General features: G+C 35.9%; 97 protein-coding genes and 1 tRNA gene (2 of these 98 cut by a window edge). 50 read left to right on the plus strand and 48 right to left on the minus strand.

The window, feature by feature from the left end:
• The 5 genes from BXY75_RS10445 to BXY75_RS10465 all read left to right on the plus strand — a co-directional run.
• Nucleotides 1-1,782, plus strand: the 3' portion of a protein-coding gene (locus tag BXY75_RS10445; RefSeq protein ID WP_121907698.1) for a cation-translocating P-type ATPase. 756 nt of this gene lie to the left of the window's left edge; 1,782 of the gene's 2,538 nt are visible here — the last part of the coding sequence; its start codon lies beyond the left edge, outside the window; it ends in the stop codon at nt 1,780-1,782.
• A 198-nt stretch (nt 1,783-1,980) separates the two neighbouring features.
• A complete protein-coding gene (locus BXY75_RS17285; protein WP_245962958.1) occupies nt 1,981-2,178 on the plus strand; it encodes a hypothetical protein in 198 nt (65 codons plus the stop codon).
• Complete coding sequence (locus BXY75_RS10455; RefSeq protein ID WP_121907699.1) at nt 2,175-2,666, plus strand: hypothetical protein; 492 nt, start codon at nt 2,175-2,177, stop codon at nt 2,664-2,666. The genes BXY75_RS17285 and BXY75_RS10455 overlap by 4 nt, the downstream gene beginning before the upstream one ends.
• A 10-nt stretch (nt 2,667-2,676) precedes the next feature.
• Nucleotides 2,677-3,306, plus strand: a complete 630-nt coding sequence (locus BXY75_RS10460; RefSeq protein WP_121907700.1) for a DUF6064 family protein — start codon at nt 2,677-2,679, stop codon at nt 3,304-3,306.
• The gene (locus BXY75_RS10465) at nt 3,303-4,127 is read left to right on the plus strand and encodes a DUF6544 family protein (RefSeq protein WP_170152879.1); all 825 of its coding nucleotides are present in this window, start codon (nt 3,303-3,305) and stop codon (nt 4,125-4,127) included. The genes BXY75_RS10460 and BXY75_RS10465 overlap by 4 nt, the downstream gene beginning before the upstream one ends.
• A gap of 14 nt (nt 4,128-4,141) precedes the next feature.
• On the opposite strand, the gene BXY75_RS10470 is transcribed toward BXY75_RS10465, so the two are convergent.
• Genes BXY75_RS10470 through BXY75_RS10495 form a run of 6 tightly spaced genes read right to left on the minus strand, consistent with a single transcriptional unit; the run spans nt 4,142 to nt 7,741 of the window.
• Complete coding sequence (locus tag BXY75_RS10470; protein ID WP_121907701.1) at nt 4,142-4,540, minus strand: OsmC family protein; 399 nt, start codon at nt 4,538-4,540, stop codon at nt 4,142-4,144.
• Nucleotides 4,541-4,547: 7 nt separating this feature from the next.
• Nucleotides 4,548-5,249 carry a purine-nucleoside phosphorylase gene (gene deoD / locus BXY75_RS10475; protein ID WP_121907702.1) on the minus strand — a complete coding sequence of 234 codons (702 nt, stop codon included), beginning with the start codon at nt 5,247-5,249 and terminating at the stop codon, nt 4,548-4,550.
• Nucleotides 5,246-5,908, minus strand: coding sequence for a deoxyribose-phosphate aldolase (deoC, locus tag BXY75_RS10480; protein ID WP_121907703.1), 663 nt, complete (start codon nt 5,906-5,908; stop codon nt 5,246-5,248). The genes deoD and deoC overlap by 4 nt, the downstream gene beginning before the upstream one ends.
• 1 nt (nt 5,909) lies before the next feature.
• Nucleotides 5,910-6,206, minus strand: a complete 297-nt coding sequence (trxA, locus tag BXY75_RS10485; protein ID WP_121907704.1) for a thioredoxin — start codon at nt 6,204-6,206, stop codon at nt 5,910-5,912.
• Entirely contained in the window at nt 6,196-6,840 is a 645-nt protein-coding gene (locus BXY75_RS10490) for a DUF998 domain-containing protein (protein WP_121907705.1), read from the minus strand. Before BXY75_RS10490 ends, trxA begins: the two co-directional genes overlap by 11 nt.
• 1 nt (nt 6,841) lies before the next feature.
• Complete coding sequence (locus tag BXY75_RS10495; RefSeq protein WP_121907706.1) at nt 6,842-7,741, minus strand: RsiV family protein; 900 nt, start codon at nt 7,739-7,741, stop codon at nt 6,842-6,844.
• 366 nt (nt 7,742-8,107) lie between these two features.
• Between BXY75_RS10495 and BXY75_RS10500 the strand changes: the two genes are divergently transcribed.
• From BXY75_RS10500 to BXY75_RS10525, 6 genes are all read left to right on the plus strand, one after another.
• Nucleotides 8,108-8,956: a universal stress protein gene (locus BXY75_RS10500; RefSeq protein ID WP_121907707.1), complete on the plus strand. Its 849-nt coding sequence runs from the start codon at nt 8,108-8,110 to the stop codon at nt 8,954-8,956.
• Nucleotides 8,957-8,968: 12 nt separating this feature from the next.
• The gene (locus tag BXY75_RS10505; protein ID WP_121907708.1) at nt 8,969-9,817 is read left to right on the plus strand and encodes a universal stress protein; all 849 of its coding nucleotides are present in this window, start codon (nt 8,969-8,971) and stop codon (nt 9,815-9,817) included.
• A 16-nt stretch (nt 9,818-9,833) separates the two neighbouring features.
• Nucleotides 9,834-10,682, plus strand: coding sequence for a universal stress protein (locus tag BXY75_RS10510; protein ID WP_121907709.1), 849 nt, complete (start codon nt 9,834-9,836; stop codon nt 10,680-10,682).
• Nucleotides 10,683-10,749: 67 nt separating this feature from the next.
• Nucleotides 10,750-11,601, plus strand: coding sequence for a universal stress protein (locus BXY75_RS10515; protein WP_121907710.1), 852 nt, complete (start codon nt 10,750-10,752; stop codon nt 11,599-11,601).
• A 5-nt stretch (nt 11,602-11,606) separates the two neighbouring features.
• A complete protein-coding gene (locus tag BXY75_RS10520; RefSeq protein ID WP_121907953.1) occupies nt 11,607-12,443 on the plus strand; it encodes an ATP cone domain-containing protein in 837 nt (278 codons plus the stop codon).
• Nucleotide 12,444: 1 nt separating this feature from the next.
• The gene (locus tag BXY75_RS10525; protein WP_121907711.1) at nt 12,445-13,815 is read left to right on the plus strand and encodes an MBL fold metallo-hydrolase RNA specificity domain-containing protein; all 1,371 of its coding nucleotides are present in this window, start codon (nt 12,445-12,447) and stop codon (nt 13,813-13,815) included.
• On the opposite strand, the gene BXY75_RS10530 is transcribed toward BXY75_RS10525, so the two are convergent.
• Together BXY75_RS10530 and BXY75_RS10535 are read right to left on the minus strand one after the other, a co-directional pair.
• A complete protein-coding gene (locus tag BXY75_RS10530; protein ID WP_245962959.1) occupies nt 13,812-14,576 on the minus strand; it encodes an LOG family protein in 765 nt (254 codons plus the stop codon). The genes BXY75_RS10525 and BXY75_RS10530 overlap by 4 nt on opposite strands.
• Before the next feature lie 3 nt (nt 14,577-14,579).
• Nucleotides 14,580-15,041 carry an OsmC family protein gene (locus tag BXY75_RS10535; protein WP_121907712.1) on the minus strand — a complete coding sequence of 154 codons (462 nt, stop codon included), beginning with the start codon at nt 15,039-15,041 and terminating at the stop codon, nt 14,580-14,582.
• Between the two features lie 292 nt (nt 15,042-15,333).
• On the opposite strand from BXY75_RS10535, the gene BXY75_RS10540 reads away from it, so the two are divergent.
• Nucleotides 15,334-15,978: a hypothetical protein gene (locus BXY75_RS10540; protein WP_147437269.1), complete on the plus strand. Its 645-nt coding sequence runs from the start codon at nt 15,334-15,336 to the stop codon at nt 15,976-15,978.
• A gap of 143 nt (nt 15,979-16,121) precedes the next feature.
• Here the strand turns inward: BXY75_RS10540 and BXY75_RS10545 are convergent, their stop codons facing one another.
• Nucleotides 16,122-16,955, minus strand: coding sequence for a universal stress protein (locus tag BXY75_RS10545; RefSeq protein ID WP_121907714.1), 834 nt, complete (start codon nt 16,953-16,955; stop codon nt 16,122-16,124).
• A gap of 156 nt (nt 16,956-17,111) precedes the next feature.
• On the opposite strand from BXY75_RS10545, the gene BXY75_RS10550 reads away from it, so the two are divergent.
• Nucleotides 17,112-17,303 carry a YgaP family membrane protein gene (locus BXY75_RS10550; RefSeq protein ID WP_317125247.1) on the plus strand — a complete coding sequence of 64 codons (192 nt, stop codon included), beginning with the start codon at nt 17,112-17,114 and terminating at the stop codon, nt 17,301-17,303.
• A 106-nt stretch (nt 17,304-17,409) separates the two neighbouring features.
• On the opposite strand, the gene BXY75_RS10555 is transcribed toward BXY75_RS10550, so the two are convergent.
• From BXY75_RS10555 to BXY75_RS10575, 5 genes are all read right to left on the minus strand, one after another.
• Complete coding sequence (locus BXY75_RS10555; RefSeq protein WP_121907715.1) at nt 17,410-17,619, minus strand: YgaP family membrane protein; 210 nt, start codon at nt 17,617-17,619, stop codon at nt 17,410-17,412.
• A gap of 17 nt (nt 17,620-17,636) precedes the next feature.
• Nucleotides 17,637-17,942 carry a hypothetical protein gene (locus BXY75_RS10560; protein WP_121907716.1) on the minus strand — a complete coding sequence of 102 codons (306 nt, stop codon included), beginning with the start codon at nt 17,940-17,942 and terminating at the stop codon, nt 17,637-17,639.
• Between the two features lie 117 nt (nt 17,943-18,059).
• On the minus strand, nt 18,060-21,254 hold the full coding sequence (locus BXY75_RS10565) for an efflux RND transporter permease subunit (RefSeq protein WP_121907717.1): 3,195 nt from the start codon (nt 21,252-21,254) through the stop codon (nt 18,060-18,062).
• A 226-nt stretch (nt 21,255-21,480) separates the two neighbouring features.
• Entirely contained in the window at nt 21,481-22,560 is a 1,080-nt protein-coding gene (locus tag BXY75_RS10570; protein WP_121907718.1) for an efflux RND transporter periplasmic adaptor subunit, read from the minus strand.
• 71 nt (nt 22,561-22,631) lie between these two features.
• On the minus strand, nt 22,632-23,942 hold the full coding sequence (locus BXY75_RS10575; RefSeq protein ID WP_121907719.1) for a TolC family protein: 1,311 nt from the start codon (nt 23,940-23,942) through the stop codon (nt 22,632-22,634).
• Nucleotides 23,943-24,079: 137 nt separating this feature from the next.
• Here BXY75_RS10575 and BXY75_RS10580 point away from each other — a divergent pair, with 137 nt between their 5' ends.
• On the plus strand, nt 24,080-25,078 hold the full coding sequence (locus tag BXY75_RS10580) for a metal-dependent hydrolase (RefSeq protein WP_121907720.1): 999 nt from the start codon (nt 24,080-24,082) through the stop codon (nt 25,076-25,078).
• Nucleotides 25,079-25,235: 157 nt separating this feature from the next.
• Here the strand turns inward: BXY75_RS10580 and BXY75_RS10585 are convergent, their stop codons facing one another.
• The 12 genes from BXY75_RS10585 to BXY75_RS10640 form a co-directional block, all read right to left on the minus strand.
• The gene (locus BXY75_RS10585) at nt 25,236-26,357 is read right to left on the minus strand and encodes an ABC transporter permease (RefSeq protein ID WP_121907721.1); all 1,122 of its coding nucleotides are present in this window, start codon (nt 26,355-26,357) and stop codon (nt 25,236-25,238) included.
• 43 nt (nt 26,358-26,400) lie between these two features.
• Complete coding sequence (locus BXY75_RS10590; RefSeq protein ID WP_121907722.1) at nt 26,401-27,507, minus strand: ABC transporter permease; 1,107 nt, start codon at nt 27,505-27,507, stop codon at nt 26,401-26,403.
• Between the two features lie 103 nt (nt 27,508-27,610).
• Complete coding sequence (locus BXY75_RS10595; RefSeq protein WP_121907723.1) at nt 27,611-28,339, minus strand: ABC transporter ATP-binding protein; 729 nt, start codon at nt 28,337-28,339, stop codon at nt 27,611-27,613.
• A complete protein-coding gene (locus BXY75_RS10600) occupies nt 28,336-29,274 on the minus strand; it encodes an ABC transporter ATP-binding protein (protein ID WP_121907724.1) in 939 nt (312 codons plus the stop codon). Before BXY75_RS10600 ends, BXY75_RS10595 begins: the two co-directional genes overlap by 4 nt.
• Nucleotides 29,275-29,769, minus strand: a complete 495-nt coding sequence (locus tag BXY75_RS10605) for a hypothetical protein (protein WP_121907725.1) — start codon at nt 29,767-29,769, stop codon at nt 29,275-29,277.
• Nucleotides 29,770-29,780: 11 nt separating this feature from the next.
• Entirely contained in the window at nt 29,781-30,689 is a 909-nt protein-coding gene (locus BXY75_RS10610) for an HlyD family secretion protein (RefSeq protein ID WP_121907726.1), read from the minus strand.
• A gap of 10 nt (nt 30,690-30,699) precedes the next feature.
• Entirely contained in the window at nt 30,700-31,950 is a 1,251-nt protein-coding gene (locus tag BXY75_RS10615) for a TolC family protein (RefSeq protein WP_121907727.1), read from the minus strand.
• On the minus strand, nt 31,951-32,565 hold the full coding sequence (locus BXY75_RS10620; RefSeq protein WP_121907728.1) for a TetR/AcrR family transcriptional regulator: 615 nt from the start codon (nt 32,563-32,565) through the stop codon (nt 31,951-31,953). It lies immediately after the preceding gene.
• Nucleotides 32,566-32,756: 191 nt separating this feature from the next.
• Nucleotides 32,757-33,389, minus strand: coding sequence for a Crp/Fnr family transcriptional regulator (locus tag BXY75_RS10625; protein ID WP_121907729.1), 633 nt, complete (start codon nt 33,387-33,389; stop codon nt 32,757-32,759).
• 176 nt (nt 33,390-33,565) lie between these two features.
• A complete protein-coding gene (locus BXY75_RS10630) occupies nt 33,566-34,978 on the minus strand; it encodes an exonuclease domain-containing protein (protein ID WP_121907730.1) in 1,413 nt (470 codons plus the stop codon).
• Between the two features lie 466 nt (nt 34,979-35,444).
• A tRNA-Ser gene (locus BXY75_RS10635) sits at nt 35,445-35,529 on the minus strand.
• A 91-nt stretch (nt 35,530-35,620) separates the two neighbouring features.
• The gene (locus BXY75_RS10640) at nt 35,621-36,013 is read right to left on the minus strand and encodes an acyl-CoA thioesterase (protein ID WP_121907731.1); all 393 of its coding nucleotides are present in this window, start codon (nt 36,011-36,013) and stop codon (nt 35,621-35,623) included.
• Between the two features lie 91 nt (nt 36,014-36,104).
• Here BXY75_RS10640 and BXY75_RS10645 point away from each other — a divergent pair, with 91 nt between their 5' ends.
• Nucleotides 36,105-36,743 carry an NAD(P)H-dependent oxidoreductase gene (locus tag BXY75_RS10645; protein WP_121907732.1) on the plus strand — a complete coding sequence of 213 codons (639 nt, stop codon included), beginning with the start codon at nt 36,105-36,107 and terminating at the stop codon, nt 36,741-36,743.
• A gap of 3 nt (nt 36,744-36,746) precedes the next feature.
• On the opposite strand, the gene BXY75_RS10650 is transcribed toward BXY75_RS10645, so the two are convergent.
• Nucleotides 36,747-37,046, minus strand: a complete 300-nt coding sequence (locus BXY75_RS10650) for a chaperone modulator CbpM (RefSeq protein WP_121907733.1) — start codon at nt 37,044-37,046, stop codon at nt 36,747-36,749.
• Nucleotides 37,046-37,942, minus strand: coding sequence for a DnaJ C-terminal domain-containing protein (locus BXY75_RS10655; RefSeq protein WP_121907734.1), 897 nt, complete (start codon nt 37,940-37,942; stop codon nt 37,046-37,048). The genes BXY75_RS10650 and BXY75_RS10655 overlap by 1 nt, the downstream gene beginning before the upstream one ends.
• Nucleotides 37,943-38,159: 217 nt before the next feature.
• On the opposite strand from BXY75_RS10655, the gene BXY75_RS10660 reads away from it, so the two are divergent.
• The 6 genes from BXY75_RS10660 (at nt 38,160) to BXY75_RS10685 (ending at nt 43,743) form a co-directional block, all read left to right on the plus strand.
• On the plus strand, nt 38,160-39,353 hold the full coding sequence (locus BXY75_RS10660) for a DegT/DnrJ/EryC1/StrS family aminotransferase (protein ID WP_121907735.1): 1,194 nt from the start codon (nt 38,160-38,162) through the stop codon (nt 39,351-39,353).
• A 240-nt stretch (nt 39,354-39,593) separates the two neighbouring features.
• Nucleotides 39,594-40,133, plus strand: coding sequence for a hypothetical protein (locus BXY75_RS10665; protein WP_147437270.1), 540 nt, complete (start codon nt 39,594-39,596; stop codon nt 40,131-40,133).
• 22 nt (nt 40,134-40,155) lie between these two features.
• Nucleotides 40,156-40,545, plus strand: a complete 390-nt coding sequence (locus tag BXY75_RS10670) for a hypothetical protein (protein ID WP_147437271.1) — start codon at nt 40,156-40,158, stop codon at nt 40,543-40,545.
• Between the two features lie 224 nt (nt 40,546-40,769).
• Nucleotides 40,770-41,945: a leucine-rich repeat domain-containing protein gene (locus BXY75_RS10675; protein WP_170152880.1), complete on the plus strand. Its 1,176-nt coding sequence runs from the start codon at nt 40,770-40,772 to the stop codon at nt 41,943-41,945.
• 107 nt (nt 41,946-42,052) lie between these two features.
• Nucleotides 42,053-42,940 carry a hypothetical protein gene (locus tag BXY75_RS10680; RefSeq protein ID WP_121907739.1) on the plus strand — a complete coding sequence of 296 codons (888 nt, stop codon included), beginning with the start codon at nt 42,053-42,055 and terminating at the stop codon, nt 42,938-42,940.
• A 257-nt stretch (nt 42,941-43,197) separates the two neighbouring features.
• Nucleotides 43,198-43,743 carry a hypothetical protein gene (locus tag BXY75_RS10685; protein WP_121907740.1) on the plus strand — a complete coding sequence of 182 codons (546 nt, stop codon included), beginning with the start codon at nt 43,198-43,200 and terminating at the stop codon, nt 43,741-43,743.
• A 70-nt stretch (nt 43,744-43,813) separates the two neighbouring features.
• Here the strand turns inward: BXY75_RS10685 and ribB are convergent, their stop codons facing one another.
• From ribB to nhaC, 11 genes are all read right to left on the minus strand, one after another.
• Entirely contained in the window at nt 43,814-44,962 is a 1,149-nt protein-coding gene (gene ribB, locus BXY75_RS10690; RefSeq protein WP_121907741.1) for a 3,4-dihydroxy-2-butanone-4-phosphate synthase, read from the minus strand.
• A gap of 72 nt (nt 44,963-45,034) precedes the next feature.
• Nucleotides 45,035-46,486 (minus strand): LptF/LptG family permease, encoded by a 1,452-nt coding sequence (locus BXY75_RS10695; protein ID WP_121907742.1) that lies wholly within the window; start codon nt 46,484-46,486, stop codon nt 45,035-45,037.
• 9 nt (nt 46,487-46,495) lie between these two features.
• A complete protein-coding gene (locus BXY75_RS10700; protein ID WP_121907743.1) occupies nt 46,496-47,137 on the minus strand; it encodes a LolA family protein in 642 nt (213 codons plus the stop codon).
• Between the two features lies 1 nt (nt 47,138).
• The gene (locus tag BXY75_RS10705) at nt 47,139-49,541 is read right to left on the minus strand and encodes an FtsK/SpoIIIE family DNA translocase (protein WP_121907744.1); all 2,403 of its coding nucleotides are present in this window, start codon (nt 49,539-49,541) and stop codon (nt 47,139-47,141) included.
• 123 nt (nt 49,542-49,664) lie between these two features.
• Nucleotides 49,665-50,093 (minus strand): hypothetical protein, encoded by a 429-nt coding sequence (locus BXY75_RS10710; protein WP_121907745.1) that lies wholly within the window; start codon nt 50,091-50,093, stop codon nt 49,665-49,667.
• Nucleotides 50,094-50,126: 33 nt separating this feature from the next.
• A complete protein-coding gene (locus BXY75_RS10715) occupies nt 50,127-50,771 on the minus strand; it encodes a hypothetical protein (protein ID WP_121907746.1) in 645 nt (214 codons plus the stop codon).
• Entirely contained in the window at nt 50,768-52,177 is a 1,410-nt protein-coding gene (locus BXY75_RS10720) for a vWA domain-containing protein (protein WP_121907747.1), read from the minus strand. The genes BXY75_RS10715 and BXY75_RS10720 overlap by 4 nt, the downstream gene beginning before the upstream one ends.
• A 173-nt stretch (nt 52,178-52,350) precedes the next feature.
• Nucleotides 52,351-52,710 carry a diacylglycerol kinase gene (locus BXY75_RS10725; RefSeq protein ID WP_121907748.1) on the minus strand — a complete coding sequence of 120 codons (360 nt, stop codon included), beginning with the start codon at nt 52,708-52,710 and terminating at the stop codon, nt 52,351-52,353.
• Nucleotides 52,710-53,210 (minus strand): thiol peroxidase, encoded by a 501-nt coding sequence (tpx, locus tag BXY75_RS10730; RefSeq protein ID WP_121907749.1) that lies wholly within the window; start codon nt 53,208-53,210, stop codon nt 52,710-52,712. Before tpx ends, BXY75_RS10725 begins: the two co-directional genes overlap by 1 nt.
• Nucleotides 53,211-53,508: 298 nt before the next feature.
• Nucleotides 53,509-54,153, minus strand: coding sequence for a peroxiredoxin (locus tag BXY75_RS10735; RefSeq protein WP_121907750.1), 645 nt, complete (start codon nt 54,151-54,153; stop codon nt 53,509-53,511).
• 146 nt (nt 54,154-54,299) lie between these two features.
• Nucleotides 54,300-55,814: a Na+/H+ antiporter NhaC gene (gene nhaC, locus BXY75_RS10740; RefSeq protein WP_394347374.1), complete on the minus strand. Its 1,515-nt coding sequence runs from the start codon at nt 55,812-55,814 to the stop codon at nt 54,300-54,302.
• 245 nt (nt 55,815-56,059) lie between these two features.
• On the opposite strand from nhaC, the gene BXY75_RS10745 reads away from it, so the two are divergent.
• The 3 genes from BXY75_RS10745 to BXY75_RS10755 all read left to right on the plus strand — a co-directional run bounded on the left by BXY75_RS10745 (nt 56,060) and on the right by BXY75_RS10755 (nt 62,690).
• Nucleotides 56,060-57,160 carry a hypothetical protein gene (locus BXY75_RS10745; RefSeq protein ID WP_121907751.1) on the plus strand — a complete coding sequence of 367 codons (1,101 nt, stop codon included), beginning with the start codon at nt 56,060-56,062 and terminating at the stop codon, nt 57,158-57,160.
• A gap of 105 nt (nt 57,161-57,265) precedes the next feature.
• Nucleotides 57,266-60,898: a family 10 glycosylhydrolase gene (locus BXY75_RS10750; RefSeq protein ID WP_121907752.1), complete on the plus strand. Its 3,633-nt coding sequence runs from the start codon at nt 57,266-57,268 to the stop codon at nt 60,896-60,898.
• A gap of 280 nt (nt 60,899-61,178) precedes the next feature.
• Nucleotides 61,179-62,690, plus strand: a complete 1,512-nt coding sequence (locus BXY75_RS10755; RefSeq protein ID WP_121907753.1) for a hypothetical protein — start codon at nt 61,179-61,181, stop codon at nt 62,688-62,690.
• A gap of 87 nt (nt 62,691-62,777) precedes the next feature.
• Here the strand turns inward: BXY75_RS10755 and BXY75_RS10760 are convergent, their stop codons facing one another.
• A complete protein-coding gene (locus tag BXY75_RS10760) occupies nt 62,778-64,001 on the minus strand; it encodes an aminotransferase class I/II-fold pyridoxal phosphate-dependent enzyme (protein WP_121907754.1) in 1,224 nt (407 codons plus the stop codon).
• A gap of 210 nt (nt 64,002-64,211) precedes the next feature.
• On the opposite strand from BXY75_RS10760, the gene BXY75_RS10765 reads away from it, so the two are divergent.
• The 5 genes from BXY75_RS10765 (at nt 64,212) to BXY75_RS10785 (ending at nt 69,275) form a co-directional block, all read left to right on the plus strand.
• The gene (locus BXY75_RS10765) at nt 64,212-64,673 is read left to right on the plus strand and encodes an Lrp/AsnC family transcriptional regulator (RefSeq protein WP_121907755.1); all 462 of its coding nucleotides are present in this window, start codon (nt 64,212-64,214) and stop codon (nt 64,671-64,673) included.
• A complete protein-coding gene (locus tag BXY75_RS10770) occupies nt 64,670-65,311 on the plus strand; it encodes a CPBP family intramembrane glutamic endopeptidase (protein WP_245962960.1) in 642 nt (213 codons plus the stop codon). Before BXY75_RS10765 ends, BXY75_RS10770 begins: the two co-directional genes overlap by 4 nt.
• A 151-nt stretch (nt 65,312-65,462) precedes the next feature.
• Nucleotides 65,463-66,620: a hypothetical protein gene (locus BXY75_RS10775; RefSeq protein ID WP_121907757.1), complete on the plus strand. Its 1,158-nt coding sequence runs from the start codon at nt 65,463-65,465 to the stop codon at nt 66,618-66,620.
• 145 nt (nt 66,621-66,765) lie between these two features.
• Nucleotides 66,766-68,169, plus strand: coding sequence for a dihydrolipoyl dehydrogenase (gene lpdA / locus BXY75_RS10780; RefSeq protein WP_121907758.1), 1,404 nt, complete (start codon nt 66,766-66,768; stop codon nt 68,167-68,169).
• A 197-nt stretch (nt 68,170-68,366) separates the two neighbouring features.
• On the plus strand, nt 68,367-69,275 hold the full coding sequence (locus tag BXY75_RS10785; protein WP_121907759.1) for a T9SS type A sorting domain-containing protein: 909 nt from the start codon (nt 68,367-68,369) through the stop codon (nt 69,273-69,275).
• An 88-nt stretch (nt 69,276-69,363) separates the two neighbouring features.
• Here BXY75_RS10785 and BXY75_RS10790 read toward each other — a convergent pair whose 3' ends face one another.
• The 3 genes from BXY75_RS10790 to BXY75_RS10800 all read right to left on the minus strand — a co-directional run bounded on the left by BXY75_RS10790 (nt 69,364) and on the right by BXY75_RS10800 (nt 75,527).
• Nucleotides 69,364-70,566 (minus strand): hypothetical protein, encoded by a 1,203-nt coding sequence (locus tag BXY75_RS10790; protein WP_121907760.1) that lies wholly within the window; start codon nt 70,564-70,566, stop codon nt 69,364-69,366.
• 30 nt (nt 70,567-70,596) lie between these two features.
• Nucleotides 70,597-71,808, minus strand: coding sequence for a hypothetical protein (locus BXY75_RS10795; RefSeq protein ID WP_121907761.1), 1,212 nt, complete (start codon nt 71,806-71,808; stop codon nt 70,597-70,599).
• Nucleotides 71,809-72,011: 203 nt separating this feature from the next.
• On the minus strand, nt 72,012-75,527 hold the full coding sequence (locus tag BXY75_RS10800) for a TraB/GumN family protein (protein ID WP_121907762.1): 3,516 nt from the start codon (nt 75,525-75,527) through the stop codon (nt 72,012-72,014).
• Between the two features lie 74 nt (nt 75,528-75,601).
• Here BXY75_RS10800 and BXY75_RS10805 point away from each other — a divergent pair, with 74 nt between their 5' ends.
• The 3 genes from BXY75_RS10805 to BXY75_RS10815 all read left to right on the plus strand — a co-directional run bounded on the left by BXY75_RS10805 (nt 75,602) and on the right by BXY75_RS10815 (nt 80,415).
• Nucleotides 75,602-76,909: an anthranilate synthase component I family protein gene (locus tag BXY75_RS10805; protein ID WP_121907763.1), complete on the plus strand. Its 1,308-nt coding sequence runs from the start codon at nt 75,602-75,604 to the stop codon at nt 76,907-76,909.
• Nucleotides 76,910-77,114: 205 nt separating this feature from the next.
• Nucleotides 77,115-78,425: a tRNA lysidine(34) synthetase TilS gene (tilS, locus tag BXY75_RS10810; RefSeq protein WP_121907764.1), complete on the plus strand. Its 1,311-nt coding sequence runs from the start codon at nt 77,115-77,117 to the stop codon at nt 78,423-78,425.
• 7 nt (nt 78,426-78,432) lie between these two features.
• On the plus strand, nt 78,433-80,415 hold the full coding sequence (locus BXY75_RS10815) for a protein-disulfide reductase DsbD family protein (RefSeq protein WP_121907765.1): 1,983 nt from the start codon (nt 78,433-78,435) through the stop codon (nt 80,413-80,415).
• Between the two features lie 325 nt (nt 80,416-80,740).
• On the opposite strand, the gene BXY75_RS10820 is transcribed toward BXY75_RS10815, so the two are convergent.
• The 4 genes from BXY75_RS10820 to BXY75_RS10835 form a co-directional block, all read right to left on the minus strand.
• The gene (locus BXY75_RS10820; protein WP_121907766.1) at nt 80,741-83,554 is read right to left on the minus strand and encodes an alpha-amylase family glycosyl hydrolase; all 2,814 of its coding nucleotides are present in this window, start codon (nt 83,552-83,554) and stop codon (nt 80,741-80,743) included.
• A gap of 92 nt (nt 83,555-83,646) precedes the next feature.
• Nucleotides 83,647-84,825, minus strand: a complete 1,179-nt coding sequence (locus BXY75_RS10825; protein ID WP_121907767.1) for a SusE domain-containing protein — start codon at nt 84,823-84,825, stop codon at nt 83,647-83,649.
• Nucleotides 84,826-84,843: 18 nt separating this feature from the next.
• The gene (locus tag BXY75_RS10830) at nt 84,844-86,439 is read right to left on the minus strand and encodes a RagB/SusD family nutrient uptake outer membrane protein (RefSeq protein ID WP_121907768.1); all 1,596 of its coding nucleotides are present in this window, start codon (nt 86,437-86,439) and stop codon (nt 84,844-84,846) included.
• Between the two features lie 17 nt (nt 86,440-86,456).
• A complete protein-coding gene (locus BXY75_RS10835) occupies nt 86,457-89,381 on the minus strand; it encodes a SusC/RagA family TonB-linked outer membrane protein (protein ID WP_121907769.1) in 2,925 nt (974 codons plus the stop codon).
• 259 nt (nt 89,382-89,640) lie between these two features.
• On the opposite strand from BXY75_RS10835, the gene BXY75_RS10840 reads away from it, so the two are divergent.
• The 17 genes from BXY75_RS10840 to BXY75_RS10920 all read left to right on the plus strand — a co-directional run bounded on the left by BXY75_RS10840 (nt 89,641) and on the right by BXY75_RS10920 (nt 110,683).
• Nucleotides 89,641-90,678, plus strand: coding sequence for a LacI family DNA-binding transcriptional regulator (locus BXY75_RS10840; protein WP_121907770.1), 1,038 nt, complete (start codon nt 89,641-89,643; stop codon nt 90,676-90,678).
• Between the two features lie 153 nt (nt 90,679-90,831).
• Nucleotides 90,832-92,280: an MFS transporter gene (locus BXY75_RS10845; protein ID WP_121907957.1), complete on the plus strand. Its 1,449-nt coding sequence runs from the start codon at nt 90,832-90,834 to the stop codon at nt 92,278-92,280.
• Entirely contained in the window at nt 92,273-92,947 is a 675-nt protein-coding gene (gene pgmB / locus BXY75_RS10850) for a beta-phosphoglucomutase (RefSeq protein WP_121907771.1), read from the plus strand. The genes BXY75_RS10845 and pgmB overlap by 8 nt, the downstream gene beginning before the upstream one ends.
• 13 nt (nt 92,948-92,960) lie before the next feature.
• Nucleotides 92,961-95,267 (plus strand): glycoside hydrolase family 65 protein, encoded by a 2,307-nt coding sequence (locus BXY75_RS10855; protein WP_121907958.1) that lies wholly within the window; start codon nt 92,961-92,963, stop codon nt 95,265-95,267.
• On the plus strand, nt 95,267-97,120 hold the full coding sequence (locus BXY75_RS10860) for a glycoside hydrolase family 13 protein (protein WP_121907772.1): 1,854 nt from the start codon (nt 95,267-95,269) through the stop codon (nt 97,118-97,120). Before BXY75_RS10855 ends, BXY75_RS10860 begins: the two co-directional genes overlap by 1 nt.
• The gene (locus tag BXY75_RS10865) at nt 97,120-98,088 is read left to right on the plus strand and encodes an alpha/beta hydrolase-fold protein (RefSeq protein ID WP_121907773.1); all 969 of its coding nucleotides are present in this window, start codon (nt 97,120-97,122) and stop codon (nt 98,086-98,088) included. Before BXY75_RS10860 ends, BXY75_RS10865 begins: the two co-directional genes overlap by 1 nt.
• A gap of 2 nt (nt 98,089-98,090) precedes the next feature.
• The gene (locus BXY75_RS10870; protein ID WP_121907774.1) at nt 98,091-100,346 is read left to right on the plus strand and encodes an alpha-amylase family glycosyl hydrolase; all 2,256 of its coding nucleotides are present in this window, start codon (nt 98,091-98,093) and stop codon (nt 100,344-100,346) included.
• A 33-nt stretch (nt 100,347-100,379) separates the two neighbouring features.
• On the plus strand, nt 100,380-101,810 hold the full coding sequence (locus BXY75_RS10875) for an alpha-amylase family glycosyl hydrolase (RefSeq protein ID WP_121907775.1): 1,431 nt from the start codon (nt 100,380-100,382) through the stop codon (nt 101,808-101,810).
• 114 nt (nt 101,811-101,924) lie between these two features.
• Nucleotides 101,925-102,911 carry a 6-phosphofructokinase gene (gene pfkA, locus BXY75_RS10880; protein ID WP_121907776.1) on the plus strand — a complete coding sequence of 329 codons (987 nt, stop codon included), beginning with the start codon at nt 101,925-101,927 and terminating at the stop codon, nt 102,909-102,911.
• Between the two features lie 47 nt (nt 102,912-102,958).
• Nucleotides 102,959-103,957 (plus strand): type I glyceraldehyde-3-phosphate dehydrogenase, encoded by a 999-nt coding sequence (gene gap / locus BXY75_RS10885; protein ID WP_211331817.1) that lies wholly within the window; start codon nt 102,959-102,961, stop codon nt 103,955-103,957.
• A gap of 2 nt (nt 103,958-103,959) precedes the next feature.
• Entirely contained in the window at nt 103,960-104,844 is an 885-nt protein-coding gene (locus BXY75_RS10890; protein ID WP_121907778.1) for an N-acetylglucosamine kinase, read from the plus strand.
• 88 nt (nt 104,845-104,932) lie between these two features.
• Nucleotides 104,933-106,489: a glucose-6-phosphate isomerase gene (pgi, locus tag BXY75_RS10895; protein ID WP_121907779.1), complete on the plus strand. Its 1,557-nt coding sequence runs from the start codon at nt 104,933-104,935 to the stop codon at nt 106,487-106,489.
• Between the two features lie 88 nt (nt 106,490-106,577).
• Nucleotides 106,578-106,955 (plus strand): hypothetical protein, encoded by a 378-nt coding sequence (locus BXY75_RS10900; RefSeq protein ID WP_121907780.1) that lies wholly within the window; start codon nt 106,578-106,580, stop codon nt 106,953-106,955.
• Nucleotides 106,956-106,957: 2 nt separating this feature from the next.
• Nucleotides 106,958-107,602 carry a hypothetical protein gene (locus BXY75_RS10905; protein ID WP_121907781.1) on the plus strand — a complete coding sequence of 215 codons (645 nt, stop codon included), beginning with the start codon at nt 106,958-106,960 and terminating at the stop codon, nt 107,600-107,602.
• Nucleotides 107,602-108,399: a sensor histidine kinase gene (locus BXY75_RS10910; protein ID WP_121907782.1), complete on the plus strand. Its 798-nt coding sequence runs from the start codon at nt 107,602-107,604 to the stop codon at nt 108,397-108,399. The genes BXY75_RS10905 and BXY75_RS10910 overlap by 1 nt, the downstream gene beginning before the upstream one ends.
• 26 nt (nt 108,400-108,425) lie before the next feature.
• Complete coding sequence (locus BXY75_RS10915; RefSeq protein WP_121907783.1) at nt 108,426-109,097, plus strand: response regulator transcription factor; 672 nt, start codon at nt 108,426-108,428, stop codon at nt 109,095-109,097.
• 44 nt (nt 109,098-109,141) lie between these two features.
• A complete protein-coding gene (locus tag BXY75_RS10920) occupies nt 109,142-110,683 on the plus strand; it encodes a YifB family Mg chelatase-like AAA ATPase (protein ID WP_121907784.1) in 1,542 nt (513 codons plus the stop codon).
• Nucleotides 110,684-110,700: 17 nt separating this feature from the next.
• Here BXY75_RS10920 and BXY75_RS10925 read toward each other — a convergent pair whose 3' ends face one another.
• The gene (locus BXY75_RS10925) at nt 110,701-111,255 is read right to left on the minus strand and encodes a helix-turn-helix domain-containing protein (RefSeq protein WP_170152881.1); all 555 of its coding nucleotides are present in this window, start codon (nt 111,253-111,255) and stop codon (nt 110,701-110,703) included.
• 341 nt (nt 111,256-111,596) lie between these two features.
• Here BXY75_RS10925 and BXY75_RS10930 point away from each other — a divergent pair, with 341 nt between their 5' ends.
• On the plus strand, nt 111,597-115,343 hold the 5' portion of the coding sequence (locus tag BXY75_RS10930; RefSeq protein ID WP_121907786.1) for an Ig-like domain-containing protein. It continues 399 nt past the right edge of the window; 3,747 of the gene's 4,146 nt are visible here — the first part of the coding sequence; it begins with the start codon at nt 111,597-111,599; its stop codon lies off the right edge, out of view.

Here is a 115,343-nt window from a genome sequence, read left to right on the forward strand (position 1 = left end):
CTCACGCTTGCAATGAGTATTTTACCAGAGGAAATCCCAGTGGCTTTTACCACCTTTATGGCCATTGGCGCATGGCGACTTATGAATATGGGTGTCATCGTAAAACAGATGAAAACTGTGGAATCCTTGGGTAGTGCCACCGTGATTTGCGTGGATAAAACAGGTACGATTACTGAAAACAAAATGCGGCTGGATAAGATATTTACGTTGGAAGAAAATAAAATCACCTCAGTTAAAGAAACACTTTCCAAAAGTGAAATCGAGCTTATAACCACGGCAATGTGGGCCAGCGAGCCCATTCCTTTTGATACGATGGAGCAATCGTTGCACACGTATTACGGTACTCTTGTTAAAAATGATGAAAGGCCTAATTTCAAAATGGTGCACGAATATCCTTTGAGCGGCAAACCTCCGATGATGACTCACATTTTTGCGAATGCTAAAGAGGAGCGTATCATTGCAGCCAAAGGGGCCCCTGAAGCTTTGATTGCTGTTTCAAATTTAAGCGAGGAGCAAAGAGAAATCTTAAAACAAAAAATACGTCAATTGGCCGCGGAAGGATATCGGGTTTTGGGTGTGGGAATTTCTTATTTTGAAGGTGCTGACTGGCCAAAAAAACAACAGGATTTTCGCTTTGATTTTAATGGATTGATTGCTTTTTATGATCCGCCAAAAGCAAATATTGAGAAAGTATTTCAGGATTTTTACCATGCAGGAATCGAAGTGAAAATTATTACGGGAGACATTGCTGAAACTACTGCTGCAATTGCAAAAAAGGTAAATTTTAGAGGTTCTGAAGATGTGGTGTCAGGAGATGATCTTGTCGCATTGGATGCTATAGAACTTCAAAAAATCACTTCAGAAAAAAATATTTTTGCCAGAATGTTTCCTGAAGCAAAACTCAAAATAATAAACTCCCTCAAAGCACAAGGCCATATAGTAGCAATGACCGGTGATGGTGTAAACGACGGCCCTGCGCTAAAAGCCGCTCATATTGGTATTGCGATGGGTAAAAAAGGAACTGAAATAGCAAAACAATCTGCATCACTAATTCTTGTGGATGATGACCTTTCAAAGATGGTCGATGCTGTGGCGATGGGTAGAAAAATCTATTCCAATCTTAAAAAAGCGATTCAGTATATTATTTCAATCCATATTCCCATTATACTTACTGTTTTTATTCCTTTGGTGTTTGGATGGGTATATCCTAATATTTTTACACCTATACACGTAATTTTGTTGGAATTAATAATGGGTCCAACCTGCTCGATAGTTTATGAAAACGAACCGCTGGAAAAGGATTCCATGCTTCAAAAACCGAGACCTTACTCCAGGACCTTTTTTAATTGGAACGAACTTTTTACCAGTATAATTCAAGGATTGGCAATTACTATAGGCGTACTTGCAGTATATCAAATAGCGGTAAATAGCGGTCATAATGAAACAATAACCCGTACAATGGTCTTTACCGCTCTCATAACCGCAAACATTGTTTTGACTTTTGTAAATCGTTCTTTTATATATTCCGTTTTTACCACTTTCAAATATAAAAACAAATTGGTACCTATTATCGTTGGAATCACTGTAGGCATAACTTTATCACTCCTATTCGTTCCACCATTCACTGAATTCTTTAGATTTGAAAGACTTGGTATTAACCAAATTGGTGTAAGCGTTGGCATTGGAATGTTAAGTACGCTTTGGTATGAAATCGTAAAATGGTGGAAACGGCAACAAATCAAGAAAAACTGTCTTCCCACGAAAAATGGCACTTTAAGCTAATGATAAAGAGCATTGAACTGATTTTGAATAACTCAGAAAGTTTATTGGCATTCTAATTTTAGATAGTGTTTTACTAGAATCGAAAACCACACTGACGATAACCTTTCAGACATGGGCTGGGCATTAGAAGGTAACTGACAGATATCATTTTTCATTGATAACAAGCATCTTATTTTTACTTAATACAATCAATAGGTGTTGAAAGGAACAAACTCCATAGTAGTAAAAACCAAACGTTTTTTTGAAGAAGTTGGCGATATGACCTATTTCGCAATTCGTTTTTTTAAAGAAGTGTTCACAGCTCCTTTTGAATGGACAATTACTCCACCATCGGCCATGTTAATGCTTGCGTTATTATTTAGAAGAAATATCAATATAAATAATTTGATAAAATGAAATCACCATATGTCTTTAAATATCTTTTTAATTGTTTTCTCTTAACGATACCAATTTTAATTTGGAATATTTTATTGACAGACCAACTGCCTAAAACTACAAAGCCTGAAATAGTATTACAAAACATTTCTCCATTTGTAATTTATGGGGAAAATATTGTTCGTGTAATAGTATTTGCAATGATGGTTTTTATGCCGATACAAATATCAAAAACTATCCAAAAGCAAGGACTTCAATTATTTATTTTTGGAACTATACTATATTTTGCTTCCTGGTTAGTTTTAATTTATTATCCAGATAGTTTATGGAGTAAAAGCGCTTTAGGCGTCTTATCACCAGCATATACTCCTGTACTTTGGTTGATTGGCATTGGGTTGATAGGAGATAGCTTTTATTTCAACTGGTCCTACAAGCGATGGGTTTTCATTTCGCTTTCCATTATCTTTTTAATCTTTCATAACATTCATACTTACCAAATATATTTTTAATCACTGCAAAATGGAAATTCCTTTTACAACCGAACAGTTTTTTAGTGTATTTGAAGAATACAATTCAACAGTGTTTCCATTTCAATGGATCATTATTTTATTGGGAATGTTCGCATTATTTTTAATCCATTCTAAACATTCATCAAAAAACAAACTAATTGGCAGTTTTCTTGGACTACTGTGGGTATGGATAGGAATTGTGTACCATATTATATTCTTTACTGCAATAAATAAATTAGCTTTTGTATTTGGAGGTTTCTTTATTTTACAAGGTGTGTTAATCTTAATAAATACTTTTTTAAAGGATAGATTAATTTTTAGTTTTTCTTCTCACACAAAAAATTATTTTGGTTACTTCTTTATAATATTTGGATTTATTGTTTATCCAATCATAAGTTATTTTGTTCATGGTTCATTTAACAGAACCATAGCCCTTGGATTACCCTGCCCATCTACCATTTTTACTTTTGGTTTATTTATGATGGCGAGTAATAAGTTCCCAAAATATTTATTAATTATCCCTTCTTTATGGGCAGTTGTGGGTTTAGGCGCAGCAATACAATTTGGAGTTTACCAAGATTTTGTGATGCCAATTACTGCAATCATTACAGGTACCTTACTATTTAAAACAAAAAAATGAAAAAACTTATGATATACGTTTTAGTTTTCATTGCGATAATTGCAATAACATTCCTTATTGGAAAAATAAATTTATCTATCAATTTTAACAAGCAGGTAAAACAGCTTTTTGCTGAATCAAAAAATATTTCAGACAAAAAATTCAGCTATCAACAGCTCGAAGATTTACCCGAACCCGTGCAGCGATATTTTAAACATGTTTTAAAGGAGGGGCAACCATTCATTAGTTATATCAGATTGAAACATGACGGGCAATTTAAAACAGACCTGAAAAAAGATTGGGTAAATATTGATGGAGAACAGTATTTTACTACCGAAAAACCCGGTTTTATATGGAAAGGTACGACCTCAATGTTTGTAGCACGTGATATGTATATTGCTGACAAAGGCAGACTTGCTGTTTCACTCTTTTCTGTCTATAATATTGTTGACGGCAATGGAGAAAAATATAATGAAGGAGAATTGCTACGATGGCTTGGTGAGAGCGTTTGGTTTCCAACAAATCTTTTGCCCAACAAAAATTTACAATGGACACCGATTGATAGTATCTCAGCGAGACTAACTTTTATTCACGATAGCTTAACAATATCTTACATTGTAACTATTAATGAAACTGGAGAAATAACGCAGCTTGAAACAAAGCGATATGTGGGAAATGAAAACTTAGAAACGTGGCTCGGTAAATTAACTAACTATAATGAAATGAATGGAATACTAATTCCGACAACTATTGAAGCCGTTTGGAAATTAACGGAAGGAGATTTCAGCTATGCAAAATTCAATGTAACAGAAGTGGAATACAATAAAGCTGAAAAATTCTAAACGCCTATCAATATTTATTTATGGATAATGTTACCAGATACATTGCAAGATTGCGCAACCATATTGTAGATTGTTCCAAACTTTTCCAGATTTCTTTTTAAAAGAGCGGTATTAATCTTCTCTTCTTTACTCAAAAGAATTACTTCGTACACGATACTTTCCAATCTTGGAGGTTTAATAAAATGGGTTGCCGAAATTTTAATAGTAGCTTGGTCGTATTGAAATTTCATCATTCCTGAGAAGCGTTCAATGTTTTTAAGAATACAAGCCGCTAATGAGCTAAGATAAATATCTGCCGGGCTCGATAGAAGTCCAGCTGTTTCTTTAGTAATACCAAATGAAACTGCTCCATTTTTTAAATGAAAAGAACCTTCTTTTCCTGATTGAGATGTCGCGGTGATTGAGAAATCCATTGTAAATTTATATTAAAGTGTGAAGTGCTATATTTATCATAGTATCAAAGCTTTGCTCTCGTTCAACTACAGATGTGGTTTCTTTGGTTACTAATGAATCTGAAATAGTCAAAACGGCCAATGCTCGGACATTGTATTTTGCTGCAATTGTATAGATACCTGCAGCCTCCATTTCCACACATAGTACACCAAATTGCGCCCATTTTTTATAGCTATCAATATCATCATCGTAAAATTCATCACAGGATAATACATTGCCGGCTTTTATAGGAATATTGTTTTCCTTGGCATAGCTGGCTGCTTTCATAAATAGTTCAAAATTTGCTGTGGGTGAATAGTCGTTATTAATAAAGCGAGTATTATTAATCCCCGAAGTAGAAGATGCCGCCATCGCGATTACAATATCACGCAGTTTAATGTCCTTTTGATAAGAGCCGGCACTTCCAACACGTATTAGGTTTTTAACACCATAATCCTTTATGAGCTCGTTACAATAAATAAGTGCAGAAGGAATTCCCATACCAGTACCTTGCACAGAGATAGGAGTACCTCTAAAAGTACCCGTATAACCTAACATTCCACGAACATCATTATACAATTTTGAATTTTCCAAGAAATTTTCGGCTATCCATTTGGCTCGAAGAGGATCGCCTGGCAGTAGAACATTTTCGGCGATTTCTCCTTTTTTTGCTTCTATATGTGTACTCATACTGAATGGTTTTTTGGGTCATAAACAATAGCAACTCCATTGGACGTCCCTATTCTAGTGGCTCCGGCATTGATAAATGCTATGGCTTGACTTGCTGTTTTTATTCCGCCGGAAGCTTTAATGCCTATTTTGTCTTTTACAACACTTCGCATTAATTCGACATCTTTCAAAATTGCACCCTTGCTACCAAAGCCGGTCGAGGTTTTTACATAGTCTGCGCCTCCCAAACGAACCATTTCGCAGACCTGTTTAATTTCTGCCTCATCCAGATAACATGTTTCAATAATTACTTTTAATACCCGACGATTAATGGCTTTTTTCACTACTCGAATTTCCTCAATCACTGATTTTGTTAAAGAAGATTTTAAGAATCCGATGTTAATAACCATATCGATTTCATCGGCACCATGCTTCACAGCTAGCTTTGCTTCTTTAATTTTTGTCTCAGTACTACATGCACCTAATGGAAAACCCACTGTAGAAATTACCTTGATAGGGTGATCTTTTAATTCATTTGCTGCCAGATAAACATATGAACTGTTTACACAAACCCCATAAAAATTATACCGTTTTGCCTCATCGCAAAGTGCTAAAATATCATCAACTGAAGCTGTAGGTTTTAACAGTGTTTGTTCTATATAAGTATGTAAATTGGTCATATTAAGTCGATTTTATGACATTTACGATTTCATTTTTCTGAAGCATACCAGATTGTCGCCAAACTTGTTTTCCGTTTTTAAATAAGATTAAAGTTGGTACACCTCTCACCATGTATTGTGCCACTAATGTCTGATTCTTATCTACATCGATCTTCACAATCTTCACGCCTTCATTTAATTCTTCTTTAACTTGTTTCAAAATTGGTGCTAACGCTTTACATGGTCCGCACCATTCAGCAAAAAAATCAACTAAAACGGGGGTTTCAGAACTTATTATGTCTTTAAAATTACTCTTCATTTTTTGAAAGGTTTTTTTTAAATTTTTGATATTGGCTTATTCTATTGAAATAATGGGTCGTTTTTACTTTAAAACTATAACATGTAAATGCATAAAACAACCACCCTAAAGTAACTATAAAAATTAATCGATGGAAAATACCCTGATATTCCGAAAATTGAAACGGCACTAATGAAAGGGCAACGACCACTAAAAATACAACGATAGTTTGAAATTTATGTACTTTCTTATCGATCTTAAAAAATAGACTGATACATAACACAGCAAATGCAATCCCAGATATTTCATAAAAAAGGAAATGTAATGCATCGTATGTATAATTGTAATGGATTAATTCATTAAGCCCCGCCGATTTAAAAATACCTGTCATCCCGAATGATACACAAAAAAAGTAGAGTGCTGCTAGCTGAATCGAATGTCTTTTTAGCGCATAAGACCCGAATACAAGAGTAGCAATACTCATAAAGGCGATAGAAAAATTAATAACCCAACTCCTATTAGTTTGTTGAGCGCCCAAATCACTTATACTGTTTCCTAAGATTGTCATTCCTTCTTCACTGTAATATGGCAAAATAAATGCGACGGCTGTAAGCAGTATAAAAGCAAATACATAAATGGACGCATATAGCCTCATTTTATTGTATTAATGGATTTAGTTTATATTTTTTAAGCACCGGGAGCAATCGCTCTAATGGGATTTCAATCGAAAAAGTACCAGTATATGAAGGGCAAATAACACAATCATCAAAGTAATATTCTACTTTCATATCATCGACCACAAAATTATTCTTGTGCTCGAAAAAATCATCAAACGAAATTTCCCAGCAGTCATAGTATATATCACCACTATTTATTTTTTCTGAAAGCACTTCGTTTAAAGTTTTGGTCATCTCTTCTTCAGATCCTTCGTTAAAAAAATCTTCATAATTCATAAAAACAGATCGTCTTAAATCGAAATTTAGACAATCGAAGGAATAGGAGGGATGTAGGGTGCCCGAATAATAATTCTCTTTATAAAAAAGGACGCTTATTAAATGATTATTAAGGTTGTAAATTTTATAATCTACCAATCGCTTCTCTTTAAAACGATTTATACGAAGTGTATCACATAGCATTTCTTTGTCCTCCAAAATACTTGCTTCTACGCCCTCAATATCCATATAGGTTTCTTCCAGATATTCATTGAAATTGTGATAAGATTCCTTCATTTTTTCATTTAAATACGGGTATTTGAAGTCTATGAGATACAAATCCTCATCTTTCATAAATGTTTTGTGAATCACCAATTCATCTAGTTCAGCCTTATCATCTTTTTTATCGATTAGACTTTGTCTTTTTATAACGACTGATTTGGTTTTTTTTAATTCTGCATCGTTGGTTGCATGGATGGTGTCGAAAGGCATAACACCTTCAAACGGTTGGGCGTTTTTGTTTGAAATAATTGCTGGTTGTTCGGTATTTACTTGCTGCTTTTCATTTTCGTTTTTACAAGAATAAAATGATACAGCAATAAGAACAATAATTAGATATTTCATAGTAGATTTTTTAGTCTTTTTAAGAATGATTCAAGTTCAACAATCATTATAACCACACTTTTTTTTTGAAAAGAGTTCTGTACGTTGTAGCTTGAATGCATGAATCGAATTGCATAAGTCACTTTTATTATTAACGGGATAAAGTTAGCTTCGGAAATTAGTATTTACTATGACATTTATCAGCTAGATACATTAGTTAACTCCAGTTTTTCTGAAGCTATTTTTGATAAGTGAGAGTAGCAATTTTTATTGACTTCATAATTTTAAATATTTTATAAATCTGCTGTCAAAATATTTTGGAGTCTGACAATTATCATAGTATCAGGAATTATAAGTTCATACTTTTATTAGGTTAATAGAAGTGAAATGAGAAAGATATTAATTCCTACAGATTTTTCAGTGAATTCTGTGAATGCAGCTAAGTATTCACTAGAACTTTTCAAATACTTCAGAGCTGAGATCTTTATAGTACACGCTTTTGCAGATGAAGTGTATGAGGAGAAAGAAGTATTGATGAGAGCTGTCTTCGATGAAGTGAAAAACGAAACACAGAAAAATTCAGAAAAGGCATTACAAAAAATTAAATCAGATTTGACAGCTCTTTTTCATAATCCGAAACATAAAATAATGACACAGACAGTATTTGGTTCTTTGGTCGATGTGGTAAATGATTTAGCGGAAAAAGAAAACATAGATGTAGTGACTATGGGAACTAAGGGAAAAACGAATGACAGGGAAATAACATTCGGGAGTCAGACGCTTCAAGTGATTAAATATGTGAAATGTCCTGTTTTAGTCATCCCGGAAAGTTATCATGATATTCTCCCTAAAAATATCTTATTTCCTTCAGATTATATGCTACCATACAAACCTAGAGAATTAAAACTTTTGAGTTCAATGGCAGAAAGAATTACCGCTAAAATAAAATGTCTATATATTTCAAAGTTTGACGACCTTTCTAATAGGCAGCAAGACAACAAAGCATTTTTGGAATTCGCTTTCGCAAATAACAAAGTATCCTTTTTAAAAGCAGAAGGCAAGGATATTACCGAAACTATCAATCTATCTATTATAAATTTTGATGCTGATATGTTGGTGTTGGTCAATTCGCGCCATTCATATTTAGAGAACATTTTGTACACCTCAACAATAGAGAAAATAGGGCTGCATATTAAGATTCCTTTCCTTGTACTTCAAAATTTACAACGATATTAAAAATTAAACAAAATGAAACGTATTCTCTTACCCACAGATTTTTCAGAAAATGCCTATAATGCCGTAAAATATGCAGTTCAATTTCTTAAAAATGAAGTTTGCGAATTCTATTTACTACATACTTACACACCTGCAATTGTTAGTTCTGCAAGTATTTTGGATAGTTATTCGGCATTGACCTTACAGAAAGCGACCCAAAATAAGGCACAATTGATGTTGGATGAATTAAAGGAAAAGATTCGTGAAGAATTTCCAAATGACAAACATAGCTTTATTTCAATAGCATCTTTTAATCTGTTAATCGCAGAAATGAGGATCCTGATTGTAGAACGCTCGATAGATTATGTCATTATGGGGACACAAGGTGCTACAGGCGCTAAAGAAGTGTTTTTAGGGACACAGACCATGTATGCAATCAAAAAATTGAAATGTCCTGTATTAGCAGTACCAGCCAAGTTTCAGTATGAGACGCCCCAAGAAATATTATTCCCAACCGATTACAAACTGGATACTAACAATATTTATCTATCGATGCTCCGTGAATTGTGTGATCAGCATGTTTCTCGTTTGCACATATTAAATTCATACTATGGGACCCCTTTAACAGAAGAACAACTTGATAATAAGGCATTTTTGGATGCTTACTTTATTGATAATGCCCATTTGTTTCATATAGCTGAAGACTTAGATGTACTTGGAGCAGTGAGACAATTTCAGACTAGAGCAAAAATTAATTTTATGGTGATGTTTCATAACAAGCACAACTTCCTGGAAAATATGCTTTTCAAACCGGTAATCAACCAAGTAGTATACCATACCAATGTTCCTTTTTTAGTAATTCCAGCTGTAAAGAGACAATAACTTTAAAAACCAAATTATGAAAGCCATTCTCGTACCCACTGATTTTTCAAAAAATGCGTATAGCGCGTTGCAGTACGCTACTCAATTATTCGCCGGAGAAACATGTAAATTCATTATAATGCATTCTTTCGAAAATCAGCTCACTAAACTAACTAGCAGAGTGGATATTGGAAAAACTGAAGCCGTAGCGGAAGAACTTTACGATACTTACGAAGCAAAATGTGAAGAAATAAAACATCAGATTATTTTAGATACAGAAAACAAACAACATGATTACAAAATTATAGTTACTTCATTATCATTATCCTATGCCATTAATATCTTTATCGATAAAGAACAAGTAGATTTTGTAGTAATGGGTAGTAAAGGGAGTACTAGCGCGAATGATATTTTAATGGGAAGCAATACCCTTTCCGTGATACAGAGAATAAAAAAGGCTCCATTGCTTGTCATTCCGCGCGAATTTAATTTTAAGCCAATAAAAAACATTGCTTTTGCCACAGGTTTTAAAAGAGCTTATTCGATTAATGAATTACAAGCTTTGTCTTACTTATCAACATTGAGCAACGCCAATATCAAAGTATTGCACATCCATAAAAAGGAAAAATTGAATAACACACAGCATGCAAATTTTCATCAACTATTTGAACTATTAAAAGATCATAAGCCAGAAAGCAATTGGTTGCCGAATGATTCCGATAATTATGATGCTATTACTTCTTATCTTAATAAAGCACAAACAGGTTTGCTTGCGATGATCTTTTATAAGCATAATGTAATTGTACGTTTGTTTAGAGAAGCTACCGTTAAAAACATTGCAAAGTACACACTCATTCCTTTTCTTATTTTACCAACACAGGAGTGATAATTATCATAGTTATTTAATCGTTGTCTCTTTATTTTTATGGTAATAAACCTTAATAATTATTGAGATGAAAAAGAAAATTTTATTACCAACAGATTTTTCGAAAAGTGCATGGAACTCTTTAAAATATGCCAGTGAATTATATAAAAATGAAGAAGTAGATTTTTACTTGCTAAACGCTTTTACAGTTCAAAACTATTCCATTGAAAATATGATGGTACCCGAACCAGGTGAAAAGTATTTTGAAGCATCGAAATCGAATTCAGAACTTGGTTTACAGAAGTTATTAAAAAGAATCGAATTGCTTAATGTGCCCGTTAATCATACTTATTTCACCAAATCCGTTTATAATACTCCATTGGAGGCAGTTAAGAGTTTTGTTGAAGATAAAGATATTGATCTGGTTCTTGTGAGTAACAAAGGAGAAACTGATTCGATTGATGTACTAATTGGTAGCAATAGTATCGACTTCATGGAAAAAGTTCGCAATTGTCCTGTTTTTATGGTTCCTTCGGAAGTAAACTTTAAAGAGCCTAACGAGATTGTATTTCCAACGAGTTTTAAAACGCATTATAAGCGTAAGGAACTTAAACATCTTTATGAAATAGCGAGAATCACCAATGCCCCAATTCGGATTCTGCATGTAAGTTCCGAGCAAAAACTTTCCGAAGAACAAATAGAGAAGAAAACACTACTCGAAGAATGTTTCGATGGACTTACTTATAGTTTTCATTTCCTGGAAAGCACCGATGTGCAAACAGGATTGAATCTCTTTACACAAAGCAGAAATAGTGGCATGATTGCCTTTATCAATAAAAAGCATTCTTTTTTTGGATCCATTTTTTCTAAACCTATGGTGAAAGATCTCGGATATAATGCAAAAGTCCCTGTATTGGCATTACACGATCTAAGAAACTAATGGCTATGCAAGACAAAGCTTTCAAAATAATAAAGTCATCTGGCGAAAAAGCAGACTTTTCTATATCCAAATTACGAAGTAGTCTCTTTAGAAGTGGTGCCGACGAACTTACTGTAGACAGAATTGTCAATGTAGTTAGGGACGAGCTCTATCAAGGAATTTCTACTAAGGAAATCTATAACAGAGCCTTTTCATTATTAAAAAAAAGCAAATCTATTTACGCATCTAAATACAAACTTAAATCAGCCATATACGAGCTTGGACCCACAGGTTTTCCATTTGAAAAATTTATTGGATCTCTTATGGAATATTCAGGATATGAAGTTGAAGTTGGATCGATATTACAGGGAAAATGCGTGTCACATGAAGTAGATGTAATTGCCATAAAAAATGGGCAGCACATAGTTGCAGAATGTAAATTTCATAGCGATAAAAAAACTACTTGTAATGTAAAGGTGCCGTTATATATAAATTCAAGATATCAGGATATTGTTTCCCAATATAAGAACACCGCTAAATGTCCAAATGAAGGTTGGGTGGTTACCAATACTAGATTCACAACTGATGCAATTACCTATGGAAAATGCGTTGGGCTCTATTTATTGAGTTGGGACTATCCCAAGGATAACGGACTAAAAGATAGAATCGACAGGCTTGGGTTATATCCTATCACAGTGTCTACACTGCTTACCAACAGAGAAAAACAATTTTTGTTAAGTCGGGATATTGTTCTCTGCCGGCAATTGGCAAACGACAAATTTTATTTAGATCATTTGGGTGTATCAGAAACGAGAAAAACCAAGATACTTTCAGAAATTTCAAAACTATGTAATTCCAATTAAGATGAATTCAGTAAAAATCCATTTTTTAGGCGCATCCGGAACCGTAACAGGATCTAAATTCTTAATAGAAACACTGGAGCATACATTTCTTATTGACTGCGGAATGTTCCAAGGACTTAAAGAACTTAGGGAACTAAACTGGGAAGATTTACCATTTAATGTTTCTAAAATCGATACGGTGTTACTTACACACGGTCACTTAGATCATACCGGTTATTTACCAAGATTGGTTAAGCAGGGATTCAAAGGTGCTATAATTGGTACGGCACCCACATTGGAAATCACAAAAATTATTCTCTTAGACAGTGCCAAAATACATGAAGAGGATGCAAAAAGAGCTAATAAAGAAGAAATTAGCAAACATCATCCTGCTCTTCCCTTTTACACGATTTTAGACGCAGAACGCACATTAAAATTATTTCAAGCTTCTGAAAAAGATAACTGGCATGATCTTTCTAAACATATTAAATATCGCTTTCGATATAACGGACATATTATAGGTGCGACATTCATAGAGATGGAAATATTTGGAAAAATATTTGTTTTTTCTGGCGACATAGGTAGAAATGAAGATTTGTTATTATTTCCTCCGGAAAAACCCCAACGGGCAGATTATCTTTTTTTAGAAAGCACCTATGGAAACAAATTACACCCTCAGGAAAGCGTTTCAGAAAAACTCATGGCACTCATCAATGACACGATTCACAACCGCGGAACGCTAGTTATACCGTCCTTTGCAGTTGAACGCCTACAAACTTTAATGTTCTTACTTTGGAAATTGTATGATGAACGGCGTATTCCAAACCTTCCTATTTTTATCGATAGTCCTATGGGCAATAATGTTTTGGGGGTTTTTGATCGTTTTGCGGATTGGCATAAAATTCCACCTTCCGAATTTAATGCTATGAAGAGTCGTATGAACATTATAACTTCATATAAAGAAACCTGGGAAACCATAGACGATCCAAGACCTAAGATAGTGATTGCAGGTAGTGGAATGATTACAGGAGGAAGAGTCTTAACTTATTTGAAACAGCTTATTGATGAATTAAATACAACAGTACTATTGGTTGGTTATCAAGCTGAAGGCACCCGTGGAAGACAATTGTTGGAAGGTGCACATGAATTGAAGTTCTTCGGAAAATATTATCCTGTAAAAGCGCAAATTCATCATATTGAAAGTCTATCGGCACATGCAGATCAAGCAGGAATACTAGATTGGCTGAGTGAAATTAAAAATAGTCCGGAAAGTACCTTTTTAATACATGGTGAGGCAACGGCTCAACAAGCTTTGCGTGTGAAGCTAATTGATACTTTTGGTTGGCAGGTAAGTATTCCGAAGCTATACGATACGATTGAAATTTTGGTTTAAAACTTTTTCCTGTTTTCACCGTACCACCATTTTGGCTGATATTTCTTTTTAACCAAACCGAATTTTTTTATCGCATGCACTTCTATGTGTTTTACGACCTCTTCAGCAGAGTCGGTGACAAATAATAATTCCATATCTTCAGGGCTGATGCTTTCATTTTCGGCCATTAATTGAATGTGATGACACAGTTCCTTGTGATATTCAGAATCGAAGATGACAACTGGAAAATTTTGAATCATTTTAGTCTGTATTAGAGTAATAGCCTCAAAAAGTTCGTCCAAGGTTCCCATGCCGCCTGGCATTACTACGAATGCATAAGAATATTTTATCAATAAAAATTTCCGAACGAAGAAATATGGAATGTCAATCCACTTATGCAAGTAGGGGTTCGGATTTTGTTCGAATGGAAGAATAATGTTTACACCTACAGAATAGCCTCCTGCTTCATAAGCTCCCTTGTTGGCAGCTTCCATTATCCCAGGTCCTCCACCGGTCATAATGGAAAATCCTAGCTTTGAGAGGGCAGCTCCAATTTTTTCTGCGTTTTTATAATGTTCAGAATTTTCGTCAAATCGTGCCGAACCAAAAACGGTTACACAAGGCCCAATAAAGTGCATCTTTCTAAAGGCTCTAATAAAATTGTATTGCACTTTCAGGGTGAAAATAAACTCCTTAAACCTTGAACGAGGTCCTTGAAGAAAACTAGATTCATTTTTTTGCAGAAAGAATTTACTTTTCTGATTTTCCATTGAATTTTTCATAATTCACGATGATTCCAATATTACCTTAGTTTCCATTGTTATTTTAGATTTTATTGAATTGGAAATTAAACAAGCTGCCTCCGATTTTTGAAGAATACGTTCCGCTCGCTCAAGATCTTTCTCATTTTTAATAATAACAGTGGGATATAAGATCACTTCAGTCATTAGATACTTTCCTCCTACTTTTTCCAAAATACCTTTCGACTTACAACTAAATCCTGAGAATTCCAATTTTGAATTTTCAGCAATCGCCAAAAAAGTAGTCATTAAACAACTACTTACAGAAGCCGTGAACAAATGCTCCGGTGACCAGATATTGGGCATTCCTTTAGGGAATTCAGGCGGAGTAGCAACTTCAATGCAGTTTGCAGATGTAGAGGTGCCTTCTGCCAATTCTGGCGAGCACATAAAACCTTTTCGATCTTGACTCCAGTTTATCTCTACGTTATATGAATGTTTTTCCATAGTTAAATTCTCTTTGCATGTTACTATCTAAAATTAGCTGAATAATCAATCTTACTCAATGATATTTATCACTTTCCGAAGTAAAAACCAATATTCTTATAGAATTGAAAATTAAGAATATGACGAAAATGTAATCTAAAGTTTCATAATATTTTTTACGTAAACATTAGTTAGAAGATGCTTCAGAAATCGACTTTTTTGTAAAAGTGTTCTTCTTATTTAATATTGAAAAGTGATAATTGTCATTTCCAAACCATTCAAGGTGAGTTACATTTACTTCAGAATCAAGATCATGAAAACATTTAAACACCTCGCTACTATAATGCTACTTAGCTTTCTATTGATAGGATGTAGCTCCTCTAGATTAATACAGCAATATAAGAATCCGGATACCGTTAATTTTGAAGCGAATAAAATATTAATCATAGGTATATCAGAAGATAAAGAGTTAAGAAGAGCTTACGAAAAACAAATGATGGAGTCTTTAGAAAAAGAGAGCGTAATTGCTGTTAAAAGTGTTGACTTTTTTGAAACCTCTTTTACAGATAATAAAAAATCTTTGAATCAGCTCAATGAAATAGAAAACAGTTTGCTTGAAGCTGGATTCGACGCTATACTATTTACTAAAATTACAGATCAGGAAAGCAGGGTAACCTTGGTTGATTCTTATAGAAACTTTGCAAAACACTATCAAACATTCGAAGATTATTACTACGGAAATCAACATATTTATTTTAAAGAACAACAAGAGCGTTATCAAGTATATACTACAGAAACATCACTTTTTTGTATTTGTCCTGGAAAAGAACGTGAGTTATTATGGAGGGGTGAAATTGAAGTTGTAGATGGAGATAAAGTAAATAGAAACATCAACAGCTATATCTCGATACTAATTAAGACCCTGAAAGAAAATAAGCTACTGTTATTGGACAACTAAATTACCCCAATGTATGCGTAACCCCCGATGATATTTTTTGAAGGAGGTAATTAAAGTAGCATTACAAAATATTGTTTCAGTGAAATTCTATAACATATCATTTATAAAAACTGTAAACAGGTCGTCTACAAACTATCTTAATTTTATCGGTGTAGAAATAATAAAGGTATTAGAGTCCCTTTCGCTAGTTGCTTAGTTTCAGACCCAAATAACAGACGCTCAAGGAAATTCTCCTTTTCAATAAAAACGGCATGTAAATCGACCTTTAATAATTGTGTAGCTGTATTTATGGCACTTAAGCCAGGAATCGTATTTAAACAATAGTAAGTGTAAGGATGGTCTGGAAACATTGCTTTAAGACAATCATTATCTTTTTTGTGCAACACTTCAAAAGTATCCTCATCAAGTTCCAGTACATTTAATTCACATTGATGTATGTTCAACATTTCCTTGAATACCTCAATTCCGTTATAAGCAATATTATCACAATGCTGTGTGGTAAACAATACACTTTTCACACTAGAATAACTGTAATGGTGTGGTATAGTAAGTGTTGGACAGTTTATATTTCTAAGAATTTGCAAAGTATTGCTTCCAAAAAGCACCTCTTTCGCACCAGTTGCTCCATTAGTTCCTATTATAATAAGATCAATCGAATGGAATTTAACAGCTTGGTCTACTGCCGAAACAAAATCATCATAGTCGAATAACCCATTAAAAGTATAGGCTTGTGATTTGTATTGCTTACTGAGTTTTTTTACTAATTGATTGATTAATTTTTTGTTGTCGGTAGCGATACTTTCAAAAATAGTATCCGATTGAGAGCCTGCTACTAGATCGTCACTTATATATTCTGAAACTTTCTGCACGTTTAAGATATAGAAATTACACTCCCAATTTTCAAAAAAGTGCATTGCATAGTCTATCGCATTCATAGAATTCTCTGAAAAGTCCGTAGGTAGAAGTATGTTTTTCATTTTTGTAGAATTTATTAAAGTAAAATTAGGGTGTAATTCAATACTAAAAAATGACAAAGGTCATAAGGAAGATTTCAATCCTGACAAATATCATTTCCTACTCCAGTTGTCATTCTCATCTTTACTACATAAAATCTGTAAATGATGAAAGTAAATATGGGCGGCGCAGACCGCATTCTCAGATTGATACTAGCAGCTATATTAGTTGCATTGTATGCCTACGATGTGTTTACTGGCATTTTAGGGGTCATTCTTTTGGTTGCAGCAGGAATTCTGGTTATAACCAGTTTGGTAAGTTTTTGCCCGCTATATAAAGTGTTTGGACTTCGAACTTGTAAGGCTAATTAGAGGTAAAATATTTAGTAGAAACGACATTTCTCATTTCAGTTGTTGAAAAGAAACACAATGGATAATTTCAATTGTGTCTGTTATATGATAACATAAAAACTCAACTTTATAATGAGCAGCTCTGATCATTTGATTTTTTGACTCCTAATTTCACTAGAATGCTTTCCAGCAAACACCATTTTGTAAAGGCAGACTGAATTAAATTTACACCTATAAATACTGTAAACCACATCCAGTTCATATTTACATACACGGCTAGTACAACGCTCAATAATACCATTGTACCCACGATAACTCTAAAATATGTATTTAACATTTTTATTAATTTTTAGTTTATATAAATTTTTCAATTGGAACCACAACTGCTTTTATAGGGTTGTTCGATTCTAAAGTTGTATTAAATTCTTTTATCAGGCTGAATAAAGCATCAATGTTTTCATCTTCAGTAAAAGAGAAAAATAAACTCGATTCATTAGCTGCTTTTTCACCCGAAAACCAACTTGATGCAGTTACAATTGAAGCTGTATTTTTATAGCCATCAATATCTGAACTGCTAAGGTTTTCAATATTTGCTTTTTTGAATAGCTTCAAAACATCTTTTTGATACTGCTCTACTGCTGTAACTATGACTAACTTCATTTTATTTATTTTTCATCGTCAGTTCGAGTGATTCCGAAGATATTCGGAATTGTATCGAGAACCTTTTCAATAACTTCTCGTTACTATTTTCTAGCGAAAATTACTCGACCAGACAGACTATTTATAATTCTTTTTCTCTATCATATAATACACTAAAGGCACCACCAATAAAGTCAGTACAGTAGAAACAATAGTTCCTCCCATCAATGAGATGGCCAAACCTTGGAAAATTGGATCAAACAAGATCACAAATGCGCCAATCACAACAGTTCCTGCTGTTAATAGAATAGGCGTTGTTCGTACTGCTCCGGCTTCAATTGCCGCTTGTTTAAGAGGGACGCCTTCTGCAGTTCTTAAGTTAATAAAGTCAATTAGCAATACCGAATTTCGAACCATAATTCCAGCCAATGCAATCATTCCAATAAAAGATGTTGCAGTAAAAAAGGCTCCCATAATCCAATGACCTAAAATAATTCCTATCAATGTTAAAGGAATGGCAACCATCATTACGATAGGTGCTTTAAAGTTTTGAAACCAGCCTACAATCAGAATATATATTAAAATAATAGCTCCTAAAAAAGCAATTCCTAAATCTCTAAACACTTCTAAGGTAATTTGCCATTCTCCGTCCCATTTTACGGTGTAGTCGTCTTCATAATCTGGCTGACCTAAATACATTTCGTTCAATTTATAACCGTTCGGAAGCTTAATGTCTTTCAATTTCTCTTCCATTCCTAAAATAGCATAGGCGGGACTTTCTAAATCGCCGGCCATATCAGCCATGACATATACAACTCGTTTCTGATTTTTTCGATAAATGCTTTTTGCACTTATGGTTTCTTTAATATCAACTAAATCTGCAATCGGAATCATATTGCCTTGTTCCGATTTCACTTTAAGTTGAGAAATATCAGAAATTGTCGATTTTTCCTTTTCGTCCAATGTCAATAGTAAACCAACTTGATTTGAGGCATCTTCGTCATACAAATTAGTAATTGGCCTGTTAGACAATGCCATATTCATGGTGTATGCAATCTGTTGTGGTGCAACTCCATACAACATCGCTTTTTCTTTATTGATATCGAACTGAAATTCAGTTTGATCAGCCTCAACCATCCAATCGATATCCACAACATCATCAGTATTTTTTAATATATTCTGAATACTATTGGCGATTTTTATTTGCTCGTTGTAATCTGGGCCGTAAACTTCTGCCACGATAGTTGATAACACTGGTGGTCCAGGAGGTACTTCCACTAATTTTACATTCGCATTGTATTTTGAAGCAATTTTCTGAATGTCCGGACGCAGCAATTTAGCGATGTCGTGACTTTGAGCAGAACGTTCGCCTTTATCAATCAAGTTCACCTGAATATCCGCCATATTACTACCACCACGTAAATCGTAATGACGTACCAAACCATTAAAGGTTATTGGAGCAGATGTACCAACATAGTTTTGGTAATTCACCACTTCCGGGCGAGTAGACAAGTATTGAGAAATTTCTTGTGCCACAACTCCCGTGCGTTCCAATGTGGTGCCTTCCGGCATATCGATGACCACTTGAAACTCGTTTTTGTTGTCAAATGGCAACATTTTTACCGCAACCGATTTGGTAAAAAATAATACCATCGTTGCCAGTAAGAGCACAAACGTTCCACCTAAAAACAGCCAACGTTTTCTTTTACTTTCTAATAACGGACGTTCAAATTTATTGTAGACTCTATAGATAAATGTTTCTTCTAATGGCTTTTCAACTTTTTCGGCCTTTCCCTTCCTATCTTTTTCTCTTAAGAAAATATATCCTAAATAAGGAGTAATGGTCAGGGCGACAAACAAAGATAGAATCATCGCAATAGATGCTCCTATTGGCATTGGCGCCATGTAAGGTCCCATTAATCCGGAAACAAACGCCATTGGTAATACCGAAGCTATCACCGTAAATGTTGCCAAAATGGTTGGGTTTCCTACTTCATTAATGGCATACAACGCAGCCTGTTTAAATGGCAACCGCTTCATCTTAAAATGCCGGTGCATATTTTCGGCAATGATAATAGAGTCATCCACAACGATTCCCGTGACAAAAACCAATGCGAAAAGTGTTATTCGGTTTAAGGTGTAGTCAAGCATATAATAACTTAGCAAGGTCATAGCAAACGTAATCGGGACTGATAAAAACACTACCAATCCGCCACGCCAACCCATTGCTAGCATAACCACCAGTGTTACCGCAAAAATAGAGCCTACAAGATGCCATAATAGTTCAGAAACTTTTTGCGAAGCCGTTTCTCCATAGTTCCTTGTAATTTCAACGTGCACATCATCTGGTATTAAATTTTTCCGAAGATGTTTGACTTTATCGATAATCACTTCCGAAATTTTCATCGCATCGGCACCTTTCCGTTTTGCCACCGAAATAGTCACGGCAGGATATTCAGACTTAAAATCCGATGATTTTTCACTGCCTCGTCCAAACCCCAAGCTCACATAATTTAATGGAACTTCCGGGCCATCAATGATCTTTGCAACTTGCTTCAAATAAATAGGCTGATTTTCTTGCACACCAACCACTAAATTTTCAACATCAGTGGCTGATTCTAAAAAAGTACCGGTCGTTACCATAAATTCGGTATCGTTCTTATCGAAACTGCCCGAATTCAACTGTGCATTGTTCCCTTTTATCATTTCAGAAACCGATAAGAAATCCAATCCACTGGCAGCTAATTTGTCTTTATCTATCACCACTCGTAATTGGCGGTTTCTCCCACCAATTTTATGAGTAATTGCAACATCGTTTACCTTTTTAATTTCAGATTCTAATTCCTGTGCCATCTGACTTAGCTGGTAATCGTCGTAATTTTCACTCCACAAGGTTAAACCCAACATGGGTACGTCGTCGATCGCACGAGTTTTAACCAACGGAAACGTCACACCTGGCGGCATTTGATCCATGTGTTTGTTAATCTCGTTGTATAATTTTACAAAGGACCGCTCAATATCTTCACCAACATAAAACTGCACAATGACCATTCCTTGCTCTTTCATCGAGGTAGAATACACATATTCCACGCCTTTGATATTCGAAATTAATTGCTCTAACGGCTTAATAACCCGCGACTCAACTTCCGTAGGACTTGCCCCAGGATAACCAACAAAAATATCTGCCATTGGCACGTCAATTTGTGGCTCTTCTTCCCGCGGTATTAAAAACGAACTATACACACCAATCACCATAAATACAATCATTAGAAGCACTGTAAGCTTCGACTGTATAAATATTTTTGCAATTTTTCCTGCGATACCTTCTTTCATTATTTATATTTTTTGGGCGTTTTAACAGGCTATTCGTTACAATCTTTTTTAGTGTCAGAAACATTTCGACTGCGCTCAATGTGACACTAAAAAAGGATTTCCACTGCTATCCTTAACGCTACTTTTTAAATATTTTTTTAAACTGCAAACTGCAAACTGCAAACTGCAAACTGCAAACTGAGACTGCAAACTGAGACTGCAAACTGAGACTGCAAACTGAGACTGCCTACTGAACACTAATTCTCACACCATTATAAAGTTTTCCTTCAGCAGAAACAATGTAGGCTTCATCCGAATTCAAACCAGATAATACTTCTATTTGATTTCCAAAAGTTCTCCCTAGACGCAACCAACGTAGCAGAGCAGTATTGCTTTCACTTACGGTGTAAACTCCAGATAATTGTCCCTTGGTTACAATGGCTTCCAGAGGAACTAAAACCATAGTTGATTTTGCCTTTCTTTCTATAGGAAACTGAACGGTTGTGAACATTCCAGATAGAATAGGGGAGTCTGTTTTATCTAAAGCTATTTTTACTAAATATTGACCGCCTGTATTTTTAGCAGAAGTACTCACTTCGGTAACTTTTCCTATTATGGTTTTGTTGATGGATTTAACCAGAACATCAACTTTGGTATCATTCTTAATTTCAGAAATTTCAGTTTCCGGAACCCTCGCCATAACTTCAAAATTACCTGGGGTTTCGATACTAATTATAGGCGCTCCCGGGTTAGCCATATTTCCAGCTTCAACGTTTTTGCTGGTAACTGTTCCATTAAAAGGGGCAGTTATATTACTGTATACAAATTGTGCGTTGATTTCATTTTTCAATTGATTTGCAGATTCCAATCGTGCTTTAGCCATTTCAAAACTGGCAGTCATGTCGTCTAATTCTTTTTGAGACGCACTCTTATCTGTAAATAAATTTTCAAATCGATTGTAATCTTTTTGAGCATTATTAAAAGCGGCAGTCGCTTCGGTAATTCCTGCATTTACTTGCGCTCTTTTAGCTTGTAAGTCAGAATTGTTTATAGATACTAATAATTGTCCTTTACGCACTTTATCGCCAACATTTACATGTACTTTATTCACGTAACCCATCATTCTAGTGCTTAAGTCGGCACTATTGGCCGCCTGAATCTTGCCGCTTACACTTAAAAACGGACTGTTACCACTTGCATCCACTTGATTTACTGTTACGTTAATTACCGGCGAATTTTCAGCAATCGATTTTTTGTCATCACTTCCACAACTCGTTAAAAATAAAGAAGCTGTTGTTAGCGTTATTAGGTATATATTTTTTATCATCTTAGATTGTTTTTAGGTCTCGACTGCGCTCGACCAGACACTTTTCTGTCGCCTCGAGCGCAGTCGAGAGGTTACTCTTTCGTTAAAAATTGTAAATAGGCTTGCGCATAATTGTATTCAAAAATTGTTTGATAATATTCCAATTGTTTTTGTGCAAATTGAGTTTCAGATAATAGCAAATCGGATGTTTTTTCAAGCCCTTCTTTAAATCTATTTCCTATAATCCGTAAAGATTCTTTCGATTGTTCCATCGCTAAATCCGTTAATTCCAGCTTATTTTCAGCATCGAGTAACATACGCTTCGCCTTATTCATCTCTAGATTGCTTTGCGCGACATATTGTTGGTATTCTAGTTTCGATTTTTGAAATTCAGCTTTACTCTTTTGTGCTTTTCCGAAGCGCTTGGAGCCTTGAAAAACATCCCAGCTCAATTCCGCACCAAATGAATAACCATTTGCATCTCCTTGAAAAATTTGGTCATCATATAATTCGTAACTTCCAAAAGCATTCATTCTAGGTAAAAATGCCATTTTATCGGCTTTGTTCATTGCTTCATAAGCATTGGAAGCTAACTGCATCGCTCTAATATCTGCACGACTTTCTGAAATAACTTTATTGTTTTCTCCATTAAATGTGTTTACCGATAGACTATCACTTGGTCGATATATCACATACATTTCATCATTCATCAAAAAAGACAGATAATTTGACGCGTTTTGTACATTGCTCTTTGCAGTCTGCAACTGATTTTTAATTTCAGTTAAACGAATCTCTACGTTTAATACTTCGGCGCGTTGTAAATAGCCTTGTTTAAAACGATTGTCAGCCAATTTTTTATTTTCTATTGCCGTTTGCAGTGCTTTCGCCAGGACGTCAATACCCTTATAAGCCAATTGTAACTGCATATATGCTTTTTCAACTTCCAGTGCTAGATAATCTCCGGTTCTTTCTTGCTTTAAAGACATTGCCTCCATTTTAGATTTAGCAGCCTTTCTTTGAAAAATACCATCCAAATTGAGTAAAGGTTGTTGAATTTCAAACTTCGTTGCAAAGTTCTGTATCTGAGAAGGATCGTTTAGCAATGCAGGGTTAAAATCGTTTTGAGTTAAAATCTCTTGGTTCAATTTAGAGCCAAAAGCCATTAATGGATTGGTTGTCGCAATACCAGTATGACTTGCAGTTATATTTGGTAAAAAAACAGCATTGGTTTGTCTGTAGTCTGCTCTAGCTTGATTAAAATCTTCTTGAGAAATTTTAATACTTGTGTTCTTTTCAGACACCTTAGATAATACTTCATTTTTTGTAAGTGGTACCACCTCTTGTGCCTGCACCGATAAAGTGAAAGCTAACAAGGATAGTGGTAAAAGAATACGTTTCTTCATTAATTATTGATTTGATGGTACAAAAGTAGTTTTATAAATCGTTGAGTTCAGTAACAAAGGTTACGTAAGGTAAAAGCGACTGAAAATGGACTATTGTGTGTTTTGTTTGAAGCTCATGACTTACATTTGCAAATTATATGGATTCAGTCACCCAAATAGTATTAGGTGCAGCTATTGGAGAGGCTGTTCTAGGAAAAAAGATTGGCAATAAAGCGATGTTATATGGCGCTATAGCTGGAACGATTCCTGATTTAGATGTGTTTGCTTCTCACTTTACAGATACAGTAACAGCACTGTCTATGCATCGTGGTTTTACACATTCTATTTTGTTTTCTATACTTTTTGCCCCAATATTTGGGTGGATAGTTTCGCGTTACGAGACTTTAAAAAATTTTAAAAGTTGGTCCTGGTTGTTCTTTTGGGCTTTTATTACCCATCCACTATTAGATGCACATACCACTTGGGGAACACAATTATTTTGGCCTTTTGATCTACGATTAGCATTTAAAACCATATTTGTTATAGATCCTCTTTATACTCTACCTTTTTTAGTTTTCCTAATTCTTGCAATGATGCAAAATCGTACTACGAAAAAACGGCGTTTATATAATAAAATCGGTTTATTGTTAAGTTCATCTTATTTAGTGCTTACATTTCTTTTGAAATGGGTTGCGTTTACTCAATTTCAAGCTGCATTAAAAAATCAGAATGTTGTCTATCTGCAATTAGACACAAGGCCTTCGCCATTAAACACAATACTTTGGAGCGCTAATGTGGAAACCGAGGATGCTTATAAATTAGGGAATTTTTCTTTTTTTGACACCAAGCCTGTCACTTTTGAAACCTATCCTAAAAACCACGATTTATTAGGCAAGCTATCTGAAAACGAAAAAGTTAAGCGTATGATAGCCATTTCTGAAGGATGGTACACTATTACTAAAAAAAATGAACAGCTTTATTTTAACGATTTACGATTTGGACTTTTGAGCTTAGCACCAAATTCTCAAAACTTTGTTTTTCAGTATAGGATTGATGTAGATGATTTAGGCGAAGTTCAATTTATAGAAGCACCTAAAGATAAACGCGATGGAAAAAAGTTGCTGTCCGAACTGTGGCTGCGCATAAAAGGGAATTAAGTATAGTATTGTGTATAAGTGATTGTAACTTTCTCCTGTGGTGGCACGGACAAAGTAAAAAGTAAAAGTGATAGGCGCATTAGGAGATATTTTTCATTCGAATTTAGGCTTTTGTTTTATTCATTAAATCACTATTTTGGTTTGACTTGTTTTAACTTTAAGTTGTCTTTTTATAGCTCCAAACTGCTAAACCATTCATGACAAGCGCATATAGTAATGTTTTTAATAGCTGCGGAAGAATATCCATAAAACCAGAACCTTTAAGCATCACCATGCGCATGACTTCTACAAAATACTTTATAGGATTGAATTCAGTAATGATTTGCGCCCATTTTGGCATACTCTCAATTGGAGTGAACAATCCACTCATTAAAATGAAGATCACCATAAAAAACCAGGCAATAAACATAGCTTGTTGTTGAGTGTCTGTGAAATTTGAAATAAATAAACCAATCCCTAAAATGACTAAAATATAAATGGAGGTGTAGAAATACATAAGTGCTAAACTACCAACCATGGGCACGTCAAAAATGATTTTTGCTATGATTAATCCTATGGTTAATAATCCCATTCCTATAACCCAAAACGGGAAGAGCTTGCCAATAATAAACTGACTTTTCTTTATTGGTGTCACGTTTATCTGTTCTAAAGTGCCTATCTCTTTTTCGCGGACGATATTCATTCCTGAAAGAAATAAGGTAATCATGGTTACCAACAATACCAAAATCCCTGGAACCATAAAGGTTTTATAATTTAAAGTTTCGTTATACCAGAACAAGGGGATCGTTTCAATGTTGATAGGCTGCACTTGTTTGTCTGAAATTTGCATTAAATCAACTTTTAAATGTTGATTAAAATCCTGAACAATCTGTGTTATATATACGTTTTCAACACCTGCGGCAGCGCCATCAATGGCATTAATGGTTACACCCAAGTTAATGTGTTTTTCTTTTTGTAGATCACGTTCAAAATAGCGTGGAATTTCTACAACGACATCAACTTCACCTTTAAGCATGGCAGCATTAGAAAATGCTTCCGAAGAAAAATCTGTCAACACATCAAAATAAGTGGATGCATTAAACTTTTCTATTAACGCTCTTGATGTTGACGATTGGTCATTGTCAATATATCCAAACTTTATGTTCTTTACCTCAAAAGTGGCTGCATTTGATAAAATAATAAGTTGGAGTAGGGGTAGCACAAAAATAATTGGGAGCATCCCTTTATTTCTAAAGATTTGCTTAAACTCCTTCTGTATTATGTAGAATATTATTTTCATATTTTTTACTGAACACTGCCCACTGCCTACTGAACACTATTACTCACTCCAATCTAATTTTATATTTCTTCACGCTCAATGCTATAAAAAACACCGTCATACCCATTAAAATCAAAGTTTCTTTCCATATATATTCTAAGCCTACTCCTTTAAGCATGATGCCTTTGATTATTATGATAAACCATTTGGCAGGAATGATATTACTAATTATTTGAAGTGGAAATGGCATACTTGAAATAGGAAATATAAATCCGGAAAGCAAAATCACTGGTAGCATTAATCCCATTAGTGAAATCATCATTGCGGTTTGCTGTGTTGCCGAAATGGTGGAGATTAATATACCTAATGCCAAAGCGCTAATAATAAATAGAATACTCTCTAAGGCCAATAGAACCAGACTACCTTGAACAGGCATGTTAAATATGAAAATGCTTAGCATCACAATTACTATGGCGTTGATTATAGAAAGAAAAATATAGGGAAATACCTTTCCTATTATCACCTGAAATGGCTTTAACGGAGATACTAATAGGATTTCCATAGTACCCAATTCTTTTTCGCGAGTAATGGAAATGGAAGTCATCATTGCCGATACTAACATGAGAATAATCGTCATAACCCCCGGAACAAACATATAGACGCTTTTTAATTCTGGATTGTAAACCATGCGGGTTGCCGGAACGATTTGATAGGCAATAGTGATGTCTTTGTTCAATTCTTTTTGATACTGCTGAAGGATGGCGCTCACATAATTGCTTATTGTGTTTGCAGTATTTGGATCTGTTGCATCTGTTATAATTTGAATGGTTGCTTTGTGGTCTTTTATAAGATTTTTGCTGAAATCTTTTTCGAAGTTTAAAACTGCTTTTACTTGTCCTTTCTGAAAAACTGAAGCAATATCCGCTTCACGAGTAACCATCTGTTTAATGCTGAAGTATTCTGAAGCAGCTATTTTATTGATAATTTCATTAGTAGTGGCATCTTTTGAATGATCAAGGATGGCAATGTCCACATTATTAATTTCATTGGTTATGGCAAATCCAAACAATAAAATTTGAGCAATAGGCATTCCGAAGAGAATAAATAACGATCGCTTATCTCTAAAAATATGATAGAATTCTTTTTTTATGAAACCTTTAAACCTTTTCATTTTTTATTCCTGCGTAGGCAGGAATCTTTATTAATTGTATAATTTTGTTTTTAGTCTCTAACAGAGTTTTTAATTACTGTTAACTGTGACTGAAAACTATTTCTCATCCTCTTGCCAATTTTAAAAACACATCGTTCATATTTGCTGCTTTAAACTGCTCCTTAAGCTTCTTCGGTGTATCTAAAGCTTCTATTTTTCCATTTACCATAATAGAAACCCGATCGCAATATTCTGCTTCGTCCATATAATGTGTGGTTACAAAAATGGTTGTTCCTTGATTTGCCGCTTTGTAAATAAGTTCCCAAAATTGCCGTCTTGTAATTGGATCGACACCTCCCGTTGGCTCATCTAAAAAGACAATTTTTGGGTCGTGAATTAAAGACACAGAAAAGGATAGTTTTTGTTTCCAGCCGAGTGGTAAGGATCCTACTAATTGATTAGCAACATTTCCTAAACCTAATTCTTCAATTAATGTATTTGCTTTTTCCTTAATTCTTTTCCTCGACAGTCCATAAATACCCCCAAAAAAAGTAATGTTTTCTTTAACCGTTAAATCGTCATATAAAGCAAATTTCTGACTCATATAACCAATGTTTTTTTTAATGTTTTCAGCATCCGTAAATACATCAAATCCTGCAACATGCGCCTTTCCGAATGTTGGTTTAGAAATACCAATCAACATTTTCATAGCTGTGGTTTTTCCAGCACCATTGGCACCCAGAAACCCAAATATCTCGCCCTTGTTAACATCGAATGTAATGTCATTAACAGCAATGAAATCGCCAAACATTTTAGTTAAGCTTTCAACTTGTATGACTTTATCGTTGTTCATTTTACATTGTGCTCAGAAGTTTTGGAGAAGGAGGGTTTAGCTAATTCCATAAATGTATCTTCAATAGTTGCCACTGTTTTTTCAATTACAACATCGGTGAGATTTTTAGATTCTAAATAGTCCTTTAATGTCTTTGGATCAAAATCTGACCTATTATCTGTATAATGCACAAATTCGCCAAAAGGATATACGCTATGGTTATATTCATAGTCATTTAAACTATTAATTAGCTGATACATATTGTTAGCACCAACATTAAATATTGGCTTTGGATAATGATTTATAATCGCCTGGGGAGTATCAATCTCCAATATTTTTCCATCTTGAAGGAGTGCAATTCTATCACATAATTCCGCTTCATCCATATAAGGTGTGGAAACCAATATAGTGATGCCTTTTTGTTGCAGACGTTTTAACATTTCCCAGAATTCTTTTCTGGACACCGGATCTACTCCGGTAGTGGGTTCATCCAAAAACAAAACTTTGGGTTTATGAATTAATGCACAGCACAATGCTAACTTCTGCTTCATTCCGCCAGAAAGTTTGCCAGCGCGTCGATTTTTAAAAGGTTCTATTTGCAAATAAATTTCCTTAATCAAATCGTAATTTTCTTCGATGGTAGTTCCAAATATGGTGGCAAAAAAGGATAAATTTTCTTCAACGGTTAGATCCTGATATAGCGAAAACTTACCTGGCATATAACCAACGTTATTTCTAATTTTCTTATAATCAGCAACCACATTGTAATCAGCTACCGTCGCTGAACCTTCATCTGCAAATAACAAAGTGGTTAATATCCTGAAAAGAGTAGTTTTGCCAGCTCCATCCGGGCCAATAAGTCCAAAGAGTTCACCTTCATTGACTTCAAAAGAAATGTTCTGTAAGGCTTTTACGTCTTTATAGGATTTTGATATGTTGGATACGGAAATACTCATTTATTCAAAATAATCTGAATATGCATTTATATTTTCTTCAATACTGTGTTTTAATTTTGAAGCTTCCTCAACCGTTTTTGCTTCTGAAAGTGCACCAATTTTATCAATCAATGGCATTAACCAAATATGCAAGTTGTCATGTGAAGGACCTTTCATTGTACAATTTTGGATTAGGGAATTTTTGTCTTCATTCAATTTGTTTGCTAATTGATGATATTCTTCAAGTGAAGTGGTTGTCTGAGTCTTTAATAGTGCTTGCATCTTTTCAACCCCTACTGTAGTTTCAATATTTGCCTTCCATTTTGCACCCTTGTTCATTTCGATATCTACCGTCCAAGAATTGTCATACAAGTTTGATGCATGGTCGTGGTGTCGATCTTCAGTTGCATCAGTGGTTTGCTCAATAGCATCTGTTTTTTTAGCGTTTTCTTGATTTTTACCATCCTTGCAGCCTACTAAAGTTAATATGCTAATTGCGAAAATTAAATGTTTCATAGTTTCTTATTTTAGTTATTATTTTTTTCTGAATTGTTTAGCCACATTTCTGCGGGCATACCTATTTTTAGGCTTCCGTCGTTAATGACGTCTACTTTTACGGCATATACTAATGCTACACGTTCTTCTTTAGTTTGAATAATTTTTGGAGTGAATTCTGCTTCCGAAGCTATCCAACTAATATTACCTGTGTAAGATTTCATAGTTTCTGAAGCATCAATTTTTACAGTAACTTCCTCACCAATTTTTAAATTAGCCAATTGTGTTTCACTTACATAGACGCGCAATTGCATTGTACTCAAATCGGCAATTTTATAAAGCGGTTTGCCAAAGGCCGTAATTTCATTTGGTTCAGCATATTTGGTTAAAACAGTAGCATTTATTGGATTAATGATTTTACTCTTCTGGATTTGATCATCGATTTGTTTAAGCTGTACATCAATACTCTTCAACTCATTGACTACAGGTGCGTTTTGAATTTCCACACTTTGAATTTGAGTTTTTATGACGTCAATTTCCCCTTGTACATCATCTAACTGCTTTTGAGTACCCGCATTGTCCTTTATTAAGTTTTCTGCTCGAGTTTTGTTAGTGTTAGCTGTTTTTAGTTTTGCATTCAGCACGTTGATTTGTGATAAAACACCTTTGGATTTTAAGCTAATAACTGCCTTAGAAACTTGTAATTGCTCTCGCTTTAGTGCCAAAGGAATTGTATCAATATAACCAACAAATTGCTCTTTTTGAAGCACATCGCCTTCGCTAACGCTAAACTGAATTAATTTTCCGTTGTTCTCGGCTGAAACGGTGATCTCGGTAGCTTCAAAATTTCCATAACCATCGGCTTTTCCGTTGGAATCGTTACAGGAAAAAAAACTAACAGCTATAACGCTAATACTTAAAATAAATTTGTAGTTCTTCATTTGTAAATAATTATTGTCCCTTAATGACATTGTAATTTGCTTTTGCCAGTTGCAGCTGAATCTTATGCTTTACCAAGGTATTTTCATCTTCGAATAAATTTGTGAGTTCGGTGATATAGGCTGAAGAGGTGATAACTCCGTTTTTGAGTTGCGAATCAGCAGATTTGAGTACGTCTTTTCTGAGATTGATAATCTCTAAGTCGGAAGTGACAAAAGCCTCATTTTTTTCAATTTCCTTTTGTTGTTGATTCAATTCTATATTGGTATTCAACTTGAAGGTTTCGGTTTCTATGTCTACGAGTTCTTTATTCATTAACAAGGATTCACGTTGTTTTTTATTTGAATTCCAGTCGAATACATTCCAATTTAATTTGACGCCAAGTGTATAAAAAGCTTGAAATGAATTATCGAGCATATTCAATCCCGGATTACCGTATCCTCCAGTTGCAAAACCAAATAGTTTAGGTGTATTATTTTTTGCTACTAGGGCTTCGCTACTTGAAATTTCTTCTTTTTTAAGCTGAAATAATTCGAACTCCGGACGGTTCAAATCGGTGTTAAAAACAATTTCTATTGAGGGATTTTGAAAAGTGGTGGAAGCATCCAGGGATTGACCAATAAAGATAGAAAGAGATTGAATTAGTAGGGTTTTATTGCTCTCAATTTCTATAAATTGTTGATTGATTCTTAACAATTCTGCTTCTAAAACTTTGTTGGAAGTAGGCAATAACATACCATATCTAATGCCTGCTTTCACTTCATCCAATTTAGCTTCAAGCTGTTTTTGTTTGGCATTTAATAATGCATCCTTTTCCTGTGTTAATAGTATAGAGTAATAAAGTTGATTAATCTTTTGCTTTAATTGATACAGATTGACTTCGACTTGTTTTTGTTTCGTTTTGAGTTGCGTGGTTTCCAGGTTTAAAGCGGCGTCGGTTATTCCACCATTATAGATTAATTGATTGACCGACAGGGTAGCACGATACTGATCCTTATTAAGTGGCTCTATAGTTGAATTAGGAATAGGAACTTCAATCACATCAGATTGATATGTAGCCTGTACATCAAAACTTAACTGTGGTAATTTAGCGTTGGAAATAATGTCTGTATTCAATTGGCTTTGCGATTCGAGCAATTGAGATTGTCTTGCTAAAGGGTAATTGATAGTCACCAACTCATAACATTCCTGAAGTGTTATGTTCTGTTGTCCAAAGATTGGAATGGTAAATAATACAATTAAAATAATGAGGAACAGTTTCATTTATCGTTGTTTTATCGAGTCGATGATAAAATTGGCCACATCGGTTTTACGCTTTTCTACAAATTCTTTATAACTCTTTTCATCTTTATCCGTAAAAGCTTTTATCAATGGTTTTCCTAAAAACGGAAAAATATTGAGTGCGATGATATTGACGAACAATTGGTCTGCATAAATTGGTTTTAAAATTCCTTGACTAATTTCGTCATCCACTTGTGATTTGAATTTTTCAAGATTGGGAAAGTCCATATTTGCTTTCAACTTTATTATGAAATCTTCATTTCTATTAAGCTCTTGGATGATAAAATTTGGTAAATATGGATGCTTGATCATAAATGAAGTGTAATTGGATGTGAAGTTTCTGATTTTATCCTCTATTGAAGAATCATCATTTAGAATTGCGTTTAATTGCGGGGCCAGCAGTGAGAATGCATTCTTAAAAACTGCTTCGAAAAGTAATTTTTTGCTTCTGTAATAATAGTGAAGCATTGCCTTATTAATTTTAGCTTCATCCGCTATTTCTTGCATTCTAGCACCATCCATTCCTTTTGACTGAAACACACTTTTAGCAGCATCCAAAATTTGCTGTTCTGTAGTATCTATTTTTTCTTTTTTCATTTTAACTATATAGTTTAACCAAATGGTTAGTAAATGTACAAAAAAATATTCCAACTATTTCAAGTTCAGTTATTTTCCTTCGATTTTTTATTTGTTTGTATTCTCAACTTTTTTTTTGAACTATTCACCGCTTATTTAAATTTAAACAGATTATAATTTAGGTGTGGAAAGATTAAATAAGGTAAATGAGACTATAATTTTATTATTTTCAAATAATTTCTATTTAGTTCAATTTTACCAAGCTGTTCCATTTTTTTTAATAATCTTGATATTACCACTCTTGATGTATGAAGGTCGTATGCAATTTCTTGATGGGTATTTTTAATTATGTTGTTTTCATTAACCCTGGATTTTTCAATTAAATACTGAGTTAATCTTTCATCCATCTGATAGAATGCAATACTATCAATTGTCATTAACAATTCATTTATTCTGTTTTGGTAACTTTCAAAAACAAAATTTCTCCAAGACTTATATTTCGCGGTCCATTCTTCCATTTTCCCAACAGGGATCATTATTAATTTTGCATCGGTTTCTGCAATTGCCCTTATTTCACTTTTTTTATGGCCTATACAACAGGTCATTGTCATTGAACACGTTTCTCCTTTTTCTAAATAATAGAGCAAAAGCTCATCTCCATCGTTGTCTTCCCGTAGTACTTTAATAACTCCGGATATTAGAAGAGGCATTGATTTTACAAATTCACCTATTTCTATCATTTTAAATCCTTCTGGTATTTCCTTGAAGGTTCCAACTTCTAATATCTCATTTAGTAATGCATCCTCAAATAAGTTACCATAGCTATTCTTTAATTCATTAATCATTTTTAATTTGCGTTTTTATGTATGTCATTAATAGTACCTCTCTCAATTTCTAAAACCAAAAATGATTTCCCAATGAAATGTAATATTACTTTACTTAGTTTATTTTCTTTATTATTTACCGAAGTAAATTGAAAAGCTTTATAACAGGCTGTTTATTTTTTAAAATAACAAAAATTTCATTCAAAAAAAGAAACATTTTCAGCGGTAGTAAATCTATGTTGATTTATATCTTTTCTTGCATAGGAACGTAAGATTTTTGATGTATGATAAGTATTCTGATACCGATTAATATAATTCCTAAAATCTTCAAAATTTTCTACAGTATTTTCTTTTTCTATAAATCCAAATCCGAAGTAAGTACCATTTTCAACAAGAATGATGCAGTTTTCTAATACTGTCCGTCCTTTTTCGATAATAACGTAAGTTTCTTTTCTTTCATCTAATTCATTTATAGCATGTAACACCCGCTCATTATAGGTTTCCGTTGGTTCGTTTTTTGAACAAATTCCCCTACAATTAGTGATTTTATAATGGGTGCAAGCTTCGTTCGTAGTTTGAAGCGAACAATACTTCGGGCAAAGATTATATGTACTGCAAAGCTCCATGAGAGTTTCCAAACCAACTGTTTTATTGTATATTGTTAATACCGAATTAAATGAATTTTTAGTTCTTCCCAGAGCTAGCTGAATTATATTCCTCTGATTTCTATAAGAGATAATTTGATACGTATATGCCGGCCTTTTCTGCGCTTTGTTAAATTTTGGGTAGAATCGTCTTATATAATCTGCCTCTAAGAGAAGTGCAGTTAACTCGTTGCCAGTTTCTTCAAAATCTAAATGAAATGTTTCGGTACATAGGTTTAAAGAATTTTGACTTTTAGAATAAATATGAGATAATACTCTGGATTTAATATTCTTTGCTTTACCCACATATAAGACCTTATCTAATTTATCCTTAAAGATATATATTCCAGGGGTTTCTGGAAGTTTTTCAAAGTCTTCTGTGGATATATTTGGTGGTAAGGTGGCTTGCCTGGAAGACTTATTTAAAAAGCTTGTAAAAGTTTTAAATTCATTTAATTGATCAATAGCTAATAATTTTAAAAACAACATTGCAGTTGCCCTTGTATCTGCTTCAGCTCTATGCGCACCAATTAGATTTATACCAATATCTCTACAGAGTCTACCTAAGCTGTAAGACTTTAAACCCGGTATTAATTTTCTCGATAATCTGACAGTACATAGTTTTCTTTTCGAAAATTTTAATCCTATAGAATCAAATTCCTTCTTTAAAAACCCAAAGTCAAAATTTACACTATGAGCAACAAAAATTGCGTTCTCGGTCTTTTCAAGAATAATGTTCGCTATCTCATGAAATTTCGGGGCATCCTGTACCATTTCATTTGTAATGCCTGTCAGTGCTGTAATATTTCTAGGTATTGCCACTTCAGGATTTAAAAGAGATTGATAAACATCAACAACCTGCATATTTTCTATAGTAATGATACAAATTTCGGTCATACGACCATAACGAACACCTCCGGTAGTTTCAACGTCAATTATCGAATATTTTGATGCTGTAAAATTCATTTTGCAAATATATATAAAGTTGGAATAATTCCTAATGCTGGAATAATTCCGAAGCCTAAAAACCATATAACTATCGTTATGGGTTTCCTTTGGCGGAGAGTAAGGGATTACAAAAATGTGATCCTAAAAGGATATCCAGTACAAGCATAGAAACCCAACACCCCGCTTAAAAAAAGCGTGACTAGATTTTTTATTTTTTAAAAACACCTTCAAGCTGAAATAGCTTGGGCGTTTTTCAAAAACAAAAAACCCATAACTATCGTTATGGGTTTCCTTTTGCGGAGAGTAAGGGATTACAAAAAAATGTGATCCTAAAAGGATATCCTGTACAAGCATAGAAACCCAAGGTCACGCTAAAAAAAGCGTGACTAGATTTTTTATTTTTTAAAAACACCTTCAAGCTGAAATAGCTTGAGCGTTTTCCAAAAACAAAAAACCCATAACTATCGTTATGGGTTTCCTTTTGCGGAGAGTAAGGGATTCGAACCCCTGGAGGTGTGACCCTCAACAGTTTTCAAGACTGCCGCATTCGACCACTCTGCCAACTCTCCATTTACGCGGTCTCGCGTCCTCTAAAGCATTTCTGCGTAAGAGGATGCAAATATAGAAAGCTTTTTTTGTTTTGTAAAGACTTTTTTAAAATTAATTATCAATAATTGCAACAGGCTTTTTATCGTTGCCAATAGCCACAAAAGTAAATAATCCTGACACTGCTCTATCCCGTTGATAACTATACATTTCCTCCATAAAAATATCGACTTTAACAACGCAACTGGTTCGCCCAACTTTATCTACTCTCGCCACTAATTCTACGATTGTTCCTTGTGGAATGGGAGTGGTGAAGTCAATTTTATCGGTAGATACCGTTACCATTTTCTTTCTACTGAATCTGGTTGCACAAATAAAAGATGCTTCATCCATTAATTGTAAGGCAGTTCCACCAAATAGAGTGTCATAATGATTGGTAGTATTCGGAAACACCGCCTTAAATATTCGCGTTTCACTTTTATCCTTTAATTCTTCAATGTGAGTCATATTGTTTTTTATTAGTGATTATAGAAAGATATTATCGCCTTCGACTTCATTTTCTATAGGTATGCTTAAATTTGCAATTCAAAGATACAATATGGCTTCAGAAATTATATCAAAACTAGAATGGCGATATGCCACTAAAAAATTTGATTCCACTAAAATACTTTCAGAAGAAAAATTAAATATCCTTAAACACTCATTTAACCTTACTGCAACTTCATATGGGCTTCAACCTTTAAAAATGATTGTGATCTCTGATTCCGAAGTAAAGAATAAACTGGTTCCAATTACAATGGATCAGACGCAAGTAGGTGATGCTTCTCATGTATTAGTGCTGTGTAAAGAAGCAAAAGTAGATGGAAAATATATAAAGGAATATTTTAATAAAGTAGAAGAAACACGAAACACACCTCGATCCATTCTTTCTCCTTTTGAAACGTTTTTAGTGAATGATTTTTCTGAAAAATCTAAGGAATCACTCGATAACTGGATGGCAAAACAAGTTTATTTAGCAATGGGAAATCTTCTAACTGTCTGCGCGCTTGAAGGCATAGATTCCTGTCCCATTGAAGGATTTTTACCCGAAAAATACAATGAACTCTTGAAATTAAATGAGCTAGGCTTAGAGTCGGTTCTTGTGCTCGCGGTAGGTTATAGAGCTGAAGACGACTTCTTTGCAGACCTAAAAAAAGTGCGTAGGGGCGTGGATGAGGTAATTATTGAAATGAAATAAGCCCTATTCATTTTCGTACAAGCTTAAGCGATTTTTTAGCTTGTTAGTTTCTCTTTGCATCGCTTCTACCTTTTCCAATAGATTCAATACCACATCGATTCCTTCAGGATTAATGTGCAAATCCCGGTGTATTCGAATCATTCGTTCAACCTTGTGAATATTGTCTCTATGTACAAAATATTCTTGTTGCCTATAGGTAAGCTCCACTAACTCAAGCTCATTTAAACTTGATACAAAAGTGGTCTCTATATTGTACAACGAACAAATGTGCTTTATTGAAATATATTCTTGAGTATCCATCATTATTTGTTTTTTTGCAATTCTTCAAATAGCGTTCTTTCTTTTTCTGAAAGATTTGTTGGAATCTCTATCTTGAATGTAATGTATAGATCCCCAAATTGTTCTTCTTTTTTGTAAACAGGAAAGCCCTTTCCTTTTAATTTTACCTTCGAATCGGTTTGTGTGCCGGGTTTTACCTTAAGCTTCACCTTCCCGTCAAAAGTATCTACCATGATATCTCCCCCTAGTACAGCAGTATAGAAATCCAGTGCAACATTACTATAAAGATTGCTGCGGTCCCTTTTAAATGCAGTGTTGTTCAAAATGTTAAACTGAATTAAAAGATCTCCTTTCGGACCTCCGTTTGTTCCTTCACCACCATGTCCCTTGATTCTAATAATCTGTCCGTTTTCAACCCCTGCAGGAATAGTTAGGCGTATATTTTTTCCATTAACAGTAAGCGTTTGCTTGTGCGAAGCGTAAACATCTTTTAAATTTAGCTGTAAGGATGCATTAAAATCTTGTCCTTTAAACTTTGTTTCTCTTCGGAAGCCACCACCAGTAGTCCTGCCTCCGCCAAACATTGATTCAAAAAAGTCGGAATAAGCCTCATCTCCATATCCTTCCGAAGCATACTGCCCACCGGACGATTGGTATTGTCGTTGTTGCTGTCTGGCCTTATTAATCTCATCGGCGTGTTTCCAGTCTTTCCCGTGCTCGTCATATTTTTTACGGTTTTCTGAATGGCTTAGCACCTCATTTGCTTCATTAATTTCTTTAAACTTATGTTCCGCGTCCTTGTCATTAGGATTCACGTCCGGATGGTACTTTCTGGCTAATTTCCGATACGCTTTTTTAATCTCTTCGGAAGTAGCCGTTTTAGAAATACCTAATATTTTATAGTAATCTATATATGGCATATGTCACTCTGATTCTCTGAGCTATTAAAATTACGAAAAACAGATTTTTCAACGTCTGAATTAGGAAAAGTTTATCACAAGAATATACAGAACTTGAAATTTGATCTATTTTATTAGTGACGTTCATTTGTAGCTTCACAACGCAACCATTACCTTTGTTTTACGTCTTTCAGTTGACGCATTTAAAGAAATTTCACATTAAAATAACCTATTAGCTATGCCCGGATTTGAAATATTTGGCGACGAAGAACGCAAACAAGTAAATGATGTATTAGAAAGTGGTGTATTGATGCGATATGGTTTTGATGGAATGCGAAACGGACATTGGAAAGCAAAGGAGTTCGAAAAAGCCTTTGCTAAAAGAATGCAATCACAACATTGTCAGTTGGTTTCCAGTGGAACATCTGCTTTAACAGTAGCATTAGCCTCTGCAGGAATTGGAGCAGGGGATGAGGTAATCATGCCAACATTTACCTTTGTTGCAAGCTTTGAATCGATAATTGCGCTGGGAGCTGTTCCTATTTTAGTGGATATCGACGATACGTTAACACTCGATCCTAAAGCGGTCGAAGCTGCCATTACTCCAAGAACTCGTTGTATAATGCCGGTACATATGTGTGGCTCTATGGCCAATCTTAAAGCATTAAAGTCTATTTGTGATGCACATAATTTAATACTGCTCGAAGATGCTTGTCAGGCATTGGGAGGGACCTACGAGGGGAAACCTCTTGGTAGCTACGGAGATTTGGGATGTTTTTCTTTCGATTATGTAAAGACTATTACCTGCGGTGAAGGAGGTGGAATTATTACCAATTCTGAAAAATATGCCATCAACGCAGATCAGTATCAGGATCATGGACATGATCACTTCGGAAATGATCGCGGTGCAGAAACACATCCTCATTTGGGGTATAATTTTCGTATTTCAGAACTAAACGCTGCCGTTGGGGTCGCACAATTAGGTAAACTCGATAGCATTCTTGCCCTTCAGAAGCGGAACTATACTATTATGAGAGAAACTTTAGAAACTGTTGAAGGATTGACCTTTAGAAGAGTGCCTGAAGGTGGTGTTGAAAATTATTCTTTTCTGAATTTCTTTTTGGCTTCGGAAAGCATTGCACAAAAGGCACATAATGCGTTGTCTGAAGCTGGCGTAGATGCATGTTTCTATTGGTATACAAACAACTGGCATTATGTAAATGGTTGGGAGCATCTAAGAAACTTAACGTCCATGGGAAACCTCCCTTCCGAAGTAAAAAAACAAATGCAAAATTTAATCGAAACGGATTTCTCCAAAAGTGACGCTTGGATGGGACGTACTATTTCTTCTTTGGTAAAGATAGGATGGACTGAGGCTCAGGTAAAAGAACGGGCTGAAAAAATGAAAAAAGCCATCAATTCAGTACAATAATTTTTTAAATTCAATTCATTTCTTCAATTAAATATTGCTTTTGATAGTAACAAACTCTCAATTGTAAGCAACTATTTATATACAAGAAGTAAAGTAAACTTCTTCAATCACCAGTAAATACGGCTAATAATTATTACTGTTACATATGTTGCAAAGATTGTAACATATGTGATAAAGCCCGATTCATGCTTGAACTATATTCGCAGTACTATCATTATTAATGCTAATACCTTAAACCGTATGTCTTTTCTAAAACAAACTAAACGGAGCAATTATATCCCAGTTTTTCTTTTGTTACTACTTCTAATTTCTTGCAATCAAAATCATAAGAATGAAATTGCAAAACTATCCGGCAATTCAAATAATAATGCAATTGAAGTTTATATGGAAGGTCGGGTTTTTCAAATAAAACAAGAAAATGTCGAGCCTAATTCAAAATCAATCTTTAAAAAAGATTCCATCTTCCTTGAATTTTGGGAAAATGGCAATCCTTTGAAACTTAATTTAAATCTAACTGACACCAATATTTTAGAAAAAGGCCATGCTACTTATATTATTCCGGATGCCAATTCTCCTGAAATAATGGTTGATCTCAATTTTTATAATGCCAATAGGGATACCAAAAGAATGAATAAGCGTATCATTTTTAGAAAGGGAATCATTGAAATAGAGAAAATTTCCGATACCCAATTACAAATGAAATTTGAAGGAGAAGCTGGAGGAATGCTAAATTTCGACAATAATTTCCCAATTTCCGGCAAGGTGAATGTCAACTATTAATAATCAAGATATAACTAAAATTATGAGAAGTTTAAAATTATTCTACATCAGTATCTTTTTAATATCATTTTCCTGTGGTACTGATGACATTCAAAATCTTGGCAAATCGGATTGTGCAGTAGCTTTTTCAAAATTACTGGATCAGGCTGAAGACGATTACATAGCGTTAATGATTCAACCTGATAGTGACGGTAATGATCAGTCGTTAGAAGCTTGTTTAAATAGGAAAAGTTACACTCAGGCATATATAGTTCGTTTGCAGAATGCGAACGATACATTGAATACTATTGCAGGATGTACGGATACCGAATATTTTAACTTCATAGGACGAATTCTAGATAGAAAACAACAGCTGGAAGAAGATATGACAAGTACCTGGAACCGTTGTGAAGAAATTTTTGGAGGTGGTTGATTAAGTGGATTAGTCAGAAAACCGATTAATGCATTTGGAACCAAGATTAGACATAATGGAAACGATGGTCTAGTCCGATGTAGTAAAAATTATAATAACTCCCATTAATTAAGCTGCTCAATAATATTGATCCATAATCAAAAATAATAACAACCGATATGGAAAATGAAGTAAACCAATTAATAGGATCATTTAAATTTAACTATAGCCAAAATACAATCATTATGGAAACTAAAATCATTACACTTTTGACAATTTTAATAGGCCTTTCAGGCTTTTCACAACAGACCTACGTGCCAGACGACAACTTTGAACAAGCCTTGATTGATCTTGGTTACGACACTGTTTTAGACGATTATGTAACAACTGCAGATATTAGCAGTGTTACAAGTCTAACTGTAGACAACATGAACATTGCAGACCTCACCGGTATTGAAGATTTTGTCGCATTAACTTATATGAATTGCAGTGGAAACCTATTGACCAGTCTGGACCTTAGCCAGAATACAAACTTGGAAAATTTTAACTGCAGCTTTAATCAAATAACAAGTTTAGATATAACTAATAACCTGGCGATTATTGCCGCTAATTGTAGAATGAACGAAATTGCTACTTTAAATGTAAGCCCTTTAGCTAATTTAACGGTTTTAAAATGCAGTGGAAATCCAATCAGTAGTTTAGACCTTACACAAAATAGTGCTTTGGAACAATTGGAATGTGGAGGTAACCAACTTAATAGTCTGGATCTCACACAAAACCCATCACTATATTATTTGTTGTGTGCTGGAAATCCATTCTCCGAATTAAATGTGTCTCAGAACCCTTTATTAGAGTATTTAGGCACAAACAACTGCGAATCATTGACAAGTTTAGACCTTTCACAAAATTTAGTTTTGAAGGAATTGTCTTGTGTCAATAACCTATTGACCGAGTTGGACTTATCTATACAAACTGATTTAACATATCTTAATTGTAATGCCAATCAATTGACCAATTTAAACGTTAAAAATGGTAACAATACTAATGTAACATACTTTGTAGCCATGAATAACTCAAATCTTAACTGTATTACGGTTGATGATGTAGCTTATTCTACCACTAATTGGACAGATATTGATCCTCAGACCAGTTTTAATTTAGACTGCAGTCTGTCGGTTGGAGACCATGATCTGAATGAAAGTGTGGTTGTTTTTCCAAATCCGACAAAGGGTGTGCTTAACGTCTTGATGGTGGAAGATGGTACTTATAACATATTGACAATGAGCGGTCAAATTCTAAAAACAGGATTGATTAACAATGGTGAGAACAGGATAGATGTCTCTTCTATGGCTCAAGGCATTTATGTTTTAAATATTAAAACCATGAATGCTACACTTTCTAAAAAATTGATATTGAATTGATAAACTGAGATTTTTTATTGAGATTTAAAAATGGAACAGCAATAGTAATCATTAGATTTTACAGCAGGAAATTAATTCTAAAGAGTAAAAACTAAATCCAAGATATTATGAAACCAACTATAATCATATTGTTTGTCTTTTTTCTCTTGAATAGTTGTAAAAATGGAGAAAGTAATAAAAATTCTACTCAAGCAATTCAGGATAGTATAACAAATACTGAAACTAGGAATGTAGAAAAAACACAGCCTGAAGTTGAAGTTATAGTGAAAAATAATAAGTCAAAAGCTTCAAATCCCCAAGACGACTGGTATTGGAAGAATACTTTAATGAGCAAAAATAACAAATTTGAGGCTTGGGATGAAGGAGAAGTTGAGCTGGTTATGACCTACAGGAAACAACAAAATGATGTACAGTCAAGAACTTTTAAAGTGGGAAGCATCACTTCCGAAGGGCTTGTAACTATTAATTTACCTAAAAATATAAAGACTGAAACAAAACTGGATAATTTGAACAATCTTGTTTTTTACGACCTGCAAGACATTTCGAATCTAGAATATAAAAATCACAAAACAGGATATTTTTCTAATACCACTATAGGTGTTGAAAAGAACGGCATCACCATAGGAAACTTAACGATTGGAAACTCGGTGCGAACAACTTATAACCTGACCAATCAGAGTACACTCACCATGGGAGATGAAGGTTATCTAGTTTACTTGGCTTACGTTGATGGAGATGCGGCAATGTTGGGGGATGAAATAAGAACGGATAAAGTGCGTAGGGATGGTACGAATACCATTGAAGCTAAGACAACTGTTGTTTATGATTTAGGCTTTAAATCAGGTTGGAATTTCGTAAAAACTGAAATTATTGGCAGTTATGATTTGAAACACGAAAGAGGTTTGAATGCATCTTGGTTTAAAAAACATAATCACACTTTGGTTGAAGAAATGCCGTCTGATGCTGAGTATTTTTTCAGAAAAGAGTCAAAATAGTCGCCAACAATAGGTATTATTAAATGGTTGGGAGCATATTAGAAATTTAACGCCCTTAGAGAAGTTCCCTTGTGCAGTAATTCAAATAAAAAAGATTTATTCAGAAGCAATTTATGAACGTGATGTACATTTTCTTCCTTGGTAAAAATTAGATGGTCTGAAACTCAGCTGAAGAAAAGAGCGGTAAAATGGCAAGCATCATTTAGGATAAGCACTAATTAATGTAACTTAGCAATCAATCCTCATAGACCAACCTCATGAAATTATTCAAATTTTTTATTAAAGCAGTTATTATAATTGGAGTTCTATTGTTTAGCGTAGACGGTTTTACTCAAACTACACAAATTGAAGTAATCGACAGCACAGCACAGAAACAACCCAGATTTAAGTTTGGTTGTGGCTTCGGACTTAGTTTTATTGGAGGCACCAATATTAGCTTAGCACCAAATATTGCTTATCAATACAATGAGAAATTTAGTTTGGGTGTTGGAATACAGGGGAGTTATTCGGCAATCAAGAATTTGCAAAACACAACCACTTTTGGGGCCAATATAATCACTCAATACACGCCAATTAAATTGTTAACCACATTAATCGAATTCGCAGAATTAAACGTTACCACAAAAACTGAAACGGCGAATGGCGAAACAGAGGACAATTATTGGGATTCCGCTCTATTTGTAGGTGCTGGACTCAATATCACTGAAAATATATCGGTAGGCGCTAAGTATAATGTGCTCTACGATTCAGACAAAAGTGTTTATACTAGTCCGGTGATTCCTTTCGTGAATATCTCCTTTTAATGTTTGCTTGTTATACTGAAGGTAAATTCTGTGCTATAAATTGCCTTGAGAAGAATTTAGGTCTGAAAGACTAGTAATTTACATATTCAGTAATTTCCAGTCCATAACCAATCATCCCAACACGTTTGGTTTGTGCGCTATTGGAAACCAATCGAATTTTATGAATTCCAAGATCATGTAATATCTGAGCGCCAATTCCAAAATCTTTATTATCCATCTCAATCCTAGGAGCTTTGGCAATCTCGTCATCACTTTGAGCCTCTTTCAGCTCAGATAATCTTTTTAGAAGATTTAACGACTGACTCTGTTGATTGATAAATACAATAGCCCCTTTTCCAGTTTTATTGATTACATTAAACATGTCATCAAGTTTTTGCTCTGCATTATTGGTAAGCGTTCCGAGGATATCACCATTCACTAAAGTGGCATTTACACGCACTAAAACGGGCTCATTCACATCCCAGGATCCGCGAGTAAGTGCAATGTGTACCTGGTCATTTGTTGTTTGTTTGTAAGCTCTTAAGCGAAAACTTCCGAAGCGGGTACTTATATTAAAATCTTCTTCCTTCCTAATCAAAGAATCATGTTCCATTCTGTATCCAACCAAATCTTCGATTGAAATAAGCTTTAAATCGAATTTCTTAGCAACTTCGACTAATTGAGGAAGTCTAGCCATGGTTCCATCTTCATTTAAAATCTCTACTAAAATACCAGCGGGCTCCAATCCGGCAAGTCTGGCTAAATCGATCGCAGCTTCAGTATGTCCGGTACGTCGTAAAACGCCTCCAGATTTTGCACGTAAAGGAAATATATGTCCGGGACGTCCTAAATCACTTGGTTTCGTATTTTTATCTACCAATGATTTGATAGTCTTAGAGCGATCGTGAACTGAAATACCCGTCGTGCATCCATGACCAATCAAGTCGATTGAAACTGTAAATTGAGTATGGTGTAAAACGGTATTATTCTCAACCATCATGTTTAAATCCAGCTCCTTACAGCGCTCCTCTGTTAAGGGTGCACAAATCAATCCGCGACCGTTCGTGGCCATAAAATTGATCATTTCGGGAGTCACCATTTCTGCAGCAGCAATAAAATCACCTTCATTCTCGCGATTTTCGTCGTCGACAACAATAATGATCTTGCCATTTCGAATGTCTTCAATAGCTTCGGAAATGGTATTTAATTTGATGGAAGTACCGTTTTTCGTGGTAATCATAACATTTTTTTAGATGCTGCAAAGATAATAAATAGGAATAAGCTGTGCCCAATTCGCGATTGTATTTTCGAATTATTCGGGGAGCTCATTATCAGATGCTTTCTTTCCAAAAAGCCTGCCTATTCGTTGCACAAATGAATCGATATCAAAAATACCTTGATCTGTGGTGGCTCTATATGTAAGCCAAACGCTCAATGGGAGCATAATCACCGTACTCAACCAAGTGGCGATAAAAGGGTGAAGTGTTCCATCTTCAGCACTGTTTTTAGCAAATATTCCAATAAAATGATAGGTAAGAAAAAGTACAATAGCGACCACCATCGGTAGTCCCATGCCTCCTTTTCGAATTATCGCACCTAGGGGAGCACCCACAAAAAACAGAATGATGCAGGCAAAAGCCAATACATACTTATCATGCAAGGCCATTTCAAACTTATTGAGTCGCTTCGTTTTTACCTTAAATTCGTTTTTCTTAGAACCAACTGATTGGATAGTTCCTTTTATGTTATTTAAGGCCATATCGACGATTTCTGCTTGTCTTTTCTTCGGAAAAATATTCAGTATGGTTTCGAGCGTATCGGTAGACACCGAATCTATTTTGGTATAATCACTAAATTTTGAAACTCCACTTCGATAGTACATGTTTTCAGAAAACAATCGAATATCCTTCGAATAGCTCACCGATAGCGAATCAATCTCCACAAATAGTTCGCTCATTTTATACATGTTCTGATTGGAAAGCTCGTTCTCCTTCTCTACATCAGTATTATTAAACGCTGTGAGGTCAATATTAATCGCATATTCTTCAAAATAACTTTTTGCGAAAGGCTGTCGTAACTGCTTTTTAGGGTCCTTCTGTTGTACATCGTCATAGTAATTCCCGTCTTTCAGAATAAGAGATAAAGTATTGCTTCCTTCTTCACTAGCTAATTCTCCGTTGTCTGCAATGATTACTGTGAAATTACCATTGGGTCTTGAAGGATCTTTTTTATGTATTACAACATCCTTCAGGAACTGATCCCGATCTCCGCTCTTTTCGCCTACTTTAATATTGAAATCATCACCTATCTGACTAAACTGTCCTTCGGCAATAACCATCGACGGACTCACTTGAGCAATATTTCTTCTTAAATTTTGCCATTTGTATTCAGACCAAGGGATTACATTATTAGCAAATAAGAAGGCGGTAAAACTTAGAAGTAGGATAAAAACAGTAAGACTCCGCATAGCACGTTGCAACGAAATTCCTGTAGATTTCATGGCGGCGAATTCGTAGTTTTCAGAAAAATTTCCAAAAACCATCAAGGAGGTCACCAATATTGTTAGTGGGAGCACGAGTGGAATAAGTCGCGGTGAGACAAACCACAAAAATTTTAAGACAATCCAGATATCCAGGTCTTTACCCGCAAGTTCATTGATGTAGAGCCAAATAGTCTGTAGTACAAAAATGAACATTAAAATAATGAAGACGCTAAAAAACGTCTTCAGGTAAGTCACTAATATGTAGCGGTCTAATATCTTCAAAACACAGCTTTAATCAAGCTTGTTGATGTAATATCCTTCCTGCTTGAATTTTGCTTCGTCAAATGTAAACAAGGTTTTCGAAAGAGGCTGGTTGGTTTTAAACGAATTTACAGTCAATGTATATTTCGTTCCCTTAGCATCAGTTTGAATAAGCTTGTAAATGTGCTTTGTTTGTACATCTATTCCTAAAAGAATGTCTTTTATTTCTGCTTTGGAATCGATCGGAGTTAATTTAATAAACTGAACTTTTCTCCCTTTCAGGTTTTGTTCAATGTCCATTTTATAATTATAACCGCTCTCGTAAAAAGTGAGCATTTTCGAAGGCGTTATTTCTTTATCATCCTGAGCACTATACTTTGAAATAGTTACTTCCTCGTCTTCAGGAACTATGGTGTAAATATTTTTCCCATCAAATAGACGAGTGGTTCCAAGCATATTAAGAACATACTTATTTCCGGATAATGATACATCACCACGGGTCTCTTGATTAACGTCTTCTTTAGAATTATTCAGATTATACTTAAAATCGATCTGAATATTGTCGTAACTCTTCGCTTTTGCTGAAACTTCATTCAACAATGCCTTCGCACTTTGAGCGTTCGCAATTGAAAAAGTGAAAACTGCCAGTAGTAAAAGGAACGTATTTTTCATTTTAGGTATTATTTTCGTTATCTAATAGTTGGTTTAATGCTTCAATAGTTGGAACGAGCACTTGCCTTGCCTTACTTCCTTCAAATTGTCCTACAATACCTGCTGCCTCTAATTGATCTATAATTCTGCCTGCGCGATTGTAACCTAATTTCAGTTTTCGTTGCAAAAGAGATGCAGAGCCTTGTTGAGCAATAACCAATACTTCGGCTGCCTCTCTAAATTTATTGTCTCGTTCGTCGATATTAATATCAAGATTTGTGCCACCTTCTTCACCGACGTACTCAGGTAATTGATGCGCTTCAGGGTAAGCTTTTTGGGAACCTATATACTCAGTAATATCAGCCACTTCGGGAGTGTCCACGAAAGCACATTGTAAACGAATTAGATCGTTTCCTTGAGTATATAACATATCACCTCGACCTATTAGCTGATCGGCTCCTGAACCATCTAAAATAGTACGCGAATCTATCTTACTTGTCACTCTAAAAGCAATTCTGGCGGGGAAATTCGCTTTAATAATTCCCGTAATCACATTCACCGACGGACGCTGGGTGGCGATGATCAAGTGAATCCCAATAGCACGCGCCAATTGTGCCAGACGAGCAATTGGGGTTTCTACCTCTTTTCCGGCAGTCATGATAAGATCTGCGAACTCGTCTACTACAAGTACTATATAGGGTAGAAAATGATGCCCTTCATTAGGATTGAGCTTGCGGGCTTTAAATTTTGTGTTGTATTCCTTAATATTACGAACCATCGCATCTTTAAGCAAGTCGTAACGATTATCCATTTCAATACAAAGTGAGTTTAGCGTATGTACTACTTTGGTTGTGTCTGTAATGATAGCTTCTTCGGTATCCGGCAATTTTGCCAGAAAATGTCGCTCAATTTTATTGAAAAGAGTAAGTTCTACTTTTTTTGGATCGACCAGAACGAATTTCACTTCGGCGGGGTGTCTTTTATAGATCAATGAAGTTAGAATAGCATTCAAACCAACCGATTTCCCTTGCCCAGTAGCCCCAGCCATTAATAAGTGAGGCATCTTAGCAAGATCGACCACAAAGGTTTCGTTGCTAATGGTTTTTCCTAGTGCTAGCGGAAGCTCCATTTCTGCATTCTGAAATTTCGGTGAAGCAATCACTGAACGCATAGAAACCGTTTTAGGATTTTTATTAGGAACCTCAATTCCAATAGTTCCACGCCCCGGAATAGGAGCGATGATACGAATTCCTAGTGCCGAGAGTGATAATGCAATATCGTCTTCTAGATTCTTGATCTTCGAAATTCTAATTCCAGCCTCAGGTACAATTTCGTACAAGGTAACCGTTGGTCCAACCGTTGCTTTAATGCTTGCAATCCCGATTTTATAGTTACTAAGCGTATCGACAATACGATTTTTATTTTCTTCGAGTTCTTCCTGATTGATGGTAATTCCGCCACCAGAAGTATGGTCTCTTAATAGCTCAATGGTTGGAAACTTATAATTGCTTAGCTCTAATCTAGGGTCGAATTCCCCATAATCCTTTACTAGTTTATCACTTAAATTCTCAGAAACAGTTTCTTCTTCGACGGCTTGTTCTACTTCCATGTCGAGATCACCTTCGATTTCAGATTTAAGAACGATTTTTTCCAATGGGTTGTTTTCTACTTTCTTTTCTGAAAGATCCAATGGTTTTGCGGTTGCTTCAGTAGTTGGTTTTATCTCTTCTGAAGGCTTTTTTGAACTAATACTAGTACCAGTTTCAGAATCAATTGCAATATCTTCCGAAGCATTAGCAACTCCTTCCGAAGAAAAATCGGAAGCTATATCTTTTTTAGTACGTTTCAATGCAGTAGCAATCTTTTCGGGCGTAACTTTTAATCGCATTACAGCATATGCGATCAGTAAAAAGGTCATTACAAGGATAGCTCCAAGAAGACCTAGATAATCTTGCATTAGATCGTTAATTTCGTATCCAAATATCCCGCTAAGCAATGAATTTTTTGAAGTAAAGAAACCGAACAAAACTGATATCCAAAGCATTACGAGTATGCCCCAAAACCAGAATTTCAGTAGTTGCTTTTTAGGATAATCGAAAAAATAGTATATTCCGGTTAGTGTGATGAGAACCGCAGGAATAAAGGAGGAAATTCCGAAGCCATTATATATAAAAAAGTGACCGACATTGGTCCCAAACTTATTTAGCCAGTTTTTAGTGACTAATTCACGATCGGTTATATCGCCGACCAGGCTGTGATCTGCCTGCCAGGTAAAGAAATAGGAAATAAAAGAGAAAACAAGCGCTAATCCAAGTAGAAAAAGAAAACTACCCAACAATATTTTTTGCTGTTTGGAGAGTGTAAAGGACACTTTCTTTGAAGGTGTTTTGGGTTTTTTAGATGTAGCTGACTTTTTCTTGGCCATTTAAGGTAGGTTGACTTTTGAGCAAAAATACAATAACAAAACGTGCCAAACTAAAGAAAATTTTATAAAAGATAGAAGGATATTAAGCGAATCATAATTTGATATAATTCATTTTAAGGAAGGCTAATTTCTACTAGCGCTTGTTCGACTTTCCCCAAGATGGACCTCAAACATCGCCGTTGTTTTAACTTCCTCCGCAGTCTGTGTAGGAGTTTTTGGACTTTGTCTAATTTGGTCGTTTCGCTCATCCTGTTTCTTGTCACGTTGCGTAAATTCATAGTGTTTATAGCCATATGTGACAAGTATTAGTACGATTAAAAGCCAGTTTAATTTAACCAGCGTTTTTATCTGTAGGTAATAAGCGATAAAAAATGATGCGATAAAGGCAATTCCTCCAAACATTACTCCGTAACCTACAACAATAGCTCCGCCCGCCAGACCTTGATTTTTACCTGCATCTATCCATCCCGCGAAAAAGAGACCAGCAATAAAGAAGGCTAAAAGCATTAAAATGTAAAATCCAATGCAGGCGGGTTTTAGTAGTTTTTTCATGATTTTTTTGTTTAAAAGAACTCTAATTTTATATTAACTTAAGAGACTCCACCGAATTAACAATTTTCCGTCTTTTTTCCAGTGTATCCATCCTCTTCTTATGATTTCACCGGAACCTTCATTATCTATAATTATAACTTCTATCCAATCACCTACTATATAAAGGGCGCGAAAGAAAGGCCTCTCATACACCTTACCGGCTGAAGTAATCATTGGGTTGTCATATACTTTTTGTCCTTCAGAAATAAATTCAATAGAATGCATCCCTATTAGAAACTCGGGCCAGGAGACAAACTTTCCAGCTTCAGACTCTATATATGCAGTCTTTCCAGTTTTTTCATTTACGACCAACTCATGGTAATCTCTCCCAACTCGTTTTACCCGAATATAAAAAATACCATAATCCAATTTTTGATGCATAGGCGCAAACCAGTTAGGAGCATAATCTATTTCACTGTTGCCGTACCAATTCTTGAAGGTTATACTGTCTATAGGTTGTTCTGCGACGGTATTTTTTCTATGATTTGGGGTGTCGTACAGATAAAGGACTTCTCCTACTTCGGTCGTAGGTGAGAAAAATCCCATACCGATTTCAATATTCTGAGCCTTGATACTAATGGTTCCAAAGAAAAAAAATAATAAGACAATTTGAATTAAAATGTACCTTCCATTTATCATTTTACTTCTCTTATTTCAGTCACTGTTTCACCTTGTTTTATCTCGATGGTAAATTGCGAACTCTTTGCAGAGGCGTTGTAAACTCCATGCTCAACCAAGGTGACGTTATAGGATCCCACGCTTAAAATTATTTCTTTGTTCTTTTTGTAGGTTCTTCCTCCGTATACACTTTTTCCACTCTTGGCATCTACTATATTTATACCTACATCGAATGGATCGCCTCCAAAAGTACCGCCGAGGATAGCAACTCCAGTTTTAAAATCGTGTTGTACTTCTGTAACTTCCCCATTGCCAACTTTAATATTCTCGAGGGAGGTTGTACTTTCATGACCATTGGTTGTTCGTGCGTATAGCTCGATATTGTAAGTGCCGGGATCCACATCTAACATCTTGGGTTTTGCGTAAGTACGACCACCGATAACATTTTTACCTTCCAGCGTTTTTACTCCAATTTGACTGTCCCACAATTCGCCATTATTCGTTATCATGAAATTTAGTTTTGCTCCGTCTAGGCTTACTGTTTGATAAGTAGTTTTGTCAGTGAACGTCTTCACGTTTTTAATGGTCAAGGCCGAAACAGCTCCAAAATCATGTTGGTATACTTTCAAATCGTACGTTGCTTGAGGGAGATATAAAAATGCGGTATCCTTATAAGTACGCTTGCGGTCTACTATGTTTTCTGTATTGGGTGCATAAGCGACTACTTGAGCATCTAAAGGTTTTCCGTCTTTTAAAACGAACACCCCTAAATTTCCTTCAGGCTTATCAATCGTTGCTGTTACTACCTCATCCATTGCTTGTCCTAAACCACTTGCATCGGCAGCGTCATAGTAATTTCCATCACCCGCCTTAGCAGCACATTTAAGCTGTTCAGTTTCCCCCGATTTTAAACCAAATCCGACAATATGAAGTTTAAAATCGATGCCTTCTTTTTTGGCATTGGCAACCACATCACAAATATTTCCGTCACAGGATTCAATGCCATCTGTGATTAGTATGATGGTTGCTTTTTCTTTAGATTTTCTAAGCTGATCAATCACTGCAGTTGCTGAATAGGCGAGGGGCGTCATCCCTAAAGGTTTTATCGCACTAATAGCAGCAATAACTTTCCCTTTCGAGCTATTATCCATAGTGACCAAAGTTTCTACATCCCGGCAATCCCCTTTTTTTCGATGACCGTAGGCTATCAGTCCTAATTTCTGATTTTCAGGTAATTGATTAATGGATGTTGACAATACTTCAGAAGCAATTTCCATTTTTGTTTTACCCTGAATTTGACCCCACATAGAACCACTGGCATCATAAATAAATATTATTGGTGAAGGAACTTCAGGGTTTTGTTTTGTTTGTGCATTTCCGAAGCTAAAAAGCATGAAAGCACACAGAAGAAATAGTGCTTTTTTCATAATTGTAGTTGTTAGTTTAGCTAAAATTAGTAAAACTATTTAATCGAAACAAACTTAAAATCAATTAGTTAGTGAAGAAATTTATCATTTAGCGATAAAAAAATGATAAATCTTACAAGGAAGAATAGAAATGAATAAACCCGCAGAAGGATGGAGTAGGTCTTAGCAGTTTCTCAAAATTTTGGGATATAGATAATACATCCTATAATCACTGCAGTTATTGCGGCGAAGAATACGGCTCCAGCCGCCACATCTTTGATATAACCAATTTTACTATGAAAATCTGGATGTACAAAATTAGCAATCTCTTCGGCCGCCGTATTTAAACCTTCAACACTTAAAACAAGACCAATAGCTAAAATTTGAAATATCCATTCGGTTTTTGAAATTTCGAAATAGAATCCGGCGATGGTCATCACAATTGCGATGAACACTTGTACCTGAATGCTAGCCTCATTCCTTATTAAAAGGTAGGCACCTTTAATCGCGTATTTTGCACCTTTTAATCGTTTTCCGAGAAAGGTATCCCACATTATTTAAGGATATTTAAAGCACTTTCATAATCTGGTTCTTGACCAATTTCTGGCACTTGTTCTGTATATAATACCTTGTTATTTTCATCCAGGACCATAATCACACGAGAGTGTAATCCTTCAAAAGCACCGTCTGTAATTGTTAGCTGATAATTTTTTCCGAAGCTACCATCTTTATAATCAGATAACATTTCTACATTTTCAAGTCCTTCCGAAGCACAAAAACGTTTTTGAGCAAAGGGTAGGTCACGAGAAATACAAAGAATCTTCGTATTATTCAGTTTTGAAGCTTCTGCATTGAATTTTCTCGCTGATGCTGCACAAATACCTGTGTCAACACTTGGGAAGATATTTAAAATTTTACGTTGACCTGAATAATCAGACAGAGATTTTGAAGCCATGTCTGTTGTCGTTAATTTGAAATCTGAAGCGGTTGAACCTTTTGAGAGAAGTGTTCCTAGGGTGTTAGCGGGATTTCCTCCCAAAGTGATAGCTGCCATTTTTTCTGAGTTGAATTAGACATTAAAATTAGCAATTCTTAACGGTATAAACTGAAATTTTTTAAGCATTTTCTTCGGAAGGAATAACGGTTTAGCATCATATCTCAACTACAGAATGAATTCTTCGTTAATAAACAACGCAAAAATTAAAATTTAAAGCGGAACCAAAAGGAATATTATGAGCGATATAACTTAAGAAAGCATCCTAATGCGCATTAAAAAACCCTCCTTCAAAAGTGAGAGAGGGTTAGTCAATAGCAATTTATTTTTAATCAGCTCCGTTTTTTCGGATCTATGATTAATTAAGACTTTGTGATAGATATTCAGCTACACCCGCTCTGTCAGCATTCATAGCTTGCGAACCTTCTTGCCAATTTGCCGGACAAACTTCACCATTCTTCTGAACGTGAGAATAAGCATCGATAAGTCTAAGGAATTCTGCAACGTTTCTTCCTAATGGCATATGATTTATGCTTTCATGGAACACGGTACCTTCTTCATCTATAAGGTAGGTTGCACGGTAAGTTACGTTGTCACCATCGACTAAAACATTTCCGGTTTCTTCGTCGTATCGTTCATTTGTGATATCTAAAATACCTAATTGAGAAGATAGATTTCTATTAGAATCTGCAACAAGAGGGTAAGTAACACCTTCGATACCACCATTATTTTTTGGAGTATTTAACCAGGCAAAATGTACTTCAGGTGTATCACAAGATGCACCGATTACAATTGTATTTCTTTTTTCAAATTCTGCCATTGCAGCTTGGAAAGCATGCAACTCAGTAGGACATACAAAGGTGAAATCTTTAGGATACCAGAAAAGAATCACTTTTTTACCTTTAGTCTGTGCTTCTTCTAGTATGTTTATTTTTTGAGTTACGCCTGTTGTATTTGTAGCGTCTACTGCTAAATTTGGGAATTTTTTTCCTACGAATGCCATAGCTTATAAATTTTAATATTAGTACTTGCTTTCAGAGTGCAAAAATACACACAAGAAGCAGTATTAACAAGCCAAATAATTCCTAAAATTTATGCACTGATAGATAGAATAAATAGTTTGATTTTTATCCTTAAGTAAGATGAGGATTATGTTTTTACTGACGCCTCTTTGGGCGCTGATAGCATACGAATTTTAATTCTGAAAGCTGCGAATAACAAAGTCGTAAACGGGCTTAACCAATTGAAAATAGCATATACAAAATAATCTGCCACAGAAACACCCAGCACGCCACTCTGATAAGCACCACAGGTGTTCCAAGGAATTAGTACAGAAGTAACAGTACCCGAATCCTCTAATGTCCGACTCAAGTTTTCAGGAGCTAGTCCTTTTTCTCTGAACGCCTTCGCATACATTTTTCCAGGAACAACGATCGCTAGATATTGGTCACTTGCTGTTAAATTTAAGGCCAAACAACTTGCAACGGTACTGGCAAATAATCCAAAGGTGGTGTGAAACATTTTTAGAAGCGCCTTACTTATTGTAGCCAAAGCACCAATACCATCCATGATTCCACCAAAAACCATGGCGCAGACAATGAGCCAAATAGTACCTAACATTCCAGACATTCCTCCGGCTGAAAAGAGATCTTTTAGTGCTGCATTTTCTGTAGGAATAGCTGTATCTACTGTAATCGCATTCATGATGCCTCTGTACCCTGAAAGGAAATCAAGGGATTTGCCTCCGCCTAATTGAGCCACTAACTCTGGCTGAAAGATAAGTGCCGCCAAGCCACCTAATAGCGTACCAATAAGTAATGCAATTAATGGGGGTGTTTTTTTAATGATTAAAAAAATAACAACGGCAGGGACTATAAATAGCCACGGACTAATATTGATAGACGAATCCACAGCTGCCAATATTTCACTTGTGTCTGCAGCACCTGATGTATCAAGGTTTAATCCAATAATTATAAAAACGATTAATGTAACTGTAATTGTAGGAACAGTGGTGTACAACATATATTTGATATGTGTAAAAAGATCAGTTCCGGCCATGGCAGGAGCGAGGTTTGTAGTGTCGCTTAAGGGTGATATTTTATCTCCAAAATAAGCACCGGATAAAACGGCTCCAGCTGTCATACCCAATGAAATACCAAGGGCATCAGATATTCCAATTAATGCAATTCCCACAGTGGCTGACGTAGTCCAACTACTTCCAGTTGCCACCGAGATGATGGCACAAATAATTACGCAGGATGCAAGAAAAATCGTGGGATTAAGAATTTGTAATCCATAATAGACCATAGTAGGGATAATACCACTTATAAGCCAGGTTCCAGCTAGTGCTCCTACCATTAATAAGATTAAAAGTGCGCCGGAAGTCGATTTAATGTTTTCGGCAACCTCTTCCATCATTTGTTCGAAGCTAACTTTATTGAATATTCCAACGACGGCAGCAACGGCTCCACCCATTAATAAAATAAACTGATTACTTCCACTTAAAGCATCGTCTCCAAAGGCAAAAAATACGTTGTAAAAGAGCATGATTATTAACGCAAATACAGGAATGAGTGCTTCCCAAATGTTTAACTCTTTATTCTCCACAATATGTTCATCTTGGGGTTCACGTGGTTTAATGTCTTCGCTTTGCATAGTGGAAATTTTTCTAATTGTAATGTTACGATTTTGTGAACTGTCTTGCAAATTAGATTAAGGTAAAGATGTGACGATACAATTCCTACAAATAAAACCAAATAGTGTATTATGTCGTAAATATTATACATTTAATCTATATATTATATAAATAATTCTTACGTTTGCATCTTAGGATGAATTATATAACGTATAGTGGAAGTAAATAAACATGATACTTGTATAATTTTGAATAATTACCTAAAACTTAACAAATGAAAATTTTAGCCCCATTTTTTCTATTTATGTGCATCACGATACAAGCTCAAGTTGGTATTGGAACTGCAACGCCCAAAACCACTTTAGATATTGTAGGACAACCTACAAATAGCAGTCAGTTGGATGGTATTATTGCCCCAAGACTAACTGGAGTTCAATTAAGAGCTAAGACCTATACAGCAACAGAAACTGCAGCAATCGTTTATGTTACTGCCGCAGATACTGCGCCGGCAGGTCAAACCATTGATGTTACCCAAATTGCTTATTACTATTTTAATGGAACAAAATGGGTAATTATTGCTCCCCAATCTGAAGACTGGAAAATTGCCGGAAATTCTAATACAAATGCCGCTACGAATTTTGTAGGTACTAGAAATGATGTTGATTTAATGTTTAAACGTAATAATATACAATCAGGTGTGATTGGTTCCGATATAACTAGTTTAGGTTATAATACTGTAAATCCTTTGACTGTCACGGGTCCCCATAATACCGCTATAGGTCATACTAACTTATTTAGTACTACTTCCGGGCACAGAAACACAGCTATAGGCTCTGGAGTATTGACCGATAATACAACTGGTTATCAAAATACTGCAATGGGTAGATATTCAATGCACTTCAACATTTCTGGATACAACAACATGGCAATTGGTCAAGAATCTGCAAAATGGAATTCAACTGGTCACGATAACGCGGCCATTGGTTTTAATGCATTAAGATATAATGGTACTGGATCATACAATGTAGCGATTGGTAGATCATCAATGGCAGAGACATCGGTTGGTGATGCGATAGATAATGTTGGTAATAACAATATTGCAATTGGTGCAAATGCTCAATTGCCAGTTAGAACAAATAGTAATCAATTGGTCTTAGGAGGCGCTGCAGGTACCTCTCTTGGTGGTATATCCACAGCAACAACTAGGACGATAATTAACGGAATCGCAAATTCATCTGCCGGTAGACCTACAAGTGATAATGCTAGCGGTGTACAAGGAGAAATTAGAGTTGCAAGCCATGGAGGCTCACGTTATTTATACGTTTGTTACGCAACTAATAGCTGGGGTAGAGTCCAGTTAGATACTTCTTTTTAAGTGCTATAACACCCCGATAGCAGATTATTTGCCCCAAAACTCTCAATGGATATATTTTTTAATCCACTATTAAAAATAACCCCCGATTTTTAACAACCTACTATAATGAAACTACAATACTCAAGCCTATTATTACTCGCTTTTTTTGCGTTTTCTTTTTTGAAACCAGATCAAACTAAAGCACAATGTGTTACTGGTGCAGAGACTAATGCTGCTCACCCAAAGAAAGAAATGAGAGGTGTTTTTATACCTTCCGTAGTAAGTATCTCTTGGCCAACCAATCGATTTGCTACTCCAGCAGTACAGCGAGCAGAGTTGATTACCATTTTGGATAAAATAGTTTTAAACGGTTATAACGCTGTTTTCTTACAGGTTAGACCAGAGAGCGATGCACTTTATGCTTCAACAATCGATCCTTGGTCATACTGGCTAACTGGAGCACAAGGAACTGCACCATCTCCATTGTGGGATCCGTTGGAATTTGCTATCAACGAATCACACAGTAGAGGCTTAGAATTACACGCATGGTTAAATCCGTATAGAGCAAAAAGAGGAGTAGATGTGTCTTCTCCTGATCACGTCACTAATGAACATCCAGATTGGATTTTTACGGCTTCAAATAATGCGAATTTAAAAATTGTAAACCCTGGTATTCCAGCGGTTGAAGATTATATAGTTTCAGTTGTTGAAGATATCGCAACACGTTACAATGTAGATGGGATTCATTTTGATGATTATTTTTATCCAAGTGGAGGAATGGGAAACAATCAAGATGCTCAAACTTATATAGATTATAACCCAACTAATATTTCTAACATTAATGATTGGAGAAGAGATAATGTAAACGAAATGATAGGTTCTGTATACGACGCGATACAAACTATTAACTCAAATAATAATAAAAACGTAGTATTTGGGGTAAGCCCGGCGGGTATCTGGAAGTCTGGAACGCCTCCCGGTATTGTTGGTAGTTCAGCCTATAGTGCATTATATTGTGATCCTATTGCCTGGATGCAAGCTGGAAAAGTAGATTATATTGCACCACAATTGTATTGGGCATTTGGAGGTGGACAAGATTATGATATACTTTCACAATGGTGGAATGATCAAGCAGATTTATATAACACCCAAGTTTATGTAAGTCAGGCATACTATAAGATTAACGGAGGTTCTTGGCCAGCATCTGAGGCTCAAGATCAAGTTGATGAGAATAGAGAAGCGTCCATGGATGCTACCTTTGGACAAATTGCTTACAGATACAATGAAATTGGTTCAAACTTACACGGAATTAATGATGCTTTAAATGGGACTCAGTTTCAATACAAATCATTTGTGGCTCCAATTACAGGAGCTGGAAAGGATGCTGTTTGTGCTCTGAAACCAGATAATATTCGATTTGGCGATTTAAAAGTTATGTGGGATACACCCGCTGTGGCTTCAGATGGAGATTTACCTCAAAAATATGTAGTTTATGCTTTTAATAATGCTTCCGACGCTACAAACAATAAGAACAATGGTGCAAAAATACTAGACATAGTTGCTGGTAATGAACTGGCACTTTCACAATCGCAAATAGACAATAAATTTATTGTGGTCACTTCATTAGATAAAAATAATAATGAAGCAGGTGATTTCTGCATTTTCCCCCTAAAGGATATAACTGCAGCTTGTTCAGTAACAAGTATAACTGCACCATCTATTTTAAAAAATTGTTCTAGTTCAAGGACTGGAACAACTTCGGCTACTTTTCCAATTGAAAGTACTACCGTTATCACATGGAGTTATAATTTAGGCGGTGGTGAGACTTTTACTCAATCGCAAAACGTGATTATTGAAGATACGACAGCACCTAATGTGATAACACAAAATATTTCAGTTACACTAACTGGAGCAATTACTAGTATTACTGCAAGTGATATCAATAACGGCTCGAATGATAATTGTGCTATTGAAACCATGAGTATTGATATTGCTTCTTTTACGTGCTCAGATGTTGGAGTCCAAGTTGTTATGCTTACCGTAGTGGACAAAAACGGAAACTCGGCATCGGCTAGTGCAAATGTGACTGTAGAAAGTGAGATTACAGAGTATATTACTTCAAGCTGGTCTAATGGATTCCCTCATAAAGGATCATTAGCTAAATTTAGCAGTAGTTATAGTACAAATCAAGGTAGTATTGAAGTATGTGCCTGTGAAGTTGCCGCCACATCAACAATGACAGTGGAAGCGAATCATTACCTTAAAGTTGAAGGTGACATTACAGTGGATGGTATTTTAAATGTAGCGCACCAAGGAAATGTGGTGCAAATTGATGATGCTGCTGTTGTTATTAATAACGGTACAATAAACGTAAATGTGACTACACCATCTTTAGTTGCTAGAGATTTTATGCTTATGGGTAGTCCGATGACTTCCGAAGATAACAGCGTCTTTACAGACATGAATGGCGCAGGAAGTTCAGCATACCAAGTTCTAAATCATACCACTGCCAATTTCAATCCTTATGTAGGTACACCACCTGTGGTAGGAGTGAATTTCCACGATCAGGAGAGTAATGATTGGACAGTTTTGTCAGGACCGCTCATCTCTGGTGAGGGTTATTTAGTTCGTCCGTCATATACAAATAATGGTACTTACGACTATCAATTCAATCAAGGAACCTTAAACAATGGGGTGATTACTTATTCGGCTTTTTTCGGCGACGATAAAGAAGATAGTCCTAATATCATATCCAATCCTTACGCCAGTGCGATCGATGCAGATATATTGATTAGTACAAATTCTCTAATTGATGAAATATATTTTTGGGAACATAATACAACCCCGGCATCGGGTGTTCCTGGACCTTTAGGTGAGAATTTTAATATGGACGACATTTCTACTAGAAATCTAGGTATGGGAATACCAGCAGCTACCGGAGGTACAACTCCAAATGGTATCATTTCAACTGGGCAAGGTTTTGGGATTAAAGCCAATGCAGCTGGAAATGTGATGTTTAATAATGCTTTACGTTTAACTTCCGGGAATACAACATTAAGAAAGGTAAGCGATGCTGATAAAATTTGGATTGAAGTACGAGAAAACGTTTATGGATTGGGAAGTACTACAGGAGTTTCATTTTCTGAAAACGCCAGCTCAGAAATAGACGCTGGATATGATACCATGAAATTAGGAACCGTTGTTTCATTATACTCTCATTTGCAAGATGGATCGGAACAATTAGGTATTCAGGGAAGAGAAATTTTTGATTCCGGTATTACTATTCCAATGGGATTCTCAACACTAATTGAAGCAGATGCGGGCATACCATATACAATTGCAGTAGCAGACGTTGAAGGTTTAAATATTGAAAATGCTGATGTCTATTTAATTGATCATTATACCAATATGATTACCAATATAAAGACGGGACATTATGTGTTCACATCGGATGCAGGAACGTTCGACAACCGTTTTACGCTTTTGTTTGAGTCATTAGTGCTCGATACTAATGTTTCGGTACAGGATGCTGTTTCTATCTATCCAAATCCAACAGAGAATATAGTAAATATTGTTTCGCCAAATAATGTGGTTGATTCGATTGAGGTATATGATCTTAGTGGCAGAATGATAAGTAGAACGAAGTTTTCTTCGGAAAAAGACTATCAATTAGATATGTCTTCATTTGAATCGGCCATTTACTTTTTGAAGATCAACACCTATGATGGTGCTGTAACCAAAAGAATAATTAAAAAATAACTAGTTTCAGAAAGAAATCATTTCAAATAATCTTCTGATATAATTTGAAGATGAAAAGAAGAATTTTTCACACCAAATAAATACACTACTTAAAAGGTCGTCTAGAAATACTAGACGGCCTTTTACATTAAACAACAAGTATTATTCAATACGAATTTTGTAGGAAAAAAGTTACTTACATCGTTAATATTTGCTTATTATCGAAAAAAATAACAATACAACTTGAATTTGTAGGAAAATAAAACATAACTGTTATTTTTGTATACCCTAATCTATTGATATGACAAATAATGCCTACTTATTTTTCTTTCTTATAATATGTCTTTCCGTCAATGCGCAAGTTGGAATTGGAATAGCAAATCCTAAATCTAGTTTAGATATTGTTGCATCAAATTTCGCAACACCTTCAAATACTGATGGAATATTAATTCCGCGTTTGCAAGCATTACCCGCTATTAATCCAACAGACGCTCAACATTCTATGTTGATTTACCTATCAACAGCCTCTGGTACTTATATACCTGGTTTCCACTTTTGGGATAAGAATAAGGGAGTAAGTGGTGAGTGGGTTCCTATCTTAAATAAACCAGGCTGGGAGATTGATGGTAATTCTAATACCACAAGCGGTGTTCACTTTTTGGGAACAACAAATGCAGAGGAAGTAGACTTCAAAGTCAACAACAAATTGATAGGACGATTAACCGAACTTGGACAGTTTGAATTGCAAGCAGATGGTGAATCGGTATTAATAGGTTACGAAGCAGGTGAAAATTATGACCCCGCTAATACACTGGCAGATCATAATGTTTATATTGGATACCAAGCAGCAAAACAATCTACTTCGGGTAGAGATAATACTGCGGTAGGCGCGTTCGTGATGATAGAAAATACAACTGGTAGTTATAACACTGCCCTTGGTTCGGAAGCTTTGCAAACTAATACTATTGGTGAACAAAATACAGCATTAGGAGATGATGCACTTAGATATAATACAATCGGTAATGACAATACGGCTGTAGGGCAGGACGCCTTAAAAGTAAATGCAGCTGGACAAAGTAATACTGCTGTTGGAAGAAAGTCACTTCGCAACAATATTGGTGATAATAATGTAGCATTAGGTAGTTTTGCTGGCGAAAGTATAACTACAGGAAATAATAACAGTGTTTTGGGCTACGCTGCAGATGTAGTTGTAGGTACAGAGATTGAGACTGTTATAATAGGAAATGGCGCAAGAGGTGGGGCCAATAGGGTCGTTGCAATTGGAAAAGACGCTACAGCGAGTCAAACGAATGCTGTTGCCATTGGTAATAACGCGACCGCAAGTGCAACTAATGCAACTGCGATTGGAAATGGCGCAGTTTCAAATAATGCCAATGAAATGGTATTGGGAAATAACTCCGTTACAAGGGTAATTACAAGTGGGAGCGTACGGGCAAATTCATTTATATCAAATACAACGACCTATCCTGATTATGTGTTTGAAGATTTTTACACTGGTTCTTCGGAAATAAATTCAGATTATAAATTTACTGATTTGGAAAATGCTGAAAAGTTTGTGAAAGCTAATGGTCATCTTCCAGGAGTTAAATCCTATGAAGCGGTTGCGAACAATAACTTTGAACTCAATATCACTGAGACATCTGTTAAAAATCTAGAAAAAATTGAAGAGCAGTTTCTATATATTGTGACCCTAAACGAAAAAATAAAAGATCAGGAAAACTCCATCGAAGACTTAAAACAAGAAGTTGAGGCGTTAAAAGCAATCGTTCAGAAATTAATTTCAGATAAATAAAAAAAATCCAAACTTGAGATACGTTTGTCAAATAAAAAAGCCATGATTATAACGATCATGGCTTTTTTTATTCGAAATAGTTCCTTCTTACACAAGACTTTTATCTCCTTCAAGAATCTGTAATTCTTCCATACAAGCACGCATCATTTGGTAAGTACGTTCTATATCTGCATCCAAGCCAATTGAGAAACGTATCAATCCGTCGCTTAGTCCCATCTCTTTTTGTTCCTCTTCAGGTATTTCAGAAGAAGTTGAAGAACCTGGAGCACTAAATAATGTCTTATAAAAACCTAGACTTACAGCCAGATACCCAAGATTACGCTCTTGCATCAGTTCCATAAGCTCATTTGCTTTGTCAATTCCTCCTACGTCGATCGTTAACATTCCACCGAAACCGTATTGCTCATTCATCATGCGCTTGTACAACTCATGTCCGGGATGTGATTTTAAACCGGGATATACGGTTTTTAAACCATCCGCTTCAAACTTTTCAGCCAAAAATAAAGCATTATAGCTATGTTGCTTCATTCTAATGTGAAGCGTTCTCATGTTTTTCAGAATAGAAGCAGCACGCAGGCTATCCATAGAAGCACCTAATAACATACTAGCACCATCATTTACATTCCGAAGTGAGTCAATTAATTCTTGTGAACCACATACAACACCACCCATAGTATCACTGCTACCGTTGATAAATTTAGTTAAACTGTGCATCACTACATCGGCGCCCAATTGGATAGGGGATATGGTCAATGGGGAGAAGGTATTGTCAACAAGAAGTGGTATACCATGTTTCTTAGCGATTTTTGCCAAACCTTCGATATCTGCAATTTCGAGTAACGGATTGCTAACACATTCACAGAAGATAATTTTGGTCTTTTCGGTAATAGCAGCCTCAACCACATCTAATTTTGTGACGTCGACAAATGTAGTCTCAATCCCTAAACGAGGTGTAAAATTCTTTAAAAAAGCATAGGTACCTCCGTAAATCGTTCTGCTGGAAACAATATGATCTCCTGCTTCACAAAATTGTAGAATTGTAGGTGTAATAGCACCCATTCCACTGGCGGCAACATTGGCAGTTTCGGTACCTTCCATTGCTGCTAATGCTTCTCCAAGATAGAGGTTAGAAGGTGTAGTATGCCTCGAGTAAAGATAACACCCGTCCGCATTTCCTTCAAACGTATCGAACATGGTCTTGGCCGATAAAAAAGTATATGTGGAAGAATCAGAAATTGAAGGATTAACGCCTCCAAATTCTCCGAAATACTGTAAATCCTGAATTTTATTAGCCGGTTTAAAATCTTTCATAAGCCCTTAGTGTATATTGATGATTATAAATTCCTTTTGAATTCTTTCAGAATTAACTCCGATAAGAATCGATCAAATATCAATAATTATAGACTATTTATCAATGTTAATTCATTTATTTGAAATATAAATCTATTTAAGGCAAATAATATAGAAAATATATCTTTTTAAAGTTCGGATTTTTATATATTTCTGAAAAATTTTCTCATCATGCGCTTGGACCAAACCGACAAACAGATTCTTAAGTATTTACAACAGGATTGTAAGCAAACGAATAAAGAACTTTCTTCCAAGCTTAACCTTTCAGTCACTGCAGTATATGAACGAATAAAAAAATTGGAGCGCGATGGTATTATTGATAAATATGTCTCACTGCTCAATAAAGATAAAATAGGTTTAGGCCTTATCGTTTTTTGTCAGATAAAATTAGCGCAGCATTCAAAGGAGTATCTTACAAAATTTGAAACTGAAGTAACTAAATTAGAGGAGGTTTTAGAATGCTTCCATGTAAGTGGCGAATATGATTATTTGCTGAAGGTTTTGGTAGAAGATATGAAGCATTTCCGTAATTTTATGGTCACGAAGCTTACTACCATCCAACATATAGGAAGCACTCAAAGTTCATTTACAATAAGTGAAGTCAAAAACACAACCACAATTACAATAAAATGATGAGGAGTATAACTTACCGACTTGCGGAATTTTTTCTTCTATTCGTGGTGATGCCTATTAGTTTTGCTTTACACTATCCATTTGTAATAAAAGCGATATTGGCAGTCATAGGATTTGGATATATTATCTGGGTCCTGAAAAAAGTCGAGCGAATTTCATTCAAAGTAAAAAGCGGTATTCCATGGAGAGAATTCTGGAAACGGATACTCATAACTTTTTCAATAATTATTCTTCTAACAAGCGTTTTTGTTTATATAAGAGCTCCTGAAAAGCTTTTTTATGCACCAATACATCACTTTTCATTTTTTCTGCTTATAGTTCTATTCTATTCTCTTTTATCGGTTTGGCCTCAAGAAATTATTTATCGCACCTTTTTTATGCAGCGATACACATCCTTGATTAAAAGTAAATCCTTATTAATTTTTATAAATGCGATAGTTTTTTCATTAGCACATACATTTTTTAGGAACGCTCTTGTAACGATCATTACTTTTTTAGGAGGACTTTTATTTGCCTTTAGTTATTTAAAATTCCGTTCTACTACTTTGGTAAGTATTGAACATGCGATTTACGGTAACTGGTTGTTCACAGTGGGCATGGGGGAGATGTTAGCCTTTCCTGGTATGGATGTTTCTTAAAATTTAATCACCCTATTTACCTGATTAAAAACAACTTAATTATGTTAAAGTTAAATATTTTTAGATTTCTTTAACAAAATTCTCTGATAAACTAGTGTACTTTCGCACCCCCGATTAAGCTCAAAATCAGCCTGCTGCTAACCTAACTTTCATGAAATTCAGATTTTTTGCTTGCCTGTTATTTATTTCAGGCATTTCCACTGCTCAAGTGGGAATTGGTACTATTACTCCGGACCCATCCTCAATCTTAGACATTACAGCCACCGATAAAGGTATTCTTATCCCCAGAGTATCATTGGATGACGTCACTAACAATAGGATTGACACTGTTAATACCGTTGGAGAAGGAATGCTTATTTACAATACAAACACCACGACTGCCGGTGGAAATGGTATTGGTATTTATTATTTCGACGGCACTGTTTGGGTATTTTTAAATGGAGCTTCCGGAACTACTGGTGGCGGAGGTGATGCCGATTGGTATATAGCCGAAACAACCGATATTCCTATGTCAATTATTGATCATATTTACACCCATGGTAATGTTTCTATTGGTAAAGATACAACGCCTTACCCATTAAGCGTGGTGACTCACGATCAGGACATAACTCTCTTTGTAGAATTAGATGTGCCCGGAAACGGTCCGCTATCTACTATAAGAACTGAATCTAATAATATGGGTACCGGGATACAATATGGTTTAAATGCTCTAATGATCAAAGAAGGAGGAGGTGATCAAATTGGAATCTATCAGGATCTTACAGGTGATACCGAAGGTGATAAAACCGGACTTTATAACAATGTTGTTGGCGAAGGTGATGGAATTCATTATGGAGTTTTTAATAATGTATTTAGTCATGGTGAAGGTGATCAATACGGAGAAAAAACGGCGCTCGAGGTTGTTGGTGCAGGAATTAAATACGGGAACCATATTTCAATTACAAATTCTTCTACAGGCGATTTATACGGTGTATATTCTAGTGTTTTGAGAACTTCAGGTATTTCCTATGCGGCTTATTTCCTCGGAAATGTCTCGATTGGAAGATCTGCTTCAGATAATTATATATTTCCTGCTTCTCGTGGAACTGCCGGTCAGGTGATGCAGACCGATGGAGCTGGACAATTAAGTTGGGCAACACTTCCTGCTCCCAGACCTGTGAATGACACGGCAATCACTTCCGAAGCTATTGAAAATATTGAGAATAATGCTTCAAAAATTCAAAGTCTCGAGTCGGAAATTGAGACCTTGAAGGAGATGGTAGAAGCACTTTCATTAGAATTAAGTCTAAAATCTGCCGGAGAAAGGTAATTATTTTGCCTTCGGAAACAACCACACTCTAAAGACCAAACTTCTCCTTGTTTAAACTTTTAAACTTGTAAACAGTATTGTACCTTTGTTATTAAACTCCGAAGCTAAGGCATAGGAGTTCTCTTTTTATAAAAAAAATACAGATATGTCAAAATACGATGTTGCCATAATAGGTTCCGGTCCCGGTGGATACGTAGCTGCAATCCGTTGCGCCCAACTGGGTATGAAAACCGCAATTATAGAAAAATATAGCGTCCTTGGAGGAACCTGTTTAAACGTAGGTTGTATACCAAGTAAAGCCCTTTTAGATTCGTCACACCATTACGAAGATGCGATGAAGCATTTTGCAGATCACGGAATTGAAATTCCTGGTGAGATAAAGCTTAATTTTAAGAAAATGATCGAACGGAAAGCATCGGTAGTAGATCAAACCACAAAGGGGATTGAATTTCTTATGAATAAAAATAAGGTCGATGTCTTCACTGGAATTGGTGCTTTTAAGGATGCAACGCATATCGAAATTACCTCCGGAAAGAAAACTGAAACCATTGAAGCTGCAAATACAATCATCGCTACGGGAAGTAAACCCGCTTCGCTTCCTTTTATCAAATTGGATAAGGACAGAGTGATTACTTCTACTGAAGCACTTAGCTTAAAGGAAATCCCGAAGCATCTTGTGGTGATTGGAGGAGGGGTGATCGGTCTGGAATTAGGACAGGTTTATAGAAGATTAGGCTCTGAGGTTTCTGTAGTTGAGTATTTGGATCGAATAATTCCAACGATGGACAGTGCTCAAAGTAAGGAATTGATGAAGGTAATGAAGAAACAAGGAATCAAGTTTTATGTTTCTCATAAAGTTTCTGCAGTTTCGAAAAAAGGAAAGGAAATTACTGTTACAGCTACCGATAAAAAAGACAAGGAAGTAAGCTTTACCGGAGACTATTGTTTGGTATCTGTTGGACGACGTGCTTTCACTCAAGGATTAAAGCCTGAAAATGCAGGAGTTAAGATCACAGAAAGAGGCTTGGTTGAGGTAAATGATCATTTACAAACCAACGTTAAAAATATTTACGCTATTGGTGATGTAATTAAAGGCCCCATGCTAGCGCACAAAGCTTCGGAAGAAGGTGTGTTGGTTGCCGAAATATTAGCCGGACAAAAACCACATATCGATTATAATCTAATCCCGGGAGTAGTTTATACCTGGCCTGAAGTTGCTTCGGTAGGTAAAACGGAAGAACAATTAAAGGAGGCAGGTGTTGCATATAAGTCCGGACAATTCCCGATGCGTGCTTTGGGAAGATCCCGTGCAAGTGGTGATACAGATGGTTTCGTTAAGATTCTTTCAGATGCGAAGACCGATGAGGTTTTAGGAGTACATATGGTTGGCGCTCGTGTCGCCGATCTAATTGCTGAAGCTGTTACCGCTATGGAGTTCCGTGCAAGTGCCGAGGATATCGCTAGAATGAGTCACGCGCATCCCACCTATGCAGAAGCGGTGAAAGAAGCCGCCTTGGCTGCTACAGATGATAGAGCTATGCATATCTAAAATTAATAAAAACACATTATGAAATACCATTCGTCAACGGCGGATGGTATTTTTTTTTGTTTTTTGCTGAAAAGAGCGAATATGAAATATACCAATTCATATTTGCAAAAATGATTGGTCAATATGCTGTTTTTCAACATTTTATTGTACCTTATTAACAACTAAAAGACTATTTATTAACCTTTAAACAACAAATTATGAAAAACAACTACGTTATGGCGACCTTGATGTGTTTCTTCGTATTAGGTTTATTTGCTCAGGATTTTCAAGATGATATGGAATATAATCCAGGTGATCCCTTCGGACCCTGGTGGTACGATTGCCCAATTAATTGCCCTGAAATTGTAGATGGCTTTGCCAATACCGGCAATAAATCTGCGATTGTTATGGCAGATGGAATTAGTGAGATTGATCTGGATCTCGGACTAAATACCGAAGGAATATTCGAACTCGATTTTTATATGTATATCGCAGAAGGTAGAGAAGCTTATTTTGGGATACTTGAGGATATTACCTTGATAAATGGAGGCTCCGGATCTTTCATTGCCAATATACACTTTAATCGTGATCTGTTATCCCCAGCTGTTGGGGAGATAGAAGAATTTTCGGTGCCTACTGGAAATTCCACATCCTTTTCTTACCCGGTACTAAATTGGTTTAAAGTAGATATACGGGTTGTGATGGATCCTGCGGGTGATACTTGGGGATTTAAGATAGATGGAGTTCAGGTCCTGGCAGATGGTACACCGCTAAGAAATAGCGATGGCGATGAATTAGAAAGCTATGGCGGAATTTCTTTCTTTTCGGTTTCAACCGATGCAGAATGGTATTTGGATAGTTTTAATTTTGATGCTTCTCCTCTTTTAGGAGTTTCTAGCGAAGAATTAGCGGCATTTAAAATTTATCCCAATCCAACTTCAGGAGTGCTTAATATTTCTTCGGAAAGACTTATAACTTCAATTTCAGTATATACAGTTGAAGGCAAAGTTGTAAACGCGGAAGTTTCCGAAGAACGTATAGATGTATCGCAATTAGCTTCAGGAATTTATTTCATTGAAGTAGCGACGAGCATAGGTAAGAACGTTTCACAGTTTATAAAAGAATAATATAAACCTAATTTCAAAAAAAAACCATCTGCCTAAAGCGGATGGTTTTTTGTTTATTAGAAACAAAATCGGGGGCTCTAATAAAATTTTATTCCATTACAAGTATTCTCCAATTTCTTGAAGCAGGGTCTACAATATCAAGAGGACCTGTTGTAATTTTATTTAATCGCACTCTAACTGTATTCGCAGAACTTACATAACAACTCCATTGTAAACCGGTTTCGATTGCCCCTAATGGATTGCAATCACAGCTACTGCCAACAGCAGCTCCTGGAACAGTTACTGATAGTTCATCGGTTAAGCCATTGATAATAATAGGAAAATTTAGAGTTGCTGTAGTTTTAAGTCCGGTGAGAAGTAGTCTTCTGGATGAATTAGGTGTAAAATAAATACTGGTTCCATCGTATTCAATTGTTCCGGTTTCCGGTGTTGATAGTTTAGTACCGGGAGTAAGCTTTAGAGGAGCCGAATTAGCTGTAGCCGTTCCAGCTTTAAGTTGTAATGCAGCCGTTGGGTTTCCTGTGCCAATACCTACTCTTCCTGTAGCCCTAATAGTCATTTCGAGACCATTTTCATAGGCAGTTTCATCACCATTCCCTGTTACTGAAAGATCGTATTTTGTTGGTAAGTTTCCACTACTGTGGTCACCATCTGCAATTGGACTGATATAAGCTACATCACCGGATTTTGCTGTGCCATTCCACACTTTTCCGTTTATGGCACCAAGAGGATCATTGTCGTTTAATTGTTGACGCGAACTAAATGTACCATTTGTTGTAAAGAATATAAGATTCGGTGCGTTGGGTGGTTCTGCACTTGTGATTTGAATATCGTTATCACCCGCAAACTTAAGTTCCAGACTCTCTTCAGGGTTCTTAGTTCCCATACCAATACGACCGCTATCTTGAATTACTACATCAACTCCATTAACCGCAGCTTGTCTCGCATACATTAGATCCTCATCATCGTCATTATAGCCATCACGCCATTCTGCGCCATAATCCAGCCATTGTGCTAAAGAATTGTCCCAATAATGAAGTCCTTTTTGAAATGTGCCTGTATCTGCTACTAAAAAAACCAGTAGCCCATCCTGATCGGCTGTTGGATTCGTTGTAGGGAAATTTTCAATTCGAGGCAGCAATATTCCATCCTTTGATGTGGGATTTACTTTATTAGAAGCACTAATATCTAGTATGCTGCGTGGATTATTCGATCTAATACCAACCTGCGCGTAGCAGGACAGTGTGAAGGTCGAAATACTTATATAAGCTAATATTGTTGTTAATTTCATATCGATAATATTGTAGAATTCGACTTACTTTTAATCTATTACTGTGACCTTCCAATTTCGGTCTGAAGGATTTACGCTTCCGCTTGAAACGTTTGTAAGCCGTATCGTTACTACGCCTGCTGAACTCACATAACAACTCCATTGTAAGTTGTTTTCAATACCCGGAGCAGGGGCACATGAGCAAGAGCTCGTAGTAATTGCTCCTGTTACGGACATTGTTAATTCTGAAGTGCCTCTGGATCCAATATTTGGAAAGTTGAGACTTTGGCTATTTGAAACACCATTTAAAAATACTTTTCTGGTAGTATTTGGGGTGAAATAAAGATTGGTTCCATCAAATTCTATAGCACCTTGTTCTGCGGTTGACAAATTAGTGCCTGCTGTTAGTTTAAGGGGAGCTGAGTTCGCTGATGAAGTACCGGCTTTCAAGTTGAGTACCGCTGTAGGATTTGTAATTCCAATCCCTACATTTCCGGTACTACGAATCACCATTTCAGGTTCATGTTCTGTAATACCACTATCTCCTGGTTCGGTCACGGCAAATTCTATTTTAGTTGGGAGATTTCCAGAGGAGTGATTTCCATCTGCTTTTAATTGAATGTTTGCAACATCACCCGACTTACCACTTCCGGCCCAAACTTTACCTGTGATATAACCAATTGGATCATCGTCATTCATGAAATCCGGTGATTCGAAAGTGTCATTCATTGTATAAAAAGTAAGTTGTGGGGCATCAGGAGCTGAAGCACTTGTAATTTGAATGTCATTATCACCTACCAATTTTAATTCAAGACTTTCTTCTGGAGCACTTGTTCCCATACCTATATGACCAGAATCCAAAACCACTACATCGGTTCCCGTTGCATCTGCTTGTCTTGCATAAATAAGATTTGGAGTGAATCCACTATGAACCTGAGCAACATTTCCATCATTCCATTCTTCATTGTAGGCAATCCATTTTTTTGGGGTATTGTCCCAATAATGAAACCCTTTTTTATAAGTTCCTGTTGCAGAAGTAAGAAATACTATCATCCCGTCCTGTTGATTACCTGGATTGGTAGTTGGAAAATTACTAATTCTTGGAATTAATAAACCGTCAGTATTTGAAGGACTGCTAGGATTGGCAATTTGAATGTCTAAGGTACTTTTGGGATCTGTAGTTCCAATTCCAACTTCCTGTGCCTTGGAAACTGTAATAGAGAGTACCAGAGATACCGCAATAAAAGTGTAAATTTTCTTCATAAGTAGTAGATAATTTGGGGTCATCTATTACAAATCTATGGCTTTTGGTATTTTTCGAAAAATATAATTGATTGATTTTTAGATATATTCGATATAAGAACTATAAATATCGATGAAATGCAATTATATGTAAGTTTATATTTACTTTATAATTTCTACACATCGTTAAAGTGTAAAATTAACAAGTTGAAAAGTTATTTATATTATTCTGTACTGAATAGTTCACTTAGAAAACTGCGGGCGTCTTCTCTCCAATTTTCAGTTAGATCGGAGGGATTAAAATAAACGTCGTTTAATTCAAAATTATCCAGATCTATGCTTTGTTGTGCTTCGGAAATACCCATATACAATTCTACTTTTTCTGGTTTCTCAGTTGCTTCCGAAGCAGACGAATAACCATAATTGTAAACTAAGTATTTCTTTCCGAGGTGATCCATTTCACCTAAATAAGTGATTTCATCAGGATATGCATCAGACGAGTTTCCTACTGAATTAAATAGAGATAATTTTGCAAGTTCTTCTTGCTCTAAGTATTGCTGAGGTATTTCACTAGATCGACCCAAACTGATCATCAATTCCATAAGTTCAAATCTGGAGTAAAGATCTTGAAAAGCACTGGTCATTAATTGAGGGGAAATATCCATATTCAGTTCAATCGCGGTGAATAAAGCCTCCGTTTTCAACCAATTTCGATCTTCAACCGATTGCGCAATGGTCTTGAGTATATCGACATATTCCGGATCGTCCAACCTTAGAACTTCTATAAGATTAATGTAATTATGGATGAGTTGATAATTTAAATAGTCATATGTGTTTCGTAAGTCCAGCTGCACATAATTTTCTATATCCTCCATACTATAAGACATAAATTTTTCCAGTACTGCAGTGGTCTTTTTTACATAAGAACTGTCATATTGTATTTTAGAAGTGTATTGCTCAAGTAATTTATCTCGGAAATCATTTGTTTCAATTAGTTTTAGAGTGGTTTCCTGATGATCGGTAAATAGCGAAATAGAGTCGGATAATCTATAGAATATGTCATAGGAGTTATTTTTCCGAATGGGTTTATCTTCTTCTATCAGCTCAAAAAAGGTTTCGGAAATGGTTGGGTCAGAAAGCAGTGGAAGCTCTTCTAAAATCGTAATTTTAGTTTGATTAGCCGCTTTTCCTGAACGATAATACTCTTTTAATGTTGCTAGCGTATTAGGTTCGTCAAGTAAGAATAATTCATTTATTATATTTTGTTTCACACGAGTATCCTTCACATTATCACCATAATTCCTGTTCAAATTTTTCTTCAATAACGCATAGTCTTCCGAAGTGAATATGTAATAATTAAAAGCATTTATAGCATTTTCAAATACCACCGAATCCTTTGATTTTAAATTCTTAAAAATTTCATTCGATTTCGAGGAAGTAATGTCGAATTTAGTTTTGGATTTGTTCAGAATAACAAATGAATTAAAAAAAGCATCACTACTCCCTTGTTCCAACTCTTCTTCGCTTAGATACGTCAATAAGAGAGACAGCACATTTTCATGTAGGAGTAGGCGCATTCGCTGTCTAATATGTGTGTTTTTGTTATGTATAAGGACTTCCCTGGCCTCATTTCCTTGAATTTCGATCGATTTATTACTTACAATGGTATCGCCTGTTTCCAGTAGTGTTTGGAGATAATCAGTATAAAATTGATCTACCGATTTATGCTTTGCGTACTTTTTGAATTCTAACTGCTGTAAATTATAAACACCACCGGAAGTAGGACTCGTAGTTGAATAAGTTATAGAACTATTAAACTCTGAATTTGTGGGATATAAAGTGTCAGTTTCAATCTGAGATTCTTTCCTGAAGTTAAAACGATAATTTTGATGTGACGTAATAATAGTGTCCAAAACTGTTTTCTCAAACGTATTAAATGAAAAAGATTTGAAAAATTTGTTCTCTTTAGGAACTTTCTCCGTTTCATTCAGTTTCTGAGCCAGCATCATAAAAGTACGGTTCCCTCTTAATATCACTTTAGCAAGTGTATTGTATTTATCTGATAAAGCTACTTCGTATTCAAAACCCTTGTGTCCATCTATTTCAATTGCTTTAGGCTCGCCTAGCATGGTGCCTCGTTCCGAAAAATAAGTATTGAAATATGCCAAATAATCATCCTCATTATCGATATAATACCCCATTGGTTGGTCGTTGTACCTAAGTAAATAAAGCATTTCCTGTTCCTTGTCCTGAGAAGTGAAAATTTTAAGATCATAGAGCGTGTTTTCATCTCCGTTCGGATTAGGAACTATTCTCGACAGATCCTGAACCTGCCCGGGAACCGAAATAGAATATGCACCAAGATCATTTTTGTTTGTTTTCCAAACCGAAGCTGGAAATTTTGGTTCATAAATAAAAATAGAATCAAAAAATGCATTTGCGTATTCGCTATTAATCTCATCGATGGAGTTTTCAATAAAAAACGAATACAGAATGCTGTTTGCAAGGGCAATTTGCATTCGGGTAATACTTTTCCCTTTTTTTATTAAAATTTCAGTAAAATCTATACCATTTCGCTTGAAATCCTTTTGAGAAATTAGTTCTTCATTACTTTCGTCTATCTGATTTTTAATAATATTTTCGACATAGTCGAAATCTTTATTATAGCCGGTTTCCCTAAGATCGATCGCCATATAAGTAAATGTACCTCCGTAGATCAGGTCTGTCGCAGTCATAGTTCTAACTTTATCAACCACATCTAATGGGACAGATTTTGTCGGGGTCGCGACTCTAAGTCCCAATTCTGAATTATCATCAATATGCCATTTCTTGAGGTTTGGAACGATTTTATATTCTTCGGAAGGATTATCGAATGTTGCCTCAACTTTACGAACCTCATAACCTTTTTCCCGAAGCAATTCGATAATTCCAAATTTACCCGGTAAATGAGCAGTTCCAACCGCGGCGAAAACTGAACTCTGCTGCATGATTTTATCCATGCTATTCGCCATGGTAATATTCCGCTTTTTCATGATCTTATCGATGGCATTCAAACCTGTGGCGAAGGTTAAAATTTCTTCAATATCCCCGCGATAGTAGATATCTGTGAGCTTTTCAAGAAAGAGATTTCTTTCCTCGGCATTTGAATTTAAAATTTCAAGAACACTGCGTCTTATTTCTTCATCATCTATACTCTCTATAGGCGGTAGTTGATCCTCTACCTTTTCAAGTCCTGTAATTTGTTTATCCAGATTGTTTGCTATTCCGAAGAGATATGCATCTAAAAAAGTTCTTTTGTCGGTTTCTCTTTCAACTTCCTCGCTTAACATCGCCTCTATCATTAAAGGGTGTTGCAGCGGAAAACTATCGATCTCTATTCCATTTATTTCGTAAAAGCGTTTTGATAATCGTTTATACTCATCGGCCGTTAAAATTCGTTTAAAGCTATTTTCGAGTCCGCTGGCAAAAAAATTATCGCCCAAGCTATTAGTTACAGAATCGGGATGAATTTCCAGCGCAAACATTTCCGATTTCTCTAAGGCCGGAATTAAAGCATCACTAAATTTAAAGGCGCGTTCATCTTTAACGTGCATGGTACCAAAGAGATATGATTTCTTAGTGTTATTTTGATGATCTATTTCCCATAGCAACTTATAATCGTCACGATTCTGTGCTAAACAAGCTTGACTTATAATGAAAAATAGTAGTAAATAGAAAAAATGTGTGAAGGCCTTGAACATAGCAGAAATGAGCGGTAATTAATCTTATATTTGCTCAATAATACTGATTTTATTAGTCATTAATCACTAATTATTTGAGATTTTCTAAAAAACTTAGCCATAAACTCGATGATGCGATCAAAGTGAAAATTCTCACTTGGGCGCAGCAATTTCACGAAGTTGTCTGGTTAGATTCTAACGATCATAATCAGACGCACAGCCAATTCAAGGCTATTTTAGCTGTGGACGCTTTTACAGCTATAAAAACGGATGCTCATACTGCATTCGATAAATTGAACGAATATCAACAAAAGACGAAAGATTGGCTTTTTGGCTATCTTACCTATGATGTTAAAAATGATGTTGAAAACCTGAGTTCTAAGAATTATGACGGACTTGATTTTCCGGATTTATATTTTTTTCAGCCTAAGAAGGTTTTTTTATTTTCTGAAACCAACGTGACCCTACATTATCTAAATATGGTAGATGATGAATTGGAGGAGGATTGGCAGGAGATTTTAGATACGGTTATTTCTGAAGCGGATACAAATAGTTTGGATCATCCCGTAAAAATTAGCCTACGAACTTCGAAAGACTCCTATTTTCAGAAAGTAAATGAAATGTTACGTCATATAGATCGCGGAGATATTTATGAAGCCAATTTCTGTCAGGAGTTCTTTTCTGAAAACACTAAAATTGATCCCTTAGCTTCGTTTATACATCTTAATGCGATTTCAAAACCACCTTTTGCCACTTTCTTAAAATTTGAAGAGCATTATGCGCTTTCTGCTTCGCCAGAACGTTACCTTCAGAAAACAGGAAGCAATGTTGTTTCACAGCCAATAAAAGGAACAGCAAAGCGAATGATAGATCCTTCCGAAGATAAAAAAATGATATCACAATTGATGATGGATCAAAAAGAGCGAAGTGAAAATATTATGATCACGGATCTGGTTCGAAATGACCTTTCAAAAATTGCAGAAAAGGGGAGTGTACAGGTGGAAGAACTTTGTGGTATCTATACATTCGAACAAGTGCATCAAATGATTTCGACAGTGAGATGTACGGTTTCTTCGGAAAAAACTTCGGTTGAGATTTTAAAAAGCACATTTCCGATGGGAAGTATGACAGGTGCTCCTAAAATTTCGGCCATGAAAATTATTGAGAAATTGGAAGATGCAAAACGCGGACTTTACAGTGGTGCAATCGGTTATTTTCTACCTAATGGAGATTTCGATTTTAATGTGGTAATTAGAAGCATATTGTACAACGCCAGCCGGAATTATGTAAGCTTTTCTGTAGGAGGAGCGATTACTGCAGCTTCCATTCCCGAGCGAGAATATGAAGAATGCCTGTTAAAAGCAAAAGCAATGCGTGAAGTAGTGGAAGGGACTGCTTCTTAGGATTGAGTTTAAATCCATTTCACTTTTAAATTTAAATAAAGCTTCTCGATATAATTTCCAATTTCCTTCACAGTCAATTTGAAATCGCTCGAAGTGACAAAGTGTATTTTTACTATTTACTATTTACTATTTACTATTAACTATCAACCAGCACTCATTACTCAATACTCATTGCTAATAATGGAATTGTTAGATTTGTAACAACATGATCAAAAAGCTAGAAAAACATATTAGCGAACAACTGTCTTTTTTACAAGGTAAGAAGCTACTTATTGCTTGTAGTGGCGGTCTTGACAGCGTGGTACTTAGTTATTTACTGAGACAATTAAAATTTGAAATTGGCCTGGCACATTGTAACTTTTCGCTACGCGGAAAGGAAAGCGATCAGGATGAAGAATTTGTAGTGGAATTGGCAGATAGTTATTCAGTTGCTGTTTATACCGAAACTTTCGACACTAAGAAGTTTGCAAAGGAGCATAAGTTATCGACACAAATGGCGGCTCGTCAGTTGAGATATCATTGGTTTGAAGAAATTAGGCAGGACTTTACTTACGATTATATTGTCACTGGACATCATGCCGATGATGATCTTGAAACATTTTTAATCAATCTTTCTCGGGGTACCGGCCTCAAAGGTCTTACGGGAATTCAGGAAATAAACGAGTTGGTGGTGAGACCTATATTGCCTTTTACACGTGCCGAAATCTTGAATTTTGCAAAGGAAAAGAATTTGTATTGGAGAGAAGATAGCAGTAATAAAAAAGCAGATTACCTTCGGAATGTCTTACGTCTGAATGTGTTACCTCCTTTTAAGGAAGCTGCTCCGGGAGTGATTGCAAGTCTTCAGAAAACACAAAAACATCTGAAGGATAGTTATAGTTTAATAGAAGATTACTTGTCCTTGGTCTATACGCTTGTAGTGCAAGAAATCCCTGAAGGTTATACGATCAATATTGATAAACTAAAGGAATTGCCAAATACAAATGCTTTATTGTACGAAATAACTTCACCATTCGGATTTACCGATTTCAAGGCTGTTTCAGAATTGTTGGAATCACAGAGTGGAAAACAGGTTTTTTCAGAAACTCACAGACTCTTAAAGGACAGAAATGTGCTCATTCTGACAGAAATTTCAGAAAAAAAGGAAGAAAAAGAATTTTATATAAAAAAAAACCAAATAAAAATAACGAAACCTTTTCAAATGGAGCTTAAATCTATCGACAAGATAGGGAATATTACCAGCAGTACGATCTACGTGGATAATGATAAAATAGACTATCCTCTTGTAGTGAGAAAGTGGCAGGAAGGCGATGTATTCTTCCCCTTTGGAATGAAGGGAAAAAAGAAATTGAGTAAGTTTTTTAAAGATGAAAAGTTATCTTTGGTTCGCAAAGAAAAAATTTGGGTCTTAACTAGCAACAATCAAATTGTTTGGGTTGTTGGATATCGACCGGATGATCGATTTAAAGTTGACGATAAAACAAAAAATATTTTAAAAGTAACCAGAACAACGTAATCCGACTATGAAAAAAATGCTCTCTCTCCTTATTGTAGTACTTGGTTTTTGTGCTTCAATAAACGCTCAAGAATTTTTGGATCCCGTAGAATGGGAAGTTAAAGTGGAAAAACAACAGGGCGACGAGTACAATATTTTAATAAAGGCTTCAATCGATGATGGATGGCATTTGTATAGTCAGGTGGCGGCCGATGTGGACTTGGGACCTATTCCTACCGAATTTACATATAATAATTCTCCAGAAACTTATGAGTTGATTGGAGGAACCACAGAGCCTGATGTTGCACCGGTTCATGACCCAATATTTGAAGCTGATATCGTATTCTTTTCAGATAAAGCCATCTTCATTCAGCCTATTAAGGTTATCAATGAAGAGGGACTAGTTATTAAAGTAGAGGTGTATTATTCGGTTTGTGATGATGAAAAATGTTTGCCTCCTGAGAGTAAAATGTTTGAGCTGAAATTGACAGATGGAAAAGCCATGGCTACTACTGCCGAATTAACAGCGGAAGACTTAGAAAAAACAGCACAACTTACTATCGATCTTAAAGGAAAAGATAAGTACGAAACAGAAGAAGAAAAGTCTGAAAAAAGCTTTCTAACAATATTTCTGCTAGGTTTTATTGGGGGATTAATCGCATTGCTAACGCCTTGTGTATTTCCTATGATTCCACTCACAGTTTCCTTTTTCACTAAGAGTGCTTCCAATAAAAAGAAAGGTTTAGGGAACGCAATTTTATATGGCTTGTTCATATTTGGGATTTACCTTTTATTGAGTCTACCGTTCCATTTATTAGACTCCTTAGACCCGGAAATACTCAATAATATTTCAACCAATGTTACGCTAAATGTAGTGTTCTTCGTCATTTTCATGGTATTTGCATTTTCGTTTTTTGGATACTACGAAATTACTTTGCCTAGTTCATGGAGTTCGAAAATGGATGATAAAGCAACAAGTATTGGCGGTGTCATTGGAATTTTCTTTATGGCCTTAACTTTAGCAATCGTTTCCTTTTCATGTACAGGACCTATCCTTGGTTCTTTATTAGGAGGTTCACTTTCAAGTGATGGAGGAGCCATGCAGTTAACTTTTGGAATGGGAGGTTTCGGATTGGCATTAGCGTTGCCTTTCGCCTTATTTGCTCTATTTCCGAATTGGTTAAACACCCTCCCAAAGAGTGGTGGATGGCTAAATACTGTAAAAGTAGTATTAGGGTTTATTGAATTAGGCTTGGCTTTCAAATTCTTATCGAACGCCGATTTAGTGGAACACTGGGGATTATTAAAACGTGAAATATTTATCGGAATCTGGATTTTATGTGCCTTAGGTCTAGGATTGTACTTATTCGGATTTATTCGATTTCCACATGATGGTCCTAGGAAAAAGAAATTACCAATGGGGAATATTGCGATTGGAACATTGTGTTTTGTTTTCGTACTCTATTTAATTCCAGGATTGACAAATACTAAGTATGCTAACTTAAAGTTGTTAAGTGGTTTTCCACCGCCCTTGTTTTACAGCTTGTACGACAAAGGAACTAGTGCTCCGCTGGGCTTAGAAGCCTATAAGGATTTTGATGAAGGTGTAGCTGCTGCGAAGGCTTCAGGGAAACCTATCATGTTGGACTTCACAGGATGGGCATGTGTAAATTGCCGAAAAATGGAAGAACAGGTATGGAGTGAGGATGAGATCTTTAAGATCATAAATGAAGAATATGTTTTAATATCGCTTTATGTCGACGACAGAAAGGAGCTTTCCGAAGAAGAAAAATTCAATTTCTTAAAACCCACAGGAGGAGTTAAACAGATACATACAATAGGGGATAAGTGGGCGACTTTTCAAACTGTTAACTTTAAAAATAACTCCCAGCCATATTATATTTTAATGGATTCAGAATTTAATTTACTGAATAAGCCGGTAGGTTATACACCAGATGCCGATGAATACCTTAATTGGTTAAAGGAAGGGAAGGCGAATTTTAAAAAATAGAATAGTAGAGTCTTACTAGTAAATATAAGATGGGTTCTCTTTTTGAGGATCCATTTTTTTATGAGTAAGTTGCTGTTTCGAGACATTGGAAATAGTAACTTTCATCCAGCTGTAATTGTAGAGACAGAACCAGTTTAAATAACAAAACGTCTCAACTTGGTAGTTGAGACGCTTGTAACAAACCTAACTTAGTAAATTTTAATTGCTTCGTCGAATAAATTTTTTATCCCCACAAAAAAAATGTTCGACTAACATTCACTAATTCATAAGTCAAATGTAGCCCAAATGATTCTTCGAATCAATACGTATAAACACGTATATTTTGTTAAAATTTCATTAATTTAAAATTTTGAGACTTCTCATTTGTCACCGCATTGATGAAATAGATACCATTTTGATATTTTTCGACACTAATTTCGTCACCTTTTTTATAATTTTCAAACTCCGCAATCATCTTTCCAGACAGCTCATAAATGTATATTTTGGAAATATCTTCTGAAAGACTAAAGTGATTATGCGCTGGATTCGGATACAGTTGAATTTCGGTTAACGATACTTCGGAAAGTCCTAAAGTAGCAATTTCGTTTGCATATAATCGATATTCTCCCGGCTGTAGTAAAATAGGGGCATTTACATCAGTAATCGTAGTTTCTGAAGCGGTTAACATATCATACCAAGTTCCGGTTTCTTGAAATACAGGCACTATATTTTGAGCTTCTACGCCAAAATTCCCTAGTATCGTAACATACTTTACTTGCGAGCCTGTGGCTGTTGGATCATAAAGTTGAATTTTCTTCAATCCATTTGGATTAGCAACGTCTAAAGTAAAGTCGTTTGTATTAAAGATAGCATTCTGCTTTCTTAGACGTAATAACTGACTCCATTGAGAATATACATCGGTTCTGGAAGTGATATTTTGGTAGCCTAAATCCCAGGCAATGGGCTTTGGGTCTACCCGGCAACCAGGATCGATTGTGCCATTTTCGCAGTAGTTGATGCTAAAGTCGTATCCTAGTTCTCCAAATTGCCATATCATTTTTGGTCCAGGAATAGTAAAATAAAAAGCTCCCGCGAGCTCCATACGGTCCAATGAAGTTTCTAAATCCTTAACATCGTAGGTACCACTATTATTTCCAAAAGCCAGATTTTTATAGCTTAGTCGTTCTTCATCATGACTTTCCATATAACCAACACTTGATGGTGTTGACCACCCTCTGTTTAAATATGAAATCGAGGAAAAATTAGAATTGGGATAACCCATAGTTCCTTCATTGTAATTGTAATTATGATTGCTCCAGACTAACATCCCTGGTTCCAAAGGATCTGATGTTGCTCTGTATTCAATAAGTTCGGTTTCTTCAGAATTAGGTGCAAAATGTTCTAAGATCACGTAAGCATTCGAATCAAAAGTGCGAATTTCATTATACATTCTCTCCAGGATGGCTATTCTGGAAGCATCATAGCTACCGCCATCACCAACGGTATTTGTAAATCCTTTTGTGAAATCAAAACGATATCCATCAATTTTAAATTCTTCCAACCAATACTCATTCAATTGATCGATATAAGCTTGTGTTGCAGTCGATTCATGGTCAATATCATTAAAAAACTGAAAAGCTGTGTTGGGATCAACTACGTTAAAGTATGGGTTTTCAGTGGTCGCCTGACCTCCATAACAACCATTGCAATCATTCCACATACGGTAGTTGGGGTTTTGTCCGGTAGCATGGTTGTAAACCACATCCAATATCACTGCGATACCTCTTGAATGGCATTCATCAATAAAAGCTTTGAATGCATTCTTGGTTCCGTAATATTTATCCAATGCCATGTGAAAGCCAGGATTGTATCCCCAGCTTAAATTGCCGTCAAATTCATTTACTGGCAGTAATTCAATTGCATTTATATTTAAGTTTTGAAGATAGTTCAATTTATTTTTTATGGCGTCGAAGCTATGTAAAGAAACGAAATCACGAATAAGCATCTCATAAATAATAAGATCTTCTTGTGCGGGTTTTTCAAAATCATTGATCTGCCAATTATAAGGAGTTTCCCCAACCTTGAACCAACTTATGGCGAAGCTTGTTTTTCCAACAGGATATTGAGGAAGATCCGGAAAAGTAGTTTGAGAAATATATTGATCATCAAATTCATTTAAAACAGCTGTAGAGTAGGGGTCTGCAACCGTAATTTGAGCATCAACAAGATATTGGAATAATACGTTAGGATTTCCGCTGTCTAAGCCCGTTAAAGTAATCCAATGTCGATCTGTTGCGGTATCCCTATTAAGCAAATAAGTGTTTGAAAGCCTCCAATCATTACTATTAAAGTTTCCAATTAGGTGTACAAAGTCTTTTTCAGGAGCATATAACACAAGGGTTGCAATATCGGAATTGTTAGGATCCAGATTTATTCCATCTTTCATTCCGGATGGAACTGGTATGGATTGTGGATTTGGTGTAAGAATTACGTTAAAGGTTTTAATAATCTCTTCTCCTGAAATGGGTTCAGTAATGAAAAGTTCGAAATAAGTGTCCTCATTCACCGTATATGAAGTTGTAAAATTGGTGATGTTATTTTGTGTTTCAACTGAAGTTCCGTTGGCCCAAAGGGTAAAATTTGCCTGAATGCTGGAAACGGCTTCAATTAATAAAGAATTTCCAGAATTAACAATAGTATTTTGTTGTGCAGGATGTACCAAGGTGGTTTGAAAGGTTCCTACTTCCACCAGATTGTCCTGTGTTTTGCGTTCTCCATTGCCCATATCACTGGCATCATCTGCTTTAGCTAGCATTCCAATACGCCCGATATTACTATCATTGAAAAGAATGGAGGGAGTAAAGGTATATGAGAATGTACCATTACCATTGTTCGTGAACTTTTGGATCTCATTAGAATCTGTCCAACTACCATTGGTTGGAGAGTCTCCTGCCGGATTATCATTTTCATCAAAATACCATGCCCATAGGTAGATATCTGATACACCCCAAAGGCTTGGGTCTATATTGGATACAGTTATCGTTATTTCATCAGCCGCATCGAAAGTTGCAGGAGAAACATCAAAGCTTACTGTTTGTACTTGTGCTTTTGCACAAAGGGATATAAATAATAAAATCGAGTAAAGAAATAACTTTTTCATAGGTGAGTTTTAAATAAAAAAAGGAGGAATAGTTTAACATTCCTCCTTTAGCATAACAAATAATTAGTGAAAAAATTTGCAATCGAAATGTTTTATTCTACTGAAATTATTTTATTAATATCGTCAACTGTTAAATAATAAGCTCCTGTAGTTCCAACAAATTTAAAGTTATTGTCACCATCACCAGCATTCTCAAAGACGGCGTCAATCGTATAACCAGCGTCTGCATAATATGGAAAGTTTCTTCCTGATCCCCAATCTGTTTCAACGGTAAAGAATCTAAAATTAGCATCTCCATCGCTAGTAAAGTTTACAAATCCAGAATATACACCTTCACCATCACACATGGTTTGAACTGGGCTGTCCCATCCCCATCCGGCATCTGGTACACCTGCACCCACTATCCAAAGTTGTTCTAGTTCACAGTCACCTAAAGCCTGAGGCTCTCCAAGCGTAATCGTTTTATTAATTGTATCTACTTCTAAATAATGCAAACCGGAATCTCCAACAAATTTAAAGTTGTTGTCACCATCTAATGCATCTTCAAAATTGGAATCAATTGTATAACCTTCGTCTACATAGAAAGTGTAATTTCTTCCCGATCCCCAATCAGTTTCCACTGTAAAGAATCTAAAGTTTGCGTCTCCTTCATTTGAGAAAGTTATATTTCCTGAATACACACCATTTCCGGTACAGCTTATTTTGTTAGGAGTTTCCCATCCCCATCCTGCGAAAGGAACACCTGCACCAACCAACCATAGTTGATCTAAATCACAGTTTATTTCATTTCCTACAGCTTCCGGTAGTACCAGTATAAGTTCTTTTACTTCTGAAAAAACACCATTTCCACCATTGGTTCCAAGAGAAGCCATTAGGCGTACAAAAATACTTCCACTATTAGGCTCAGGTGTGGCAGGATCTGCATCCAGACCTAGTGTTCCAGCATAACCTAACATATCACCAATGGTAATAGATAGTTCATTTCCTGTGGAGGTATTTATTATAGTGAAATCACTAAAATCTGAAGAATTAGATTTCTGTAACTCATAAGATACATTTGTTGGTTGTCCAAAATCGGCGTCATCCCAAGTAAATCGTTCTCCTAAATTACCTGCAGTAGCTGGCGTTAAAATATATTCTGAAGAAAAATTATTTGTAAAATTAATGCCTGAAGCATCTTGGGCTACAAAAACGACATCATCTTCTGTTTTACAGGCATTGTAACAAAACGCTGTAACTAAAATTAAAACTAAAATTCCTATTTTTTTCATTTCGATTCTTTTTAATAATTAATAACCTGGGTTTTGTACTAAGTTTGGGTTTACACCTAAATCCGATGCCGGAATAGGCATAATATCTCTAAATGCTTCCGTAGTGCTTCCGTTTGGAACATTTCCTTTCCAAGGCCATACGCCTTGAGCTGAAAATTTTCCGAAGCGAATAAGATCTGTTCTTCTATGTGCTTCCCAATATAATTCACGGGATCTTTCAGAAAGAATAAAATCCAGTGTTAAATCAGATTGTGAGATATTACCTGAAGTATCCCCGTAAGCACGTTGACGTAATTCATTGATATAATTTACCGCAGTTGACATATCACCTCCACCATTCCGAAGGACACATTCTGCATACATTAGATAAATATCTGATAATCTAAACATCGGAAAATCGGTATCCGGATGATTATTTGGATCTGAACCCGGATCACCATTTACATCTAAATTTCTAAATTTTTGAACCGCATATCCTTGATTGAAAGGAGGTACGCTTGCAATTTCTTTACTCTGTCCGTCGGTATAAAATTGTGATCTTCCATCAGGAGAATTTTCTTCACCCGGGAATTGTTCGACAAAGGTCGAAGTTGTTCTTATTCCGGCCCAACCACCATTGATACCAAATTGTGAAGGATCCATACTTCCTCCTACTGGCGCATGAACTAAAAAGGTCATTCCTCCAAAGGATAAGGTATTGATGCCATCAAAGGGAATCGCAAAAATGGTTTCCGTTTGTGCTCCATTTGTATTATTGTCTGCCAAAAATAAGTGAGTGTAAGGAGTCGTTGCGATTGAATATCCACCGCTAATTACTTTATTACAATATGTAAGTGCAGAATCATAGCGAGCAGTCCCAATGTATACATCAGCATTAAGATACAATTTCGCCAATAAAGACCAAACTGCTGCCTGATTTGCTCTACCATATTCACTCTGGCTAGCTGTTAGAATAGAATTTTCAATATCGAGTAACTCACTTTCAACATAAGTAAATAATGCGTCGCGATTGGTTTGTTCTGGTAAAAAGGCTCCAATTGGGTCATCTTCCGTTACAAAAGGAGGATTTGCAAAGAGGTCCATTGCATGCCAATAACTTAAGGCACGCATAAAACGAACTTCAGCACGATAATTTTGTATCTCATCACGTAACTGTCCGTTTACACCACGTTCATCCAATTTCTCGGCACTCGTTTGTCTTAAGAATTCATTACTCAGAGCAATTTGATACATAATTCTGGAATATACCGTTCTAATAAATTCATTACCAGCAGTCCAGTTCTGACTGTGTAAATCTTTTATAGTTCCGTCATCCCAACCAATCAATGCCTCATCGGTAGTTAGTTCTTGCATCATCCAATATAATCTCAGATAATTTGAGAACCCTTCATCAAGTCCTTCCAGATCCGGATTTCCAGCAGGTCCTTCTTGTCCACTCAGGGAAATACCTGCATATATTTTCGCCAAAAATGCGCGATAAGAGGCAGGATCTTCGAATGCTGAAGCCGACGTATTTCTGTCATCTTCAGGTATTAAGTCAAGGTTTTTTTCACAAGACACCAGAATAAATGTTAGTGCGAAAAGAACAAAAACTTGTTTTAGATTATTATACATAGCTGTTATTTTATATATTAATATGTGAAGTTTAGACCCAGAACGAATCCACGTGGTCTTGGGTAAAAGTTTCTATCTATACCATTAAATATTTCAGGATCCAATCCGTCGTACTCTGTTAACGTAAAAAGATTAGTCCCAGTTGCTGTTACTCTTAAAATCATTTTCTCCATTGGAATAGTATATCCAATAGAAGCATTATCCAATTTTAAAAAGTCAGCTCTCTGAATATAGTAATCTGAAAACAATTGTGCCTCAGAAAAATTAGAATTTAACACATCAGTACTACCATTTACATAATAATCTCCTAAAGTATCGAACATACTCGCATAATATCCTGTACTTGAAGCGGCGTTGTTATATACATAGTTTCCAACGCTTCCTCTAAGTGTGAAATTGAATTCAAAGTTTTTATAATTTAAAGTCGAGGTAAATCCGTAATACGCATCGGCAGATCCTTTTTTATAAGCCTGGCGATCTTCTTCAGTAATTTGGTTATCTCCATTTACATCAACGAAAGCGCCTTCTATTGGATTTCCTTGTGTATCATAAACTTGTCTGAACACAAAGAAAGTGCTTGGGTCGTAACCCGGACGATATAACTGAATTTTGTTACCAACACCTCCTGAAATATCACCTTGTGGAATAAAGAAATCCGGATCACCACTTAAGTTAAGCTTTGTGATCTCTAATTCCTGAAGTGTACCGTTTAGATTTACATTCCAATTAAAATTCTCTTTTCTTGCTAGATTAAGACCAATACCTAATTCTAAACCACGGCTTCGGCTTTCACCAATGTTAGTGGTCAATACATCAGATAGATTTGAACCGGCTGCTACAGGGATTCTGGCCAGTAAGTCTTTTGTTTCTCTGTAATAACCGTCAAAATTAATAGTCATAAAGTCATCGAAAAGACCTATATCAATACCTGCATTATACTGTGTAGTTTCTTCCCATTTCAGATTTTCATCAAATTCTTCAGGACGTAAAGTGTTTACAAATACCCCACCTAGTTCTACACTAGCAGTTGATTGCCCAGGCGTATATACACCTAAGTATCCGTAATTTTGGTTGATTTCATTGTTACCAGTAATTCCATATCCACCTCTTATTTTTAAATTAGAAATAGATTTTGAATCTTTAAGAAAACTCTCATTGCTAATTTTCCAACCTACCGAGGCACCCGGGAAGCTACCCCAACGATTATCCGGTCCGAATCTTGAAGAACCGTCTCGCCTGTAACTTGCTGAAATTAAATACTTGTCATCGATATCAAAACTTGCACGCCCGAAGTAAGATTCTAACGAATTACGATTGATATCAGTTTTGTCGGTTACCACATTACCTCCTCTTGATTGAAGTACATCTGAAAGAATATAATATTCCTGATAACCGTGACCACCAGTTAAGTCAAAGCCAGTATTTATTGCTTCAATTCTATTTTTATAGTTTAATATAAGGTCCAGATTAATATTTCGGTTTAAACCGCTATACAAATTAGCATAATCGCCTTCTTCTTGAGTTGCAGATTTTCCAGTAATAAATTGCTTACCGTCTAATTCAGAATAATCATAACCGGCATTTGCGATAAACTTTAGTTCCGGTAAAAAATGAAACTTATAGTCTAAATTAAGGTTTGTAATATTTCTTTTTGTACGTGCTTTATTATCATTTTGCTGTATTTGTGCAAAAGGGTTTCTAGGCGCTAAAGATTCCAAATCTCCTGTGGTGCCATTAACAAACTCGAAATACCCTTCGTATGGATATCCCGGACTGTTATTCACTCTAACACTTTGAGTTGGATCGAACGTGATCGCATTTCCTATCGCACCAGTATCAGCATAAAGGTTGTCATCAAAACTTCCTTTAGTTGTAAGGGTCATTTTTAAATGGTTGTCTAATAGATTTCCTGTTAGATTAAGGTTTAGTGCCGTTCTACGATATAAATCTTTTACAAGGACACCTTGCTTATGCGTACTATTTATATTTGCTCTATAGGTGAAATTTTCGAATCCTTGAGAAAATGTCAAATCATGAATCGCTCCATTGGCAGTCCGATAAATCGTGTCTTGCCAATCGGTATTGCTACTTCCTAATCTAGAAACATCACCATCATTTGCGACCACAAGGTTTCTGAAACCATCGGCATCGAATACATCGACCTTATCTGTAATTTGATCGGCAGAAAATTGAAAACCATAATCGATTACAAACGGACTACTTTTTTTAGCCTTTTTGGTTGTAATAATTATTACCCCGTTGGAAGCTCTCGAGCCATAAATAGCCGTTGCAGAAGCATCCTTTAAAATAACAAATTCTTCGATTTCATTAGGATTAATCGCGTTGAGAGCATTTCTTACACCCTGCAACTTTCTTTGATCAAGTGGAATACCATCTAGAACAATTAATGGAGAGTTGTTTCCGGCAAGAGAAGAACCTCCTCTAATTCTAATTTCTGAATCTCCTCCAGGGCCACCTCCACCACTTGTTACACTTACCCCGGCAGATTTCCCGGAAAGTAATTGCTCAGGCGAAACAATAGATCCTGAATTGAATTCTTCCGAAGAAACTTTTTCAACAGCTCCTGTTGCATCTTGTTTTGTAGTAGCACCATATCCTATTAAAAGCACTTCTCCCAGAATAGCTGCGTCTTCTTCTAAGGAAACATTTAATGTTGAATTTCCTGTATGTTTCACTTCAAACGTAGTAAAACCTACATATGAAAAAACAATTACATCATCATTTTCAACGTTGTCGAGCGTATAGTTACCATCAAAATTGGTAGTGGTGCCGTTTGTCGTTCCCTTTATTATCACATTGACCCCAGGAATTGGAATTTCAGTGACCTGATCACTTACCGTTCCGCTTACTGAAGACTGTGCTAGTAGGCCAATTGGGATCAAAGAAAATACGAATAGGCATTTTTTCAGTAGTTGTTTCATTTAATTAAATTGTTAGTTTACAATGGATTAACCAGACTTTATTTTTACTTCCTGATTCAAATTTAACCGAATTTTAATAACAATTTAACGTTTTGGTCATCTGAGGAGTTACGCAAACGTTTTCGTGTTAATAAGTTTTAAATTTTAACATAATTCAGAATATTTTACATCCATTTTTAACGAATCAATAATGAGATAGGAATATTTCGAGAATAATCTAATTCACTTATATATTGATAAAATCTCCATATATTTCAGGATGCAAAAATTGACGCTTAAAAAAATTGCCCAGGAGTTGGATGTCTCTATCTCGACTGTTTCTAAAGCACTTCGGGACAGCCATGAGATTAGTAAGGATACACGAGAAAAGATAAATGCCTTTGCGAAACTCTATAATTATAAGCCTAACAACATTGCACTAAGTTTAAAGAACAGAAAAACTAAAACCCTAGGGGTTATTATTCCTGAAATCGTGCATCATTTTTTTACCACGGTTATTAGTGGAATTGAAAAAGTAGCAAATGAGAGGGGATACAATGTAATTATTGGACTCTCAAACGAATCGTTCACCAAAGAGGTCATCAATATGGAAATGCTTGCGAATGGAAGTATAGATGGGTTTATACTTTCCGTTTCGAGAGAGACACAGTTTTTAAAAGATTACCACCATCTTACTGAAACCATATATCAAGGAATGCCAATCGTGATGTTCGACAGGGCTTTGCCTGAAGTAGAATGTGATAAAGTAGTGGTAGATGATGTTGAAGGTGCCCGCAAAGCTGTCCTGAACCTTATTTCCCATGGATGTCAAAATATAGCGATTATCACTACTAAAGATTATGTTAGTGTCGGGATGTTAAGAACAAACGGCTATTTACAGGCATTGCAAGAGTCTAATATCTCTATGAACGAGAAAATCATTCTTAAACTTGATGACAAGGTTAATGAAGTAGAACACATGAATTTATTGGAAAAGGAAATTAAAAATTTGTTAGTGAAGAACCCTGAAATAGACGGAATTTTCGCTGTCAATGAGATTTATGCGCTTTCTGCCATGAAAGAAGCTCAAAAACTTGGCAAAAATATTCCAAAGGATATTAAGGTTATCGGATTTACCGATGGCATACTATCAAAATATGCGTCTCCAGGACTAACTACCGTAAGTCAGCACGGGAAACAAATAGGAGAGAAAGCAGCTCATTTATTGATCGATAGGTTAGAGAATGAACACATTGATACTCCATTCCAGACAGTTGTAATCGAAACTGAATTGATAGAACGAGAGTCAACTTTTTGAATTTAACATTTTTCAATTAAAAAAATATATATATTTACAGCCTTAAGACATTTCAAGACTTTTATTTTTTACTTCCTACCTTAAAATAAGTTTTGATATGTAATAGCAATATTTATATTGCTTCCATATATCGAAGTAACCATAACTATCGATATGCAAAAACCTAAATTAAAATTTTGGGATATCTGGAACATGAGTTTCGGATTTCTTGGTATCCAATTCGGATTTGCCCTTCAGGGTTCAACTATGTCCAGGATTTTTGAAACGCTGGGAGCCGAAAAAGACAGCATTCCTTTTCTATGGATTGCAGCGCCGCTTGCAGGTCTTATTGTACAACCTATTATTGGCTACCTAAGTGATAATACCTGGCATAAAAAGCTAGGTCGCAGAAGACCTTTTTTTCTACTTGGAGCCATATTAAGTTCAATTGCATTATTGTGGATGCCTTATTCTTCGGAAGTATGGATGGCCGCAGGGTTATTACTTATTCTTGATGCTTCCATAAATATTAGTATGGAACCTTTTAGAGCTTTGGTAGCAGACAAATTACCCGACTCCCAACGAAGTTATGGGTTTGTGGTTCAAACACTTATCATTGGTGTAGGGACATGGATAGCGAGCAATTTGCCTAAATTTGTAAACAACACCTTAAACATTTCAAACGAAGCGGCTCCAGGAGTCGTTCCAGCGAGCGTAAAAGTCGCCTTCGCCATTGGTGCGCTTGTATTTATTACAAGTATCCTTGTCACCATTTTTACCACTAAAGAATATAGTCCAGAGGAGATGAAAGCCTTTGGGGAAGAAAGTGCAGAACAGGAGGAAAAGAAAGGAATGATTGCTACTATTTTAAGCACCTATGCGTTGATGCCAACTGTCATGAAAAAACTGGGTGTTGTGCAATTCTTTTCATGGTTCGCGTTTTTCGCGATGTGGACCCTTGCCAATCCCGCGCTAACAGAGCACATTTACAACGCAGGAAAACCAGACATACATGAATTTGCACAGTTAGATCAATCTGGTGAACCGGCATTAGATGCGCAAAATCTTATACTCTTTAAAAACAATCAATCACAAGCAGAATATAAAAAACTGGATAAGGCCTATAACGAAGCCAGTGATGATGTAGGGTCTAAAATGGGAATATACGGACTTAGTTCTATGATATTTGCATTGCTACTGACCTTCTATACCGCATATTATAGCATTAATAGGAAATATGTACATATGGGTTCTCTTATTTTAGGAGGATTGGGATTTCTTTTAATGTTTTACATTCCCGGTAATCCGGATTATCTTCTTATTTCATTTTCATTGATAGGAATCGCTTGGGGAAGTATTTTATCCATGCCGTATGCCATGTTATCGAGTTCTGTCGATTCTAATAAAATGGGATTAATGATGGGCGTTTTTAACATGTTTATCTGTATTCCACAAATTCTTGCCGCCGTTGGGGGAGTGGTCTTTTTACATAAGCTAATAGGGAATGAGTCGATACACGCAATGACGATAGCTGGAATATTTTTAATTCTTGCCGGCTTGTCGAACTTTTTAATTACCAATAAAAAAGCAATTACTTACCAACCATCGATAGACAATGCATAAAAAAGGATTCATATTCGATCTTGACGGTGTGATAGTAGATACAGCCAAATATCACTTTATGGCATGGAAGCAACTTTCCAAAGATTTGGGAATATCTTTTTCTGAAGCTCAAAACGAACAACTAAAAGGAGTTAGTAGAGTGAAGTCTTTGGAAAAGATTCTGGCTTGGGGAAATAAAACAATTTCAGACGAAATGTTCGAAAATTTAATGGCAAAAAAAAATGAGGAGTACCTATCTTATATTGCTAAAATGGATGCTTCAGAAATTTTGCCCGAAGTAGAATCGGTTCTTGTTTTTCTGAAAGAAGGCAATCAAAAAATTGCGTTAGGATCTGCAAGCAAGAATGCCCGAACGATTCTTTCAAAAGTAAAGCTCTTGCATTATTTTGAAGCTATTGTTGATGGCACAAACGTAAAAAATGCAAAACCCGATCCCGAAGTATTTTTACTGGCTTCCGAAGCTATAAAAATTAATCCTGAAGATTGTATTGTTTTTGAAGACTCGATTGCAGGAATACAGGCTGCCAATACTGCCGGAATGCTATCGATTGGAATTGGAAACGAGAAAGTATTACATGAAGCAGACTTTGTGTTTCAGAATTTTAGTAAGATGCCAAATGGTTTCTTAATGAGTTTAATAAATAATGAGCCAAATCAAGGGCAATGAATATAAAATTGAAATGAATCAGGATTATATACAACCAGACAATTGGTCAATAATAGAAGAAGGTTTTGATGCCAATCGCGTGAAATCTTCTGAAAGTCTTTTTAGCCTCGGAAATGGCGCTATGGGGCAAAGAGCTAATTTTGAAGAAGATTACTCGGGTGCTACTTTTCAAGGAAGCTATATCGCAGGTGTTTATTATCCCGATAAGACTCGTGTGGGTTGGTGGAAAAACGGCTACCCCGAATACTTCGCGAAGGTTTTGAATGCACCAAATTGGATAGGGATTAAGGTCCTTATTAATGGGGTTTCTCTCGACCTGCATACCTGTCAAAAAGTGTCCGACTTTAAAAGGGTACTTAATATGAAAGAAGGTTTTTATGAACGTTCTTTCAAAGCAGTTCTGTCTAACGGAATCGAAGTTGCTGTTCAAAGTACAAGGCTATTGTCATTAAGTTATGACGAAGTTGGGGCAATCGACTATCAGGTGAGTCCCCTAAATGCTGATGCAGATATCACTTTTATTCCATATCTGGATGCAGGAATTACCAATGAGGATTCTAATTGGGACGATACCTTTTGGGACACTGTATCTGTTTCCGAAGAAAAAAACAAAGCTTTTGTCCATTCTCGTACCATGAAAACAGATTTTAATGTCTGTACTTTTATGGAATCGACAGTATACCTTGACGATACTAAATTTGAGATTTCTGAAAGGATAGCTAAGACAGAAAAAAGTATTGAGTTTTCGTATGCTCTTAAAGTGGCAAAAGGTCAAACAGCATCAATTCACAAATTTGCAGGCTATACTGTTTCAACCAATCATGACATAGAAAACTTAGTCGATGCTGCAAAAACGGTGCTTGAGAAAGCCACAACATTAGGTGTTGATGGACTTCTCTCGGCTCAGAAAAAAGCATGGGCTGCTATCTGGGAAATGGCCGATATTGCGATTGAAGGTGATATAAAAGCACAACAAGGAATTCGGTTTAATATTTTTCAGTTAAATCAGACGTATTTAGGAAAGGACCCACGATTAAATATTGGTCCGAAGGGCTTCACGGGTGAGAAATACGGCGGAAGCACCTATTGGGATACCGAAGCTTATTGTATTCCATTTTATATGGCGACTAAAGACCAAAAGGTAGCGAGAAATTTATTGGAATATCGCTATCATCATCTTGATAAAGCCATTGAAAATGCAGCAAAATTGGGTTTTTCAAATGGAGCCGCATTGTATCCGATGGTAACCATGAATGGTGAGGAAAGTCATAACGAATGGGAAATTACCTTCGAAGAGATTCACCGAAATGGTGCTATCGCATTTTCTATTTTTAATTATGTTCGTTATACAGGCGATTTCACTTACATTCCTGAAAAAGGGTTGGAGGTACTTATTGCCATCGCTCGTTTTTGGCACCAAAGAGCAAATTTTTCCGAAGAAAAGAACAGTCATGTAATTTTAGGAGTTACCGGTCCTAACGAGTACGAAAATAACGTCAATAACAATTGGTATACTAACTATATCGCAGCTTGGTGTATTAATTACGCGATGGAGCAAATAAAGATTATTGAAAGTACTTCGGAAAGTGATTACGTGCGCATCATGCACAAAGTAAAACTGTCGAAATGTGAAATAGGAAAATGGGAGGAAGTAGCTTCCAATATGTTTTTACCTTTTTCTGAAAAGCATCAAGTCTATTTACAACAAGACGGATTTTTGGATAAAGAATTAGTGCCGGTTTCAGAAATGGATCAGGGGCATAGACCTATTAATCAGAAATGGTCATGGGATCGTATTTTACGTTCACCCTATATTAAACAAGCAGATGTACTACAAGGATTCTACTTTTTTGAAGATCACTTTTCAGAAGAACAACTAGAAAGACATTTTGATTTTTATGAACCCTTTACTGTACATGAATCATCGCTATCTCCCTGTGTGCATTCTATTCAGGCGGCTAAGTTAGGACGAATGGACCAGGCGTATGAGTTCTATTTACGAACTTCCCGATTAGATCTGGACGATTATAATCACGAAGTGGAAGAGGGCTGTCATATTACCAGTATGGCAGGCACTTGGATGAGCATTGTAGAAGGTTTTGGCGGAATGCGTGTTGTTGATAATACCTTGTCATTTTCTCCAAAAATCCCAAAGCAATGGAAAACCTATGCTTTTAAAATTAATTTCAGAGGCCAAATGCTGAAAATTTCAATTTGTCATTCCGGCTACACTTTTCATCTGGAAGGTGAGAAGTCACTGGATATTTTGGTTAATGGTAATATAGTTAAAGTAACACCCAACTTAGAAATTACAGTATAATGAAACACTATCTGTTTGTATTTTTTATTATTATGACAACTAACTTATTTGGACAATTAGACCGTATAGAGCCTCCGTTTTGGTGGGAAGGTATGAAGAATAGTGAGGTGGAAGTGCTTTGCTACGGAAAGAATATTTCAGATTATTCGGTTGTTTCTGAAAGTTTGAAAATTTCGGAAATAAAAAAGACTACCAATCCAAATTATCTTTTTGTAACGGTTTCAACTAAAGGTATGAAAGCTGGAATGTATCAGCTTGACTTTCAGAAAAAAGGAAAAACCAGATTCTCACAATCATACGAATTGAAGTCGCGACGAGAAAATTCTGCTCAGAGAAAGGGCTTCGATGCTTCGGATGCGATCTATTTATTAATGCCGGACCGTTTTGCAAATGGCGATCCTTCAATCGATTCTACTACTAGCACTGTGGAAAAAGTCGATAGAACCATTAATGGAGGGCGTCATGGAGGTGATATTCAAGGAATTATTAATCATCTCGATTATATTCATGATCTAGGCTTTACAGCAATTTGGAGTACGCCCTTGCTAGAGGATAATGAACCAACTTATAGTTATCATACCTACGCCCAGAGTGATTACTACAAGATTGATCCTCGTTATGGATCGAACGAATTATATAAGGAGTTGGCTACCGAAATGCATAAACGGGACATGAAATTGATCATGGATTATGTGACTAATCACTGGGGAAGCAAACATTGGATAATTAAAGATCTACCATCCAAAGATTGGATTCACGAATGGGAAGAAGGAGATGAGAACGGATTTCAACGTAGTAATTATAGAATGACCACGCAATACGATCCAAATGCTTCAGAAATTGACGCTAAAGGCTGTATGGATGGGTGGTTTGATACTACCATGCCCGATATGAATCAGGCGAATCCTTTGGTATTGAATTATATGATTCAGAATGCGATCTGGTGGATAGAATATGCAGATCTGGATGGTTTTAGAGTTGACACTTATTCTTATAACGATAAAGACGCAATTGCTAAATGGACAAAAACTATCATGCAGGAATATCCCGATTTCAATATTACGGGTGAAGTTTGGATGCATACCCCTGCAGAGATTGCTTACTGGCAAAAAGATAGTAAGATAGGGGAAATGCAAGGTTATAATTCAGGATTGCCTTCGGTGATGGATTTTACTTTACACGATGCTTTATTAGTGATGTTTAATGAAGAACAAGCTTGGGATACAGGTTTACAGAGAGCGTACGATAATTTTTCGAACGATTTTCTATATCCGGATATCAACAATATTTTAGTTTTTGCAGGAAATCACGATACTAATCGTATTAATGAGATCTACGGAAATAATTTCGAAAAATTTAAAATGGTGATGACTATGATATTTACCGTTCGAGGGATCCCTCAATTTTATTACGGAGATGAAATTGGAATGATGGGCGACAAGAATACAAAAGGCGATGGCGACATTCGAAGAGATTTTCCAGGCGGTTGGCTAGGAGATACGAATAACGCGTTTACCGAAAATGGACGAACAGCAAGTCAGGAAAACTATCATGCGTTTGTAAAAAAAGTACTCAATTGGAGAAAGAAAACTGAAGTAATGCATACTGGAAAATTACTTCATTATATTCCGATGGATGATGTGTATGTGTATTTTCGATATAATGCTTCGGAAAGGGTTATGGTAGTGATAAATAATTCGGAAGTTGAGAAAATTTTGAAACTTGACCGCTTTTATGAAGGTTTAGAAGGCGCAAAAAATGGATTCGATATCATTTCAGAAAATAAGATCGAATTAAGTAAAGAATTAACCATAGCTCCGTTAGGAACTATGATTATTGAACTTAGCAATTAATGAAAAACAGGTTTATCATATTCCTTTTTGTTTTGTCACTTGCAGGCTGTAAGCCAACTACTGACAAGGCAAAGACCAGCGTCATAACTCCTCGAGTACTCTCCGAAGCTGTTTTGGCAGAAGGTCAGCTTCACAGAATAGATAGCTTTCCTTCAAAGTATGTTATGCCAAGAACCGTAGATATTTGGACTCCTAAAGACTATTCCGAAGAAAAAGAATATGCGGTACTTTATATGCATGACGGTCAGAACCTTTTCGATGCGACCACGACCTGGAACAATCAAGAATGGATGATCGATGAACTAGCCTCAAAATTGATGAGTGAAGGTGAGATCAAAGACATAATAGTCGTCGGAATTCATAATATCCCCGAAATACGTCATTACGAATATTTTCCTCGGAAAGCTTTTTTAATGCTTTCTGAAAAAGATCAGGATTCGATTATAAGCGATGCTCGAAAGAACAATTCAGATATTTCATTAAATAGTTTTACGGCCGATGATTATCTGAAGTTTATCGTTGAAGAAGTAAAATCTTATGTAGATGAGAACTTTTCAACGGCAACCGAAAGGGATAATACGGTTATTTCCGGTTCGAGTATGGGAGGATTGATTTCGATGTATGCGATTTGCGAATATCCTGAAGTGTTTGGAGGTGCGGCTTGTATCTCGACGCATTGGCCTGGCTTTATGCCGAAAGAAAACAACCCGATGCCGAACGCATTTTTTAAGTATTTGAACGATAATATCCCGTCTCCCGAAACGCATCAGTTTTATTTCGATTTTGGCACGGAGACGCTGGATCAATACTACCCGCCCTTCGAGAATGACTTGAATACTATTTTTAAAGAGAAAGGGTATTCCGAAGTAAACTACAAAAATCTAAAATTTGAAGGTGCCGACCATTCGGAAGCGTCTTGGCAAAAACGCTTTGATATTCCGTTGAGCATTCTGTTTAAAAAAGAATAATTATGAAATTTTTATATTCCATACTAGCACTTGTATTGCTCATTGCCTGTAAACAATCTGAAGGGCAAACAGCAGAGAAATCAATCATAAATGGAACTGCAACACCAATTTACCTGGACGAAGATGAAGGGGAGATCGTTCTAACAGATTATTTTACAGATACAACTGTAATTGATTCCATTGCTTCCGGGACAGATTTTGAAGCAGCTTTAATCGAAAATAATGCACTCCTACGTTATAAAATGAATCCTGAAACGCCTTTGGTTACCAACCTTAGAATATGGACATCTGGTATTGCAAATGACATTCCTATTTTTAAAAGTACAAAAAAGAGCTTTGAAATTAAGGTGCCTAAATCTTTGGGTGATTTTTCAGAATTACAATTGAAAGGGGAATTTACAAATTGGCAATTACAACCGTTCGAATTGAAGGATAATCAATGGGTTTATACCAATGTTGTCACTCCAGGAGAACATCAATACATTCTGGTAGGTGATGGGATCGAAATGAAGGACCCAACGAATTCGAATAGCATTAGTAATGGAATGGGAGGCACAAACTCTTTGCTTTCTATTGCTACAAACGAAGAAAAAATTCCTTTTCTGAAAACTCAAAATATTTCAGAAGAAGGATTTACACTAACTACTAGTAATCCGGTATTATCTATTGTTGCTTATTCTGATAATCAACGTATCGCTTCAGAAAACATCACTAATCAGAATGATGTGATTTCGATTAAGCTTCCGAAGAACAACTCAAAAAGATCACATATTCGGGTCTATGCAGCGAATGAATTTGGCCGAAGTAATGATGTATTAATACCCCTTTCAGAAGGAAAGATCATTACTAACGCATCGCAATTAGTCAGAACCGATTTTCAAACACAGGTGATGTATTTTTTAATGGTAGATCGTTTTAAAGACGGAGACGCATCAAATACTAAGAAAGTAGTAAATGATAGTATTCTTCCTAAAGCCAATTATTATGGAGGGGATTTACAGGGCGTTTTAGACAAAATAAACGATGGATATTTCAAAGAATTAGGGATTAATACAATTTGGTTATCGCCTATTACTCAGAATCCGGAAGGCGCTTATGGATTATGGCCGGAACCCCTTACCAAATTTTCGGGTTATCACGGATATTGGCCTATAAGTAATACCAAAATTGATTATCGCTTCGGAAGTGAGGCGATTTTTAAGGAACTAATTGCAAAAGCCCATGACAACGGGATGAATGTGATTTTGGATTATGTCGCAAATCACGTTCATAAAGAACACCCACTCTATAAACAACATCCTGATTGGGCGACACAGTTATATTTACCAGACGGCAGCCTTAATACCGAAAGATGGGATGATCATCGGTTAACTACTTGGTTCGATACGTTCATGCCTACCTTAGATTTTAGCAAACCGGAAGTAGTAGAAAAAATGACAGATTCGGCGGCGTATTGGGTTACGCATTACGATTTGGATGGATTTCGCCATGATGCAACCAAACACATTCAGCTTGAGTTTTGGAGAACACTAACCAAAAAAGTAAAAGAACGTACCGACCGACCGATTTTCCAGATCGGTGAGACCTATGGCAGTCCGGAGTTAATTAGAAGTTACATCAACACAGGGATGTTACAGGCGCAATTTGATTTCAACCTATACGATACCGAAGTTAATGCCTTTGCGACCGCAGCTTCTTTCGATCGTTTGGCGACCACTTTAAAACAAGGTTTAGATTATTATGGAAGCCATCATTTAATGGGGAATATTTCCGGAAATCAGGATCGAGCTCGTTTTATCAGTTATGCTTCGGGGGATGTTCGTTTTGATGAAGATGCCAAAAAAGCTGGTTGGACGCGCGAAATTAAAATGAGCGACACCACAGCATATAATAAATTAGCGATGTTGCAGGCTTTCAACTTGACCACTCCGGGAATTCCGTGTATATATTATGGTGATGAATATGGAAGCATTGGAGCCAACGATCCCGACAATCGCAAAATGATGAAATTTGATGATTTGGATGCTCATGAAAAGCAGCTCAAAGCACAGGTGGAAGCACTTATTCATGCCAGAAGAAATTCGATGGCGCTACAATATGGAAGTACAGAAGTGTTGCAGGCAAATGCTACTGCTATGGTGATTAGAAGACATTATTTTAACGATACCGAAACCGTGATTTTTAACAAAGGAACAGAAGCCATCACTTTTGAAGGTATCACGGTTGCTCCCAACAATTATAAGTTAGTGAAACAGTAGAAACACCTATTAATTTAGATAAATAAATTACATATGAAGAAAATTTTCCTGATCTGTTTGCTCGTTGTTATAGTTACCTCGTGCAAAGAAAAGAATACTAAAGATGCAGTAGCGGAAGTTCCGGTTGTTAAGACAATAACCGATGACGTATTGGAAAGTGCTGTAATATATGAGGCTAATATTCGTCAGTATTCTTCGGAAGGGACTTTCGATGCGTTTACAAAAGACATACCTCAATTAAAAGAGCTGGGAGTGAAAGTAATCTGGTTAATGCCGGTTTTTCCTATTTCTGAAACCAAGCGGAAAGCAACAGGTGGTGATTTTGCAAGCTTAATTGAAGATGAAGCTACTCGTGATAGAATGCTCGGTAGTTATTATGCAGTCTCAGATTTTACTAAGGTAAATCCGGAGTTTGGAACCAAAGAGGATTTTCAGGAACTCATTGTTGAGGCTCATAATAATGATATGTATGTGATTCTGGATTGGGTTCCTAATCATACTGGATGGGATCATGTTTGGTTAAAAGATCATCCCGATTTTTACACAAAAAATGCTGACGGTGAAATTACAGATCCATTGAACGAAGACGGAACTCCAGTAGGCTGGGCAGATGTTGCCGATTTAAATTACGACAATAAAGCGTTGTGGGAAGAAATGATCGTTGAAATGAAGTATTGGATTACCGAAGAAGGCGTTGATGGTTTTAGATGTGATGTTGCCGGCTCGGTTCCAGTTGCATTTTGGGAGTATTCCATTCCGAAATTACGCGCTGAAAAGGATATCTTTATGCTAGCCGAAGCTTGGGAACCAGAATTATTAAAAGGTGATACTCTTTTTGATATGGCTTACGCATGGGAAGGACATCATGTGATGAACGAAATAGCTCAGGGCAAAAAGACCGTTTTAGATCTTGATGCTTATATGGTAAAAATGGATAGTGTCTATGAGCAATCGGATATCCTGATGAATTTCGTTACCAATCACGATGAGAATTCATGGAACGGGACTTTAAAAGAACGTATGGGAGATGCTTCAGAAGCAATGACGGCTTTGATTTACTCGCTACCCGGAATGCCTTTGATCTATAGCGGACAAGAATACGATCTGGATCATAGATTATTGTTTTTCGAAAAAGATGAGATTCCTCATACCAAAGGAAAATTCTGGCCTGTTCTTGATAAACTAGGAAGTTTAAAAAACCATAATCCAGCTCTTAATGGCGCTAAGAATAAAGCAAGCTACCAACGAATTTCAACCTCTAAAGATTCGAAAATATTGGCTTTCCGAAGAGATAAAGGAGGGAAGGAATTGATATACATAGCCAATTTAAGTAAAGATTCGGTTAGGTTCACTGTGCCTATTACTGGTGATTTCAAGAATGCAATGAGTGATGAAAATGTAAGTTTTGTTCCAGATGAGCAACATAACCTTGAACCCTGGCAATATTTAATTTTGATTAAGTAACAAATAACACTAAAACCTCTATAAGAGGTTTTTTTTATTCTTTTTATCAACCGAAAACGTTATCGTAACTTAAAGTCATTGCGCATAAAGATTTAAGACTCTATATTTACAGTAATGACTAGTAAAATAAAAAAAGTTGGAGTGTTAACCAGCGGGGGAGATGCTCCCGGAATGAATGCTGCAATTCGTGCAGTTGTTCGATCTTGTGCATATCATAATTTAGAGTGCGTCGGAATCTTTAGAGGATATCAGGGACTAATTGAAGGTGATTTCAAGGATTTGGATGCCCGATCGGTAAAGAACATTATCAACAGGGGAGGAACTTTCTTAAAATCGGCACGATCTAAAGAATTTATGACGGCCGAGGGACGCCAAAAAGCATACGACCATCTTAAAAAAGAAAAGATAGATGCATTAATTGCAATTGGCGGAGACGGAACTTTTAAAGGGGCTATTGTTTTTAATGAAGAACATAATTTTCCAATTATAGGAATCCCGGGAACAATAGACAATGATATTAATGGGACCGATTATACAATTGGTTACGATACGGCATTAAATACCGTTATTGAAGCGATCGATAAAATTAGAGATACTGCAAATTCCCATAATCGTTTATTTCTTGTTGAAGTAATGGGAAGAGACGCTGGCGATATTGCATTAAATGCAGGAATAGGAGCAGGGGCAGAGGAAATTTTAATTCCTGAACAGAATTTAGGACAAGACAGACTTATAGAATCTTTAAGACGAAGTAAACTTTCGGGAAAGACGAGCAGTATTATTGTTGTTTCTGAAGGAGATCAAATAGGAAAAAACATCTTCGGACTAGCAAAATACATTGAGGAAAATCTGGAAGGTTATGAAGTGCGGGTGTCGGTATTAGGGCATATTCAACGTGGTGGTTCGCCAAGTTGTTACGATCGTGTTTTGGCGAGTCGAATGGGAGTTGCAGCCATTGATGCATTATTGGCCAACGAACGTGATGTCATGATTGGCATTGTACACAGTAAAATGGTTTCGGTATCTTTTTCCGAAGCAATAAAAGGAGAAAATAAATTGGATATGGAGTTAATTAGAGTTGCAGATATCACTTCTGTTTAAAAGATAGTAGCAGACTTCGTTTTATTAATAAATTGAAAAAATAGATTATGAGTATTAAAATTGGAATTAATGGTTTTGGACGAATTGGAAGAATAGCTTTCAGAATTGCTTCAAAACATGAAAATATAGAAGTTGTAGCTGTTAATGATTTACTCGATGTAGAACATCTGGCGTATTTGTTAAATTATGATTCTGTTCATGGTAAATATCAAGGAACAGTAGAAGTTAAAAATGGAAATCTGGTTGTAGATGGGAGAACAATACGAGTAACAGCCGAAAGAAATCCGGAAGACTTGAAGTGGGATAAAGTAAATGCAGATATAATATTAGATTGTACCGGTATTTTTACCACTTTAGATTCCGCTGGTGCACACTTAAAAGCGGGTGCCAAGAAAGTAGTTATTTCTGCGCCTTCCAAAGATGCCCCCATGTTTGTTTTGGGAGTGAATGATAAAGATTTGAAAGCAAGTGACAACATAGTTTCAAATGCGTCTTGTACGACCAATTGTCTTGGGCCCTTGGCAAAAATAATAGATGATGAATACGAAATTGTAGAAGGACTTATGACAACCGTTCACGCAACTACAGCGACTCAACTTACTGTAGACGGACCTTCACGTAAAGATTTTAGAGCTGGGAGAAGTGCTTTGTTAAATATTATTCCTGCTTCAACAGGAGCGGCAGTAGCGGTTACCAAGGTAATACCTTCATTGAAAGGTAAACTTACTGGCATGGCATTTCGTGTCCCTACTGCAGATGTATCTGTAGTAGATCTCACTGTAAGAACTAAAAAAGCTGCAAGTTATGACGATATTAAAAAGCTATTCAAAAAAGCTTCAGAAGGTGCATACAAAGGAATAGTAAACTACACTGAAGCACAGGTAGTATCTCAGGATTTTGTAAGTGATCCACATACCTGTACATTTGATGCAGAGGCCGGTATTGCTCTCAATGATAATTTCTTTAAGTTAATAGCGTGGTATGATAATGAGTATGGCTATTCCTCTAAATTAGTGGATCTTGCTGTCCTTGTAGCAACAAAATAGAGATGATTTTAATAACAGATGGTGGTTCTACAAAATGTGATTGGATTTTACTGGATGCTAAAGGAGAGGTAGTACTAAAAACACGTACGGAAGGCCTTAATCCGGCTGTCGTTCCGGAAGAATCATTAATTGAGCGAATTCAATCCAATTCGGATTTGCCTTCACTTTTTAATAAGGAAATTACTTTGGATTTTTATGGGGCGGGTTGTGGTACCAAAACGCCTGCCGCTATTTTACTTACCATTCTTTCTGAATTATTTGTAAACGCGAAGGTTACGGTAAACGAAGACACCGTTGCAGCTGTATATGCCGCTACTACAGAACCGGGAATAGTGTGTATCTTAGGAACAGGGTCAAATAGTTCTTATTTTGATGGGAAGGAAGTTTTTTCAAATGTCGCATCTCTGGGTTATACATTGATGGATGAAGCCAGTGGAAATTACTTCGGAAAACGGCTGCTTAGGGATTATTTTTATAAAAAAATGCCGTCAGTATTAGCAACCGAATTTGAAAAACGCTTTAATCTCGATCCCGATGAGATTAAACTGAATCTCTACAAAAGACCGAACCCTAATATGTATTTAGCTTCGTTTGCAGAGTTTATTTTCAACCCTGGGGAAGAAAGGCCTAATGCTGCCGGAGATATTAATGGTTACTTTTATAAATTGATTAGTGAGGGAATCCTTAAATTTATAGAATATCGTATTCTTTGTTATAAAGAGGCTCAACATGTTCCCATTCACTTTATTGGTTCTATCGCCTACTTTAGTGAAGATATTATTCGTGATTGCATGAAACCATATCATTTGGAACTAGGTAATATTATTCGTCGACCTATCGACGGACTAATCGCGTACTATAAAGCGAATAGATTGAAACCGGAATAATCTATTCGAAATTGATAAGGGTATATTTAATTCTGAAAAAAGTAAATTAATCGAGTCTAGCGAATGCTATGTTCATAAATAATATGAAATGTCATTACCAGCCATAAATCCCACTACTACTCAAGCATGGAAAAAGCTTCAAGCTCATTTCAAGGAAGTAGAAAATTTGAAAATGCAGAATGTTTTTTCGGAAGAACCCGAAAGAGCTAACAAGTTTTCAATAGACTGGCAGGATTTCTATTTAGATTATTCTAAGAATAGGATCACTTCAGAAACCATAAAACTTTTAGTAGAATTAGCTAAAGAAGCTGGATTAAAAGAAGCCATTCAGCAACAATTTTCGGGAGCACGAATTAATGAGACGGAAGATAGAGCTGTACTTCACACTGCACTTCGTGATTTCAATGATATGAAACCTGAGGTTAAGGAAACACTTCAGAAGATGAAGGCTTTTTCCGAAGAGATTATTAGTGGAAATTGGAAGGGATATACAGGAAAACCTATTAAGACTATTGTCAATATTGGAATTGGGGGGAGCGATCTGGGTCCTGACATGGTGACGGAATCCTTAAAGTTTTATAAAAACCATTTGGATGTAAAATATATTTCGAACGTAGATGGAGATCACGTTATGGAAGTATTAATGACGTTGGATAGAGAAACCACTCTTTTTATTATTGTTTCAAAGACATTTACCACTCAGGAAACATTGACGAATGCCAATACCACGAGAAGTTGGTTTTTAGAGAAAGCAGAAGAAAAAGCCATTGGTAGTCATTTTGTTGCCGTTTCTACGAATATTGAGGCCGTGAAGAACTTCGGAATTGCTTCCGAGAATATCTTCCCTATGTGGGATTGGGTTGGAGGTCGTTTTTCACTTTGGAGCGCAGTAGGCTTGTCGAGCTGTTGTGCGGTTGGATATTCCAATTATGAAGCCATGTTGAAAGGGGCACATGAAATGGATCAACATTTTGAAAAGACGGAATTTTCAGAAAATATTCCCGTAGTATTAGCATTAGTATCTATTTGGTATTCAAATTTTTTCGCTTCGGAAACGGAAGCGGTAATTCCATATTCTCAATACCTTACTAAGTTAGTATCTTATTTACAGCAGGCTTTCATGGAAAGTAATGGTAAGAGTACCGATAGAAACGGAGAGAAAGTTTCATACAATACAGGAAGCATTGTTTGGGGTAGTACCGGGACTAATTCTCAGCACGCATTTTTTCAATTGTTGCATCAAGGTACAAGATTGGTTCCCATTGATTTTATTTTGTTTTCTGAATCATGTTATGGTCAAAAGGAGCATCAGGAGAAACTCGCAGCAAACTGCCTCGCACAATCGGAAGCTTTAATGGAAGGGAATACAGCTACTTCCGAAGAAAATAATTACAAAAAATTTGAAGGAAATAAGCCATCTAATACCTTGTTAATAAAAAAGTTAACGCCACGTAATTTGGGGAGCTTATTAGCGATGTATGAGCATAAATTATTTGTTAAAGGTATTATATTCAATATTTACAGTTTTGATCAATGGGGTGTTGAGCTAGGTAAAAACATTGCAAAAAATACTTTACACGCAATACAATCCGATGGATCGACTAAAAATCCATCTACTAATAATCTACTGAAACGATTAAAATAGAAATCGTTTTTATTTATTTCTTTACTTTTTAGTATAAGTACTTAGGTTTTTCTACTTTTATGTTTTAACCAAATTAAACCAAAAAATTATGGGAAAACTAGATGATTCCACACAAAATTCCATTTCATTATCGACGGCGCAATCCTACGTGGACGAATGGAGAGGTGAAGAATCTACTTACAATAAGTATAACGAATGTAAAGGTTTTTTAATTCCAGCTTCCGATCTTCAGGATTTATTGGATGAAATGAATAGTCAGACAGGCAATCAATTTGTTAGAGCATACCTCGGTGTAAATCCAACTACGCAAAAAGAAAAGTTAGTTTTAGTTGCAACAACGCCTCCTTCATCGCCAGGTTCTACGGTGTACAAGGACATGATTACCGGTTATAACGGCACGGGACTTATTTACGACTTTACTGAGCCAGTTCCTCCGGGATCCGATCCATTAAGTCCGTTAAATTAAGAATGGACAACTTTTTTAAGTTACTTTCAGATATAGTCGTGTATTTATCATGGTTCTATCCAATACTTTATATCAAAGGCTTTGCAAAAAACAGCAAGGCCTTTAAAATTTTCACCGTTTATTTGGTGGGAATTGCGATTGTTCAGTTTTTATTATATCTATCAAATAGGGTTTTGAAACTGGATTCAAACTTATTTTTGTTTATTTATTACTTTATTTTTCAGTTTCTCACTTTATCATTTTTTTATAAAACTTTGCTGGGCTATCGCTGGATTTATGTAGTTACAGGAATCGCATTGCTATTTTTTGGTATGCAATACATTAATGATCCACAAATGTATTATCGCTATAATCCTCTGGGAGTCACTGTTTCTCAATCTATCATAGTGTTATATACGCTACTGTATTTCTACAGACGTTTGTCTAGTAAAGGAGAATTTTTAATTGTGAATGTAGGTGTGTTCTTTTACCTTTTGTCCAGTATATTAATCTTTGCTTCAGGAAATTTAGTCTTTAATTTGGACTTTCCGAGAAGTACAGTCACGATGTTGGGAAGGGCAAATAATATTTTTTTCTTTATTTTTCAGATATTAATAATGACCGAATGGTTTCGTAACTATTTTATTGTAAAAAAGCCGATTGATTAATGGAAGATATTCTTCAAAGTGAAAATCAAATTCAGAATTTGATATTTATGGTACTAGTTGTTATGGTCTTAATGGCAGTAGCAATCGTTGCTTTTTTCTATTTTTCCAGGAAAAAAATTGTAAAGACCGAACTTGAGAAAGCTAATATGCAAATTGAACATCAAAAGGAGGTTATTCAATCTACCTTAATCACACAGGAAGCTGAGAGGAAACGTATAGCACAGGATCTGCATGATGCCATTAGCTCTAAATTGAACATTGTATCGTTGAATGCTAATTTCCTAACCGAAGGAGATATTTCTATGGATGATGTCCATAAATTTGGAACTAGTATTCTAAAAGTAACTACAACGGTTTTAGAAAGTTCCCGGCAAATTGCACATGATTTATTACCACCTACCTTAGAAAAATTTGGTCTGGCCGAAGCACTGGATGAACTTTGTGATGAAGCAGGTGAATCGGGAGCATTTAAAGTAGAAAGAAGTTTAAATTATAATGAAAAAGATCTTTCTGAAGTGCAAGAGCTTCATCTTTTTAGAATAGTACAGGAGCTGTTTAGTAATTCCATCAAGTATGCTATTCCTACAATTATAACACTTAATGTTGAAAGTAAAGAAAACACAGTATCTTTACTTTATAGTGACAATGGAAAAGGCTTTGACCTTTCCGAAGCAAAAAAAGCGAAAGGTTTAGGACTAAGCGGTATGGAGAACAGAGCTGTAATATTAAATGGAGTGCTTTCTATAAAAAGTAGCCCGGGAAATGGAATTGAAGTGATGGTAAATGTCACGAAATAAATAAATTGATAAATTCAACTAATTAAATGACTATAAATCTAGTTATAGCAGATGATGAAGAATTGTTTCGGGTAGGAATGGTACATATCCTATCGCGCGATGAAGATATAAATGTAATGTACGAAGCTTCCAATGGCAAAGAACTACTCGATTTTCTTGCAGGTTGCGACCCATTACCCGATTTGATTATTACAGACATTAAGATGCCGGAACTCAATGGCGTTGAAGCTACCAAGATAATTTCTCAAGCATATCCTGAAGTAGGTATCATTGCGCTAACTACCTATAATACAAAGGCATTTATTAGAAACATGATCGACGTGGGTGCGAGTGCATATTTGGTAAAAAACTCATCGCCTAGCAAGGTAATCCACACAATTAAACAGGTCTTTTTTAAAGGTTTTTATTACGATAAACACGTTATGGATATTTTGAATGATGCAAACTCTTCAAAAAATCGTGTAGAAGACAAATCGGTATTCGATCAACATTTTTTAACGCCAAGAGAATTAGAAGTGTTAGAATATATATGTAAACAATACACAACACATGAAATAGCCGAAAAGCTTTTTATTAGCCCGCGAACTGTGGAAGTACACCGCAAGAACCTCCTTGAAAAAACTCAGGTGAGAAATATCGCAGGCTTGGTAATCTATGCCATCAACAATGATCTCATTCCACCAATAATAATCGATTAGAATACCTATCTTTACGTACATCGACTCCCACATTGAACTAATTTATGCTTACAAAAGTATATGGGAGTGCCGTTTTTGGTGTAGAAGCCACTACCATCACCGTCGAAGTTAATGTAGATATCGGAATTGGATATCACCTTGTAGGATTACCCGATATTGCCATAAAAGAAAGCAATTTTAGAATTGCCGCCGCACTTCAAAATAACGGTTTTAGAATCCCCGGTAAAAAACTAATCTTAAATATGTCTCCCGCCGATCTTCGGAAGGAAGGTTCTGCTTACGATCTTACCTTAGCCATGGGGATTCTCGTTGCTACAGGGCAGCTCGATGCTCGTCATCCATTGGAAGAATACATCATAATGGGGGAATTGTCATTGGATGGAACTCTTCAGCCAATACGAGGCGCGTTACCTATTGCAATTAAGGCTAAAGAAGAAGGATTTAAAGGATTTATTCTTCCGAAGCAAAACGCAAAAGAAGCTGCTATTGTCGAAGGATTGGCTGTCTTCGGAATAGATTCTATAAAACAGGTAATCGATTTCTTTTCTGAAGGAATTGAATTGGAAGAAACAATCGTTGATATGAAAGCAGAATTCTATGAGCACCTCGCTAATCCGGAATTCGATTTTGCCGATGTGAAAGGGCAGGAGTCCATAAAACGCTGCATGGAAATCGCAGCAGCTGGAGGACATAACATTATCCTAATCGGCCCTCCAGGTTCGGGAAAAACGATGCTTGCGAAACGATTACCTAGTATTCTTCCGCCAATGAGTTTGCATGAATCTTTGGAAACTACCAAGATTCACAGCGTGGCTGGCAGAACCATGAATAAAGGCGGGATCATGACTTCAAGACCATTCCGAAGTCCTCATCATACTATTAGTGATGTTGCCTTGGTTGGTGGTGGAACCTATCCACAACCGGGTGAAATTTCCTTAGCTCATAATGGCGTACTTTTCTTAGACGAACTGCCTGAATTTAAAAGGGGTGTTTTAGAAGTACTTAGACAACCGTTGGAGGACAGGGATGTAACAATTTCCCGAGCGAAATTTACGGTTACGTATCCGTCGAGTTTTATGTTAGTTGCGAGTATGAATCCTAGTCCGGGAGGCTATTTCAACGATCCCGATGCTCCTGTAACATCTTCGCCTGCTGAAATGCAGCGATATTTAAGTAAAGTTTCCGGACCATTATTAGATAGAATTGATATCCATATTGAAGTAACACCTGTTCCTTTTGAAAAGTTGAGCGATACCCGAAAAGGCGAGTCCAGCATTGAGATTCGTGAACGTGTTACTAAGGCACGACAGCTTCAGACGGATCGGTTTGTAATGTTTGAAAACATACATTACAATGCTCAAATGGGAGTAAAGCAAATTAGAAAATATTGCGCATTAGATGAAGCTTCTTTATCTCTTCTGAAGACAGCGATGGAGCGTTTAAACTTATCGGCACGAGCCTACGATCGAATATTAAAAGTATCCCGCACCATAGCAGATTTGGAAGCTTCGGAAGTAATCGATGGCAACCATATTTCCGAAGCTATACAATATCGAAGTCTCGATAGAGATGGGTGGTTTGGCTGATAATTTGCCCTGGAATGTCAAATAATCAAGTAACTTTTATTTAGGACTAGCCAAATGCTTTCAATTTCAATTAGGCCGATTTCACCTTTGTTATTTTTGAGCGAATAGGAACTAGTTTTAATACTACTATTAATGATTATATAGAGTTTGTCAAGATATAATTCACCGTCTATACAAGGTATAAGGTAAAGTGTATCCTCTAATATCTTTTTTAATGAAATCTGTTGTCCAATAATAATTTCAGTAACGTTTGTATTATTTTTTTCTGAAAAGGTATTTACGAATACGGAAATGTTTCGGTTTGTATTGACAAGCTTAGTCTTAAATAGAGGTTGAAGCGAATTTTGAAATGTAGAATTTACTTTAGAATTTGACGGATATACACCATCTTCGGTTTTTAGATCTTCTTCAAAAAAAATATAATTTAGATCAAGATTATATTCTTCACAAAGCAAAAGAACTTTACTAAAATCTACCGTGTCTCTCTTCTTCCAGGTTGACAATGTATTGTGTTTAATTTCAAGGATTTTACATAAATCTTTATCCTTCGTGATGTTCAACTCCTGTTTCAATCTTTCAATTAAATTGTTTGTTTTTTTAAATATTTAACATTTTTTTAAGAAAAAATCTTGTATATTAGATTTTAATAGATAAAATTAGCACTTTATCGATAAAAAAGAATTAGCTTTGTTTAGTGATTTAAAAATAAAATTAAAGGATTAGTACAATTTAGTTTTCAAAAAGCTAAACATATTCTATTTTTTCAATTTTGAAAATCAGTTTACAAAATCTCCCCGGAATACTTTAAATACCATTATAAATAGATGGCTTTTCATCCTTTGATGAAGAGGTATTTAAAATCAAACTTTATTGACAAGAGAAATAATTAGTAACCTACCTAATTTTTTTTATTATGAAAAGTATACTACCCCAAAAAGAATACTTATGTAATGCAAATGCCTTTCTAGTATTTGTTGTATTTATTTTTTCGACACAATTTATTGATGCGCAGACTAAGGTTCTAGCGAATTCAGTAACATTTCAAAATCATGTAGAGAATGCAGATAATGCGTTATTGGATGATAATACTTCTGCCACTTCCAACTCCTATGGCGGTGTAGTAGTAGGAGTAGGTAATTATAGTGGAGAATTAGAGTTAGGCTTTCCCACAATGATTCCAGCTAACACAACTACGTATGTCAAAATTGATATGGATATAGATCTATTGAATGCTTTGTTGGGAGGAAGTTTAGGAACCTTATTAGGAGACGTTATTGGAACCGTTATTTTTGGAAATCATTATTTCAATATTGAGGCAAGAAACGGCCCTGCAACTGTTTTATCATACTCTTGTGATATACCGCCTTATGACAGAAAATTTAGAATTGTACAAGATGCAGCAGGCGATTTTTATATCGCGATCACTCCCGATTTTGATTATGATAGAATTTATATTGAAGATAATACAGATGCACTGTTAGTTGGGACTTACAATAGTATGGAAGTTTTTAATGCTTTTTACTTTACAGACAATCAATGTAATATCGATCCTCTTTTTACAGATTACGATGGTAATGGAATCACCCTAGATATTATTAATATTGGAGGCGCGGGCGTTACTAACCCAGAACATATCATAGACGAAGACGTGGAAACGTATTCCGAGATAAGTTTAGGTGTTATTGGCGTACTAGCGTCTATGGAACAAAATGTTTACTTTCCGGCGCCATATAGCCCTGTAGAAGAATTTAGCATTACGTTGAAAACAAATCCCACTCTAGTCACTCTTGGAATTTTAAACAATGTGGATGTAAAAGCTTTTAACGGTGCTACTGAAGTCTACACAACAGATTTGTATAGCATTCTGAGTATGGATCTTCTTACTCTCCTACAAAATGGGGAAGAAGCAACGGTTGTCTTTGCTCCTGGGGTTTCCTTTGATAGAATAACGATTGGTCTTAGATCATTGTTAAATGTAAATATTGCCCAATCATTAGACGTATTTGAAATATCTGTTGTAGGTCCTCCTACACCTACGACTGGTGATGATACTCAGGAATTTTGTGCAATCGATAATCCTATTATCTCAGATATTCAAGTAAATGAAGCAAATATAATTTGGTATGATGCTCCAATTGACGGAAACCAACTAGATCCTAATCTTAGTCTCGTCGATGGAATAGAATATTATGCCGCTCATTTTTTAAACGGCTGCGAAAGTGATATGCGATTGGTAATAACTGTCGCCATCAACAATACGGCTACACCAACTACCACGAACTCCGATCAGGAATTTTGTGTGGTAAATGAACCTACAATTGCAGATCTTCAGGCAACTGGACCTAATATCGTGTGGTATGATGCTCCTACAAATGGAACGGCATATACATCGAGTGATCCATTAATAGATGGTCAAACCTATTATTCAACTGCTACAGATTCTAGTGGTTGTGAGAGTTCAGAACGATTGTCAGTGAATATAACAATAAACGATACGGCTACACCAACAACCACGAACACCGATCAGGAGTTTTGTCTGGTAAATGAGCCCACAATTACGGATCTTCAGGCAACTGGACCTAATATAGTGTGGTATGATGCTCCTACAAATGGAACGCCATATGTATCTAGCGATTCATTAATTGATGGTCAGTCTTATTATGCAGCTGCTACAGATACTAGTGGTTGTGAAAGTTCTGTTCGATTGGCTGTGAATGTTACAATTGAAGATACTGCTACGCCTACAACAACGAATACCGACCAGGATTTTTGTTTGGTGGATGAACCTACAGTTGCTGATCTTGAGGCAACTGGACCTAATATCGTGTGGTATGATGCTCCTACAAATGGAACGGCATATGCATCTAGCGATTCATTAATTGATGGTCAGTATTATTATGCAGCTGCTACCGATTCAAGTGGTTGTGAAAGTTCAGTGAGATTAGCAGTGAATGTAGAAATAAAAGATACCGCAACGCCAACGACTACAAATAACGATCAGGAATTTTGTTTGGTAGATGAACCTACAGTTGCTGATCTTGAGGCAACGGGACCTAATATTGTGTGGTATGATGCTCCTACCAATGGAACGGCATATGCATCTAGCGATTCATTAATTGATAGTCAGACTTATTATGCAGCTGCTACAGATACAAGTGGTTGTGAGAGTTCAGTTCGATTGGCTGTGAATGTTACAATTGAAGATACTGCAACGCCTACAACTACAAACACTGATCAGGAGTTTTGTGTGGTAGATGAACCTACAGTCGCTGATCTTGAGGCTACGGGGCCTAATGTGGTATGGTATGATGCTCCATCTGGAGGTACACCCTATGCAACTGGTGATTTGTTAATTGATGGCGAGACTTATTATGCAGCTGCTACAGATACAAGTGGTTGTGAAAGTTCAGTGAGATTAGCAGTGATTATAGAAATAAAAAATACTGCAACGCCAGCGACTACAAATTCCGACCAGGAGTTTTGCTTGATAAATGAACCTACAATAGCAGATCTTCAGGCAACGGGACCTAATATTGTATGGTATGATGCTCCCTATAGCGGCACACCTTACGCACCTTATGATTCGTTAATTGATGGTCAGACTTATTATGCAGCGGCTACAGATGTAAGTGGTTGTGAAAGTTCAGTACGCTTGGCTGTGAATGTTACAATTGAAGATACTGCAATGCCTACAACTACTAATACCAATCAGGAATTTTGTGTAGTGGATGAACCAACTGTAGCTGATCTTCAGACTACTGGACCAAATGTGGTATGGTATGATGCTCCAATTGGAGGAACACCTTTCGCATCGACTGATTCGTTGATTGATGGTCAGACTTATTACGCATCAGCAACAGATACTAATGGTTGTGAGAGTTCAGTGCGATTGGCCGTAAATGTTACTACCAATGATACAGCTACGCCAATCACCTCAAACAATGTACAGGTATTTTGTGTTGAGGATAATCCCACTATAGTAAATTTAGAAACAACGGGACCTAATGTGGTATGGTATAACGCTCCATCTGGTGGAACTCCTTATGCAAATAGTGATTTATTAATTGATGGTCAGACTTATTATGCTACGGCTACTAATACTAGTGGTTGTGAGAGTTCAGAACGATTGGTTGTGAATGTGATAATCAATGCTTCGATTGAAGCCACATTAGTTTCTAATGGTCCTGGAAATGTATGTTTGGATACTTCCACAATATACAGCACAGAACATGGTAATAATAACTATATCTGGAATTTTGTGGGAGGAGATCTCGTAAATGGTGGAGGTCCTAATGATGATTATATCGAAATCTTTTGGACGACAACAACGGATACATGGTTAAGTGTTTCATATGATTCTGTTTCAAGTTGTATTTCAGGAGACATAGTTACATTTGTAGAATCTGTAATTGTTTGTGCTGATATTACCATCGATATAACGGTAAGCGACCTTGAACCTATTGTAGGCGATAATGTAGATTTTACAATTGAAGTGAGTAATTCTGGTCCTAATGAATTTACTACACTCGAAATTCAGGAACAACTTCCTTCCGGCTATGACTTTATAGATTATAATGTATCTGTTGGAGATTATTCTCATGTTTCAGGTGTATGGAATATTGATGTCCTACTGCCAAATGATACAGTTATTCTTACAATT

Source organism: Ulvibacter antarcticus, from assembly GCF_003688405.1.
Lineage (GTDB): Bacteria > Bacteroidota > Bacteroidia > Flavobacteriales > Flavobacteriaceae > Ulvibacter > Ulvibacter antarcticus.

Excerpts from the sequence above, each read along its gene's own strand:
- BXY75_RS10455 (WP_121907699.1), top strand. The coding sequence starts at position 2,175 with ATGAAATCACCATATGTCTTTAAATATCTTTTTAATTGTTTTCTCTTA.
- BXY75_RS10460 (WP_121907700.1), top strand. The coding sequence starts at position 2,677 with ATGGAAATTCCTTTTACAACCGAACAGTTTTTTAGTGTATTTGAAGAA.
- BXY75_RS10465 (WP_170152879.1), top strand. The coding sequence starts at position 3,303 with ATGAAAAAACTTATGATATACGTTTTAGTTTTCATTGCGATAATTGCA.
- BXY75_RS10470 (WP_121907701.1), bottom strand. The coding sequence starts at position 4,540 with ATGGATTTCTCAATCACCGCGACATCTCAATCAGGAAAAGAAGGTTCT.
- deoD (WP_121907702.1), bottom strand. The coding sequence starts at position 5,249 with ATGAGTACACATATAGAAGCAAAAAAAGGAGAAATCGCCGAAAATGTT.
- deoC (WP_121907703.1), bottom strand. The coding sequence starts at position 5,908 with ATGACCAATTTACATACTTATATAGAACAAACACTGTTAAAACCTACA.
- trxA (WP_121907704.1), bottom strand. The coding sequence starts at position 6,206 with ATGAAGAGTAATTTTAAAGACATAATAAGTTCTGAAACCCCCGTTTTA.
- BXY75_RS10490 (WP_121907705.1), bottom strand. The coding sequence starts at position 6,840 with ATGAGGCTATATGCGTCCATTTATGTATTTGCTTTTATACTGCTTACA.
- BXY75_RS10495 (WP_121907706.1), bottom strand. The coding sequence starts at position 7,741 with ATGAAATATCTAATTATTGTTCTTATTGCTGTATCATTTTATTCTTGT.
- BXY75_RS10500 (WP_121907707.1), top strand. The coding sequence starts at position 8,108 with ATGAGAAAGATATTAATTCCTACAGATTTTTCAGTGAATTCTGTGAAT.
- BXY75_RS10505 (WP_121907708.1), top strand. The coding sequence starts at position 8,969 with ATGAAACGTATTCTCTTACCCACAGATTTTTCAGAAAATGCCTATAAT.
- BXY75_RS10510 (WP_121907709.1), top strand. The coding sequence starts at position 9,834 with ATGAAAGCCATTCTCGTACCCACTGATTTTTCAAAAAATGCGTATAGC.
- BXY75_RS10515 (WP_121907710.1), top strand. The coding sequence starts at position 10,750 with ATGAAAAAGAAAATTTTATTACCAACAGATTTTTCGAAAAGTGCATGG.
- BXY75_RS10520 (WP_121907953.1), top strand. The coding sequence starts at position 11,607 with ATGCAAGACAAAGCTTTCAAAATAATAAAGTCATCTGGCGAAAAAGCA.
- BXY75_RS10525 (WP_121907711.1), top strand. The coding sequence starts at position 12,445 with ATGAATTCAGTAAAAATCCATTTTTTAGGCGCATCCGGAACCGTAACA.
- BXY75_RS10530 (WP_245962959.1), bottom strand. The coding sequence starts at position 14,576 with ATGAAAAATTCAATGGAAAATCAGAAAAGTAAATTCTTTCTGCAAAAA.
- BXY75_RS10535 (WP_121907712.1), bottom strand. The coding sequence starts at position 15,041 with ATGGAAAAACATTCATATAACGTAGAGATAAACTGGAGTCAAGATCGA.
- BXY75_RS10540 (WP_147437269.1), top strand. The coding sequence starts at position 15,334 with ATGAAAACATTTAAACACCTCGCTACTATAATGCTACTTAGCTTTCTA.
- BXY75_RS10545 (WP_121907714.1), bottom strand. The coding sequence starts at position 16,955 with ATGAAAAACATACTTCTACCTACGGACTTTTCAGAGAATTCTATGAAT.
- BXY75_RS10550 (WP_317125247.1), top strand. The coding sequence starts at position 17,112 with ATGGGCGGCGCAGACCGCATTCTCAGATTGATACTAGCAGCTATATTA.
- BXY75_RS10555 (WP_121907715.1), bottom strand. The coding sequence starts at position 17,619 with ATGTTAAATACATATTTTAGAGTTATCGTGGGTACAATGGTATTATTG.
- BXY75_RS10560 (WP_121907716.1), bottom strand. The coding sequence starts at position 17,942 with ATGAAGTTAGTCATAGTTACAGCAGTAGAGCAGTATCAAAAAGATGTT.
- BXY75_RS10565 (WP_121907717.1), bottom strand. The coding sequence starts at position 21,254 with ATGAAAGAAGGTATCGCAGGAAAAATTGCAAAAATATTTATACAGTCG.
- BXY75_RS10570 (WP_121907718.1), bottom strand. The coding sequence starts at position 22,560 with ATGATAAAAAATATATACCTAATAACGCTAACAACAGCTTCTTTATTT.
- BXY75_RS10575 (WP_121907719.1), bottom strand. The coding sequence starts at position 23,942 with ATGAAGAAACGTATTCTTTTACCACTATCCTTGTTAGCTTTCACTTTA.
- BXY75_RS10580 (WP_121907720.1), top strand. The coding sequence starts at position 24,080 with ATGGATTCAGTCACCCAAATAGTATTAGGTGCAGCTATTGGAGAGGCT.
- BXY75_RS10585 (WP_121907721.1), bottom strand. The coding sequence starts at position 26,357 with ATGAAAATAATATTCTACATAATACAGAAGGAGTTTAAGCAAATCTTT.
- BXY75_RS10590 (WP_121907722.1), bottom strand. The coding sequence starts at position 27,507 with ATGAAAAGGTTTAAAGGTTTCATAAAAAAAGAATTCTATCATATTTTT.
- BXY75_RS10595 (WP_121907723.1), bottom strand. The coding sequence starts at position 28,339 with ATGAACAACGATAAAGTCATACAAGTTGAAAGCTTAACTAAAATGTTT.
- BXY75_RS10600 (WP_121907724.1), bottom strand. The coding sequence starts at position 29,274 with ATGAGTATTTCCGTATCCAACATATCAAAATCCTATAAAGACGTAAAA.
- BXY75_RS10605 (WP_121907725.1), bottom strand. The coding sequence starts at position 29,769 with ATGAAACATTTAATTTTCGCAATTAGCATATTAACTTTAGTAGGCTGC.
- BXY75_RS10610 (WP_121907726.1), bottom strand. The coding sequence starts at position 30,689 with ATGAAGAACTACAAATTTATTTTAAGTATTAGCGTTATAGCTGTTAGT.
- BXY75_RS10615 (WP_121907727.1), bottom strand. The coding sequence starts at position 31,950 with ATGAAACTGTTCCTCATTATTTTAATTGTATTATTTACCATTCCAATC.
- BXY75_RS10620 (WP_121907728.1), bottom strand. The coding sequence starts at position 32,565 with ATGAAAAAAGAAAAAATAGATACTACAGAACAGCAAATTTTGGATGCT.
- BXY75_RS10625 (WP_121907729.1), bottom strand. The coding sequence starts at position 33,389 with ATGATTAATGAATTAAAGAATAGCTATGGTAACTTATTTGAGGATGCA.
- BXY75_RS10630 (WP_121907730.1), bottom strand. The coding sequence starts at position 34,978 with ATGAATTTTACAGCATCAAAATATTCGATAATTGACGTTGAAACTACC.
- BXY75_RS10640 (WP_121907731.1), bottom strand. The coding sequence starts at position 36,013 with ATGACTCACATTGAAGAATTAAAGGATAAAAGTGAAACGCGAATATTT.
- BXY75_RS10645 (WP_121907732.1), top strand. The coding sequence starts at position 36,105 with ATGGCTTCAGAAATTATATCAAAACTAGAATGGCGATATGCCACTAAA.
- BXY75_RS10650 (WP_121907733.1), bottom strand. The coding sequence starts at position 37,046 with ATGATGGATACTCAAGAATATATTTCAATAAAGCACATTTGTTCGTTG.
- BXY75_RS10655 (WP_121907734.1), bottom strand. The coding sequence starts at position 37,942 with ATGCCATATATAGATTACTATAAAATATTAGGTATTTCTAAAACGGCT.
- BXY75_RS10660 (WP_121907735.1), top strand. The coding sequence starts at position 38,160 with ATGCCCGGATTTGAAATATTTGGCGACGAAGAACGCAAACAAGTAAAT.
- BXY75_RS10665 (WP_147437270.1), top strand. The coding sequence starts at position 39,594 with ATGTCTTTTCTAAAACAAACTAAACGGAGCAATTATATCCCAGTTTTT.
- BXY75_RS10670 (WP_147437271.1), top strand. The coding sequence starts at position 40,156 with ATGAGAAGTTTAAAATTATTCTACATCAGTATCTTTTTAATATCATTT.
- BXY75_RS10675 (WP_170152880.1), top strand. The coding sequence starts at position 40,770 with ATGGAAACTAAAATCATTACACTTTTGACAATTTTAATAGGCCTTTCA.
- BXY75_RS10680 (WP_121907739.1), top strand. The coding sequence starts at position 42,053 with ATGAAACCAACTATAATCATATTGTTTGTCTTTTTTCTCTTGAATAGT.
- BXY75_RS10685 (WP_121907740.1), top strand. The coding sequence starts at position 43,198 with ATGAAATTATTCAAATTTTTTATTAAAGCAGTTATTATAATTGGAGTT.
- ribB (WP_121907741.1), bottom strand. The coding sequence starts at position 44,962 with ATGATTACCACGAAAAACGGTACTTCCATCAAATTAAATACCATTTCC.
- BXY75_RS10700 (WP_121907743.1), bottom strand. The coding sequence starts at position 47,137 with ATGAAAAATACGTTCCTTTTACTACTGGCAGTTTTCACTTTTTCAATT.
- BXY75_RS10705 (WP_121907744.1), bottom strand. The coding sequence starts at position 49,541 with ATGGCCAAGAAAAAGTCAGCTACATCTAAAAAACCCAAAACACCTTCA.
- BXY75_RS10710 (WP_121907745.1), bottom strand. The coding sequence starts at position 50,093 with ATGAAAAAACTACTAAAACCCGCCTGCATTGGATTTTACATTTTAATG.
- BXY75_RS10715 (WP_121907746.1), bottom strand. The coding sequence starts at position 50,771 with ATGATAAATGGAAGGTACATTTTAATTCAAATTGTCTTATTATTTTTT.
- BXY75_RS10720 (WP_121907747.1), bottom strand. The coding sequence starts at position 52,177 with ATGAAAAAAGCACTATTTCTTCTGTGTGCTTTCATGCTTTTTAGCTTC.
- BXY75_RS10725 (WP_121907748.1), bottom strand. The coding sequence starts at position 52,710 with ATGTGGGATACCTTTCTCGGAAAACGATTAAAAGGTGCAAAATACGCG.
- tpx (WP_121907749.1), bottom strand. The coding sequence starts at position 53,210 with ATGGCAGCTATCACTTTGGGAGGAAATCCCGCTAACACCCTAGGAACA.
- BXY75_RS10735 (WP_121907750.1), bottom strand. The coding sequence starts at position 54,153 with ATGGCATTCGTAGGAAAAAAATTCCCAAATTTAGCAGTAGACGCTACA.
- BXY75_RS10745 (WP_121907751.1), top strand. The coding sequence starts at position 56,060 with ATGAAAATTTTAGCCCCATTTTTTCTATTTATGTGCATCACGATACAA.
- BXY75_RS10750 (WP_121907752.1), top strand. The coding sequence starts at position 57,266 with ATGAAACTACAATACTCAAGCCTATTATTACTCGCTTTTTTTGCGTTT.
- BXY75_RS10755 (WP_121907753.1), top strand. The coding sequence starts at position 61,179 with ATGACAAATAATGCCTACTTATTTTTCTTTCTTATAATATGTCTTTCC.
- BXY75_RS10760 (WP_121907754.1), bottom strand. The coding sequence starts at position 64,001 with ATGAAAGATTTTAAACCGGCTAATAAAATTCAGGATTTACAGTATTTC.
- BXY75_RS10765 (WP_121907755.1), top strand. The coding sequence starts at position 64,212 with ATGCGCTTGGACCAAACCGACAAACAGATTCTTAAGTATTTACAACAG.
- BXY75_RS10770 (WP_245962960.1), top strand. The coding sequence starts at position 64,670 with ATGATGAGGAGTATAACTTACCGACTTGCGGAATTTTTTCTTCTATTC.
- BXY75_RS10775 (WP_121907757.1), top strand. The coding sequence starts at position 65,463 with ATGAAATTCAGATTTTTTGCTTGCCTGTTATTTATTTCAGGCATTTCC.
- lpdA (WP_121907758.1), top strand. The coding sequence starts at position 66,766 with ATGTCAAAATACGATGTTGCCATAATAGGTTCCGGTCCCGGTGGATAC.
- BXY75_RS10785 (WP_121907759.1), top strand. The coding sequence starts at position 68,367 with ATGAAAAACAACTACGTTATGGCGACCTTGATGTGTTTCTTCGTATTA.
- BXY75_RS10790 (WP_121907760.1), bottom strand. The coding sequence starts at position 70,566 with ATGAAATTAACAACAATATTAGCTTATATAAGTATTTCGACCTTCACA.
- BXY75_RS10795 (WP_121907761.1), bottom strand. The coding sequence starts at position 71,808 with ATGAAGAAAATTTACACTTTTATTGCGGTATCTCTGGTACTCTCTATT.
- BXY75_RS10800 (WP_121907762.1), bottom strand. The coding sequence starts at position 75,527 with ATGTTCAAGGCCTTCACACATTTTTTCTATTTACTACTATTTTTCATT.
- tilS (WP_121907764.1), top strand. The coding sequence starts at position 77,115 with ATGATCAAAAAGCTAGAAAAACATATTAGCGAACAACTGTCTTTTTTA.
- BXY75_RS10815 (WP_121907765.1), top strand. The coding sequence starts at position 78,433 with ATGAAAAAAATGCTCTCTCTCCTTATTGTAGTACTTGGTTTTTGTGCT.
- BXY75_RS10820 (WP_121907766.1), bottom strand. The coding sequence starts at position 83,554 with ATGAAAAAGTTATTTCTTTACTCGATTTTATTATTTATATCCCTTTGT.
- BXY75_RS10825 (WP_121907767.1), bottom strand. The coding sequence starts at position 84,825 with ATGAAAAAAATAGGAATTTTAGTTTTAATTTTAGTTACAGCGTTTTGT.
- BXY75_RS10830 (WP_121907768.1), bottom strand. The coding sequence starts at position 86,439 with ATGTATAATAATCTAAAACAAGTTTTTGTTCTTTTCGCACTAACATTT.
- BXY75_RS10835 (WP_121907769.1), bottom strand. The coding sequence starts at position 89,381 with ATGAAACAACTACTGAAAAAATGCCTATTCGTATTTTCTTTGATCCCA.
- BXY75_RS10840 (WP_121907770.1), top strand. The coding sequence starts at position 89,641 with ATGCAAAAATTGACGCTTAAAAAAATTGCCCAGGAGTTGGATGTCTCT.
- BXY75_RS10845 (WP_121907957.1), top strand. The coding sequence starts at position 90,832 with ATGCAAAAACCTAAATTAAAATTTTGGGATATCTGGAACATGAGTTTC.
- pgmB (WP_121907771.1), top strand. The coding sequence starts at position 92,273 with ATGCATAAAAAAGGATTCATATTCGATCTTGACGGTGTGATAGTAGAT.
- BXY75_RS10855 (WP_121907958.1), top strand. The coding sequence starts at position 92,961 with ATGAATCAGGATTATATACAACCAGACAATTGGTCAATAATAGAAGAA.
- BXY75_RS10860 (WP_121907772.1), top strand. The coding sequence starts at position 95,267 with ATGAAACACTATCTGTTTGTATTTTTTATTATTATGACAACTAACTTA.
- BXY75_RS10865 (WP_121907773.1), top strand. The coding sequence starts at position 97,120 with ATGAAAAACAGGTTTATCATATTCCTTTTTGTTTTGTCACTTGCAGGC.
- BXY75_RS10870 (WP_121907774.1), top strand. The coding sequence starts at position 98,091 with ATGAAATTTTTATATTCCATACTAGCACTTGTATTGCTCATTGCCTGT.
- BXY75_RS10875 (WP_121907775.1), top strand. The coding sequence starts at position 100,380 with ATGAAGAAAATTTTCCTGATCTGTTTGCTCGTTGTTATAGTTACCTCG.
- pfkA (WP_121907776.1), top strand. The coding sequence starts at position 101,925 with ATGACTAGTAAAATAAAAAAAGTTGGAGTGTTAACCAGCGGGGGAGAT.
- gap (WP_211331817.1), top strand. The coding sequence starts at position 102,959 with ATGAGTATTAAAATTGGAATTAATGGTTTTGGACGAATTGGAAGAATA.
- BXY75_RS10890 (WP_121907778.1), top strand. The coding sequence starts at position 103,960 with ATGATTTTAATAACAGATGGTGGTTCTACAAAATGTGATTGGATTTTA.
- pgi (WP_121907779.1), top strand. The coding sequence starts at position 104,933 with ATGTCATTACCAGCCATAAATCCCACTACTACTCAAGCATGGAAAAAG.
- BXY75_RS10900 (WP_121907780.1), top strand. The coding sequence starts at position 106,578 with ATGGGAAAACTAGATGATTCCACACAAAATTCCATTTCATTATCGACG.
- BXY75_RS10905 (WP_121907781.1), top strand. The coding sequence starts at position 106,958 with ATGGACAACTTTTTTAAGTTACTTTCAGATATAGTCGTGTATTTATCA.
- BXY75_RS10910 (WP_121907782.1), top strand. The coding sequence starts at position 107,602 with ATGGAAGATATTCTTCAAAGTGAAAATCAAATTCAGAATTTGATATTT.
- BXY75_RS10915 (WP_121907783.1), top strand. The coding sequence starts at position 108,426 with ATGACTATAAATCTAGTTATAGCAGATGATGAAGAATTGTTTCGGGTA.
- BXY75_RS10920 (WP_121907784.1), top strand. The coding sequence starts at position 109,142 with ATGCTTACAAAAGTATATGGGAGTGCCGTTTTTGGTGTAGAAGCCACT.